106 protein-coding genes and 2 riboswitches (1 of these 108 running past the window's edge) are annotated in these 110,324 nt (G+C 66.0%); of the genes, 63 read left to right on the top strand and 43 right to left on the bottom strand.

Annotation, left to right across the window (positions count from 1 at the left end; all coding sequences use genetic code 11):
* Positions 1-186: 186 nt before the first annotated feature.
* Positions 187-735: a sigma-70 family RNA polymerase sigma factor gene (locus CI41S_RS07390; protein ID WP_066515735.1), complete on the bottom strand. Its 549-nt coding sequence runs from the start codon at positions 733-735 to the stop codon at positions 187-189.
* Positions 735-938, bottom strand: a complete 204-nt coding sequence (locus tag CI41S_RS07385; RefSeq protein WP_172626643.1) for a NepR family anti-sigma factor — start codon at positions 936-938, stop codon at positions 735-737. Before CI41S_RS07385 ends, CI41S_RS07390 begins: the two co-directional genes overlap by 1 nt.
* Before the next feature lie 318 nt (positions 939-1,256).
* Here CI41S_RS07385 and CI41S_RS07380 point away from each other — a divergent pair, with 318 nt between their 5' ends.
* On the top strand, positions 1,257-2,066 hold the full coding sequence (locus tag CI41S_RS07380; RefSeq protein WP_139858121.1) for a response regulator: 810 nt from the start codon (positions 1,257-1,259) through the stop codon (positions 2,064-2,066).
* A gap of 92 nt (positions 2,067-2,158) precedes the next feature.
* On the opposite strand, the gene CI41S_RS07375 is transcribed toward CI41S_RS07380, so the two are convergent.
* A complete protein-coding gene (locus CI41S_RS07375; RefSeq protein ID WP_139858119.1) occupies positions 2,159-3,358 on the bottom strand; it encodes a cytochrome P450 in 1,200 nt (399 codons plus the stop codon).
* A 109-nt stretch (positions 3,359-3,467) separates the two neighbouring features.
* Here CI41S_RS07375 and CI41S_RS07370 point away from each other — a divergent pair, with 109 nt between their 5' ends.
* From CI41S_RS07370 to CI41S_RS07360, 3 genes are all read left to right on the top strand, one after another.
* Positions 3,468-4,196 (top strand): TetR/AcrR family transcriptional regulator, encoded by a 729-nt coding sequence (locus CI41S_RS07370; protein WP_139858117.1) that lies wholly within the window; start codon positions 3,468-3,470, stop codon positions 4,194-4,196.
* Positions 4,197-4,391: 195 nt separating this feature from the next.
* Positions 4,392-5,273, top strand: a complete 882-nt coding sequence (locus CI41S_RS07365) for a DMT family transporter (RefSeq protein ID WP_139858115.1) — start codon at positions 4,392-4,394, stop codon at positions 5,271-5,273.
* Between the two features lie 113 nt (positions 5,274-5,386).
* Positions 5,387-5,530 carry a hypothetical protein gene (locus CI41S_RS07360; protein WP_244626420.1) on the top strand — a complete coding sequence of 48 codons (144 nt, stop codon included), beginning with the start codon at positions 5,387-5,389 and terminating at the stop codon, positions 5,528-5,530.
* Between the two features lie 36 nt (positions 5,531-5,566).
* On the opposite strand, the gene CI41S_RS07355 is transcribed toward CI41S_RS07360, so the two are convergent.
* Complete coding sequence (locus CI41S_RS07355; RefSeq protein ID WP_139858113.1) at positions 5,567-5,806, bottom strand: hypothetical protein; 240 nt, start codon at positions 5,804-5,806, stop codon at positions 5,567-5,569.
* A gap of 189 nt (positions 5,807-5,995) precedes the next feature.
* On the opposite strand from CI41S_RS07355, the gene CI41S_RS43320 reads away from it, so the two are divergent.
* Positions 5,996-6,184 carry a hypothetical protein gene (locus CI41S_RS43320; RefSeq protein ID WP_139480272.1) on the top strand — a complete coding sequence of 63 codons (189 nt, stop codon included), beginning with the start codon at positions 5,996-5,998 and terminating at the stop codon, positions 6,182-6,184.
* Positions 6,150-6,344 (top strand): hypothetical protein, encoded by a 195-nt coding sequence (locus CI41S_RS07345; protein WP_139480271.1) that lies wholly within the window; start codon positions 6,150-6,152, stop codon positions 6,342-6,344. The genes CI41S_RS43320 and CI41S_RS07345 overlap by 35 nt, the downstream gene beginning before the upstream one ends.
* A gap of 188 nt (positions 6,345-6,532) precedes the next feature.
* Positions 6,533-6,593: riboswitch (Fluoride riboswitch) on the top strand.
* Between the two features lie 406 nt (positions 6,594-6,999).
* On the opposite strand, the gene CI41S_RS07335 is transcribed toward CI41S_RS07345, so the two are convergent.
* Positions 7,000-7,254 (bottom strand): hypothetical protein, encoded by a 255-nt coding sequence (locus tag CI41S_RS07335; protein ID WP_139858109.1) that lies wholly within the window; start codon positions 7,252-7,254, stop codon positions 7,000-7,002.
* 201 nt (positions 7,255-7,455) lie between these two features.
* On the opposite strand from CI41S_RS07335, the gene CI41S_RS07330 reads away from it, so the two are divergent.
* The 4 genes from CI41S_RS07330 to CI41S_RS43315 all read left to right on the top strand — a co-directional run bounded on the left by CI41S_RS07330 (position 7,456) and on the right by CI41S_RS43315 (position 9,647).
* Complete coding sequence (locus CI41S_RS07330; protein WP_139480269.1) at positions 7,456-7,677, top strand: hypothetical protein; 222 nt, start codon at positions 7,456-7,458, stop codon at positions 7,675-7,677.
* Positions 7,678-7,745: 68 nt separating this feature from the next.
* Positions 7,746-8,426: a transglutaminase-like domain-containing protein gene (locus CI41S_RS07325; RefSeq protein ID WP_139858107.1), complete on the top strand. Its 681-nt coding sequence runs from the start codon at positions 7,746-7,748 to the stop codon at positions 8,424-8,426.
* A 124-nt stretch (positions 8,427-8,550) separates the two neighbouring features.
* Positions 8,551-9,480 (top strand): DMT family transporter, encoded by a 930-nt coding sequence (locus CI41S_RS07320; RefSeq protein ID WP_139858105.1) that lies wholly within the window; start codon positions 8,551-8,553, stop codon positions 9,478-9,480.
* Between the two features lie 29 nt (positions 9,481-9,509).
* Positions 9,510-9,647 carry a hypothetical protein gene (locus tag CI41S_RS43315; protein ID WP_172627939.1) on the top strand — a complete coding sequence of 46 codons (138 nt, stop codon included), beginning with the start codon at positions 9,510-9,512 and terminating at the stop codon, positions 9,645-9,647.
* An 11-nt stretch (positions 9,648-9,658) separates the two neighbouring features.
* Here the strand turns inward: CI41S_RS43315 and CI41S_RS07315 are convergent, their stop codons facing one another.
* Positions 9,659-10,609: a helix-turn-helix transcriptional regulator gene (locus CI41S_RS07315; protein WP_172627938.1), complete on the bottom strand. Its 951-nt coding sequence runs from the start codon at positions 10,607-10,609 to the stop codon at positions 9,659-9,661.
* A 429-nt stretch (positions 10,610-11,038) separates the two neighbouring features.
* Between CI41S_RS07315 and CI41S_RS07310 the strand changes: the two genes are divergently transcribed.
* Positions 11,039-11,968: a helix-turn-helix domain-containing protein gene (locus tag CI41S_RS07310; protein WP_139858100.1), complete on the top strand. Its 930-nt coding sequence runs from the start codon at positions 11,039-11,041 to the stop codon at positions 11,966-11,968.
* Positions 11,969-12,033: 65 nt separating this feature from the next.
* On the opposite strand, the gene CI41S_RS07305 is transcribed toward CI41S_RS07310, so the two are convergent.
* Complete coding sequence (locus CI41S_RS07305) at positions 12,034-12,954, bottom strand: catalase (RefSeq protein WP_139858098.1); 921 nt, start codon at positions 12,952-12,954, stop codon at positions 12,034-12,036.
* Positions 12,955-13,332: 378 nt separating this feature from the next.
* Between CI41S_RS07305 and CI41S_RS07300 the strand changes: the two genes are divergently transcribed.
* A complete protein-coding gene (locus CI41S_RS07300; RefSeq protein WP_139480263.1) occupies positions 13,333-13,722 on the top strand; it encodes a hypothetical protein in 390 nt (129 codons plus the stop codon).
* 16 nt (positions 13,723-13,738) lie between these two features.
* Here the strand turns inward: CI41S_RS07300 and CI41S_RS07295 are convergent, their stop codons facing one another.
* Both CI41S_RS07295 and CI41S_RS07290 read right to left on the bottom strand, forming a co-directional pair.
* Positions 13,739-14,809 carry a mandelate racemase/muconate lactonizing enzyme family protein gene (locus tag CI41S_RS07295; protein WP_139858096.1) on the bottom strand — a complete coding sequence of 357 codons (1,071 nt, stop codon included), beginning with the start codon at positions 14,807-14,809 and terminating at the stop codon, positions 13,739-13,741.
* A gap of 2 nt (positions 14,810-14,811) precedes the next feature.
* Positions 14,812-15,687 (bottom strand): fumarylacetoacetate hydrolase family protein, encoded by an 876-nt coding sequence (locus CI41S_RS07290; RefSeq protein ID WP_139858093.1) that lies wholly within the window; start codon positions 15,685-15,687, stop codon positions 14,812-14,814.
* Between the two features lie 107 nt (positions 15,688-15,794).
* Here CI41S_RS07290 and gtdA point away from each other — a divergent pair, with 107 nt between their 5' ends.
* On the top strand, positions 15,795-16,841 hold the full coding sequence (gene gtdA, locus CI41S_RS07285; protein WP_139858091.1) for a gentisate 1,2-dioxygenase: 1,047 nt from the start codon (positions 15,795-15,797) through the stop codon (positions 16,839-16,841).
* 459 nt (positions 16,842-17,300) lie between these two features.
* Here the strand turns inward: gtdA and CI41S_RS07280 are convergent, their stop codons facing one another.
* Positions 17,301-18,485, bottom strand: a complete 1,185-nt coding sequence (locus CI41S_RS07280; RefSeq protein ID WP_210242624.1) for an FAD-dependent oxidoreductase — start codon at positions 18,483-18,485, stop codon at positions 17,301-17,303.
* 149 nt (positions 18,486-18,634) lie between these two features.
* Between CI41S_RS07280 and CI41S_RS07275 the strand changes: the two genes are divergently transcribed.
* Positions 18,635-19,180: a MarR family winged helix-turn-helix transcriptional regulator gene (locus CI41S_RS07275; RefSeq protein WP_139858087.1), complete on the top strand. Its 546-nt coding sequence runs from the start codon at positions 18,635-18,637 to the stop codon at positions 19,178-19,180.
* Positions 19,181-19,256: 76 nt separating this feature from the next.
* On the top strand, positions 19,257-20,465 hold the full coding sequence (locus tag CI41S_RS07270; protein ID WP_139858085.1) for an ABC transporter substrate-binding protein: 1,209 nt from the start codon (positions 19,257-19,259) through the stop codon (positions 20,463-20,465).
* Positions 20,466-20,770: 305 nt separating this feature from the next.
* Here the strand turns inward: CI41S_RS07270 and CI41S_RS07260 are convergent, their stop codons facing one another.
* From CI41S_RS07260 to CI41S_RS07250, 3 genes are all read right to left on the bottom strand, one after another.
* A complete protein-coding gene (locus CI41S_RS07260) occupies positions 20,771-21,211 on the bottom strand; it encodes a hypothetical protein (RefSeq protein WP_139858083.1) in 441 nt (146 codons plus the stop codon).
* 125 nt (positions 21,212-21,336) lie between these two features.
* The gene (locus tag CI41S_RS07255; protein ID WP_139480255.1) at positions 21,337-21,702 is read right to left on the bottom strand and encodes an ElaB/YgaM/YqjD family protein; all 366 of its coding nucleotides are present in this window, start codon (positions 21,700-21,702) and stop codon (positions 21,337-21,339) included.
* A 137-nt stretch (positions 21,703-21,839) separates the two neighbouring features.
* Positions 21,840-22,964 (bottom strand): AI-2E family transporter, encoded by a 1,125-nt coding sequence (locus CI41S_RS07250; protein WP_172627937.1) that lies wholly within the window; start codon positions 22,962-22,964, stop codon positions 21,840-21,842.
* 229 nt (positions 22,965-23,193) lie between these two features.
* Here CI41S_RS07250 and CI41S_RS07245 point away from each other — a divergent pair, with 229 nt between their 5' ends.
* Both CI41S_RS07245 and CI41S_RS07240 read left to right on the top strand, forming a co-directional pair.
* Positions 23,194-24,000 carry a L,D-transpeptidase gene (locus CI41S_RS07245; RefSeq protein ID WP_139858079.1) on the top strand — a complete coding sequence of 269 codons (807 nt, stop codon included), beginning with the start codon at positions 23,194-23,196 and terminating at the stop codon, positions 23,998-24,000.
* A 9-nt stretch (positions 24,001-24,009) separates the two neighbouring features.
* On the top strand, positions 24,010-24,645 hold the full coding sequence (locus tag CI41S_RS07240; protein WP_139858077.1) for a DUF2865 domain-containing protein: 636 nt from the start codon (positions 24,010-24,012) through the stop codon (positions 24,643-24,645).
* A 361-nt stretch (positions 24,646-25,006) separates the two neighbouring features.
* Here the strand turns inward: CI41S_RS07240 and CI41S_RS07235 are convergent, their stop codons facing one another.
* A complete protein-coding gene (locus tag CI41S_RS07235) occupies positions 25,007-27,100 on the bottom strand; it encodes a methyl-accepting chemotaxis protein (protein WP_139858074.1) in 2,094 nt (697 codons plus the stop codon).
* Positions 27,101-27,299: 199 nt separating this feature from the next.
* On the opposite strand from CI41S_RS07235, the gene CI41S_RS07230 reads away from it, so the two are divergent.
* Positions 27,300-27,455, top strand: coding sequence for a Thivi_2564 family membrane protein (locus CI41S_RS07230; protein WP_139480398.1), 156 nt, complete (start codon positions 27,300-27,302; stop codon positions 27,453-27,455).
* Between the two features lie 207 nt (positions 27,456-27,662).
* Here CI41S_RS07230 and CI41S_RS07225 read toward each other — a convergent pair whose 3' ends face one another.
* From CI41S_RS07225 to cysD, 3 genes are all read right to left on the bottom strand, one after another.
* Complete coding sequence (locus CI41S_RS07225) at positions 27,663-29,825, bottom strand: malate synthase G (protein ID WP_139858072.1); 2,163 nt, start codon at positions 29,823-29,825, stop codon at positions 27,663-27,665.
* 253 nt (positions 29,826-30,078) lie between these two features.
* Positions 30,079-31,998, bottom strand: a complete 1,920-nt coding sequence (cysC, locus tag CI41S_RS07220) for an adenylyl-sulfate kinase (RefSeq protein WP_139858070.1) — start codon at positions 31,996-31,998, stop codon at positions 30,079-30,081.
* A gap of 49 nt (positions 31,999-32,047) precedes the next feature.
* Entirely contained in the window at positions 32,048-32,842 is a 795-nt protein-coding gene (gene cysD / locus CI41S_RS07215) for a sulfate adenylyltransferase subunit CysD (RefSeq protein WP_139858592.1), read from the bottom strand.
* 248 nt (positions 32,843-33,090) lie between these two features.
* Between cysD and cysG the strand changes: the two genes are divergently transcribed.
* The 9 genes from cysG (at position 33,091) to CI41S_RS07170 (ending at position 41,868) form a co-directional block, all read left to right on the top strand.
* Positions 33,091-34,542, top strand: coding sequence for a siroheme synthase CysG (cysG, locus tag CI41S_RS07210; RefSeq protein ID WP_139858068.1), 1,452 nt, complete (start codon positions 33,091-33,093; stop codon positions 34,540-34,542).
* A complete protein-coding gene (locus tag CI41S_RS07205; RefSeq protein ID WP_139858066.1) occupies positions 34,539-34,856 on the top strand; it encodes a DUF2849 domain-containing protein in 318 nt (105 codons plus the stop codon). Before cysG ends, CI41S_RS07205 begins: the two co-directional genes overlap by 4 nt.
* Positions 34,857-34,881: 25 nt before the next feature.
* Positions 34,882-36,537 (top strand): nitrite/sulfite reductase, encoded by a 1,656-nt coding sequence (locus CI41S_RS07200; protein WP_139858063.1) that lies wholly within the window; start codon positions 34,882-34,884, stop codon positions 36,535-36,537.
* A complete protein-coding gene (locus tag CI41S_RS07195; protein WP_139480406.1) occupies positions 36,524-37,039 on the top strand; it encodes a DUF934 domain-containing protein in 516 nt (171 codons plus the stop codon). The genes CI41S_RS07200 and CI41S_RS07195 overlap by 14 nt, the downstream gene beginning before the upstream one ends.
* Positions 37,036-37,767, top strand: coding sequence for a phosphoadenylyl-sulfate reductase (locus CI41S_RS07190; RefSeq protein ID WP_139480407.1), 732 nt, complete (start codon positions 37,036-37,038; stop codon positions 37,765-37,767). The genes CI41S_RS07195 and CI41S_RS07190 overlap by 4 nt, the downstream gene beginning before the upstream one ends.
* Positions 37,768-37,917: 150 nt before the next feature.
* The gene (locus tag CI41S_RS07185) at positions 37,918-38,907 is read left to right on the top strand and encodes a sulfate ABC transporter substrate-binding protein (protein WP_172627936.1); all 990 of its coding nucleotides are present in this window, start codon (positions 37,918-37,920) and stop codon (positions 38,905-38,907) included.
* An 80-nt stretch (positions 38,908-38,987) separates the two neighbouring features.
* Positions 38,988-39,857, top strand: coding sequence for a sulfate ABC transporter permease subunit CysT (gene cysT / locus CI41S_RS07180; protein ID WP_139480409.1), 870 nt, complete (start codon positions 38,988-38,990; stop codon positions 39,855-39,857).
* A gap of 129 nt (positions 39,858-39,986) precedes the next feature.
* Positions 39,987-40,829, top strand: coding sequence for a sulfate ABC transporter permease subunit CysW (cysW, locus tag CI41S_RS07175; protein ID WP_139480425.1), 843 nt, complete (start codon positions 39,987-39,989; stop codon positions 40,827-40,829).
* Positions 40,819-41,868, top strand: coding sequence for a sulfate/molybdate ABC transporter ATP-binding protein (locus CI41S_RS07170; RefSeq protein WP_139858059.1), 1,050 nt, complete (start codon positions 40,819-40,821; stop codon positions 41,866-41,868). Before cysW ends, CI41S_RS07170 begins: the two co-directional genes overlap by 11 nt.
* A 209-nt stretch (positions 41,869-42,077) precedes the next feature.
* Here the strand turns inward: CI41S_RS07170 and CI41S_RS07165 are convergent, their stop codons facing one another.
* A complete protein-coding gene (locus tag CI41S_RS07165) occupies positions 42,078-42,548 on the bottom strand; it encodes a YybH family protein (protein WP_139858057.1) in 471 nt (156 codons plus the stop codon).
* Between the two features lie 369 nt (positions 42,549-42,917).
* Between CI41S_RS07165 and CI41S_RS07160 the strand changes: the two genes are divergently transcribed.
* The 3 genes from CI41S_RS07160 to CI41S_RS07150 all read left to right on the top strand — a co-directional run bounded on the left by CI41S_RS07160 (position 42,918) and on the right by CI41S_RS07150 (position 45,536).
* Complete coding sequence (locus CI41S_RS07160) at positions 42,918-43,415, top strand: CAP domain-containing protein (protein ID WP_139480412.1); 498 nt, start codon at positions 42,918-42,920, stop codon at positions 43,413-43,415.
* A 151-nt stretch (positions 43,416-43,566) separates the two neighbouring features.
* Positions 43,567-44,736: a DUF3734 domain-containing protein gene (locus tag CI41S_RS07155; RefSeq protein ID WP_139480413.1), complete on the top strand. Its 1,170-nt coding sequence runs from the start codon at positions 43,567-43,569 to the stop codon at positions 44,734-44,736.
* Positions 44,737-44,747: 11 nt separating this feature from the next.
* The gene (locus CI41S_RS07150) at positions 44,748-45,536 is read left to right on the top strand and encodes a 3-hydroxybutyrate dehydrogenase (RefSeq protein WP_139480414.1); all 789 of its coding nucleotides are present in this window, start codon (positions 44,748-44,750) and stop codon (positions 45,534-45,536) included.
* 111 nt (positions 45,537-45,647) lie between these two features.
* On the opposite strand, the gene CI41S_RS07145 is transcribed toward CI41S_RS07150, so the two are convergent.
* Complete coding sequence (locus CI41S_RS07145; protein WP_139858055.1) at positions 45,648-47,027, bottom strand: flippase; 1,380 nt, start codon at positions 47,025-47,027, stop codon at positions 45,648-45,650.
* A gap of 122 nt (positions 47,028-47,149) precedes the next feature.
* Positions 47,150-47,986 (bottom strand): protein-disulfide reductase DsbD domain-containing protein, encoded by an 837-nt coding sequence (locus CI41S_RS07140; RefSeq protein ID WP_139858052.1) that lies wholly within the window; start codon positions 47,984-47,986, stop codon positions 47,150-47,152.
* Between the two features lie 136 nt (positions 47,987-48,122).
* Between CI41S_RS07140 and CI41S_RS07135 the strand changes: the two genes are divergently transcribed.
* Positions 48,123-48,782, top strand: a complete 660-nt coding sequence (locus CI41S_RS07135) for a YqgE/AlgH family protein (protein WP_139858049.1) — start codon at positions 48,123-48,125, stop codon at positions 48,780-48,782.
* A 319-nt stretch (positions 48,783-49,101) separates the two neighbouring features.
* On the opposite strand, the gene CI41S_RS07130 is transcribed toward CI41S_RS07135, so the two are convergent.
* Positions 49,102-49,989: a TauD/TfdA dioxygenase family protein gene (locus CI41S_RS07130; protein WP_139858046.1), complete on the bottom strand. Its 888-nt coding sequence runs from the start codon at positions 49,987-49,989 to the stop codon at positions 49,102-49,104.
* 97 nt (positions 49,990-50,086) lie between these two features.
* Positions 50,087-50,866: an SDR family NAD(P)-dependent oxidoreductase gene (locus tag CI41S_RS07125; protein WP_172627935.1), complete on the bottom strand. Its 780-nt coding sequence runs from the start codon at positions 50,864-50,866 to the stop codon at positions 50,087-50,089.
* A 182-nt stretch (positions 50,867-51,048) separates the two neighbouring features.
* Here CI41S_RS07125 and CI41S_RS07120 point away from each other — a divergent pair, with 182 nt between their 5' ends.
* Together CI41S_RS07120 and CI41S_RS07115 are read left to right on the top strand one after the other, a co-directional pair.
* Entirely contained in the window at positions 51,049-51,783 is a 735-nt protein-coding gene (locus CI41S_RS07120; protein ID WP_139858042.1) for an SDR family NAD(P)-dependent oxidoreductase, read from the top strand.
* A 60-nt stretch (positions 51,784-51,843) separates the two neighbouring features.
* Positions 51,844-52,221: a CsbD family protein gene (locus CI41S_RS07115; protein WP_139858040.1), complete on the top strand. Its 378-nt coding sequence runs from the start codon at positions 51,844-51,846 to the stop codon at positions 52,219-52,221.
* A 191-nt stretch (positions 52,222-52,412) separates the two neighbouring features.
* On the opposite strand, the gene CI41S_RS07110 is transcribed toward CI41S_RS07115, so the two are convergent.
* Both CI41S_RS07110 and CI41S_RS07105 read right to left on the bottom strand, forming a co-directional pair.
* The gene (locus tag CI41S_RS07110) at positions 52,413-54,122 is read right to left on the bottom strand and encodes an SGNH/GDSL hydrolase family protein (protein WP_139858036.1); all 1,710 of its coding nucleotides are present in this window, start codon (positions 54,120-54,122) and stop codon (positions 52,413-52,415) included.
* 325 nt (positions 54,123-54,447) lie between these two features.
* A complete protein-coding gene (locus CI41S_RS07105; protein ID WP_139858033.1) occupies positions 54,448-55,839 on the bottom strand; it encodes a lytic murein transglycosylase in 1,392 nt (463 codons plus the stop codon).
* Positions 55,840-56,060: 221 nt separating this feature from the next.
* Between CI41S_RS07105 and galU the strand changes: the two genes are divergently transcribed.
* Positions 56,061-56,936, top strand: a complete 876-nt coding sequence (galU, locus tag CI41S_RS07100; protein WP_139858029.1) for a UTP--glucose-1-phosphate uridylyltransferase GalU — start codon at positions 56,061-56,063, stop codon at positions 56,934-56,936.
* A 288-nt stretch (positions 56,937-57,224) separates the two neighbouring features.
* Here galU and CI41S_RS07095 read toward each other — a convergent pair whose 3' ends face one another.
* Entirely contained in the window at positions 57,225-57,413 is a 189-nt protein-coding gene (locus tag CI41S_RS07095) for a hypothetical protein (RefSeq protein ID WP_139486810.1), read from the bottom strand.
* 167 nt (positions 57,414-57,580) lie between these two features.
* Complete coding sequence (locus tag CI41S_RS07090) at positions 57,581-59,074, bottom strand: GGDEF domain-containing protein (RefSeq protein ID WP_139858025.1); 1,494 nt, start codon at positions 59,072-59,074, stop codon at positions 57,581-57,583.
* A 227-nt stretch (positions 59,075-59,301) separates the two neighbouring features.
* On the opposite strand from CI41S_RS07090, the gene CI41S_RS07085 reads away from it, so the two are divergent.
* Complete coding sequence (locus CI41S_RS07085) at positions 59,302-59,559, top strand: hypothetical protein (RefSeq protein WP_139858023.1); 258 nt, start codon at positions 59,302-59,304, stop codon at positions 59,557-59,559.
* Between the two features lie 424 nt (positions 59,560-59,983).
* On the opposite strand, the gene CI41S_RS07080 is transcribed toward CI41S_RS07085, so the two are convergent.
* On the bottom strand, positions 59,984-62,860 hold the full coding sequence (locus tag CI41S_RS07080) for an EAL domain-containing protein (protein ID WP_139858020.1): 2,877 nt from the start codon (positions 62,858-62,860) through the stop codon (positions 59,984-59,986).
* Positions 62,861-62,980: 120 nt separating this feature from the next.
* A complete protein-coding gene (locus CI41S_RS07075) occupies positions 62,981-63,979 on the bottom strand; it encodes an NAD(P)H-quinone oxidoreductase (RefSeq protein ID WP_139486806.1) in 999 nt (332 codons plus the stop codon).
* Positions 63,980-64,129: 150 nt separating this feature from the next.
* Here CI41S_RS07075 and CI41S_RS07070 point away from each other — a divergent pair, with 150 nt between their 5' ends.
* Both CI41S_RS07070 and rcdA read left to right on the top strand, forming a co-directional pair.
* On the top strand, positions 64,130-64,321 hold the full coding sequence (locus tag CI41S_RS07070) for a DUF1192 domain-containing protein (protein ID WP_139486805.1): 192 nt from the start codon (positions 64,130-64,132) through the stop codon (positions 64,319-64,321).
* 616 nt (positions 64,322-64,937) lie between these two features.
* Entirely contained in the window at positions 64,938-65,450 is a 513-nt protein-coding gene (gene rcdA / locus CI41S_RS07060; protein ID WP_139486804.1) for a protease adaptor protein RcdA, read from the top strand.
* An 18-nt stretch (positions 65,451-65,468) separates the two neighbouring features.
* On the opposite strand, the gene pdxR is transcribed toward rcdA, so the two are convergent.
* Entirely contained in the window at positions 65,469-66,977 is a 1,509-nt protein-coding gene (gene pdxR, locus CI41S_RS07055) for a MocR-like pyridoxine biosynthesis transcription factor PdxR (protein ID WP_139858018.1), read from the bottom strand.
* An 87-nt stretch (positions 66,978-67,064) separates the two neighbouring features.
* On the opposite strand from pdxR, the gene CI41S_RS07050 reads away from it, so the two are divergent.
* Complete coding sequence (locus CI41S_RS07050) at positions 67,065-67,691, top strand: FMN-binding negative transcriptional regulator (RefSeq protein ID WP_139858016.1); 627 nt, start codon at positions 67,065-67,067, stop codon at positions 67,689-67,691.
* Positions 67,692-67,810: 119 nt separating this feature from the next.
* Positions 67,811-68,428, top strand: a complete 618-nt coding sequence (locus CI41S_RS07045; RefSeq protein ID WP_139858014.1) for a LysE family translocator — start codon at positions 67,811-67,813, stop codon at positions 68,426-68,428.
* Between the two features lie 427 nt (positions 68,429-68,855).
* Here CI41S_RS07045 and rpmE read toward each other — a convergent pair whose 3' ends face one another.
* On the bottom strand, positions 68,856-69,083 hold the full coding sequence (gene rpmE / locus CI41S_RS07040) for a 50S ribosomal protein L31 (protein ID WP_016845230.1): 228 nt from the start codon (positions 69,081-69,083) through the stop codon (positions 68,856-68,858).
* 192 nt (positions 69,084-69,275) lie between these two features.
* Here rpmE and CI41S_RS07035 point away from each other — a divergent pair, with 192 nt between their 5' ends.
* From CI41S_RS07035 to CI41S_RS07010, 6 genes are all read left to right on the top strand, one after another.
* Complete coding sequence (locus CI41S_RS07035) at positions 69,276-71,135, top strand: ABC transporter ATP-binding protein/permease (protein ID WP_139858012.1); 1,860 nt, start codon at positions 69,276-69,278, stop codon at positions 71,133-71,135.
* A gap of 153 nt (positions 71,136-71,288) precedes the next feature.
* Positions 71,289-71,681, top strand: a complete 393-nt coding sequence (locus tag CI41S_RS07030; protein ID WP_244626419.1) for a hypothetical protein — start codon at positions 71,289-71,291, stop codon at positions 71,679-71,681.
* A gap of 145 nt (positions 71,682-71,826) precedes the next feature.
* Positions 71,827-73,317 carry an amidohydrolase family protein gene (locus CI41S_RS07025; RefSeq protein WP_139858010.1) on the top strand — a complete coding sequence of 497 codons (1,491 nt, stop codon included), beginning with the start codon at positions 71,827-71,829 and terminating at the stop codon, positions 73,315-73,317.
* A gap of 17 nt (positions 73,318-73,334) precedes the next feature.
* The gene (locus tag CI41S_RS07020; protein ID WP_139858590.1) at positions 73,335-74,264 is read left to right on the top strand and encodes a CobW family GTP-binding protein; all 930 of its coding nucleotides are present in this window, start codon (positions 73,335-73,337) and stop codon (positions 74,262-74,264) included.
* Positions 74,265-74,694: 430 nt separating this feature from the next.
* Positions 74,695-74,892, top strand: a riboswitch (cobalamin riboswitch).
* A 105-nt stretch (positions 74,893-74,997) separates the two neighbouring features.
* Positions 74,998-77,283: a TonB-dependent receptor gene (locus CI41S_RS07015; protein WP_139858008.1), complete on the top strand. Its 2,286-nt coding sequence runs from the start codon at positions 74,998-75,000 to the stop codon at positions 77,281-77,283.
* A 2-nt stretch (positions 77,284-77,285) separates the two neighbouring features.
* Positions 77,286-78,791: a PepSY domain-containing protein gene (locus CI41S_RS07010; protein WP_139858006.1), complete on the top strand. Its 1,506-nt coding sequence runs from the start codon at positions 77,286-77,288 to the stop codon at positions 78,789-78,791.
* Positions 78,792-78,821: 30 nt separating this feature from the next.
* Here CI41S_RS07010 and CI41S_RS07005 read toward each other — a convergent pair whose 3' ends face one another.
* Positions 78,822-79,379, bottom strand: a complete 558-nt coding sequence (locus tag CI41S_RS07005) for an HNH endonuclease (RefSeq protein WP_139486795.1) — start codon at positions 79,377-79,379, stop codon at positions 78,822-78,824.
* A 193-nt stretch (positions 79,380-79,572) separates the two neighbouring features.
* Here CI41S_RS07005 and CI41S_RS07000 point away from each other — a divergent pair, with 193 nt between their 5' ends.
* Positions 79,573-81,333 (top strand): chloride channel protein, encoded by a 1,761-nt coding sequence (locus CI41S_RS07000; RefSeq protein ID WP_139858003.1) that lies wholly within the window; start codon positions 79,573-79,575, stop codon positions 81,331-81,333.
* A gap of 278 nt (positions 81,334-81,611) precedes the next feature.
* Here CI41S_RS07000 and CI41S_RS06995 read toward each other — a convergent pair whose 3' ends face one another.
* The 6 genes from CI41S_RS06995 to CI41S_RS06970 all read right to left on the bottom strand — a co-directional run bounded on the left by CI41S_RS06995 (position 81,612) and on the right by CI41S_RS06970 (position 89,736).
* Positions 81,612-82,589, bottom strand: a complete 978-nt coding sequence (locus CI41S_RS06995; RefSeq protein WP_139858001.1) for a peptidyl-alpha-hydroxyglycine alpha-amidating lyase family protein — start codon at positions 82,587-82,589, stop codon at positions 81,612-81,614.
* A 111-nt stretch (positions 82,590-82,700) separates the two neighbouring features.
* Complete coding sequence (locus tag CI41S_RS06990) at positions 82,701-84,488, bottom strand: flavin-containing monooxygenase (RefSeq protein WP_139857999.1); 1,788 nt, start codon at positions 84,486-84,488, stop codon at positions 82,701-82,703.
* A gap of 123 nt (positions 84,489-84,611) precedes the next feature.
* Positions 84,612-85,700 (bottom strand): DUF2855 family protein, encoded by a 1,089-nt coding sequence (locus tag CI41S_RS06985; RefSeq protein ID WP_139857996.1) that lies wholly within the window; start codon positions 85,698-85,700, stop codon positions 84,612-84,614.
* Positions 85,701-85,794: 94 nt separating this feature from the next.
* The gene (locus tag CI41S_RS06980) at positions 85,795-87,321 is read right to left on the bottom strand and encodes an acyl-CoA synthetase (RefSeq protein WP_139857994.1); all 1,527 of its coding nucleotides are present in this window, start codon (positions 87,319-87,321) and stop codon (positions 85,795-85,797) included.
* A gap of 227 nt (positions 87,322-87,548) precedes the next feature.
* Positions 87,549-88,706, bottom strand: a complete 1,158-nt coding sequence (locus CI41S_RS06975; RefSeq protein ID WP_430650007.1) for an ABC transporter substrate-binding protein — start codon at positions 88,704-88,706, stop codon at positions 87,549-87,551.
* Positions 88,707-88,764: 58 nt separating this feature from the next.
* Positions 88,765-89,736 (bottom strand): NAD(P)H-dependent flavin oxidoreductase, encoded by a 972-nt coding sequence (locus tag CI41S_RS06970; RefSeq protein ID WP_139857990.1) that lies wholly within the window; start codon positions 89,734-89,736, stop codon positions 88,765-88,767.
* Positions 89,737-89,901: 165 nt separating this feature from the next.
* Here CI41S_RS06970 and CI41S_RS06965 point away from each other — a divergent pair, with 165 nt between their 5' ends.
* The 4 genes from CI41S_RS06965 (at position 89,902) to CI41S_RS06945 (ending at position 92,596) form a co-directional block, all read left to right on the top strand.
* Complete coding sequence (locus tag CI41S_RS06965) at positions 89,902-90,789, top strand: LysR family transcriptional regulator (RefSeq protein WP_139857988.1); 888 nt, start codon at positions 89,902-89,904, stop codon at positions 90,787-90,789.
* Positions 90,790-90,945: 156 nt separating this feature from the next.
* A complete protein-coding gene (locus CI41S_RS06960) occupies positions 90,946-91,152 on the top strand; it encodes a YgaP family membrane protein (RefSeq protein ID WP_139486784.1) in 207 nt (68 codons plus the stop codon).
* Positions 91,153-91,158: 6 nt separating this feature from the next.
* A complete protein-coding gene (locus tag CI41S_RS06955) occupies positions 91,159-91,704 on the top strand; it encodes an RNA polymerase sigma factor (protein ID WP_139486783.1) in 546 nt (181 codons plus the stop codon).
* A 379-nt stretch (positions 91,705-92,083) separates the two neighbouring features.
* Positions 92,084-92,596, top strand: a complete 513-nt coding sequence (locus tag CI41S_RS06945; RefSeq protein WP_139857984.1) for a methyltransferase family protein — start codon at positions 92,084-92,086, stop codon at positions 92,594-92,596.
* A 38-nt stretch (positions 92,597-92,634) separates the two neighbouring features.
* Here CI41S_RS06945 and CI41S_RS06940 read toward each other — a convergent pair whose 3' ends face one another.
* Positions 92,635-93,288 (bottom strand): DNA-3-methyladenine glycosylase family protein, encoded by a 654-nt coding sequence (locus CI41S_RS06940; RefSeq protein WP_139857982.1) that lies wholly within the window; start codon positions 93,286-93,288, stop codon positions 92,635-92,637.
* Between the two features lie 145 nt (positions 93,289-93,433).
* Here CI41S_RS06940 and gluQRS point away from each other — a divergent pair, with 145 nt between their 5' ends.
* Together gluQRS and CI41S_RS06930 are read left to right on the top strand one after the other, a co-directional pair.
* Positions 93,434-94,300 (top strand): tRNA glutamyl-Q(34) synthetase GluQRS, encoded by an 867-nt coding sequence (gene gluQRS, locus CI41S_RS06935; RefSeq protein WP_139857980.1) that lies wholly within the window; start codon positions 93,434-93,436, stop codon positions 94,298-94,300.
* 293 nt (positions 94,301-94,593) lie between these two features.
* The gene (locus CI41S_RS06930; RefSeq protein WP_139486778.1) at positions 94,594-95,880 is read left to right on the top strand and encodes an ATP-binding protein; all 1,287 of its coding nucleotides are present in this window, start codon (positions 94,594-94,596) and stop codon (positions 95,878-95,880) included.
* Here CI41S_RS06930 and CI41S_RS06925 read toward each other — a convergent pair.
* Entirely contained in the window at positions 95,807-96,700 is an 894-nt protein-coding gene (locus CI41S_RS06925; RefSeq protein ID WP_139857978.1) for a YihY/virulence factor BrkB family protein, read from the bottom strand. The genes CI41S_RS06930 and CI41S_RS06925 overlap by 74 nt on opposite strands.
* Positions 96,701-96,846: 146 nt before the next feature.
* Here CI41S_RS06925 and CI41S_RS06920 point away from each other — a divergent pair, with 146 nt between their 5' ends.
* The 6 genes from CI41S_RS06920 to CI41S_RS06895 all read left to right on the top strand — a co-directional run bounded on the left by CI41S_RS06920 (position 96,847) and on the right by CI41S_RS06895 (position 100,929).
* Positions 96,847-97,041, top strand: a complete 195-nt coding sequence (locus CI41S_RS06920; protein WP_139486776.1) for a twin transmembrane helix small protein — start codon at positions 96,847-96,849, stop codon at positions 97,039-97,041.
* 22 nt (positions 97,042-97,063) lie between these two features.
* Positions 97,064-97,636 (top strand): cob(I)yrinic acid a,c-diamide adenosyltransferase, encoded by a 573-nt coding sequence (locus CI41S_RS06915; protein WP_139486775.1) that lies wholly within the window; start codon positions 97,064-97,066, stop codon positions 97,634-97,636.
* Positions 97,637-97,763: 127 nt separating this feature from the next.
* Positions 97,764-98,513 (top strand): electron transfer flavoprotein subunit beta/FixA family protein, encoded by a 750-nt coding sequence (locus tag CI41S_RS06910; protein WP_139486774.1) that lies wholly within the window; start codon positions 97,764-97,766, stop codon positions 98,511-98,513.
* Entirely contained in the window at positions 98,513-99,463 is a 951-nt protein-coding gene (locus CI41S_RS06905; protein WP_139857976.1) for an electron transfer flavoprotein subunit alpha/FixB family protein, read from the top strand. The genes CI41S_RS06910 and CI41S_RS06905 overlap by 1 nt, the downstream gene beginning before the upstream one ends.
* Before the next feature lie 150 nt (positions 99,464-99,613).
* Complete coding sequence (locus CI41S_RS06900; protein ID WP_139857973.1) at positions 99,614-100,495, top strand: 3-hydroxybutyryl-CoA dehydrogenase; 882 nt, start codon at positions 99,614-99,616, stop codon at positions 100,493-100,495.
* A gap of 245 nt (positions 100,496-100,740) precedes the next feature.
* Positions 100,741-100,929 carry a putative motility protein gene (locus tag CI41S_RS06895; RefSeq protein ID WP_139857971.1) on the top strand — a complete coding sequence of 63 codons (189 nt, stop codon included), beginning with the start codon at positions 100,741-100,743 and terminating at the stop codon, positions 100,927-100,929.
* Positions 100,930-101,112: 183 nt separating this feature from the next.
* On the opposite strand, the gene tlpA is transcribed toward CI41S_RS06895, so the two are convergent.
* Positions 101,113-101,814, bottom strand: a complete 702-nt coding sequence (gene tlpA / locus CI41S_RS06890; RefSeq protein ID WP_139486770.1) for a thiol:disulfide interchange protein TlpA — start codon at positions 101,812-101,814, stop codon at positions 101,113-101,115.
* A 133-nt stretch (positions 101,815-101,947) separates the two neighbouring features.
* On the opposite strand from tlpA, the gene argH reads away from it, so the two are divergent.
* The 4 genes from argH to CI41S_RS06870 all read left to right on the top strand — a co-directional run bounded on the left by argH (position 101,948) and on the right by CI41S_RS06870 (position 106,046).
* Positions 101,948-103,345 (top strand): argininosuccinate lyase, encoded by a 1,398-nt coding sequence (gene argH / locus CI41S_RS06885; RefSeq protein ID WP_139857969.1) that lies wholly within the window; start codon positions 101,948-101,950, stop codon positions 103,343-103,345.
* A 93-nt stretch (positions 103,346-103,438) separates the two neighbouring features.
* The gene (gene lptM / locus CI41S_RS06880) at positions 103,439-103,702 is read left to right on the top strand and encodes an LPS translocon maturation chaperone LptM (RefSeq protein WP_139857967.1); all 264 of its coding nucleotides are present in this window, start codon (positions 103,439-103,441) and stop codon (positions 103,700-103,702) included.
* A gap of 6 nt (positions 103,703-103,708) precedes the next feature.
* Complete coding sequence (gene lysA / locus CI41S_RS06875) at positions 103,709-104,974, top strand: diaminopimelate decarboxylase (RefSeq protein ID WP_139857965.1); 1,266 nt, start codon at positions 103,709-103,711, stop codon at positions 104,972-104,974.
* Positions 104,975-105,164: 190 nt separating this feature from the next.
* Positions 105,165-106,046 (top strand): dienelactone hydrolase family protein, encoded by an 882-nt coding sequence (locus tag CI41S_RS06870; RefSeq protein ID WP_139857963.1) that lies wholly within the window; start codon positions 105,165-105,167, stop codon positions 106,044-106,046.
* Positions 106,047-106,098: 52 nt separating this feature from the next.
* Here the strand turns inward: CI41S_RS06870 and CI41S_RS06865 are convergent, their stop codons facing one another.
* The 3 genes from CI41S_RS06865 to CI41S_RS06855 all read right to left on the bottom strand — a co-directional run bounded on the left by CI41S_RS06865 (position 106,099) and on the right by CI41S_RS06855 (position 109,482).
* On the bottom strand, positions 106,099-107,829 hold the full coding sequence (locus CI41S_RS06865) for a tannase/feruloyl esterase family alpha/beta hydrolase (RefSeq protein ID WP_139857961.1): 1,731 nt from the start codon (positions 107,827-107,829) through the stop codon (positions 106,099-106,101).
* 265 nt (positions 107,830-108,094) lie between these two features.
* The gene (locus CI41S_RS06860; protein ID WP_139857959.1) at positions 108,095-109,006 is read right to left on the bottom strand and encodes an NAD(P)-dependent oxidoreductase; all 912 of its coding nucleotides are present in this window, start codon (positions 109,004-109,006) and stop codon (positions 108,095-108,097) included.
* 92 nt (positions 109,007-109,098) lie between these two features.
* Entirely contained in the window at positions 109,099-109,482 is a 384-nt protein-coding gene (locus CI41S_RS06855; RefSeq protein ID WP_139486763.1) for a carboxymuconolactone decarboxylase family protein, read from the bottom strand.
* A 171-nt stretch (positions 109,483-109,653) separates the two neighbouring features.
* Between CI41S_RS06855 and CI41S_RS06850 the strand changes: the two genes are divergently transcribed.
* Positions 109,654-110,324 carry the start of a TIGR02302 family protein gene (locus CI41S_RS06850; protein ID WP_139857957.1) on the top strand. 1,978 nt of this gene lie beyond the right edge of the window, so only the first 671 of its 2,649 coding nucleotides appear in the window; it begins with the start codon at positions 109,654-109,656; its stop codon lies off the right edge, out of view.

Raw genomic sequence — 110,324 nt, 5'->3', positions numbered from 1 at the left:
AGCTTCGCTTCGGCGTCCTTAAGGACGGCCGCCAAAGGCGGCCGATGCCTCTCCCAAGGGAGAGGTGAACCTCCGTGCCGCGCCAGCTCAACCTAATCTTATCATGCTCTGGAGCACCAAGCTGCACAAAAACAATAAAGGCGGCCCTGGTCGGGCCGCCCTTATCGTTTTCGGCGGATTGCGCGCTTAGCCGCCGTTGCCGCCGATCACGGCGCGCACGGTGTTGTCGGGCCCAAAGTCCTCGGCGCTGTCGACATAGAGCAGCGCGGAGAGTTTGGATCGCGCGCGGTTGACGCGGCTCTTGATGGTGCCGACCGCGCAGCCGCAGATCGCCGCGGCGTCCTCGTAGGAGAAGCCGGAGGCGCCGACCAGGATCAACGCCTCGCGCTGGTCCTGCGGCAGCTTGTCGAGCGCGGCGCGGAATTCCTCGAACTCCAGATGCGCGGCCTGCGACGGCTGGCTCTTCAGCGTCTTGGCGTAGTTGCCCTCGGCGTCCTCCACCTCGCGCCGCCGCTTGCGGTAGTCGGAGCGAAACAGGTTGCGCAGAATGGTGAACAGCCAGGCCGGCAGGTTGGAGCCCGGCTGAAACGAATCGATATTGGCGATCGCGCGCAGCAGCGTTTCCTGCACCAGATCGTCGGCGCGGTCGCCATTACCGGACAACGAGATCGCGAAGGCACGCAGGCTCGGGACCGACGCCAGGATGTCGTCGCGAAGTTCATTCGTGAGAGGCATTAGTCCCCTCCATTGTTCTTGTCAGTATCGCCCCCGGCGACGGCCGCCGCGGCAGCCTCGGGCCCGTCGAGTTTGCGGACCAGCTCCGCAAAGCGGTCGGGCACGCCCTGCCGCACCACGTCATCGTACATGGCGCGAAGCTGGTGGCCGATTCTGGACTGAATCTCGGCGTTGAGACCGCCCTGCTTCTTTACTTCCTTCATGATCTGATCCACGCTTCCCCGGGAGGTTAAGTCTCTGATTTTCAAGTCGCTTCCTCGAAAAAAGAGGCTGGCCGCGTCGCTCGTCGGTCAGGAGCTAATGCAAAGTTGCGCAGAAAGTTCCGAAACGTGGGAACTATTTCTTGGAACTTTTTTGCCGTTCGCGCGTAGTCGGGCATGCAGGGAACCGGGGACGCCCGGGGAACCGGCCATGCGCTGGAATTCGTTGGTCCAGGACGTTGGCCCCAGGACTCGGTGGTTGCTCCGCGGTCACCAACGCGTTTCAGGCCGTTTGGCCTCATGAACAAGGATGGAGTGGGAATGTCCCGATCGCAGGTCGTTGCTGAACATCTTCCGCTGCTGCGCCGCTATGCCCGCGCACTGACCGGAAACCAGGCGTCGGGCGACGCCTATGTCGGGGCCATGCTCGAGGCCCTGCTGCAGGATCAATCGCTGCTCGACCAGACCCACGGCCCGCGCGCCGGGCTGTTCCGGTTGTTCACCCAGATCTGGAATTCGGTCTCGGTGAACAACGACAACGCCGACGTGGCGACGCTGTCGCTGCCGCCGGAGCGGCGGCTGTCCAACATCACGCCGCTGCCGCGCCAGGCCTTCCTGCTGCTGTCGCTGGAAGGCTTTTCCGAGGAGGAGGTGGGCTACATTCTCGGCATCGACATCGCCGAGACGCGCAAGCTCACCGATGCCGCCGGCCGCGAGATGGCCGCCGAGATCGCCACCGACGTGCTGATCATCGAGGATGAGACCTTCATCGCGATGGATCTCGAGAGTCTGGTGAAGAATCTCGGCCACAATGTCATCGGCGTCGCGCGTACCCATTCCGATGCGGTGGCGCTCGCCAAGAACAAGAAGCCCGGCCTGATCCTCGCCGACATTCAGCTCGCCGACGGCTCGTCGGGCCTCGATGCGGTCAACGAGCTGCTGCGCACCTTCGAGGTGCCGGTCGTGTTCATCACCGCCTATCCGGAACGCTTCCTGACCGGCGAGCGGCCGGAGCCGGCGTTCCTGATTTCCAAGCCGTTCCAGCCGGCGATGGTGTCGGCGGTGGCGAGCCAGGCGCTGTTCTTCCAGCGCAACTCGCGCAACCGCACGCCGCGCGCGGCGTCGGCATGACCCCGTTGAACTGACGTAGGCTGGTCAACTACAGCCGGCGTGCCGCAAGGTGCGCCGGTTTTCTTTGTGCTGCGCGTGGCGCACGAATGGTCCTATTTCGGCGTCACGCGGACCGGCATCGTGCTGAGCGCCCGCAGGCCGGTGCTGTCGCGCAGCGCCACGTCGCCGGTGATCTCGATCTGCTTCACGCGCGCGGCGAGCGCTGCGATCACCGCCTCGGCCTCCAGCCGCGCCACCATCTGGCCGACGCAGCCGTGAATGCCGACGCCGAAGCCGACATGCCCGGACAGCCGCCGCGTGATGTCGAACCGGTCGGCCTGCTCCCAGCGCGTGTCGTCGCGGTTGGCGGAGGCGAGCAGCAGCAGCACCTTCTCGTGTTGCCCGATCCTGACGCCGGCGATCTCGGTCTCGTGCGGCGTGGTGCGGAACACGAACGGCGCCGGCGAATCGAACCGCAGCGTCTCGTCGAATGCCGCGCGCGCCAGCGAGGGGTCGGCGACCAGCAGTGCCCACTGGTCGGGATGGCGTGCCAGCGTGTACAGCGCCATGCCGATCGCGCTGATCGTGGTGTCGAGCCCGGCCGACAGCATCGAGCGCACCAGCAGCTGCGCTTCCTCCGCGCTGATCTCGCCGGCATCGGCCGCCTCGTAGACCTGCGCGCCAAAACTGCCCGGCCGCAGCGCCTCGCGCTGGCAGCGCGCCGCGACCCATGGCAGCACGCGCGGCGCCTGCGCCATCAACGCGCGAAAATAGTCGTTCTCCGGCCCGAAGCCGGCGAACACCATCGCGCCATAGGTCAGGAAATTCTCGCGGCCCTCCTGGTCGATGCCGAGCGCGTCGGGAAACACGCTGACCGGAAACACCTCGGCGAGGTCGCCGATCGCATCGAACGATCCGCGTTCGACCAGGCCGTCGACCAAGGTGGCCGCCTTGGCCTTGAAGTCGTCCGCCAGCCGCCGCATCGCGCCCGGTGACAGGATCCGCGCCAGCACCGCGCGGGTGCGGGTGTGCAGCGGCGGATCGGCCTCCAGCACGATGCTGGGCGGCCGCCACGGCTTTTCCTTGAAATGGTTGGCGAGCCCGGCGCCGCCGGCGTTACTGAAATTGACGTGGTCGCCGAAGATCGTCTTGACCTCGGCGAAGCGCGGCACCGCCCAGATGTCGTACTTGGTCAGGCGAATGGCCGGCGCCGCGGCGCGCAGTTCGGCGTAAGTGCCGTAGGGATCGGCCCGCGCCGCCGGGCTGAACGGATCGAAATCGCTGCGGACAACCTCACCGGCAAGACTGCTCATCGGATCCTCCCGTCTGGTCACAGTTAATTGACCATAGTCAATTAACTGTGGCTGGCAAGGGGCTGGGTTGCCATTCGGACGGGCACGCGGCATGGAGGCGCGAGGGAGCATGGCAATGTCGATCGCGGAGCGATCAAGCGGCGGACGGCGGTTTCAACGCCGGGCACGGCAGGAGGCCGACAAGGAGGCGCTGAAGGCGCTGATCCTCGATACCGCGCGCAAGGCGTTCGCCGAAGGCACGCTGGAAACGGTCTCGATCCAGAGGATCGCCGATGCCATCGGCTACTCGAAGGGCACCGTCCTCAAATATTTTCCGACCAAGCTGTTGCTGCTGCTCGCGGTCAAGCAGCAGAACCTCGAGGCGGTCGCCGAACGGCTGGAGCGGATCCGCGCCAACACTGCCGACAGCGATCTGCGGCTGCGGCGCGTGATGGAAGCCTATCTGGATTACTGGGCCGACAATCCCGATCACTTCCGCTCGCTGTTCTCGATGTCGGGCACCATCGAGGACCGCCGCTTTCCCGATGGCGTCTATTTCGGCGAGACCGAGATCGCCCGCCGCAGCAACGAGCTGTTCGTGATCTCGGTGCGGGAATTTCTGGCGGCGCATGGCGCCGAGCCTGCGCCCGGCCTGCCGCAACGGCTGGCGACCGCGCTGCTCGCGGCGGTTCATGGCGTGGTCGCGCTGACGCTCGGCACGCCGACCATGAAGCTGCCCGACATGCGCGGCACCGGCCGCCTCTTGATCGCGAGCCTGATCGACGCCTGGGTCGCCAGGCTCGCCACCGCCCGGACAAGCGAGAGCTGGCCGCGGATCACGATCGGCACGTTTGCCTGACGGCGCCCTCACGAGGCCGTTCGCGCGTTTGGAGCGTTTTCCAGCGAAGTGGATACCGGTTCGCGTCAAGAAAACGCGTCAAAACAAGAATCCAGAGCTCCGTTCCGATTCAATCGGAACGGAAATAGCTCTGGCGCGGTGGAGCATGCGCCGTGCGGCGTGGAATCGCGCATCTCGGCCTGCTAAGCGCAGGCCATGGACACGACGCAACGCGACCGATCGATCGGTTTCCTCTGCCTGGTGGTGACGGCGTTCGGCTGGGCGCTGAACTGGCCGCTGATGAAGCTGTTGCTGCAGCAATGGCCGCCGCTGTTCGCGCGCGGGCTGGCCGGGACCTGCGCCGCGCTGATCCTGGGCTCGCTGGCGCTGGCCCGCGGCCAGTCGCTCGCGGTGCCGCGCGAGGCCGTTCCGCGGCTGCTGTTCGCCTCCTTCACCAATGTCTTCGCCTGGATGGGCTTTGGCACCATGGCGATGAAATTCGTCAGCGTCGGCGAGGGCGCGCTGCTGGCCTACACCATGCCGATCTGGGCGATGCTGTTCGCCTGGCCGGCGCTCGGCATCCGCCCGGCGCTGCGCGACTGCGCCGCGCTGGTGCTCGGCACAGCCGGCGTGGCGCTGTTGCTCGGCGGCGGCGGCTTTGCGTTCAGCGCCGACAAGCTCACCGGCATTGCGCTGGCGCTCGCCTGTGCCACCCTGTTCGCGCTCGGCAATGTCCTGAACCGCAAGCCGCTGCCGATGCCGCCGCTCACCGTGGTGGCCTGGCAGGTCGGCATCGGCTGCCTGGTGATGCTCGTGCTCGGCGTTCTGTTCGAGCAGCCGAATTACACGGCGATCACGCCGTTCGGCCTGTTCTGCCTGACCTACATGACGCTGATGCCGATGGGCATCTGCTATCTCACCTGGTTCGAGACGCTGCGCCGGCTGCCGCCGACCTCCGCATCCACAGGCATGCTGCTGGTGCCGGTGATCGGCGTGATCTCGGCCGCGATCATCCTCGGCGAGCCCTTGGGGCTGCGCGAGATCGGCGCGATGGTGTTGACGCTCGGCGGCGTGACGCTGGCGCTGCAGCGCGCCTGATGGCGCCAGGGGAGCGGTTATCATAATTGCGTCGTCCTGGCTTTTGCCAGGACGGCGGGGCGGGTCGGAACCGGGATCGGCGCGGCGCGTTCTTCTGAAAAGGGAGTTTGGCCATGCGCAAGGCGATCGCGCAGCTTGATGCGGAGCAGAAGGCGCAGCTGCTTTATCTCGCGGATCTCGGCACCGCGATGTTTTCATCGGCGCTGGTGGTCAGCGTCCTGAAGGGCATCATGGACATGTTGGTCGGCGCGGCCTGAGCCTGCGCCATCCCGAACCATCGTCCGTGCGGACGGTCAATCCTCGGACGCAGCCGGCTCCGTGTGGCCTTCGGGGCCCCGATCGAACACCCCATAGTCACTGGATTTCACCCCGGCCTTGGCATCGGTGGCCTCGCCGCCTAGCCCGAGCTTCAGCAGTTCGCGGATCGCCGCGGCGCGCGTCGGCATGCGGTGCTTGAAGCGAAAATCGTCGACGGCAGCCAGTTCCTCAGGCGAGAGCATGACCTGGAGACGCTCGGCGCGAAGCTCACTCATCGCAGATCACCCAGATTGAGCCAGTTGAGTAATTTAATATTTTGCTCAACGAGCCAAGTCGCGTCGGGTTCCTCAAGCTCCGACAAAAACGTCAAACGAGTAAAATTAACAAGCAAAATCAATAATTTAACTGATGTTCCCACGGAACGAATTGTCGCGTCACGGCTTGTTTATGCGGGAGGACACGACATGCCTCATGACATGCCTCACGAGATCAACCTGCCGCGCAAACTGTCCGAGGAACCGGACGCGCCGAAGCCGAAGCGGCCAAGCCACGCGCGGGTCATTGAGCAACTGGACCGCTGGGCCAACAGCCCCGGTCTCCAACCGCCAAAGGTGGACGATGCAGAAGACGATTCAAAAGCGGAAGCGATCTGAGCCTCACACGTTCGAGCAGCGCCTCGACGAACATCGCGCGCGGCTTGAAGGCGAACTCGCGCGGCTGCCGGAGGGCGACGCGCGCAATTCGGTGGCCGCACGCATCGAGCAGTTGCGGACCGCAATGGAACTGAATGCGATGCTGTCGGGCAACGCGTGATCTATTCTCCACGCGCGTAAAGCCGGCATCAACTGCCTTGCAGCGGCGGGTGCACTTGCTCCCGCCGCTGCGGTGCCTAGAGCATGATCCGGAAAAGTGTGAAGCGGTTTTCCGAAAAGATCATGCTCAAATAAAGAGCTAAAGCGCGATGATGATTCAACCTGATCTCATCGCGCTTTAGCATCTCCGGTGTTGATGGGGATGGAGTTCCCCGATAACCGCCGCAAGGCTGATGACTCCTACCGTCGGCATCTGCGGCGGCTTCACCACCTTCTCAACCTTCTCGCTCGATGCAACGTGCTGATGCAGCGCGGCGAGCTATGGGCGGCCACGAGCTACATCGCAGCGTCCATGGCACTTTCGATCCTCGCGTTGTTCGCCGGCTATTGCTGGTGCGGGCGCTTGCGGCGTAGCGCGCCGTTTCATCCCGGTGCGAGTGCCTGCGAGCCTCGAGGGATCGACGGCCCGCCTGCCGGCCATCGCCGCCTCGAGGCACGTCCAGCGGCACCTTGGCACGATTTCGGAATAATAAAATAATACCGCTGATTTGCCCGACGTGTCAAGTTGCCGTGGCGAACGCCGGCCGCCGGCTACTTTGCATGGGGTTGTTTTTCGGGATTTGGCCGTGCGCGCCCGTTGAACGGCCCGCGCGCTTCTAATCCGTCGCCCGCCGCCCGGTGCGCGGGTTCAGCGGCGCCGTCGGCGGCCGCCGCAATCCCTCGGGCAAGAAATCCTCGCCGCGTTTCGGCGACGCCCAGGCGCGGACGTCGGCGGCCCATTGCGCGCGTTCGTGCGGCGTCTGGTCGTCGTTGAACGTCCGCCTGACGTCGAGCCCGCCAACGGGGTCATTGACGCCGTTCCGGCTGGCGGGATGGTCGACACCGGCATGGATATCGCTGGAATTGCCCATGATCGGCCTCCGCGCTCGTTCCTTCCCGAAGTCAACGTGGCCCGTTCCGCTGCCGTTCCAAAAAAGTGAAGGGCCGGATGCGCGGTTCTGCGGTCGGAATCCTTGGCGTCGGCGGGACCAGCCGGTAGGATGGAACCCGGTTGGAAACCAGGCCCGAGGGGCCTGGAGGTCCCAGGAAAGTGGAAAGGGAAAGTCCAGGGGATGAAATACGTCGACGTCGCGGTGATCGCAGCCACGCTTTGGCTGCTGGCGTCGATGGTGCTGGACATCCTGACGCCCGCGTCCATCAGCGCGCCCATGCTCGCGATCGCGCTCGCGCCGCCGTTCCTGATCGGGGTGGCGATCCATTTCGCGCGCGAATATCTCAAGGCGAAGCGGCGCAGCTACCGGCCGCCGCAATGGGACGAACGTTTTCGGAACTAGCGCATGATCCGGAAAACGGCGTGCAACTCCCGCATTGAACCGCGCGGGTGACTTGGTAGTCTTGCGCCATGACCGACATGCTCCCCGCCACCATCAGCCGCCTTTACACCGAGCCCGCCGAATATATCGACAGCGACCATCCCGCGGTCGAGGCCTTCGCGCGCGCCGCCGTCCCCGCCGATGCCGGCCCGCGCGATAAGGTAGCCAGGCTTTACACCGCGGTGCGCGACGGCATCCGCTACAACCCCTATGTCAGCATGCGCCGGCCGGAGAGCTTTCGCGCCTCCAGCGTGCTCGCCGCCGGCAACGGCTATTGCGTCGGCAAGGCCGCGCTCTACGCCGCCGCCTGCCGCGTTCATGGCATCCCGGCGCGGGTCGGCTTTGCCGATGTCCGCAACCATCTCACCACCGAGAAGCTACGGGCCAGCATGGGCACCGACCTGTTCACCTGGCACGGCTTCACCGAGGTGTTCGTCGACGGCGCCTGGCGCAAGGCGACACCGACCTTCAACGACACGCTGTGCGCCAAGCTCGGCGTCGCGCCGCTGGATTTCGACGGCCACGCCGATGCGCTGCTACATCCGTTCGACGGCGCCGGGCGCGCCTACATGCAATACGTCAACGACCACGGCAGCTATCACGACGTCCCGGCCAAATTCCTGATGCGCGAGATGGCGCGCGAATACGCCAACATGCAGGGCGAGGATCTCTCCGGCCGCGACATGGAGCGCGAGGCGGCGGAGCAATGACCGCAAGAGCGGTGCGCTCCCTCGCCCCGCTCTTGCGGGGCGAGGTGAGGCGGAGCCTGACGCTCGACTTTCCAAATCGTCAGCCGAGATCGAAATGGCGCATGATCGTTAGGGCAGGACGTTGATGGACGCGAAGCTGCCGGAGGCCTCCAGTGCAAAGCCGCCCGCCGCCGGCTGGCAGGATGCCATCGCCCTGATCGGGTTCATTCTGGTCGCGACCGGGCAGGCCTCCAACCAGGTGCTGGCGCGCGGCCTCGCTGGCTCGGTGCCGCCGTTCTCGCTGGCGTTCTTCCGCTGGAGCATCATCGCGATCGGGCTCGCGCCGTTTGCGCTCGCCGCGATCCGCGAGGGCAAGATCCCGCTGGCGCAGAACGCCTGGCCGATCCTGGTCGCGGGCTTTCTCGGCATGTTCCTGTGCGGCGGCCCGGTCTATGTCGCCGGCATCACGACGACGGCGATCCACATCGCGCTGATCTTCGCGCTGTCGCCGATCATGGTGCTGTTGATCTCGGCCGCGCTCGGCATGGAGCATATCGGCCCGCTGCAATGGCTCGGCACCGGCCTTGCGCTGTCAGGCGCGCTCCTGATCGTCTCGGGCGGCCATCTGGAGACGCTGACCCAGTCGAGCGCGGCTTGGGGCGACCTTTTGGTGGTGTTCGCGATGCTCGGCTGGTCCGGCTACACGCTGATGCAGTCGCGCGTCTCTCCCGGCGCCTCGCTGCTCGCCCGCGTCAGCCTGTTCTCCGCCGCCGGCGCGCTGTGCTCGCTGCCGATCGCGATCCACGAGATGTGGACCATGCCGGCGGCAGTCTTCAATACCAGGGCCTACGAAGCCTATGTGTTCGCGGGCCTGGTGCCCGGCCTGATCGCCTATGCCGGCTTTGCCTGGCTCGGCGGCAAGTTCGGCTCGGTGCGCACGTCGCTGGTGCTCTACGTCGCCCCGATCGCGAGCGCGCTGCTGTCGTGGATCATCCTCGGCGAACCGCCGCGGCTGATCCACCTGGTCGGCGGCATGCTGATCCTCGGCGGCGTCTGGGCCAGCTTGCGGAAGTAGACCCCGGCTCTATCTGGAAGCCGTGAACGATGGAGAGGACGCTGAAACGCTGGGACGATTGGAGCCGGAGCGATCATGCCAAAATCACCGCAGGGGCGGTTAGCGCCGTCGTCGCGACAGGCATGCTCTTTATGATCATCCTCGCGGTGGCGATCGCGATCCGCTAGTCCTGCCGCGGCTAGCGCATGCGGCGGCGCCAATCGGTCGGGGTTTCACCCGTCAACCGCTTGAACGCCGCGGCGAACGCGGTTTGCGAGGCGTAGCCAAGCTCGGCCGCCACCGACACGATCGACGTGTCGGGATCGCGCAGCATGTTCATGGCCTGCTCGAGCCGGTGCTGGCGCAGCCAGGCATGCGGCGAAAGTCCGGTGCTCTCCTTGAAGGCGCGGCAGAAGTGGAAACGCGACAGGCCGGCATCCGACGCCAGCGCCGCGAGCGAGACGTCGGCATCGCTGTCCGAGCGCAGCCGTTCGATGGCGCGCAGCAGCGTCTTCGGCGCGAGGCCGCCGGTGGCCGGCCGGGGCGTCGATGGTGCGCCGGTGTGCGCGGCCAGCAGCCGGGTGGCCAGCAGGTCGGTCAGTTGCTGCCTGAACAGCGTATCCAGCGCCTCGGTGCCATCGATGACGTCCGCGGCGCTGATCAGCAACCGGGAGGTCACCGGGTCGGGATGCGCGGTCCGCTCCAGCAGATCGATCGGTGCGGCGATGTCGGCCTCGTCGGCGACGCGCGCCAGCGTCTGGTGCGGAAGATAGAGTTGAACGACGTCGACCGGCTTCGGAATGTCCCAGCGGGAGCTCGAGCCTTCCGGAATGATGATCACGACCCCGGGGCGAAACGTCCCGATCGCAACCTGTCGTCCGGTCCGCCGCTCCATGTGCTGAACCGTGCCGTTGTAGGCCATGATGACGTGGTGGGTCATCGGCTCGACGATGTCGTGCAACGGTTCATGTTTCCAATGCGCGATTCCGGCGCCGGAGGTGTCCAGCGCCATGCGGAACGGTGTGGTCCCGAGCACGCGCGCCATCTCGGCATCGGCGTGGCGATGCTCGTTGTTGGGCGTGGCGGCCTGAGGCGCCTCGTGTGCGCCCGGCAAATTTTCCGCGGCATCGTGCCGGTTCGGCTTGGTCATGAGCTTGTGCTCGCAGTGAGAGGACATGCACGCGGCGCCGTCGGGCATGGCTTCTCGGGCTGGCGCGAAGTCTGTCGCTTCGTGCGAGCGGGGCATGTCGGTCGGCGCGGCGAGATTGCGCCGGGTGTTCTAGGCGCGGAGAATTACGGGGTCTTTCCCAAAGCCGGCCCGTTTTGCCGGAATCTGCTTCGAGCAACGGGTGCGGCATCTTGGCTCGCCGAAGTCCGTCAGCATCGCCGGGCGATCCGCGTGCGGCGGTCGCGGGGGCACGTTGAAATCGCTGTGAAAATTGTTCCGCCGCGCCCTGTCACAATTGCCGCGCGCGAAACGTCAAAGCTGGACCATCGAGTGCCTATCGCGGATAATGGCGGTGACCGCGTACAGGCCATGAGATCAGCCGCGCAGTCCTCACGGATGAGATCAGTCTCCATGCTTCAGCCGGGCAACTTCGGACAGAGGGTCGGGCAGTATCTGCACATGCGCGACGCGCCGGCCTCGCTGGTCACCCGTTCGCTGCGCGGCGCCGAGCTCGCGGCGACCGAAGCCTGGGATCACAACCCGGTGCCGGGTCTGTCCGGCTCGCTCGCCGACGATGCCTATCTCGTCAGCCTGAAACTACAGGATTATCCGGAGTGCGAACTCTGGGAGAACGGCAAGTGCGTCACCAAGACCGACGTGCGAACCGGCACGACGTACCTCTACGACCTCAAGCGCGATCCGCGCTATGTCATCGACAAGCCGTTTCACTCGGTTCACTTCTATCTGCCGCAGTCCGCGCTCGACGGCTTCGCCAGGCAGGCCGGCGAGCGGCGGATCGACAAGCTCGTCTGTCAGTTCGGCACCGGCCACGACGATGCGGTGATGCGCCACATCGGTGCGGCCTTGCTGGAAGGGCTGCGCCGGCCGGCCGAGACCAATCAGCTTTTCATCGACCACATGATGCTCGCGTTCACCGCGCACATTACCCGGACCTACGGCGGACTGCAGCGCGACGGCCAACTGGCCCGCGGCGGTCTCGCCCCCTGGCAGCTCAGGCGGGCCTGCGAGCGACTCGAATCCGACCTCGGCGGCAGCATGTCCTTGCAGCAGATCGCGGCCGAGCTCGGGCTTTCGGTCAGCCACTTCTCGCGCGCGTTTCGAATCTCGACCGGCCTGCCGCCGCACCAATGGCTGCTGCGCCAGCGCATCGAGGCAGCCAAGCAGTTGCTGGCGGTGCGCGACCTGGCGCTGGCCGAAATTGCGATGTCGGCGGGGTTTGCCAATCAAAGCCACTTCACGCGGGTGTTTTCCGCCGCCGTCGGCGTCAGCCCCGGCGTCTGGCGCCGCGAGACCTACGGCGGGCCCGAGCCCGAGACCTGATCAGCCACGCCTGCCCAGGAGCATGATGCGGAAAAGTGTGAAGCGGTTTTCCGAAGACACCATGCTCAAACAAGGAGCTTCAGGCCATAGGCCGTGCTGCGTGCCGCAAAAATCTCGTCCGGCGGAGGGCCGATGCCCTCGGCGAGGTTGGCCGGATCGAAGCTTATGGCGTCGCAGGCGTCGTTCGGTGCAATGCGGGTGATCACGATCGTTCCCAGCCGCACCGCCTCGCGATGGTCTTCGTCCGGCCACCGGATGGTGACGTCCATGACCGGATCGCCGGGACGGTCGAGCAGCGCCATCAGGCTGAACCGGACATCGCCCGCGGCGATCCGGATTTTGAGATCGTCATGCAGGAAGTCGGCGGGCTGCGCCCTGGCCTCGTCCTCGCTCAGGACGAGATCGCCGCCGACCGGGCTGACCTTGAACTTGATGAACCGCGTCTCGCCCTTCGCATTGGTTGCCGGGAAGGCGTGCACGCCCCAATAGGTCGTGCCGGCAAAGCTCGCGGTCGGCGGCCGCGCGCTGACATGGTCGGCCTGATGCAGCGTCTCGGGATTGGCGGCGGAGAATGCCGCGACCTTCGCCGGATCCGGATTGCCGTCCGGTCCCGGCATGCGCACCTCGAGGAAGCCCAGCATCTGCGCGAGCGTTCTTGCATAATGCACCGGCGCGCTCTGGGTCAGGATATCCGAGCGGTGACCATTGCTGCCGAGCCGAAAGCTGAAGCCATGCAGCATCCGCCGGTCGGCGTCGGCCGCCCCTGAATTACCGCCGTCCACCGCGAAGCGCCCCAGCACCCGGCACGGCGTCGTGAAGCTGCGGGACTTGGTGATCTCGCTCGCCCGGTTCGACGGCAGATAGGTGCCACGGACGCATTGGCCACTGGCAAAGCTTGCACGCGCGTCCGATGGCCCATGGCTTGGCGCCCTCATCGCTTCGACGATGGACGCTGGCGTGACGGTACGGGTCGGAGGCTTGGGCATGGCAGCAACGGTGGCGCAACCGACGGCGCGCCGCCCCAGTGCGATTGATCCGGTTGCAGCGCGATTGCTGATTGATGCGTGCAGGCGAGGTCTTGCTGGCGTCCGAGGTGGGGGTGGCAGCGCAACGGGCCAGTGCCGCGCGCAAAAAAGCAGGGCGCGACCGGCATCACCACGGTCGCGCCCTACGTCACCGGTCAATGGGGCAGGGGGAATAACCGGCTGCCGAAATGACTCCGATCCCCCCGGACTCGTTCCGCGCGGGTGAAAATTATTTTTGTACACGGTTAAGTGATGGCGGGGCGCGAGAACCCCAGCGGATTTGTTCGCGTTGTGTCCGGGATCGCCAAGGGAATTCTTCACGGGGCGAGGGACATCACCATGTCACAGATTCAAAAGGGAATTCTCGTCGTGCTTGCGGCCGGCGCCACGCTCGGCGCGGTCCAACTCGCGTCCGGCCATGACCTTGTCGGCGGCCGGCTCACCGCGACCGCCGTCGCGCCGGAGAGCGCCGTCAACCGTGCCGCGAAGGCCGACCGCGCCGCGGTTCCCGCAATCGCCCTGAAGAGCCAGACCGTTACGCTCAAGCCCGGCGGTCTGCCGGACACCTCGGTGCTGATCCGTGTTCCCGCCAAGGAAGAGGCGCGCAACCGCCCGGCGACGCCAGCGCGTGCCAAGCCCGGCGACGTCCGCAAGGTCGCCTGCGAGCCCGTCGTCAGCGTGCTGACCGACGTCGCCAAGCTGCTGCAGCCCGGCCGCTGCATCACCTGACGGGACTGCTGCCCGACTAACCCTTCAGAAGCTGCTCGCTCAAGCCGGATAGGCGCAGGCCATGTCCGGCTGATTGCGTCATCGTCGCGCATCCCGACCGGAGGTCGGGCCAGCCATCGAACAGCGGTTCCAGCAGCGGAAAGTCTTCCAGCCAGGTCACTGCGGGCGAGGCCGCGGCGAGATGGACGAACAGCCCGTGCAGGAAGTGCGGGCTGACCGCAGTGCCGAGCGCCTCGGCCATCACGCAGATGTCCATCACGGGGGTCAGGCCGCCGATCATCGCAAGATCCGGCTGCACGACGCCGAGCGTCCCGGACTGCATCATGGCGAGCAGCTGCCGATGATCCTGGGCGTGCTCGCCGGCCGCGAGCGTCACGAGGCCGGCGGCGTCGAGCCGCGCGTAGGAGGCGGCAAGCGACCACGGCAGCGGCTCCTCCACGAATAGCACGCCGTGGTCGCGCGCGAGCTGCAGCAAGCGGCGCGCCGTGAACAGATCGCATTTTTCGTTGGCGTCGGCCATCAGCGCGACCTCGTCGCCGACCGCGGCCCTGACCGCGGCGATGACCTTGGCATCCTTCGCGGCGCCCGCGACCCGCGGCTTCACCGCGCGCAGCCCGCGCGCCACATGGCTTGATGCAGCCTCAGCTGCCTCTTCCGGCGCCTGCTGGGTGTTGAAGCCGCCGCTGCCATACACCGGCACCGCGCGCGGCTCGCCGCCCATCGCGACGCCCAGCGGCACGCCGCAGCGTCGCGCATGCAAATCCCACATTGCGACATCGATGGCGGCGAGCCCGATCAGGTTGGGGCCGGGCCCGCTGCGGTTGAAACTGGCGGCAATGCTCCGCCATGTCGCGCGCGGCGGAGCAGGGATTTTTGCACGGACGAAGCGCGCGAGCTGATCCTCCGCCGCCAGCAGCGCAAGCTTGCCGTTGCCGCCGAGCACATAGGAGAAGCCGAGACCTTCCGCGCCGTCGGCATCGGCGAGCTTTACGATGATGACGTCGACCGCGGCGACCCCGGAGCCGCCGACCGCGCGATCGAGCTGGAAAGTGAACAGCTCGGCGGTCGCCCGTTCGATCCGCGCCATGGTCAGGCGGCGGAGCGTTTGCGCGACGAGACGACCCTGACCTGCATGGTGCCGAGACCGGTCACGCTGCTGGTCACGAGATCGCCGTCGACGACGGGGCCGACGCCTTCCGGCGTGCCGGTCATGATCACATCGCCCGGATAGAGCCGGTAGCCGGCCGACGCGTAGGCGATCAGCTTTGGGATGCTGAAGATCAGCGCCCTGGTGTTCGACGACTGGCGTTGCGTGCCGTTGACGGCGAGCGATAGGTCGAGATTGCCGGGATCGGCGATTTCGTCCGCCGTCACCAGATAGGGCCCGAGCACGGTAAAGCTGTCGTAGGATTTGCGCCAGCTGCGGTCCTCGGTGCCGCGCACCGACATGTCGAGACCGATGCAATAGCCGAACACATAGTCGAGCGCGTCGCGCTCGCTGACTTGCGAACACTCCTTGCCGATCACGGCGACGACCTCGACCTCATGATCGATCCGCCGCGCGAGATCGGGCAGCACGATGCCTTCGCCGGCGCCGACCACCGAAGTTGATGACTTCAGGAACAGCCCGTAATGGTCGATCGTCTTGATGTCGCTGCCGAAGTTCACGCCGGTATCGGCCTGCGCCTCGGCGAGGTGCAGCGCGTAGTTGACCGGTGCGGCGATCACCTTCGATGCATTGGCGACCGGGCTCAGCAGCCGCACGCTCGAAAGCGGATAGCGCCGGCCGGTCGTCATCGCTTGCTCGATCGCGCCGCGCAGGCCGGCAAAGTTGCGGATCAGATGGTCGCCGGGCGCGAGCGGCCAGCTCAGCTGCGGCAACGCTGCGAGCGCTGCGCTGACATCGACGACATCGTCGCCGGCCACGACGCCCAGCCTGTCCTCGTTGAAACGGCAGATCCTCATGCGCATTCCTCCCGCGTGATGACGGCGCCGCAGCAGCGCCGGCGTTGACCGATGCCAAATAGATAGTATACTGATTATTAGTATACAACATATTTCGGAGTGAGACGATGACCGCAGAGGGAAGCGACCGCCGCGCCGCCTATTACGCCCGCGTTGCGCAGAAACACATGACGCCGCTTTGGACCATCATGTCGGAGGCGGTGCCCGACGAGCCGCGGCCGCGTTTTGCGCCGGCGTTCTGGGATTACGACGCCGACATCAGGCCGAGCCTGATCGAGGCGGCGGACCTGATCTCGGCCGAGGAGGCGCAGCGCCGCGTGCTGGTGCTGAACAGTCCGAGCCTGCCGCGCGGCGCGACGCACACGCTATTCTGCGCGTTGCAGCTGATCAAGCAGGGCGAGGTCGCGCCGGCGCATCGCCACACCCAGTCGGCGCTGCGCTTCGTCGTCGAGGGCAGCGGCGCCTACACCGCGGTGAACGGCGAGAAGACCGCGATGTCGCCCGGCGATTTCATCGTCACTCCGGCCTGGTGCTGGCACGATCACGGCAAGGAGAGCGACGGCATGATGATCTGGCTCGATGGGCTCGACATCCCCTTCGTCAATCATCTTGGCGCAACCTTCGGCGAGGATTATGAGGCGCCGCGCTATCCCGAGCAGCGTCAGCCCGACGACTCCGCCGCCCGCTTCGGCGCCGGCCTGCTGCCGGTCGACGCGCCGAAATCCAGCCTGCACTCGCCGGTGTTCAGCTATCCCTACGCCCGCGCGCGCGAGGCGCTGGAAAAGCTGCGCCGCGGCGGCGACTGGGATTCCGCGCACGGCATCAAGCTGAAATACGCCAACCCGCTCAACGGCGACTACGCCTTGCCGACGATCGCAAGCTTCCTCCAATTGCTGCCGCAGGGCTTTCGTTCGCTGCCCTATCGCTCGACCGAGGGCGCCGTGTTCGTCGTCGCCGAGGGTAGCGGCCGCGTCAAGATCGGCGACCAGCTCTTTTCCTTCAAGAAGAACGACATCTTCGTTGCGCCGAACTGGACCTGGTATTCGTTCGAGACATCAGAGGACGCAGTCCTGTTCAGCTATTCCGATCGCGCCGTGCTGGAAAAGGTCGGCCTCTGGCGCGAGCAGCGCGGCAACGGACCGGCGGGGCACTGAGGGCTGGTCGCTGCTGTTTGCCCCGTCATCCCGAGGAGCCGCGAAGCGGCGTCTCGAAGGATCGGCTGCTAGCAGCCGGGCCGATTCATCCTTCGAGGCTCGCCGAAGAGGCTCGCACCTCAGGATGACGGGGAGATGGGTGCTTGTGCATCCACTCTCCAGTGCCGTCCTTGCGAAAGCAAGGTGTGCGCTACTGCTAGTCCCGTCATCCTGAGGTGCGAGCCCTTGCGAGCCTCGAAGGATCGACGGCCCGGCTTCCTCCCTGCGGCGTCAGCGGGGCCGATTCATCCTTCGAGACGCGCGCAAGTGCGCGCTCCGCAGGATGACGGTGATGGATTTTGGCGTGGCCTAGCCCCGTCATTGCGAGCGGAGCGAAGCAATCCATGCCTCAGCTCGGGGAGGGATGGATTGCTTCGTCGCTATCGCTCCTCGCAATGACGAACGCATCTCCTCGCCCCCTCACCCAATCGGCAGCCCCGCTGGGCTCGACACCGCGTGCCCATACAGCCAGTTGACGTAGCGGAAATCGTCGCGGGCGGTGGTGGCGAGCAGCGCGTTTCTTGTCAGCTGGTTGGCGGCGTCGGCATGGATGATGTCGCCGAAGATGCGGGCGTTGGTCTGCACGCGCGCGGTGCGCGGCGCCCGCAACGCTTCGTAGGCGCGGAAGGCGTCCTCGATGCGGTCGCCGTGCGTCGTGACCTGCTCGGAGAGGCACACCGCGTCTTCCAGCGCCTGGCAGGCGCCCTGCGCGAGATATTGCAGCATCGGATGCGCGGCGTCGCCGAGCAGCGCGATCCGCCCCTTGACCCAGCCGCGCGCGGGCGCGCGGTCGTACAGCCGCCACCGCCGGGCGCGGCCGACGGTCGGGATCGCGCGGCGCACATGCGCGCAGGTCCAGGCGTAGCACTCGTCCAGCTCGGCCGAGATCTTTGCCGGATCGCTGTCATCGGCGCCGACAGGCGTCCTGAACACTGCAACCTGGTTATAGAGCTCGCCGCGCCGTACCGGGTATTGCACGAGATGGATCTCGTGGCCGGTCCACAGCACGACATTGTCGAGGCCGGCATGTTCCGACATCTCGGTCATCGCCACCGCGCCGCGATAGGCGACGTAGCCGGAATCGATCGGCTCGCCGTCGTCGATCAGTTTGCTCCGGATCACCGAGCGGATGCCGTCGGCGCCGATCACGGCCTCGGCCGCCAGCGTGCGGCCATCCGCGCAGCTGACGATGATGCCGTCGCGCTCATCCGCGACGCCAACGACGTCGCACGCCGTGTTGAGCGAGATCGCCGGATTGGCCCTGCAGCCGTCGAGCAATGCCTGATGCAGATCGGTGCGGTGCATCACGAGGTAGGGATAGCCGTAGCGGTCGCGAAACGATGTTCCAAGGTCCAGTTCGGCGATCTGGCTACCGTCGGCGATGTCGCACATCGTCAGCCGGCCCGGAAACACCGCCGAACGATGCACGGCGTCGAGCACGCCGAGCTGGTCGAGCATCCGGCTGGCGTTCGGGCCGAGCTGCAGGCCGGCGCCCACTTCGCCGAACTGCGGCGCCTTCTCCAGCACGGTGACCCGGTGCCCCGCTTTGGCCAGCCCCAACGCGGCGGCCAGCCCGCCAATGCCACCCCCGACGACGACGATCATGCCGCTCTCCCAATTAATCAGTATACGGATTGACATAATACTGATCAGTTGTCAGATTGCAATCTGTTGATGGTCGCTTCGGTTCTTTCGCGGGAGGTGAGACGCCGTGCTACAACACGATCAAATCGCAACCGCGTACCGGATCCATCATGAAACGAAAGACCTCGGTCGAGCCGCTGGCGCTCGACATCGACCTGCTGCTGCATCGCAAGCCCGGCCATCTGATCCGGCGGCTGCAGCAGATGGCGGTATCGATCTTCCTCGAGGAGACCGCGGAGTTCGAGGTCACGCCGGTGCAGTACGCCGCGATCGCCGCGGTTTCGGTCTATCCCGGCATCGACCAGCTCCGGCTCGCCAATGCGATCGGCTTCGATCGCACGACGATTTCCGGCGTGATCGATCGTCTGGAGGCCAAGGGCCTGGTGGTGCGGCAGGTCTCCGAAGAGGACCGCAGGGCCAAGCTGCTGTTTCCGACCGCGGCGGGCGAACGCCTGCTGGCGGAGATCCAGGACGCCACCGAGCGCGTGCAGCAGCGGATTCTCGCGCCGCTCAACGTCACCGAACAGAAGACGTTTCTCGAATTTCTGAACCGGCTTGTTCTCTCCCATAACCACTCGAGTCGGGTGCCGATCGACAAAGCCCTGATCCCAAGCAAGAAGGTCTCGAATTCCGCGAGAGGAGGTCGCAAGGGCTGATCCTTTCATCGGGCTAATCCTTCGAGGCCGCCGGCGCCGAGACAAGGCGCCGGTCATCAACCAAGGAGGACGCGTGATGAGAGGTGTGAGACTGGTTGTTGCCGCGGTTTGCCTATGGACGCTGAGCGGCGCGGCGCGGGCGGAAATGTCCGGCGGCGTCGTCAAGATCGGTGTGCTCAACGATCAATCCAGCCTGTTCGCTGATGCCACGGGGCAGGGATCGGTGATCGCGGCGCAGCTTGCGATCGACGATTTCCGCGCCAGTCATCCGTCGATCAAGGTCGAGCTGCTGGTCGCGGATCATCAGAACAAGGCCGATGTCGGCTCCAGCATCGCGCGGCGCTGGAAGGACGTCGACGGCATCGACGCGATCGTCGACGTGCCGAATTCGGCTGTCGCGCTGGCGTTGAACGAATTGCTGCGCGGCTCCAACGTTGCCTATCTGCCGTCGAGCGCGGCAACCACAGACCTCACCGGGGCGGCGTGCTCGCCGAACACGGTGCAATGGGTGTTCGACACCTACGCGCTCGCCAACTCGACCGGGCGCGCCGTCACCCGCGCGGGCGGCGGCAGCTGGTACTTCGTCACCACCAACTTCGCGTTCGGCGCCTCGCTGGAGAGCGAGGCATCGCGGGTCATCGCCGCCAACGGCGGCAAGGTGCTGGGATCGGTCAAGCACCCGCTGAACACGTCGGACTTTTCGTCCTATCTGCTGTCGGCGCAGACGTCGGGTGCAAAAATCATCGGCCTCGCCAATGTCGGCGGCGACACCGTCAATGCGCTGAAGCAGGCGGCGGAGTTCGGCATCGGCGGCAAGGATCAGCAGGTGGCGGCGCTGTTGATCTTCATCAACGACGTGCACTCGCTCGGTCTCAGCGCGGCCCAGGGCCTGCTGCTGACCACGGCGTTCTACTGGGACCTGAACGATCAGACCCGGGCATGGAGCAAGCGCTTCTTCGACAAATCAGGCAAGATGCCGAACATGAACCATGCCGGCGTCTATTCGACCGTGCGGTCGTATCTTGCCGCGGTGGCCGCCAAAAATTCCGACAACGGGCTCGAGGCGGTGGCCGAGTTGAAGCGCATGGAAATCCAGGATCCCTTGTTCGCCAATGCAAAGGTCCGTCCCGATGGCCGGGTGATCCACGACATGTATCTCGCCAAGGTCAAGACCCCGGCGCAGTCGAAGCGGCCGTGGGACTATTACGAAATCCTCGCGACGACGCCGGCGGCCGAAGCTTTCAAGCCGCTCGAGGAGGGCAACTGCAAGCTGATCTCGCAGTAGCGCGGGAGAACCAACCGCGCCAGTGAGGGAAGCACCAGCGGATGGGCTCCCTCCCCCCTTGCGGGGGAGGGCTGGGGAGAGGGGTGGCCCCGGACGAGATGATGATGTGAAGGTCAATCTCGCAACGACGAGTATGCTTCGTTCGCGCTGAGAGAGTTCGCCGTGTGGCACCCCTCTCCCCACCCTCCCCCGCAAGGGGGGAGGGAGCCTGAGAGGCGTGCTCACCTCACACCTCAGCTGGAAACTGGAAAGAAAGTAGGTGCGACAAAGCAATCCGAGTGGCGCAACAAATTCGATGTCGTCCGCTATTCCTCCTCCGCCGGCTTCTCGCTCGCGGCGGCGCTGCGGCTTGCCATCAGGCCGAGCGCGAGGCCGCCGACGGCGATGATCGGAATCAGCCGCTTGACGCCGATGGCGCGGACGATCTGCAGGCCGGTCGCGATCATCACCGGATCGGCAAGTGCCGCGGCGGCGGTGGCCTTCGCGGCCCGTTCGGCGCGCCGCCGCATCTCGCGCCGGCGCGCCATGAAGGCGCCGGCGGCGATCAGCGTGACCACGAAGAACAGCGCGGCGCCGGCCAGGCACGCCTCCACCGGACCGTAATGCTGCAGCACGAACACGAAGGCGGCGGCGCACAGGAAGGCGATGGCGATGAACAATGCGATCGCGGCCGCGCCGGCGAGCGAGGTCAGCCGCAGCGCGCTGCCGGCGGAGTCCTTGACGTCATTGATCAGCCGCTGGAGCATCGCCGTGCCTTGCCTCGAAGCGCTCTAGAGCTTTACCGTTCCGATTCCATCGGAACGGAGCTCTAGATTCCTGTTTTGACGCGTTTTCTTCACGCGAACCGGCATCCACTTCGCTGGAAAACGCTTTAGCGGCGCCAGGTGAGGCCGATCAAAAAGCCGAGGCCGAGCGCAAGGCCGACGGTTGCGAGCGGCCGCTGCGCGATCACCTCTTCCAGCGACTCCTCGATCGAGGATGCCGCGTCCTGCGCCGCGCCCATCATCGCGCTGCCGCGCTCCGACATGTCGTCGAGCTTGGATTCCGCGTTGCTGCGGGCCTCGTTGAGGCGGCGGCGCGCCTGCTTGCCGGCGTTGCCGGCAAACGAATTGAGCGCGTCGGTGATCTGCTCGGTGAGCGCGGCAATGTCGTTCTTCACCGCGATGACATCCTTCTCGAGGCGATCGTAGGTCGTCTTGTCCGTCATGTTCCTGATCCCAAATACGCTGTCCGACATCGAAAGCTCCCGGAGAACTCGCGTGCTTGCCGAGAAAACGTTTCGCCGCAGGCAATGTTCCTTGGGTGAAACCGGTCATTGCCGTTCGACGTGCGTTCTTCACGCCAAGGGCTGTCCACCTCGCTTGAAAACGCTTTCTATTCCTCAGGCAGCTGCGGCGAATTGACCGGCATCAGATGCTCCTTGACGATCAGCCCCACGATCAAGAGCGGCGACGACAGGAAGGCGCCCATCGGGCCCCACAGCCAGGTCCAGAACGCCAGCGCCAGGAACACCGCGAGCGCATTCAAGGACAGCCTGCGGCCGACGATCGTCGGGGTGACGAAGTGGCCTTCCATGAAGGTCAATACGGTGAAGCAGGCCGGAGCGATCAGCCCGGCGCCGATGGTCGGCGAGGCGATGATGCCGACCGCAACCAGCACCACGAACATCGCGACCGGGCCGATGATCGGGACGAAGTTCAATGCTGCGGCCAGCGCGCCGAGGCCGGCCGGATTCGGCATGCCGGCGACGGCGCAGATCGCGCCGGTGAGGATGCCGACGCCGATATTGATCATCGTCACCGTCAGCAGGTAGTTGCCGAGATGGACTTCGAGCTCGTTGAGGATGCGCAGCGTGCGCAGCCGCGCCTGCCGCTCGCTGAAGGTCATCACCAGCGCGCGGCGCAGGTCCTTCCAGCTCGCGATGAACAGGATCAGGGTTGCGATGAACAGCAGGAATTCGGTGAAGGTCGGCGACAGGAATTCCAGCGTCGGCTGCACCCACTCGAATTTCGGCAGCTGGAATGTGGCGAGCGTGTCGGAGCCGCCGACCATGCTCTGCAACTCCTGCCACAGCGCCAGCGGCCGGTCGAACACGTGCAGCTTGTCCCTCAGAATCGCGCCGAGCTCGGGCAGCCGCGAGCTCCACTCCATCACCGGCGAGGCGATCAGCCCGACCATGAAGGTGACGGCGGCGCCGACCGCGAGCACGATCAGCACGGCGCCGAGCGGGCGCGGAATCCGGTAGCGTTCGAGCAAGCTTGCCGCCGGCGACAGCATGGTGCCGATGATGAAGGCCATGGTGATCGGCAGGAAGAACGCGCGCGCCAGATAGAGCACCGCGACGACGACGATGACCAGCAGCGCGACCAGCGCGAAGGCGACCAGCTCGGCGCGGCGAATGACCGGCGGCAATTCGGCTTTGCTGTCGGGGAGCGGCGTGCCTTCAGAATGACCTTGGGGCGCATTGCCAAGCAGACGTTCACTCGGAAAGGCGCGCACCAGAAGTCTCCCGCGCGAGGACAAACAACAACTGCGCCGCGAAACCGCCCCGCGCGTCGAACTGCCGGTGACAACGAGACAGCCCGGCGAAAGGTTCCGTCGCGAAGTCGTGAGCTGCCACGGGTTGACAATCGCAGTCTTGCGATGATTCGGGACGGAACCGGCGGACGGCGAGACGCGTTGGCTTGGCATCGCATCACCTCGATGCGGATCCCTCCAGGGGCAGCACATGACACAGCAGTCTCCCTCCCGCCGCCGGCCTGCGTCGCGCGCCGCGCGCACCCTTGCCTTCGCCAGCATCCTGTTCGCAGCACCCTTCGTCGTCGCGAGCCCGGCCAGCGCTCAGATGAACTACCGCCCGCTCGGCTATGCCTCGACCCAGCCGGATGGCTTCCCGACCGATGAGGTGATGAACGATCCCATGGCCGGGACCGAGGACGGCGCGCTGCCGGAGCGGCTGCGCCGCACCACCGTCGCGCTCAACAGCAACGAGCCGGCCGGCACCATCATCATCGATACCGGCAACACCGCGCTTTACTATGTGCTCGGTGGCGGCCGGGCGATCCGCTACGGCGTCGGCGTCGGCCGCGAGGGCTTTACCTGGTCGGGCGTGCAGACCATCAGCCGCAAGGCGGAGTGGCCGGACTGGCATCCCCCGGCCGAGATGATCCGCCGCCAGCCCTATCTGCCGCGCTTCATGGCCGGCGGCCCGGGCAATCCGCTCGGCGCCCGCGCGATGTATCTCGGCTCCAGCGAATACCGCATCCACGGCACCAACGACCCCTCGACCATCGGCAAGTTCGTCTCCTCCGGCTGCATCCGCCTGACCAATGAGGACGTCGCCGATCTGTTCAGCCGGGTCGATGTCGGCACCAAGGTGGTGGTGCTGGCGAAGAACGCGCCGCATCTCGCCGCGCGCGAGCTTGGCCCGACCACGACCCGGATCTCGGTCCGCCCGGCGTCGCCGCGTCCCGCCGTGACCACGCTGCCCTCGGGACGCCAGGCGATGAACATCGCGGCGCCGGCGGCCTACTAAAGATCGATCATGCTGATGCCAAAGACGATACGGTGGACGCTCGGGACGGCAGCGTTGTGCTGTGTTTCGCTGGCGCCCGCCGCGCAGGCCCAGGACTTCTTCTCGCAATTGTTCGGCGGCCTGATGCAGGGCCGTCCTCCGATGGTGCGGATGCCGTTCGATGATGGCTATGCGCCGGCGCAGCGGGTCGAGCGTCCGCGCTACAGCAGCTATGGCAGCGGCCAGGCCTATTGCGTGCGGAGCTGCGACGGCCGCTACTTCCCGCTCGCGGCGACCGGCAGGCAGAGCAAGCAGGAATCCTGCAACAGCTTCTGCCCGGCGAGCGCCACCGAGGTGGTCTATGGCGGCAACATCGACAGCGCCGAGACCGAGGATGGAAAACCCTATTCCGAGCTGCCCAACGCATTCCGCTATCGCGACGAGATCGTCGCGGGCTGCACCTGCAACGGCAAGGATCCGGTTGGCCTCGCCGCGGTCAAGATCGAGGACGATCCGACCCTGCGCAAGGGCGACATCGTCGCCGGCAAGGACGGACTGATGTCGGTCAGCCGCATCGATCGCCGCAGCGCCGAGGTCAATTTCTCCCCGGTCCCCGACCGCATCCGCGCCAAGTACCAGCGCGCGCCCGTGGTGGCGCGGGAGTGATCCGTCAGTAATCCGTCATCCTGAGAGGGTGTGAAGCTTTGCCCTCACCACCGCTGTCATCGCCCGGCCTGTGCGCAATTGCGCACATGGACCGGGCGATCCAGTACGCCGCGGCCCCTCGCTTCTATCGCCGGCGTCTCTGGAATACTGGATCACCCTGTCAAGCCGGGTGATGACACCGAGCAAGCTGAGCAAACCAACACCGTCATCCCCGCGCAAAGGCTTCGCCTTTGTCGCTGGAGGTGCGAGCCTCTTCGGCGAGCCTCGAAGGATGCACGGCCCGGCTGGTGGCCGTCGACCCTTCGAGGCTCGCAAGCGCTCGCACCTCAGGATGACGGTGAGGCAGCGGATCCTGGGGCAATCACGCCGCGCGGATCCGGCCGAGGAACGCGGTGACCTGTTGACCGAGCTGCTGGCTCTGGGCTTCCAGCAGCTCCGAGGCGCGCTTGACCTGGTCGGCGGCCGCGGCCGACGCATCGGCGTCGAGCTTCACGCCGGTGATGTTCTCGGAGACGTTCTTGGTGCCGTGCGCCGCGAACTGCGTGCTGCGGGTGATCTCCTCGGTCGCGGCGCCCTGTTCCTGGACCGCGGCGGCGATCGCGGTGGCGACCTCGTTGACCTCGCCGATGATGCTGCCGATGCCCTTGATGGCGTCGATCGCATCGCCCGCCACCTTCTGGATGTCGGCGATCTGCTCCGAAATCTCGTCGGTCGCCTTGGCGGTCTGGCTCGCCAGCGATTTGACCTCGGAGGCGACGACCGCAAAGCCGCGGCCGGCATCGCCGGCGCGTGCGGCCTCGATGGTGGCGTTGAGCGCAAGCAGATTGGTCTGCGCCGCGATGCTGTTGATCAGGCCGACCACCTCGCCGATCCGCCCGGCGGATTTGGCGAGGCCCTGCACGGTGCCGTCGGTCTCGCGGGCCTGGTTCACCGCGCGGCTGGCAATGCCGGCGGCGTGCGCGGCCTGCTGGCTGATGTCGTTGATCGAGGCGCTGAGCTCCTCGGCCGCGGCGGCGACCGCTTCCACGCTCATCGAGGCCTCGCCGGAGGCCTTCTCGGCGACCTGGACGCGCTCGTTGGTCTGCCGCGACACCGAGGACAGGCCGTTCGAGGTGGTGCGCATCTGGCCGGAGGCATCGCCGAGCCGGTCCAGCGTCTCGCGTACCAGGCCCTCGAACTCGCCGACATGGCCCTCGATCGCAAGCTGGCGCGCCGCAGCTCCCGCATTGCGTTCGCGCTCCTGGCCCTCGATCCTGACCTTCTCCTCGGCCTGCTGCTTGAACGTCTCGAGCGCGCCGGCCAGCGCTCCGATCTCGTCGCCGCGGCCGGCATAGCCGGTGTCGACCGAAAGATCACCGGATGCGACCTTGAGCATGGCGTCGCGCATCCGGTGCAGCGGAGCGATGACGCGGCGGCTGACCACGAGCATCGCGCCGACGGTGAGGCCGATCGCGGCGGCGAGCAGCGCGAGCTGCACGATCAGGGCCTCGCGCGCCGAGGAATACTGGCTTGCGGCATGGGCCTTGGCCGCATCGAGCGCCGCTTCGGCAACGCCGACCGCGGCGGCGAGACGGCCGACGGTGAGCGGGGTCCACTGGTTCGCGGTCAGCTCGGGCTTGCCGCCCGCGGCAAGCGTGTCGAGCAGGCGATCGCGCAGCGTCAGGTATTGCGGCTCGAAATAGGCGGTCTTGTTGGCGGCCATCGCGCTCGACAGCGCCTGCGGCAATTGCATGCCAGCGGTGGTCAATTCCAGCGCGCTCCAGGCGGCCTCGATGCCGCCGACGAACCTGGTGTAGCTGGTCCTGATCTCGGGCGTGACGCTGCCCTTGTTGAGCCCGGTTGAGACGATCAGCGAGGCTTCGCCGGCGGTGTTGCGCAGCAGCCAGGCGATCTGCTTGATCGCCAGCAGCTGGTCGATCATGGCGTCCTTGTGATTGACGTCGGCGGCGAGCACGCCGGACAACTTGTCCATGGTGTCGAGCAGCGCGTTCACCGTGTCGGTGTAATCCTTGGCGAGCGCCGGCCGGCGCGAGGCCTTCGGCTTGGCCATCGCATCCCAGAATTCGTTCTGCAACGTGGTGGCGGTCTTGAACAGGCGGTCGAGCTCGCCGACCAGCGTCTTCTGCTGCGCGAACTCGAAGCTGCCGAGCGCGGTGAGCGCATTCGATATCGCCGGCATCTCGGTGTCGCGAATGTTGCGCAGATACTTCTCGATCTCCCAATCGACAGGCGCGTCCGAGCCCAGCAGGCGGCTCGTGGTCGAGCGGTCGGTGCGCAGATTGTGCATCGCCTTGAACAGATTGGCCGAGGCATCCGCGATCACGAAGATGCGGCTCGCGACCTGCAGGCGTCCGAAGGACTCCCAGGCATTGAGCGAGATCGCCACCACCACGCAGAACGAGGTGACGAGGATGACGGCCTTCAGCAGCGCCGATACGGTCAGGCGATTGAGCATGTTGCTTCCCCCAAAGCTTTCGTCATTTGGGGCAAGAACGGTAAAGACTTTAAAATTTTGATGCCGTATAACTACGGAACCGTTGGAATCATTTGCGTTTTGTCGGTTACCCGCGGTTCCTCCGTCGGGAACCGAGCCCTGGACGACACGTTGAAGTGGGGCTGTTCGCGACCTTCAACCATGCCTTCAGGGGGCCCGCATGCTCGTCGGCGTACTTGTTACCTTCCTTGTCATTATCCTGGTTCTTTATCTCATCAACATGCTGCCGCTCGACGGCCGCGCCAAGCAGATCGCGCGCGTCATCGTCATCATCATCGGCATCGTCTCGCTGCTGAAATATCTCGCGGTGTTCTAGCTGCGCTCCGACCCGTCACCCTGAGGAGCGCGCTCTTGCGCGCGTCTCGAAGGGTCGACGGCCACCAGCCGGGCCGTGCATCCTTCGAGACGCGCGCAAAAGCGCGCTCCTCAGGATGACGGAGTGATTGCGCGCAGAAGTGCACCTCGAACAAAAAAGCCCCGGCGTCGTGCCGGGGCTTCCGCTTGATGGTGCGGCGTTTGCGGATCAGCCCGCGGCCTTGGCCTCGCGGCGGCGCGCGGTGAGGATGTACTCGGTGTAGCCGTTCGGCTGGGTGCGGCCCTCGAACACGAGATCGCAGGCGGCCTTGAAGGCGACGCCGTCGAAGGAGGGCGCCATCGGCTTGTAGAGCGAGTCCCCAGCATTCTGCTTGTCGACCACAGCAGCCATGCGCTTCAGCGATTCCATCACCTGGTCCTTGGTGATGACGCCCTGATGCAGCCAGTTCGCCAGGTGCTGGCTCGAGATGCGCAAGGTGGCGCGGTCTTCCATCAGGCCGACGTCGTGGATGTCGGGCACCTTGGAGCAGCCGACGCCCTGGTCGATCCAGCGCACGACGTAACCTAAAATGCCCTGGCAGTTGTTGTCGATCTCCTGCTTGACGTCGTCGGGCGCCCAGTTCGACTGCGACACCGGAATGGTCAGGATGTCGGAGAGCTTTGCGCGCGGCCCGCCCTTGGCGAGCTCCTGCTGACGCGCTGTTACGTTGACCTGGTGATAGTGCAGCGCGTGCAGCGTCGCCGCGGTCGGCGACGGCACCCAGGCGGTGGTGGCGCCGGCCTGCGGATGGCCGATCTTCTGGGTGAGCATGTCAGCCATCTTGTCGGGCGCGGCCCACATGCCCTTGCCGATCTGGGCGCGGCCGGGCAGGCCGTCGACCAGACCGGTGTCGACGTTCCAGTCCTCATAGGCCTTGATCCAGGGCTGCGCCTTCATGTCGTTCTTGCGGATCATCGGACCCGCTTCCATCGAGGTGTGGATCTCGTCGCCGGTGCGGTCGAGGAAGCCGGTGTTGATGAACATGATGCGCTTGGAGGCGCGCTGGATGCAGGCCTTGAGGTTAACCGTGGTGCGGCGCTCCTCGTCCATGATGCCGACCTTGATGGTGTTCTCGGCCAGGCCGAGCATCTTCTCGACCTCGCCGAACAGGTCGCAGGTCAGCTGCACCTCGTCGGGGCCGTGCATCTTCGGCTTGACGATATAGACCGAGCCGGTGCGGCTGTTCTTGGTCTTCGAATTGCCCTTGAGGTCGTGGATCGCGAGCAGGCCGGCGACGGCGGCGTCCAGAATGCCTTCCGGGATCTCCTCGCCCTTGGCATCGAGCACCGCGTCGGTGAACATGTGATGGCCCACATTGCGCATCAGCAGCAGGCTGCGGCCATGCAGCTTCAGCTCGCCGCCTTGCGGCGTCTTGTAGACGCGGTCGGTGTTGAGCGCGCGGGTCATGGTCTTGCCGCCCTTCTCGAAATCGGCAGACAGCGTGCCGTTCATCAGGCCGAGCGTGTTGCGATAGACCAGCACCTTGTCCTCGGCGTCGACGGCGGCGACCGAGTCTTCCATGTCGAGAATGGTGGAGACCGCGGCCTCCATGATCATGTCGGCGACGCCGGCCGGATCGTCCTTGCCGATCGGATGCTTGCGGTCGATCTGGACGTCGACATGCAGCCCGTTGTTGACCAGCAGGATCGCGCTCGGCGCGGCCGCATCGCCCTGATAGCCAGCGAACTGCGCAGCATTCTTCAAGCCGGTGGAATTGCCGCTCTTCAGTTTTGCGGACAGCTGGCCGGCGATCACGCTGTAGGCGGTGACGTCGGTGTGGCCGCCGGTCGCAAGCGGCGCGGAGGCGTCGAGGAAGGCTTTTGCCTTTGCGATCACCTTGTCGCCGCGGGCCTTGTTGTAGCCTTTCCCGCTCTCGCTCGGGTCATGCGGGATCGCGTCGGTGCCGTAGAAGGCGTCGTAGAGCGAGCCCCAGCGCGCGTTGGCGGCGTTCAGCGCGTAGCGGGCGTTGGTCAGCGGCACCACGAGTTGCGGGCCGCAGATCTTGCCGATCTCCTCGTCGACATTGGCGGTCTCGACCTTCTGGGTCGCGGGCTCGGGCAGCAGATAGCCGATCTCCTTCAGGAACGCGGTGTACGCGTTGAGGTCGAACGCCTTGCCCTTGTGGGCGCGATGCCAGTCGTCGATCTTGGCCTGCAGCGTGTCGCGGAACGCCAGCAGCTCGCGGTTCTTCGGTCCGAGCTTCTGGAGGATGGCGGCAAGTCCGGCCCAGAATGCATCCGGTGCGATCCCGGTTTTGGGGGCCGCCTCCTTGGCGATGAAATCGAACAGGACAGGGGCGATCTTCAATCCATGGGCATCGACACGATTCATGATGGGCTTTCTCAAGGAAATGGGGCGTTTAGGCGCTGTTTTCGGAAGAAATCAGCAAAAAACGCGCCAAAGGGCCGCGTTCACGGCCCTTTTAGCCCTAAAGCCACGGCTCTGAGAAGGCCCCCTGTAACCCACACTCCGGTGTCATGCCCCGCCTTGAGCGGGGCATCCAGTACGCCGCGACCTCTCGGCTAAAGCACTGACGTCTCTGGAATACTGGGTCGCCCGGTCGAAGCCGGGCAACGACAAGCGGTTAGATATTCGCCGCGAGGTCGGTCAGCTCGTCGAACAGGACGCCGGTCTTCGCCAGCATCCGCTCGATCTCGTCGGTGGCATCAGTCACCGAGCGGTTCGAGGTGTCGATGGTGAGCTCATTGCCCGACGGTGGCTGATAGTCGTTGCCGATGCCGGTGAAACCTTGCAGCGCGCCGGCGCGGGCTTTGGCGTAATGGCCCTTGGGGTCGCGGGTCTCGCAGACCTCGGCCGGCGTCGCGATGTAGATCTCGCGGAACGCGCTGTCGGCGATGCGGCGCGCGGCGGCGCGGTCGGCGGCCGACGGCGACACCGCGGCGACGATGGCGATATGGCCGTTGCGCGCGAGGTGGGTCGCGACCTCGGCAAGGCGGCGGATGTTTTCGGCGCGATCCTGTGGCGAGAAGCCGAGATCGCCGTTTAATCCGGCGCGCAGGGTGTCGCCGTCGAGCAGGATCGGCGAGCCGCCATTGCCGAACAGGCGGCGTTCCAGCGCGCGCGCCAATGTCGACTTGCCGGAGCCGGGCAGGCCGGTCAGCCAGATCACCGCGCCGTTATGGCGGTAGCGTGCCGAGCGCTCGTCGGGCCGCAGCGCGGATTCGACGGGGACGATATCGACCGGCACCGCAGGCCGGCCGGCGTCGACCGATAGCACGAGGCCGCCGCCGGCGATGCGGCCGTTGACCTCGATCACCAGGCGCCCGGTGCGCGGATTGTCGGTGTAGGGATCGGCGGCAACCGGCTGCGCCAGCGAGATGTCGATCTCGCCGACATGGTTGCGTGCGATCGCGGTGTTTTCCTCGTTCGAGAGTGCGCCCGGATCGATCGCCTTTTCGATCGCCACCACGGTGGCGCGGCTCTCGCGGGTGCCGAGCCGGATCAGGATCTGCTCGCCCTTGGTCAGCGGCTTGTCGTGCAGCCAGAAGATCCGCGCGCGGATGCGGCGGGTGTCGCGCGGGCTCTGCCCGGCGTGCCCGATGATGTCGCCGCGCTCGAGGAACAGTTCGCGGTCGAGCGTGATGCCGACCGAGCGCCCGGCGCCCTGCGCGCCGCTCACCGGCGTCACCGGCCAGCTCTCGACCGTCTTGATCTTGGCGATCTTGCCGGCCGGCATGATGACGATCTCGTCGCCGGCCTTCAGGCTGCCGGACTCGATGCGGCCCGCGACGATGCGGCGGTCGTCGAATTTGTAGATCGCCTGCACCGGCAGGCGCAGCGGCAATTCGGCCAGCGGCCGCGCCGGCTCAAGCGCATCGAGCGCGTCGACCACGGTCGGGCCCTTGTACCATTCGATCCGCGGCGTGCGCTCGGCGACGCCGTCCCCGTCGCGCGCCGAGATCGGGATCACCGCGGTCGGCTTGACGCCGAGGCCGATCAGATGCGCGGAAATCTCGTCGCTGATCGCCTTGAAGCGCTCGGCGCTGAAGTCGACGCGGTCCATCTTGTTGACGACGACCGCGACCTGCTTCACGCCGAGCAGATGCAGCAAATAGCCGTGGCGCCGGGTCTGGTCGCGCACGCCTTCGAGCGCGTCGATGATCAGCACCGCGCCGTCGGCCTGCGAGGCGCCGGTGATCATGTTGCGGAGGAATTCGGCGTGGCCGGGCGCGTCGATCAGCACGACGTCGCGCGAGCGGGTGCGGAAGCGGATCTGCGTGGTGTCGATGGTGATGCCCTGGTCGCGCTCGGTCTGCAGCGCGTCGAGCAGGAACGACCACTCGAACGGCATGCCGCGCCGCGCGCTGACCGCCTTGAGCATTTCCAGCTTGCCGTCCGGCAGGCTGCCGGTCTCATGCAGCAGCCGCCCGACCAGGGTCGACTTGCCGTGATCGACATGGCCGACGATGACGATGCGCACTTGCGGCCGCGTGGTGCCGTTGGGCGTTGCCGAGATCGCGGCGGTGGGGAGGATCATGTTCATCGGAACGCTCGCACGAAGTGGAAGGCCAGGTTTTTCTTCGAGGGGAAAATCAGAGATAGCCGGCGACACGCAGCCGCTCGAACGCATCCTCGGTCTCGTGGTCGAGCGCGCGGCCGGCGCGCTCCGGGATTTTGGTGTTATCGAGCTCATCGAGGATTTCGTCGATGCTGGTCGCGGTCGACGCCACCGGGTTGGTGATGTCCTGGTCGCCCAGCGAGCGGTAGCGCTTGCCGTCCTTGGCGAGATAGAGCGGGATGATCGGGATGTTCTCGCGCTTGGTGTAGGCCCAGATATCGGCCTCGGTCCAATGCAGGATCGGATGGATGCGTAAGTGCGCGCCCTGCGGCGGAGAGGCGTTGAACTGGTCCCAGAACTCCGGCGGCTGGTCGCGGACGTCCCATTCGCCTTCGAGGCCGCGCGGCGAGAACACGCGCTCCTTGGCGCGGGTCGCCTCCTCATCGCGGCGGATGCCGGCGATCAATCCGTCAAAGCCGTATTTGTTGAGCGCGAGCTTCAGCCCCTCGGTCTTGCGCGCGGCGGAACGCGCCGCCGGCGGCAAAGTCGGGTCGACGCTGTCGATCGGCGGGCAGGGCTCGACGCGCAGGTCGAGGTCCCACTCCTTGCCGAAGCGGTCGCGGAACGCGTACATCTCCGGAAACTTCTTGCCGGTGTCGACATGCAGCGCCGGGAACGGCACGCGGCCGAAGAACGCCTTGCGCGCCAGCCAGATCATCACGTTGGAATCTTTGCCGAGCGACCACAGCAGCGCGAGCTTCTTCAGCCGGGCGAACGCCTCGCGCAAAATGTAGATGCTCTGAGCCTCCAATTCGTCGAGATGGTCCATCGACGGAGCGGCCTGCGCGGCGGCTGGCGGCGGCACAAAAGATGCTTTCGTGAGGGCGGCGGAACGCGATCCGGCGGTGGCGGATTCGTTGTCGAGAAGATGCATCTATCGGGCCTTGGCCTGAGGGGGTGAAAATTCTAAAGTTGCGCCGCAATAGAGAAGAAATAATTTTCTCTTTGCCGGCCTTGATCGAGAGATAAATAGAAAATAATTTCAGTCAACCCCCAAGTTGGGGAAGCGAGTGTCTGATGCGATACCTGCCTGTGTTTCTGGATCTGCAAAGCGGCAAGGTGCTGCTCGTTGGAGCGGGCGATCTCGTGCGCGCCAAGCTGCGGCTGCTGGCGGCCGCCGGCGCCGCGGTTCGCTGGTATGCGACCGACGGCGATCATGATCTCGCCGGGCTTTCGGCAGACGACGCCGCGCGCATCGAGCGCGCTGCGGGCGATCCGCTCGCGGCTGATCTGTCCGACGTCATCGCGGTGCTCTGCGCCGGCGCCGGCGAGATCGGGGTTGCGATGTCGGCGCGCGCCAAGGCGATCGGCCTGCCGGTCAACGTGATGGACGACCTCGCGCATTCCACTTTCATCATGCCGGCGATCGTCGATCGCGGCGATGTCGTGGTCGCGGTCGGGACCGGCGGCACCTCGCCGGTGGTGGCGCGCCGGATTCGCGAGCGCATCGAGGCGGTGCTGCCGGCGCGGATCGGTGATCTCGCCGGCTTCATCGGCCGCTTCCGCAAGCAGGTCCATGCTCGCATCGAGGAATTTCCGCTGCGCCGCCGCTTCTGGGAGCGCATCATCGACGGCCCGATCGGCGCGCTGGTGCTGGCCGGCCGCAAGGACGATGCCGAGCAGGCGCTCAACGCGATCGCCGATCCCGCCGCATTCGCCGGCGCGAGCGCAGAAGGAAAAGCGATTGGCCACGTCACACTAGTCGGCGCCGGTCCGGGCGATCCCGATCTGCTCACCGTCAAGGCGCTGCGCGCGCTGCAGGATGCCGATGTCGTATTCTATGACGAACTGGTGTCGCCCGACATTCTCGACCGCATCCGGCGCGACGCGTCGCGCATTCCGGTCGGCCGCCGCGTCGGCAAGCCCGGCATCGGCCAGGATGCCATCAACAAATTGATGATCCAAGCCGCGCAGGCGGGCCAGCGCGCGGTGCGGTTGAAGGGCGGCGATCCCTTCATCTTCGGCCGCGGCGGCGAAGAGATCGAGACGCTGCGCGACGCCGGCGTCGCCTATTCCATCATTCCCGGGATCTCTGCGGGCCTCGGCGCCGCGGCGCAATTCGAGGTGCCGCTGACCTTCCGGCACGAGGCGCTCCGCATCTCCTTCCTCACCGCGCATAAGGCGCGCGATGCCGAAGTCGTCGACTGGTCGGCGCTGACCGATACGAAGATGACCGTCGTCGTCTACATGGGCATGACCGCGGCGCCGTCGATCCGCGACGGCCTGCTCGCGGCGGGCCGCTCGCCGGAAACCCCGGTCGGCGTGTTCGCGCGAGTGACGCGCCCCGACGCCAAGGCCGCGGTCGGCACGCTCGCGCGGTTGCCCGAACTGGTCAAACAGGTCGATGGCGGTCCCGCCGTTCTCATCATCGGCGACGTGGTCGCGCATTCCGCGCCCTGGAACCGATCCAACGTCACCCAACTGTTCTCCAACCAGATGTTCTCTGAATTGCTGAAGGCTGCCGAATGACCTCTCCGCTCGAACAAAAGAAAATCCGGATCACGGGCCCGTCGGTGGTCACCGCCAACCGCACCTGGGATGGTGCGGTGGTGTACCGGACCGCGCAAAAGGGCTGGTCCACCGAACTTTCCGATTCCGCGATCGTCAGCACCTCCGACGACGCCCGCGCGCTGCTGGCCGAAGCCACCGCCGACGACGTCGGCGCGGTCGGCCCCTATATCGCGCCGGTCGAGATCAAGGACGGCGGCAAGGTCAAGCCGGGCAATCTCCGCGAACAGATCCGCGCCAAGGGCGTCACCATCGACCTCCAGGTCCCCGCTTAAGGCGCCGGCGTAAGGTTCATCCATTATGTATGCATATGACGAACTCGACCGCACGCTGATCAACGAGCGTGTCTCGGAATTCCGCGATCAGGTGAAGCGCCGCCTCTCCGGCGAGCTCACCGAGGACGAATTCAAGATCCTGCGCCTGCAGAACGGCGTGTACCTGCAGCTGCACGCCTACATGTTCCGCGTCGCGATCCCCTACGGCACGCTGTCGACCAAGCAGCTGCGCCGGCTCGCCCATGTCGCGCGCCGCTACGACCGCGGCTATGGCCATTTCACCACGCGGCAGAACATCCAGTTCAACTGGATCAAGCTCGCCGAGCTGCCGGATGCACTGGCCGATCTCGCCGAGGTCGGCATCCACGCGATGCAGACCTCCGGCAACAACATGCGCAACGTCACCTCGGACCAGTGGGCCGGCGTCGCGCCAGGCGAGATCGAGGACCCGCGGATCTGGTCGGAGCTGATCCGTCAGCACACCACGCTGCATCCGGAATTCTCGTTCCTGCCGCGCAAGTTCAAGATCGCGATCACCGCCTCCGAGCACGACCGCGCCGCGATCAAGATCCACGACATCGGGCTGCGGCTGCACAAGAATGCCGACGGCGAGACCGGTTTCGAAGTGCTGGTCGGCGGCGGCCTCGGCCGCACGCCCTTCATCGCCAAGACCATCAAGCCGTTCGTGCACGGCCGCGACGTGCTGAGCTACATCGAGGCGATCCTGCGCGTCTACAACCAGTACGGCCGCCGCGACAACATCTACAAGGCGCGCATCAAGATCCTGGTGCACGAGCTCGGCATCGAGAAATTCGCCAAGGAAGTCGAGGAAGAGTGGAAGCAGATGGGCGACAGCGAGCTGCGGCTCGACCACGCCGCCATCGAGGAGGTCCGCTCGCGCTTCTCCTATCCGGCCTACGAAAAGCTGCCGCACATGCCGGACGAGCTGAAGCAGGCCGCGCATGACCCGCTGTTCGAGCGCTGGCGCAAGAACTCGGTGTCGCCGCACAAGGTGCAGGGCTATTCGATCGTGACGCTGTCGCTGAAGCCGGTCGGCGGCCCGCCCGGCGACGCCACCGCCGAGCAGATGGACGCGCTTGCCGATCTCGCCGACAAATATTCGTTCGGCGAGGTTCGCGTCGGCCACGAGCAGAACCTGGCGCTGCCGCATGTCGCCAAGCGCGACCTGCCGGCCCTGTTCAAGGCGCTCGACCGCCTTGGCCTCGCGACGCCGAACGTCAACCTCGTCACCGACATCATCGCCTGCCCGGGTCTGGACTATTGCTCGCTGGCCAATGCGCGCTCGATCCCGATCGCGCAGGAGCTGACGCGGCGCTTTGCCAACCACGACACCGCCGGCCTGATCGGCCGGCTCCACATCAACATCTCCGGCTGCATCAATGCCTGCGGCCATCACCATGTCGGCCACATCGGCATTCTCGGCGTCGAGAAGAACGGCGAGGAGTTTTATCAGATCACGATCGGTGGCCGCGCCGACGAGAACGCGCAGATGGGCACCCTGATCGGCCCGGCCGTTCCCTATGCGGAAGTCGCCGACGTGATCGAAGACATTGTCGAAGCCTATCTCGCGCTGCGCGACCGTCCCGAGGAGCTGTTCGTCGACACGGTGAAGCGTCTGGGCGTCGAGCCATTCAGGGAGCGGGTCTATGCCACTCGTTAAGCAGGGAAGAATCACGACCGATCTGTTCGTCCATGTCGCCGACGGCGCCGAACTGCCGGGCGACGGCGCGGTGCTGGTGACGGCGGAGCGCTTCCTCGCCGATCCGGAGGCGCTGCTGCGCCGTCCCGGCAAGGTTGGCGTGGTCTGGCCGAACAACCGCAATCTCGACGATCTCGTGCCGCATCTCGATCGTCTGGCCTCGGTCGCGCTGGTGTTTCCGACCTTCCGCGACGGCCGCGCCTACAGCCAGGCGCGCCTGCTGCGCGAGCGCTACGGCTATGACGGCGAGCTGCGCGCCACCGGCCAGGTCCTGCGCGACCAGTTCGTGTTCATGACCCGCGCCGGCTTCGACGCCTTCGAGGTCAAGAAGGATGCGGATGCCGACGCCTTCGCCGAGACCATGAAGCGCTACTCGGTGTTCTATCAGCCGACCGGCGACGGCCGCGTCACCGCGCTGAACCGCCGCATGCAGCAGCGCCATTCGGAGAGCGCCGGCCAGTGAGCACGCTTGCACCAGAGCTCGCGCAGCCGCAGGCGGGCGCATTGCCGTCCGCCGATGCGCTCGACCGTGCGCTGCGCACGGCCTCGCCCGCCGAGGTGATCGCCGCTGCGCTGGAGACGGTCGGCCGCGAGAAGCTGGCGCTGGTGTCGTCGTTCGGCACCGAGTCCGCCGCGCTGCTCAAGGTGATGGCGGATGTCGATCCGTCGATTCCCGTCGTCTTCCTCGACACCGGCTGGCTGTTCGAGGAGACGCTGGCTTATCGCGATACGCTGATCGAGGCGCTCGGCCTCACCGATGTGCGTTCGATCAAGCCCGACGAACAGGCGCTGGCGCAACAGGATCCGGATCGCGAGCTGTGGTTCAACGATCCCGATGCCTGCTGCCGCATCCGCAAGGTCGAGCCGCTGGCGCGCGCGCTAAAGCCGTTCGCCGGCTGGATCAATGGCCGCAAGCGGTTCCAGGGCGGTACGCGCGCCGACATTCCCGTGGTCGAGGATGACGGCGTCAGATTGAAATTCAATCCATTCGCCAACGTCTCCCGCGAGGAGATCGAGGCGATCTACGCCCTTGCAAAACTCCCGCCGCATCCACTTGTCGCATCGGGATATCAGTCGGTCGGGTGTATGCCTTGCTCGAGCCGGTCCGCAGCCGGCGAGGATGCACGCGCTGGCCGCTGGCGTGGCCGGGCGAAGACCGAATGCGGCATCCATACGATGAAGATGTCGTAACAAAGCGTTTGCAGTGCGGTGACTTCGTAGCACAAGCGCGCTGCACGACAGAAAACAAAGAAAACCGGTTTCGTTGACTTACACCCGCTTCACCGCGAGTTATGTCAGGGTGTGTTCCCCTGACATTCCCGGGGTTGAATGGAGAGCAAGATGGTCCGTCGTATCCTGCCGCTGATCGCGGGGCTGTTGTGGGCAAGCTCGGCGTTCGCCGCCGACGTGTCGCTGCTCAACGTGTCCTACGATCCGACGCGCGAGCTCTATGTCGACTTCAACAAGGCGTTCGCCGCGGCCTATCAGAAGGAGACCGGCAAGAGCGTCGAGATCAAGCAGTCGCATGGCGGCTCCGGCTCGCAGGCGCGCGCGGTGATCGACGGGCTGCAGGCCGACATCGTCACGCTGGCGCTGGCCTACGACATCGATGCGATCGCCGGTAAGGGCCTGGTCGCGGCCGACTGGCAGAAGCGGCTGCCGCTCAACGCCTCGCCCTACACCTCGACCATCGTGTTCCTGGTGCGCAAGGGCAACCCCAAGGGCATCAAGGACTGGGACGATTTGATTAAACCGGGCGTCGCCGTGATCACGCCGAACCCGAAGACCTCGGGCGGCGCGCGCTGGAATTATCTTGCCGCCTGGGGCTATGCGCAGAAGAAGTATGGTTCTGCCGACAAGGCCAAGAAGTTCGTCGCCGATCTTTACCAGAACGTGCCGGTGCTCGACACCGGGGCGCGCGGCTCGACCGTCACCTTCGTCGAGCGCGGCGTCGGCGACGTGCTGCTCGCGTGGGAGAACGAAGCCTTTCTGGCGCAACGCGAATTCGGCAAGGACAAGTTCGAGATCGTGGCGCCGCCGCAGTCGATCCTGGCCGAGCCGCCGGTCGCCATCGTCGACACCGTTGCCGATAAAAAGGGCACCCGCGCGGTCGCCGAGGCGTTTTTGAAATACTGGTACACCAGGGAAGGCCAGGAGATCGCCGCGCGCAACTCCTACCGGCCGCGCGACCCCGAGATCGCCAGGGAGTACGAAAAATCCTTCGCCAAGGTTGAACTTTTCACCATCGACGACGTTTTTGGTGGTTGGACCAAGGCGCAGAAGGAGCACTTCGCCGAGGGCGGCATCTTCGATCAGATCTACAAGAACTGATCGAAATATCGGCGCATGATCCGGAAAAGTGTGACGCGGTTTTCCGATAAGATCATGCGTAGCCAACAGACTAAAGCGCGATGGATCGCGCTTTAGGTCGAACAGGGGGATTTGTGAGCACAGCGGTTGCACGGCGCAGTACCCTGCCGGGGTTCGGTCTCACCATGGGACTGACCCTGACTTGGCTCTCCGTCATTATCCTGATTCCGCTGGCCGGCCTGTTCCTCAAGACCTTCGAGCTTAGCCTCGACCAGTTCTGGGGCATCATCACCAGCCGCCGCACCCTGAATGCGCTGAAGATTTCGTTCGGGCTGTCGTTTGCGGCGGCCTGCGTCAATCTGGTGATGGGCACCATCATCGTCTGGGCGCTGGTGCGCTACCGCTTTCCGGGCCGACGGCTGTTCGACGCCATTGTCGACATTCCCTTTGCGCTGCCGACCGCGGTCGCCGGCGTCGCGCTGACGCAGCTGTTCGCGCAAAAGGGCTGGCTCGGCGCGCCGCTCGCCGAGCTCGGCATCAAGGTCGCGTTCACGCCGATCGGCATCTTCATCGCCATGGTCTTCATCGGCATTCCCTTTGTGGTGCGCACGGTGCAGCCGGTACTGATCGATCTCGATCCTGAGATCGAGGAGGCGGCGGCGAGCCTGGGCGCCAACCGCTGGCACACCGTATTCCGCGTCATCCTGCCGAGCCTGATCCCGGCGCTGCTCACCGGCTTTGCGCTGGCCTTCGCCCGCGCCATCGGTGAGTACGGCTCGGTGATCTTCATCGCCGGCAATCTGCCCAACGTCTCCGAGATCGCACCGCTGCTGATCGTGATCCGGCTGTCCGAATTCCGTTACGCCGACGCCACCGCGATCGCGGTGGTGATGCTGCTGGCCTCGTTCCTGATCATCTTCCTGATCAACCGCCTGCAGCGCTGGGCGCAAACCCGCATTCCCGCGCATTGAGGCCTTGCGATGTCGATGCAGACGGGATTGGTGACTTCGACCAGGCAGTTGCGGACCTACGCGCCCACGACCGACGTCAGCGTCGCGGCGCCGGCGCCGCGACTCGAGATCGTGCGCGCCCAGCCGGCCATGGCGCCGCGCAATTTGCGCACCGAGCCGGGGCCGATCCGCTTCATCATCATCGCGCTGGCGATCACCTTCCTCAGCGTGTTCGTCGTGCTGCCGCTGGTCGTGGTGTTCGCATCCGCCTTCTCGAAGGGCATCATGGCCTATCTCGCGGCGCTGGCCGAGCCCGAGGCGATGGCGGCGATCAAGCTGACGCTCGTGGTCGCCGCGATCTCGGTGACGCTCAACCTCGTGTTCGGGGTGATCGCGGCCTGGGCGATCTCGAAATTCGAATTCACCGGCAAGACCTTCCTGATCACGCTGATCGACCTGCCGTTCTCGGTCTCGCCGGTGATCTCCGGCCTCGTCTTCGTGCTGCTGTTCGGCGCCCAGGGTTTCTTCGGCACCTGGCTGCAGGCGCACAACGTCCATATCCTGTTCGCGGTGCCCGGCATCGCGCTGGCGACGATCTTCGTCACCTTCCCCTTCGTGGCGCGCGCGCTGATCCCGCTGATGCAGGAGCAGGGCACGCAGGAGGAGGAGGCCGCGATCTCGCTCGGCGCCTCCGGCCTGCAGACCTTCTTCCGCGTCACGCTGCCGAACATCAAATGGGGCCTGCTCTACGGCGTGCTGCTGTGCAACGCGCGCGCGATGGGCGAGTTCGGCGCGGTGTCTGTTGTCTCCGGCCACATCCGCGGCGAGACCAACACGATGCCGCTGCTGGTCGAGATTCTCTACAACGAATACCAGTTCGTCGCGTCGTTCGCGATCGCATCGCTGCTGGCGATGCTGGCGCTGATCACGCTGGTCATGAAAACCATTCTGGAGCGGCGGCTGGGCGAGACAGAGGTGGCCGATGGCGATTGAAGTCAAGAACATCGTGAAGACGTTCGGCAGCTTTGCCGCGCTCGACGACGTCGATCTCAAGGTCGCCGACGGCGAGCTGTTGGCGCTGCTCGGCCCGTCCGGCTCCGGCAAGACCACGCTGCTGCGGATCATCGCCGGCCTCGACTGGCCGGATTCCGGCGAAGTCGCGATCGACGGCGAGAACGCACTGACCCGCGGCGCCAGCGAGCGCCAGGTCGGCTTCGTGTTTCAGCACTACGCGCTGTTCCGCCACATGACGGTGTTCGAGAACGTCGCCTTCGGGCTGCGCGTGCAGCCGCGCGCGGTCCGCAAGGACGAGGCGACGATCCGCGCCCGCGTCAAGGAGCTGCTCGATCTGGTACAGCTCGACTGGCTCGCCAATCGCTATCCGAGCCAGCTGTCCGGCGGCCAGCGTCAGCGCATCGCGCTGGCGCGCGCGCTCGCAATCGAGCCGCGCATCCTCTTGCTCGACGAACCCTTTGGCGCGCTCGACGCCAAGGTGCGCAAGGAGCTGCGGCAATGGCTGCGCTCGCTGCACAATGAGATCCACGTCACCTCGATCTTCGTTACCCACGACCAGGAGGAGGCGCTTGAGGTCGCCAACCGCGTCGTGGTGATGGACAAGGGCAAGATCGAGCAGATCGGCTCGCCCGGCGAGGTCTACGACAATCCGGCCACCGCCTTCGTGCACGGCTTCATCGGCGAATCCATCGTGCTGCCGGTCGACGTTGCCGGCGACGCGGTGCGGCTCGACGGCCGTCCGCTCAACATCCCGGCGCTGGGTGCGGCATCCGGCGCGGCAAAACTGTTCGTCCGCCGCCACGACATGGCGATCGGCCCGGCGGGCTCAGGCGCGTTGGACGGCGCGATCCGCCACGTCCGCTCGTTCGGCCCGATCCAGCGCGCGGAAGTGGCGCTGGCCGGCGACGCAGGCAAGACCGTGATCGAGATCGATGCCCCCCGCGACCGCGAGCTGCAAGCCGGCGAAATCGTCTCCCTGCAGCCCCGCCGCTACCGGATCTTTGCCGCGCAGGATTAGGGGCCCGCTACTGGGTCTTCACCTCCCCTTGAAAAGGGGAGGTCGCTTTGCTCGCCAAGAGCAAAGCGGGTGGGGATCTGCTCTCTCCGCGGACACCGTCGCTTGGGGCCGCCCCCATCCCGACCTTCCCGCTTTCAGGGGGAAGGGGAAGCCACCCCGGATTGCGCTGCGCGCCATCCGGGCTATGCGTTCCTATCCGGGCTCCCCGACTAGCGCGCCTTGACCGGCCGGTTGCCGTGGCTGTCCTGAGGCACCCCGCGCTGCAGCGACATGTGGGAGTGAATGCCGAGCCAGCGCCCGTCGGCCTGACGCGCGAGAATGATGGTCGCACGCCCTGGCCGATCGAAGCGGCTGCCATCGGCCTGGAAGCCGGTACTGGTCCAGGGCGTGATCACTGTAGCCATGTTGCCGTCGGCGCTGGCCAGCACCACCGTGTTGGCGAGATCGAAGGCGAAATCCGCCGTGCGCGGCCAGACATTGTCCCATTGCATCTCGACCCAGCGCGCGCGGCCGCGGATCAGCTCCTGATAGGTGCCGAAGGAGATGATGTCGGAGTGCCAGAACGGGCGGGCGGCCGCATAATCCACCGCCCTGACGCAGGCGGAAAACCGTTCGAGCCAATCGAAGATCGATTGTGTCGTCGCCGGGTCGGCGATCGGCAGGGCGGCTTCCTGGCTCATCATCTTCCCCAACCCGACGGCAGTGCGGACCGACGGAGCCAGAAACGCACAACGGTGTCAACGGGATGGCCTGGTAGAGCGCGCGGCTCGATCCGGGCCGAAACCTCCCCTTGAAAAGGGGAGGTCGCTTTGCTCGGAAGAGCAAAGCGGGTGGGGATCCGCTCTCTCCGCGGACACCGTCGCTTGGGGCCGGACCCCCATCCCGACCTTCCCCCTTTCAGGGGGAAGGGGGAAGCAAAGGCCGGTAGCCCCCGAATGCCGGTAGGCCTCCGAATGACGGCTTTTGACCGCCAAAAGTTAGCCGCCGTTCACCATTCAGCCACGGTTGGTATGCAACAACGGCCGGCCAACTTGTGGGGGTTTTCAGACGTGAAACGGACGATGGTCGCCCTGTTCGGGCTACTGGTGCTTGCCGGCTGCGCCGCGGACACCAAGATCCCGGAAGAACCGGCCATGTATCTCAACATGGCACAGCCCGGCGCGGTGCTGGACAACCAGGCCGCGGCGATCCTGTTCTCCCAATACCGTCAGAACAACGGGCTGGGGACCATCGTGGTCGACCCCGACCTGGTCAGGCTCGCCGAGCAGCAGTCGCAGGCGATGGCCGCCCGCAACAAGATGGACCACGACGTCAAGGCCCCGCTCGGCAAGCGGCTGCAGGCCGGCGGCTATCCGGCAACGGTGGCGGTCGAGAACATCTCGGCCGGCTATCACACGCTGGCGGAAGCGTTTTCCGGCTGGCGCGATTCACCGCCGCACAAGGCCAATATGCTGAAGAGCGGTGTCACAAAAATGGGCATCGCGGCGGTCTATGCTCCCAACACCAAGTACAAGGTGTTTTGGACGCTCATTTTGGCGGCAACCTGATTTCGATAAATTCGGCGTGAGCGGATCCGGAAGAGTGTGATGCGGTTTCAGAAACGATCACGCTCAATAGGAGCTCATCTCGCAGATTGACGCCGCGCCCGACAGCCGCCACGCTGCGCCGCAACGTGTTTTCCTGACCGAACGGTTTCCAATGAATACCTCGGATTCCGCGCCGGACACGGCGCCCGCGCAAGCGCATCGCGTGCTCGTTCTGCAGGGCGGCGGCGCGCTCGGCTCCTACCAGGCCGGCGCCTTCCAGGCGCTCTGTCACGCCGGCTTCGAGCCGGAATGGATCGCCGGCATCTCGATCGGCGCCATCAATGCCGCGATCATCGCCGGCAACGAGCCGGCCAACCGGGTGCCGCGGCTCAAGGAATTTTGGGAGATGGTGTCCTCCCCGGTGTCGTGGAATCCGATTGCGAAGGGGGAGCGCGCCCGCTCGCTGTTCAACGAGACCAGCGCGGCCCTGATCGCGACCTTCGGCGTGCCCGGCTTCTTCACGCCGCGCATTCCGCCGGCGCCGTTCTGGCCGCCCGGCAGCTCGTCGTCGCTGAGCTATTACGACACCGCGCCGCTGAAGAAGACGCTGGAGCATCTCGTCGACTTCGATCGCATCAACGACCTGAAGACCCGACTGTCGGTCGGCGCGGTCGGCGTCACCTCGGGCAACTTCCGCTACTTCGACAATTACGAGTTCAAGAAGCTCGGCAAGAAGATCGGCCCCGAGCACATCATGGCCTCCGGCGCGCTGCCGCCGGGCTTCCCTTCCGTCGTGATCGAGGGCGAGCACTATTGGGACGGCGGCATCGCCTCCAACACCCCGCTCGACTTCGTGCTCGACGAGGAGACGACGCGCGATCTCCTGATCTTCCAGGTCGATTTGTTTTCCGCGCGCGGACCCTTGCCCGAGACGCTGCTGGAGGCCGCCGAGCGCGAAAAGGACATCCGCTATTCCTCGAGGACGCGGATGAACACCGACAAGAACAAGCAGATCCACAACGCCCGCATGGCGGTGCGCGACCTGATCGGCAAGCTGCCGGACTATCTGAAGAACGATCCGTCGGTCGAACTGCTGCGCAAGGCTTCCAAGGAGAACACCGTCACGGTGGTGCACCTGATCTACAAGAGCAAGAACTACGAGACCAATTCCAAGGACTACGACTTCTCCCATGTCGCGATGGTCGAGCACTGGGGCGCCGGTGTGCGCGACGTGCATTTGTCGATGCGTCACAAAGAATGGCTAGAACGGCCGCAGTCCGGGGAAACCATGGTGACTTACGACCTGACGGGAGACGAAGGAAAATCTCCCGCAAGCAAATAGGAGCGATCGACATGGGTACGTTGACAGGCAAGACCGCGGTTGTGACCGGCTCGACCAGCGGCATCGGATTGGCGATCGCGCGCGGCTTCGCGGGCGCCGGCGCCAATATCGTTCTCAACGGCATGGGCGTGCCGGCCGACATCGAGAAGGAGCGTTCCGGCATCGAGACCGACTTCAAGGTCAAGGCGGTGCATTCGCCGGCCGACATGACCAAGCCGGCCGAGATCGCCGAGATGGTCGCGCTCGGCGAGAAGACCTTCGGCTCGGTCGACATCCTCGTCAACAATGCCGGCATCCAGTTCGTCTCGCCGATCGAGGAGTTTCCGCCGGAGAAGTGGGAAGCCATCATCGCGATCAACCTGTCGTCGGCGTTCTACGGCATCCGCGCCGCCATCCCCGGCATGAAGAAGCGCGGCTGGGGCCGCATCATCAACACCGCGTCGGCGCACTCGCTGGTGGCCTCGCCGTTCAAGTCGGCCTATGTCTCGGCCAAGCACGGCATCGCCGGCCTGACCAAGACCGCTGCGCTGGAACTCGCGCAGCACAAGATCACCGTCAACTGCATCAGCCCGGGCTATGTCTGGACGCCGCTGGTCGAGCACCAGATTCCGGAGACCATGAAGGCGCGCAACCTGACCAAGGAGCAGGTCATCAAGGACGTGCTGCTCGCCGCGCAGCCGACCAAGGAGTTCGTGACCTCCGAGCAGGTCGCGGCACTGGCGCTGTTCCTGTGCAGCGACGACGCCGCGCAGATCACCGGCTCCAACTACTCGATCGACGGCGGCTGGACCGCGGAGTAATCCGCGCCGCCGATCGTCGGCCACAAGCAAAGGCCGGCCCTGATCGGATCAGGGCCGGCTTTCGTTATTGTGAGATGGGGAATTGATTTGGCGATCGCAGGCGCTGTCGTATCAGCGCTTCCCGAACGCCAGCACATGCAGGCCGAGCCGCGAGCGCACGACGTAGAACAACAAAATGGTCTCGAAGGTCAGCGACAGCGAGGTCGAGGCTGCCGCGCCCATGCCGCCGTAGCGCGGCACCAGCGCCATGCAGAGCCCGACATTCATGAAGAACGCGACGGCATAGGCCGCCGCGCAGATCTGCTGGTGGCCGAGCATGTTGAGCAGGCGCTCCACCGGCCCGATCGCCGAACGCACGATCAGCCCGATCGCGGCGACCAGCATGATGTCGTAGCCGCCGACGAAGTTCGGGCCGAACAGCCACAGCAGCGGCTTGCCGACCACGAGCAGGGCCGCGGTAGCGAGCAGCGACGGCCAGAACGTCCATTTGATCGCGTGCGCGACATAGGCCGACAGCCGATCCTTGTCGCCGAGCGCGTTGTATTCGGCGAAACGGTGCGCCGTCGTCGCCGCCATCGCGTAGTGGATGAAGGAGACCAGCGCCAGCGTCTTGACCACGGCGAAGTAGACGCCGACCTCCTCGGACGGGCGGAACTGCTGCAGCATCAGCACGTCGGTGTAGGACAGCAACTGGTAGAAGCTCTCGACCAGCAGGATCGGCAGCGAGGTCGCCAGCCAGCCCTTGACGTCGTGGGCCTTCTCGCCGGGCTCGATATGGCTGACGAGGCGGCGGTTCAGCACGATCATCTGGCCGATCATGGAAATCCACACCGCCGCGGCGCTCGCCGCCATCGCTGCGGTGGCGCCGAGATTGAGGCCGAGCGCCAGCGCGCCGGCGGTTAGTCCGATGATCAGCCCCTGGCGGATGATGAATTGCGGCATCAGGCCGAGCTGCATCCAGTCGTGCGAACGCGCGATGCCGTCCTGGGTGTTGGCGACGACGAAGGCCGGCAGCGTCAGGCAGCCGATATAGAGCGGCACGATCGAATTGGGATCCATCCAGGGCGACAGCAGATGGACCACGCCGGCCAGCAGCAGCGCGATGATGCCGGAGGACGCCAGCGTCAGCCAGCGGCCGCCGGAGAGGAAGCCGCGCAGCAGCGCCAGTTCGCCGCGGGTGCGGTACTCCGGAATGATCTTCTGCGCCGACGGCGCGATGCCGAGGTCCAGCATGCTGCCGAGCAGCAGCACCCAGGTCCAGACATAGACATAGATGCCGTAGTCCGAGGCGCCCATCCAGCGCGCCAGCAGGATCTGCGCCAGATAGGCGATCGCGGCGCTGATGACGCGGATGATGAAGATGGTGCCGGCGAGCCGCTTGGTGACGGAGGCCTCGTGGCTGCCGCCGAGCAGGCCCGCAACGAGCCCGCGCAGGCGCGCGAGCGGGCCTGCCGGCGCGGGAGTTGCGGATTGGCTCTGAATCACGGCCACAGCGGAAATTCCTCATATCGCCGGCAAAGCGGCGACAATGCCGTGACCTATCAACGAAACGTTAAGATTAGGTTGGACGCACCCCGCTGTCGTCCCGGCCTAGGCCGGGACGACCGGGAGGGTCAATTCAAATTGATATTGAATTCGTAGGCCTTGTCGCCGCCGACCAGCGTCAGCTTCAGCGCGGCGCCGTCGGCCTTGGCACCCGGCGGCAGGCCGTCGAGCTCGAAGGCGAAGCGCTTCACGCCCGATGGCGCGTGCTCGACGAGCTTTGGCACCGGGAGCGCCCAGTCCGGCGTCGGGCCCTCGACAAACAGGCTGAGATCCTTGCCCTCCGGCGCGGCGACATCGACCAGCACGTTCTTGCCGTCGCGCTTGACGTCGCGGATGGTGAACGGGATCGGGTCGCCGATATTGGCCGGCTTCGGCACCGCATTGAGGGCTTCCGACAGCGTCGCGTCCTCGGTCGAGGCGACGCTCGCGAACGCGAGCTCGGCCTTGGCTTCCACCGGCACGCACAGTTTTTCGCACACCGCGTAGTTGATGTCGGCGCGCAGGACCAGCGGCTTATCCGGATTCTTGGCGACGATGCGCAGCGGCAGCACCACCTGCTTCTTGTAGCCGAGCGAGGTGCCGCCGGCGCCGTCGTCGAATTGCCGCGGCGCCGGCCACATCACCGTGACAGCCTCGACATTGTCCGACTTGGAGAAGTCGAAGCGCGGCGGCACGCCGGAATCGCCCGGCGTCCGCCAATAGGTCTTCCAGCCGTCCTGCAGCTTGAAGGCGATGCCGCCGAGCAGCACCGCGCCGCTGCGCGATCCCGCGATCAGCCGCACCGCCGAATGCGTATCCTGCTGCCACGGCGATGCATCGTCGGCGCGCACCTCCGCTGCCATACATGCGACGGAAAAAATGGCGGCGACGCGAATTGTGGCCCGCAGCGGAACTGTGACGATCATGAGACGTCTTTACCTGCAACTTTCGTTGCAAACCATTGAATTGCTTGTGATGCACCGCCGTGCGCGGCGCGATGGTTGATTGACAGAACGGCCACCCAATATCAGGATGCCAAATCAGCAGGAGAGGCCTCTGCGGATGAGCCCTGAAGGCAAAACAGGCAAGACGCGCAGGACCGCCCCCGGCAGAGGCGCCGGGCTCGGCCATAACGCGGCCGACGAGGGCTATCTCGATGGCCAGTTGCTGATCGCAATGCCTGTGATGAGCGACCCTCGCTTCGAGCGCTCCGTGATCTACATGTGCGCCCATTCCTCCGAGGGCGCGATGGGCATCATCGTCAACCGCCCGGCCGGCAGCATCGATTTCCCCGGCCTGCTGGTTCAGCTCGACATCATCCAGAAGGCGGACCAGATCAAGCTGCCGGAAAATGCCGAGATGATGAAGGTGATGAAGGGCGGCCCGGTCGACACCGGCCGGGGCTTCGTGCTGCATTCGAGCGACTTTTACATCCAGGATGCCACGCTGAACATCGACGACGACATCTCGCTGACCGCGACCGTCGACATCCTCAAGGCGATCGCCAGGGGCGCCGGCCCCAAGCACGCGATCCTCGCGCTCGGCTATGCCGGCTGGGGCCCGGGCCAGCTCGAGACCGAGATCCAGCACAATGGCTGGCTGCACTGCGACTCCGATCCGGACCTGATCTTCGGCGCCGACGTCGACGAGAAGTATTACCGCGCCTTGCGCAAGATCGGCATCGATCCCGGCATGCTCTCCAACGAAGCCGGCCACGCGTAGCTGTCTCCATCCTAGCGTCATCCCGGCCTTCGCCCCAGGGCATGCACACATCCGTGCGAGGGCTTACAGGTCAGGAAGGCACAACCGGATGGGTTCCCTCCCCCCTTGCGGGGTCCGAGGCGAGCGGAGCTCGCTCTCGAGGTTAGGGAGAGGGGTAAGCCGCGCGGGCGGTGTTTTTGGCTTACCCCTCTCTCCAACTCTCCCCCGCAAGGGGGGAGAGAGCCCTCCTACCTCCCGTGCAGCCCTAAGCAAAGATCGGCTGAGTGATGAGTGAGAAAGCAGGGACGACGGCCATAGGTTTGGCCACGAGGGCGGCTAGCTACTCCGCCGCTTCCTGCGCCACCGTCGGCTGCGTGCCGGCCACCGTGGCGCGGCGCATGTCGCGGGGCTGCGACTGATCGTAGCGGCGCACGCGGTGCACGGTCTGGCGGTTGTCCCACATCACGAGGTCATGCACCGTCCATTTGTGCACGTAGACGAATTCGCTCTGCGTGGCGTGCTCGGTGAGGTCGCGCAGCAGCACCCGTGCCTCCGGCACGCTCATGCCCCGGATCGCGCCGGCATGCGACGACAGATACAGCGACTTGCGGCCGTGCACCGGATGGGTGCGCACCAGGCGCTGCAGCACCGGCTTGAACATCTCCTTCTCTTCGTCGCTGTAATCGAGGAAGCCGAGCGAACCGCGCGAATACATCAGTGAGTGCTCGCAGATCATGTCCGCGATCTCCGCCTTGGTCTCGTCGTCGAGCGCGTCATAGGCGGCACGCATGTCGGCGAATTCGGTGTTGCCGCCCTTCGGGTTGACCACGCGCGCCGACAGCAGTGAGAATTTTGCCGGGATCGGGCGGAACGAACTATCGGAATGCCACAGGCAGTTGCCGAGGTTGAACAGATGGGTGCGGTGATCCTTCGGCAGCGGCTTGCCGTCCTTGCCGAGGTTGCCGACGTCATTGAGCCCGGAGGTGAGGCGGTAGTCTTCCTTCTTGGTCACGGTGCCGCCGCGGGATTTTTCCCGCTCGCCGAAATTCAGCGCGAAGGCCATCTGCTGATCGTCGGTGATGTCCTGTCCGTGGAAGATCAGCACGGCGTATTTGTCCATGCCGGCCTCGATGTCTTCGGCCTCCTGCTTGGTCAGCGGCTTGCGCAGATCGACGCCGGACACCTCGCCGACGAAATGCTTGTGCAGCTGCCGGATCAGGACGGTCATGGCACATCTCCCCTGCGCGGGCGGTTTGTCCCGCTTCGTTTGCAGGGAAGGCTACTCGCGGCGCGCCGCCTGTCAACGCTTCGCCGCCGCGCGCGGATCAGGCATTCCGCGCCATCAACCCGCCGTCGACCGGAATCACGGCGCCGGTCAGGAAGGAGGCGGCGGGCAGGCACAGGCTGAGCGTCATGTGCGCGACCTCTTCCGGATCGCCGTAGCGCAGAAGCGCGGTGCGGCGCTTGGCGTAGAGGGTCTTGTGCTCCTCGGAGATGCGGTCGGTGATGGCGGTGCGGATCGGCCCCGGGCAGATGCAGTTCACGGTGATGCCCTCGCGTCCCAGTTCCACCGCGAGCGAGCGAGTCAGGCTGGCCACGCCGCCCTTTGCCGCGGAGTAGGGGCTGTGCAACGCGGTCGCGCCCAGCGCCTCGGTGGAGGCGATGTTGACGATGCGCGGCGATCGCGACTTGCGCAGATAGGGCAGCGCGGCGCGGATGATACGCGGATGCGCCGTCAGCATCACGGCGATGCCCTTGGCCCAGGCGTCCTCGTAGGCGGGGTCGTCGATCGCAACGCGTACCGAGATGCCGGCATTGTTGACGATGATGTCGAGCCCGCCGAAATGCGCGGCAACATCGTTGACGACCTTCGTGATCGCATCGCGGTCGGCAACGTCGAGCGTCCACGCCTTTGCCGAGCCGCCACCTGCTGCGATCTCTCTCGCCACAGCCTGCGTGCCCTCTTCGGTCAGGTCGGTGACGGCGACATTGGCGCCTTCATCGGCGAACACGCGCGCGGTGGCGCGGCCCATGCCGCTGGCGGCTCCCGTGACGAGAACGGTGAGGCCCTTCACCGAGCGGCTGAGCTGCTTGAATTCGGACATGACGGACCCCGCTGATTTTTTGGCGCGTTGTGAGACCGGCAAGGCTGGCATCGATCCTCCGGCAGGTCAAACCGACGGCGTGATCCGCCCGCTGCAGTAGCGGGTTAACGCAAGTCCGGCGTTGGCTTTTCAAAAAGGATCGTGCTCAATCAAGAAAAGGGCAAACGACAAGGAGACGCGCGATGAACGAGCTCGATTTCTCAGGCAAGCAAGTGCTGGTGGTCGGCGGCTCCAGCGGCATCGGCAACGGTATCGCGCAGGCGTTCCGCGCCAAGGGCGCGCGCGTTGGCGTCTGTGGCACCCGCGCGCAGGCGAGCGATTATTCCGCCGAAGACGGCTCGGATCTCGCAGGCCTCATTTATGCGCAGCTCGACGTCAGCGATCCGCAGGCGGTCGCAGCGTTCAAGCCGTCGTTCGATCGACTCGACGTGCTGGTGCTGGCGCAGGGCGCGGTGATTTACCGCCGCGGGGAATTTCAGATGGACGGTTTTCGCAAGGTGATGGAAGTCAACCTGATGAGCCTGATGGCTTGCGCCACCAAATTCCACGAGATGCTCGCTGCCGCCAAGGGTTCGCTGATCATCGTGAGCTCGACCGCGGCCTATCATTCCACCATGGGCAATCCGGCCTACAACGCCTCGAAGACCGGCGCGATGGGACTGACCCGCACGCTCGGCGAGGCCTGGGCCGAGGACGGCATCCGCGTCAACGGCATCGCGCCCGGCCTCGTCGACACCAAGATGACCAAGGTGACGACGGCAAATCCGAAGCGGCTGGAAGGCGCGCTCGAGCGCATTCCGTTGCGGCGGCTCGGCACGCCCGCCGACATGGCCGGCGCCGCGTTGTTCCTGGCTTCGCCGCTCGCCTCCTACGTCGTCGGCCAGACCATCATCGTCGACGGCGGGCTGATCCTCTAGCCGAGGAACAGGCGCAGGGTTCGCAGGTTAGCTCCCCGATAGATGCAGGGAGTTTCCATAATGGACAAGGATCGGATTTTTGGGACGGCGAAGGAGTTCGCGGGCAAGGCTGAAGGCGCCGTCGGCGATATGACGGACGACAAGCAGACGCAGGCTTCGGGCCGCGTGCGCGAGGCGGCCGGTGCCGCGCAGGACCTCTACGGCCAGGCCAAGGATACCGTGCGCGATGCCGCTGACACCGCGGCCAGTTACGCCAAGGATGCCTATGAGCATCGCGGCGAGACCATCCGCTCAGGACAGAAGGCGATGGCGCAGACCGTGCAGGACAATCCGCTCGGTTCGCTCTTGATCGCCGGCGGCATCGGCTTTGCGCTCGCGCTGCTGATGACCCGCCAGCCGCGCCGTCCGCCGCCATCGCGCTGGCGCTATTACGGCTGAGCTGCGGAGGACGGTTTACGCTGCGCTAATCCGCCCTACAGTCTATCCGCGTCATTGCGAGGAGCGGCAGCGACGAAGCAATCCATCTTTCCGCGCGTAGGGAACAATGGATTGCTTCGCGGAGCCTGTCATCGGGCGGCGCTTCGCGCCGACCCGTTGGCTCGCAATGACGTGGATGAAGCGCAGCGTGCCTACTGCACCGCGTTGCTCGGCACCGATGCCGAGCGGCCGACATTGCCCGGCGGGCGCGGTGGCCGCGGCGGCGCCAACGGCCGTTGTTGCGGCTGTGGCCCGCCGAAGCCGAAGAAGTCGCGCAGCCACGGTTGCTGCTGTTGCGGCGGCGGGGCCTGCGCCGGACGGAAGATCCGCTTCTGCGCCGGCTTCTGCGGGGCCGTGATGATCGAGCCATCGGGCGCGATCGCGGTGGTCGAGGGCGGCGGGTTCGCCGGCGCTGCCGGTGCGGCCGGCGTGGTCGCGGCGACCGGCACGTCGCCCTTGGCCTGCTCGCGGCCGATCTCGCGGCGCGGCCAGGCAAAATCATCGGCGCGGCCGGCGGGTGCCGCCAGCGCCTCACCCTTCACCAGCGTGCGCGCGGCGAGCGCATCGACGGCGGCGGGCCGCGAGCCCGGTCCGCCGAGCAATTGATCGGTGCCGATCGAGGAGGCGACCAGCGGCAGCACGGGACCTGCCAGCGGACGCGGCGACGGCTTGCCGGGCTCGGCACTGGTGTCGGGCGTTGCGGGTTCGCTCGGCAGCGCGATCGGCCCGGTGCGCACCGCGAGCAGCCGCGTCACCTCGCGCTCGACATAATGCGCGAGCTTGCGCGCGCCGGCCTTGGTGAAGAACACGCCGTCATAGGTGCGCAGCGTGCGGGGCTGGCCCTCGAAGTCCGGGCCCTTCTGCATGAAGCGGCCGGCCTCGTCGACGAAGCCGTCCCAGACGTCGACATAGGTGATGCCGGCCTTGCCGGCGGCGTCGCGATACAGCGCGTCGAGGAACAGCATGTCCGACGTGCCCTTCTGGCCGCGGATCGCGGGCAGCCCGACCCACAGCACCGGCACGCCCTTGCTCTTCAGCACGTTGATCATCTCCTCGATCTTCTTGCTGTAGAGCTCGACCCAGCGGTCGTCGCGGAATTCGTAGAGCCCGTTCGGCGAGCGCGCGGCCTTGTCGTGCGTGGCCTGCGCGTCGTTATCGGCGTCGTCCTGCGGCAGGTCGGTGTCGACCGGCCTGTCGTCACCCTTGGCGGCTGCATCTGGCTTGTCGCCGGGTTTTGCATCCGGCTTGGCGCGGGCGTCCTTCTTGTCCTTGTCGTCCTTCTTGTCGGTCTTCTTCTCCACCACCGGTTCGCGAAGGGACGTGCGGTCGTTGAGGCCGAGCATCACCACGATCGCGTCGGGCTTTTCGGTCGCGAGAATGCCCCTGGCGGCGGCGGCCCAGTCGGCCGGATCGCCCTTGGGCTGATAGCGGATCAGGCCCGACACCGTCTTGTGCTTGCGGATCACGCCCATGTCGGGCTGCTCGGAATAGGCGTCCTCGAGGCCATAGGCGAGCCAGTCGGCCATGGCGTCGCCGAGCACCAGCACGTTGCGCTCCGCCGTGGTTTCGCGCTTGGCCGGCGGTGGCGCCCGCGAAAAATCCTCGCGCGGCCGCTGCGGCTGCGCTTGCTGCGGCCGCTCCTGGAACGGCTGGAAGAAGTCACCTCCGAACCAGCCGCCACCGCCCCGCTGCTGCGGCGGCGCGTGGCGCTGCTGTGGCGGCGGCGAGCCGAAGCCCGGGAAGTTGAAGAACTGGGCCGAGGCCGGCTGCGCGATGCCGATCAACAGCGCGAGCGCAACCGCCAGCGCGACCAGCGGGCCGGCTTCGGTGAAGACGCGCAAAAATGATCTTGGCTTCGGCATCGAGAGGTCGGGTCGCTGTTCCGGACGTGCCCAGCATACTAGCGGAATCGGGCCGCAAGCGGGCAGCTTTTCCACCATAAATCGGGTCGGTCCGGCCGCCGTCAAGGCTGGCAGTAAATATCGGATTTCACGGTTACTTTCGCGGGCAGGGGCGTCAGATGCCGTCGCCCAAACCTCCCCTTGAAAAGGGGAGGTCGCTTTGCTCGCAGAGCAAAGCGGGTGGGGATCTACTCTCTCCGGATAAAGCGTCGCCTGCGGCCGACCCCCATCCCAACCTTCCCCCTTTCAGGGGGAAGGGGAAGACAGCTCCAACCAGGCTACGGCCCTACCGTCCCCGGAGCCGGTCCAGCACCTCGGAGGTGGCAAATCCGTCGGCCGGCGCCCCGATGGACGCCTGGAAGCCGCGCAGGGCTTCCCTGGTCTGGCCGCCGAACTGGCCGTCGGGCGTGCCCTTGTAGAAGCCGCGCTGGGCCAGCAGCTGCTGCAATTCGAGCCGCTCGGCGCGCGACAGCACCCGTTCCTGGCGCGGCCAAGGCTGCACGAAGGGCGGTCCGCCGCGCAGCCGGTCGGCGAAATGGCCGATCGCCAGCGCATAGGCCTCGGCCGGGTTGTATTTCATGATGACGCGAAAGTTCTGCAGCATCAGGAAGCCGGGGCCCTCGGCGCCGGCCGGCGCCAGCAGATAGGCCTTTTCGGCAGGTTGCGGGAACGGCTGACCGTTGGCGCGCTTCAACCCGAGATGCTCCCATTGCGACAGCGGCATCGCCTTGGCGCGGTCGGCCAGCATGAAGTTGAAGTTTTGCGGCAGCACGACCTCGTAGCCCCAGCGTGCGCCGGTCTGCCAGCCATCCTTCTTCAAATTGTTCGCGGTCGAGGCGATCAGGTCGCTCGGATCGTCGACGACGTCGCGGCGGCCGTCGCCATCGCCGTCGACGGCGTAGCGCTTGAAGGCGGTCGGCATGAACTGGGTCGGACCGAACGCGCCGGCCCAGGAGCCGCGCAATTGCTCCGGGCGAAGATCGCCGCGGTTGAGGATCTCCAGCGCGGAGAGGAATTCGTCCTTGAAATAGGCTTGGCGGCGGCCGATGCAGGCCAGCGTCGCGGTCGACTGCACCACGCTGCGGTCACCCACCTGGGTCGAATAGTTCGACTCGATGCCCCAGATCGAGGCGATGATGTAGCGGTCGACGCCATAGGCTTTTTCAGTCGCGTCGAACTGCGGCTTGTATTTTGCGAGGATCTCGCGGCCCTTGGCCAGCCGCGCGTCGCTGACCAGGATGTCGAGATAGTCCCAGATCGCCTTGGTGAATTCAGGCTGTGAATCCAGAAGATCCATGATGCGCAGATCGGGCTGTAGCCCGGCGGTGAAGCGCTCGAAGTTCTCCCGGCTGATGTTGCGCCGCGCGGCGTCCGGCCACATGCCTGCGACGCAGTTCTGGAAATTCCCGGCGGCCTCGCGGATCGCGGCCGCAGTCATCAGCGGATGGCCGGAGGCGCCGTCCTCGCCGCTCCATGGCGGCGGCGCGCCGTCCTGACCGGTCGCGCCTTGTCCGGTTGCGGCCTGCGGCGGCGTCGCGTTCTTCGAGAAGATGCTGTCGATCAGGTTGGTCAGGCCGTTGCCTGACGATTGCGCGCGCACCGCGCCCGGCAACAGCAGGGCCAGCGCGATCAGACTCACGCCGAAAAAATTGGTCCGCAATGTTCCGGTCGAGCGCATTCGCGTATGCCTGTCAAAAAGGGTGCTGTTCCAGAAGGCCCCGGCACGGTTTCCAATAACTTAACAACGGCGAAATTCTGTTGGCCGCGGGATTTGCCCCGGTGGAACAGCGGAATTATGCCGCACCACACATCCGCCTTTGTTAGCGGGTGCAAAACGGGTTACCACTGATGCGATCGACTTCGCATACCCCCAACCATTGCAAGGCTTACGACAATCCCATGAAGATCCGCAAAGCCGTATTCCCCGTCGCCGGCCTCGGCACCCGCGTGCTGCCCGCCACCAAGGCGATGCCGAAGGAGATGCTGACCATCGTCGACAAGCCGCTGATCCAGTATGTGGTCGACGAGGCGCGGGAAGCCGGCATCGAGCACTTCGTGTTCGTCACCGGCCGCAACAAGGGCGTGATCGAGGATCATTTCGACCGCATGTTCGAGCTCGACACCACGCTTGCACAGCGCGGCAAGAAGACCGAGCAGGAGATTCTGGCCGAGAGCCAGCCCGCAGCCGGCGCGATGAGCTTTACCCGGCAGCAGTCGCCGCTCGGGCTCGGTCACGCCGTGTGGTGCGCGCGCGACATCGTCGGCAACGAGCCGTTCGCGGTGGTGCTGCCGGACGAGCTGGTGCTGAACACGCCGGGTTGCCTGAAGCAGATGATCGAGGCGGCGAGCGCGCTGGGCGACAAGTCCAACGTGATCGCGGTCGAAGCGGTGCCGGACGAACTCACCCATCAATACGGCATCTGCAGCGTCGGCAAACGTACCGGCAGGATTTTCGAGGTCGATGCCATGGTGGAGAAGCCGCCGCAGGGCACCGCGCCCTCCAACCTCTCGATCACCGGCCGCTACATTCTGCAGCCGGAGATTTTCGACATCCTGGCCACTCAGGAGCGCGGCGCAGGCGGCGAGATCCAGCTCACCGACGCCATGATCGGGCTTGCCAAGACGCAGAAATTCTACGGCGTCGAGTTCGAAGGCGAGCGCCATGATTGCGGCTCCAAGGCCGGCTTCCTCCGCGCCAACATCGCCTTCGGCCTCAAGCGCCCCGACCTGCGCGACGGGTTGCGTGCCGAGATGAAGAAGTATCTGGGGGAGTGAGGCGTTGTTGCGTGGAGCGCGCGGTAAGTTTGCGCTCTTGCTCCGCGTCGTAAGGGAGCACCCTGGCTGGGCTCCCTCCCCCCTTGCGGGGGAGGGTTGGGGAGAGGGGTGCCGCTTGCTCCGCTGCTGATCTGGAGGAGCGCACGCTTCCGCGAGTGCTTGATTTGTTGATTGGCGCTGCCCGATGTCTCGCATCGCGCCCGGGGCCACCCCTCTCCCCACCCTCTCCCGCAAGGGGAGAGGGAGCCTGACGAGTGTGCTCGCCTCACTTGTCGGCGCTTCAGCCGGTCAGGCCGCGCTTCTGCTCTGCTCTTCCGAGCGGTGCTGTTCGGCCTTCCATGCGTCGAGGTCTCCCGGCAGCAGCTCGGGTTCCAGTGCGACTTCTTTCCGCGGGCCGAAGGCCAAGCCAATGAGCCCAACCAGCACGAGGAGGGCTCCGGCAATGATCAACCAGTGCGGCAATTCCAACAATGGCATGGCGACACCTCGCTGCCGTTGATGAATACACACCTGCAAGTATCAGCTTACGCCGGCCGGCCGCCTATCGCCATATACCATCTTGGTTAATGCCGATGCTGCCGGTTCCCTCCTGGGCGCTGATCATCTTGCGCGGCCGCGCAACGTCCGGACGTGAAGCCGGGCGCTTACGCCACCAGCGCGATTTTCGGCGCGGTGGCGAGCACCGACTGGTTGCGGCCGTTGGCCTTGGCGGCGTAGAGCGCCTTGTCGGCTGCCTCGACCAGATCGGCCCATTGCTGGCCGGCGGCCGGCCGCATGCTGGCGACCCCGATGCTCACCGTCGTGATCAGCTCGCCCTCGCACCATTGCTCGACCTTGCCGCGGATGGCCTCGGCTATGCCGAAGGCCTCGAGCGCGCTGGCGCCGGGCAGCAGCACCGCGAATTCCTCGCCGCCGAACCGCGCCGGGCAGTCGCCGGCGCGGCGCACCGCGTCCGAAATGCAGATTGCGATCCCGACCAGCACCTGGTCGCCGGCCTGGTGCCCGAAGGTGTCGTTGTAGGCCTTGAAATGATCGGCATCGATCATCAATAGCGCGACGGATTGGCCGTGCCTGATGGCGCGGCGCCACTCCAGCTCGATCTCGGTGTCGAACTTGCGCCGGTTCTTCAGCCCGGTGAGGGCGTCGGTGGTCGCGAGCTCCTCGAGCTTGTCTTCGGCGTCGGCGCGGCGGCTGATCTCGCGTGCCAGCACCAGCGCCGTCGAGAGCACGAACAGGATCAGCGCCGCCATGATCGAGCCGATCCGGATCGCCTCGGTATGCCAGAGCCGGAACACGGCCTCGAGCGGTTTGCCGACCACGACATAGAGCGGGCCCGAGCTGCTGCGCCGGACATAGAGCCGCGGCGTATCGTCGACCGGGCCCTTGCCGGCGTAGGCGCCGCCTGGCTTCAGGTTGTCGGACTTCCAGTCCAGCGCCTCCGCGAGGTTCTTGCCGATGACGTCGAGATCGAACGGCGTGCGCATGATGATGGTGCGGTCGTTGCGCAGCACCGTGATGGTGTCGCCCGGCGTCAGGTTGAGCCGGCCGAACAGTTCGTGGAAATAGCTGAAGCGGATCGAGCCGACGACGACGCCGAGGAAGCGGCCGTCCTCGTCGGTGATGCGCCGGCTCAGCACGATGGCGTAGGCACTGCGATGCAGCATCGGCCGGCTGACATACAGCCCGGTATCGGGATGGTCGCGGTGAACCGTGAAATACTCTTCATCGCGGCGGTTCTCCGGCCGCGGGTCGAGGCTTGCGGCGTCGATCGTGAGGTTGCCGTCGGCATCGAACACCTGGATCGCGCCGAAATGCTTGGCGGTGGCGGCGTGGTCGAACAGGATCAGATGACGGAGCTCTTTGGAGACGTTGCGGATCTCCGGCATCTCCAGATTGCTGGCGACCGCGCGCAGCGACAGATCGTAGAGCTCGATGTTGCGGCTGATGTCGGCGTCGATGCCCGAGGCGAGGTTTTCCAGCGTGCGGCGGGCCAGTTCCTCCTCGCCGCGGCGCATGTCGAACATCACGCCGGCGCAGATCGCGGAGAAGCCGAGCACGGTCGCAATCGACGAGACGATCAGCAGCCGGGCCGATATCCGCCAGCGCCGCCTCGCGTCTTTTCCCCGCCGAAATGCCATGTCCGACTCCAAGAGCGTGATCCGGAAAAATGTGCAGCGGTCTTCCCGAAAAGATCATGCTCAAACAAAAAGCTGGAGTGGGATGATGCTTCGAAGGAAAAGTCATCACGCTCCAGGCGCCGTCATGCATCGGGAAACCTTGTTGTCGCCTTAAGTGGCGACAGCGGCCGCCGAATGGGTTAACGGGTGGTTGCCGGGATTGTTTATCTTGTTCACCGAGGGCTGTTGTGAACGACTACGACGCGCTGCGCGACTACCTGAAGAAGCAGCACCTGCCCGAATTCGTGCTGACCTTCGAGGAGATCGAGGCGATCATCGATGCGGCGCTGCCGCGCGCCGCGCAGCGGGCGTCGTGGTGGGATACGCTACGCAGCCCGCAGGAGAAGATGCCGCAGCGCGAGGCCTGCCTCGACGGCGGCTACATCGCCACCCGCCAGGCCGACGGCAACAGCGTGAAGTTCAAGAAGATGCCGAAGCCGCGTTAGCAGCGCCACCTCAGACTGTCATCGCCCGGCCTGTGCGCAATTGCGCAGATGGACCGGGCGATCCAGTATTCCAGAGACAGTCGTTATTGAGCCGATAGGCCGCGGCGTACTGGATCGCCCGGTCAAGGCCGGGATGACAGCGGTAGGCGAGTGGGCAGGTAACCTGCCTTCGACCTGACTAGCTCGCGGCTTCGAGCCGTTTCTCGGTGAGCGGCCGCGGCGGAAGTGCGCTCCCTCACCCCGTTCTTACGGGGTCGAGACGAGCGAAGCTCGCTCTTAGAGGGTTGGGGTGAGGGGCTGTCTCCTCGTCAACGGTGACAAGATCATCCGCGGAGGCTCCCCCTCACCCGGAATTCAAGCTGCGCTTGAATTCCGACCTCTCCGCGCAGGCGGGGCGAGGTGAAGGGGCAGGTCGCTCAATCGACTAGCTCGCGGCCTCCAGCCGTTCCTCGGTGAGCAGCCGCGTCGCGGCGTCGGCGTCCATCGGCTCGCCGAAGGCAAAGCCCTGCGCGTATTCGCAGCCGAGCTGGTAGAGCTCGACGGCGTCCGAGTCGGTCTCGGCGCCTTCCGCGACCACTTCCATGCCGAGATCGTGCGCCAGCGCGATGATCGATTTCAGGATCACCGGGCGGGTGCCGCGGCTGGTGGTGCGGACAAAGGACTGGTCGATCTTGATGGTATCGAACGGGAAGCGCTGCAGATAGGACAGCGAGGAGTGGCCGGTGCCGAAATCGTCGAGCGACAGCCCGGTGCCGAGCTCGCGGATCCGCGCCAGCATCTGCGCGGCGTGCTCGGGGTTCTCCATGACCAGCGATTCCGTCAATTCAAGCTTCAGCGTGCCGCGCGCCACCGATGAGCGCGACAGCACGGTGCGGATGTCGTGGATCAAATCGTGGCGCAGCAATTGCCGCGAGGAGACGTTGACGGACGCGAAGATCGGATCGCGGGCGCGCATCGCGCGCTGCCAGACCGCGAGCTGGCGCGCGGTCTGGTCCATCACGAACATGCCGAGATCGACGATCAGGCCGGTCTCCTCGGCGACATTGATGAACTCCGACGGCGACATCCGGCCGAGCTTGGGATGATCCCAGCGCGCCAGCGCCTCGAAGCCCGCGATGGCGCGATCCTCCAGCCGCACGATCGGCTGGTACAGGATCGTGATCTCCTGGCGCTCGATGGCGCGGCGCAGATCGCTCTCCAGCGTCAGGCGGTCGGTCTTGCGCGCGCGCATCGCCGGCTTGTAGACGTCGATGCGGTCGCCGCCGATCCGCTTGGAGTGATACATCGCAAGCTCGGCGTCCTTGATGATCTCGTCCGACAGCGGCGCCTGCGGGTCGGACAGCGCGAGTCCGATCGAGGCGGTCAGGAAGATCTCGCGGTCGTTGAACGCGATCGGTGCGCGGATGGTCTTGCGGATGGTTTCCGCGAAATTGGTGATCCGCGCCGGGTCCTGCTCCGAGAGCAGGATCAGACCGAACTGGTCGCCGGCCATCCGCGCCAGCGTGTCCTGCGGCTTGAGAATGCGGGTCAGCCGCCGCGCCAGGGTCAGCAGGATGGAATCGCCGACTGCGATGCCGACGGAATCGTTGACCTGCTTGAAGCGGTCGAGGTCGATCACCATCAAGGTCGGCCGCAAGTTCGGCATGGTCTTGGCGAGGTTCGCCACCGCGCTGAGGCGGTCCATGAACAGGCGGCGGTTCGGCAGGCCGGTCAGATTGTCGTGCACGGAGTCGTGCAGCATCCGCTCTTCCGAGTTCTTGAACTCGGTGACGTCGGTCAGCGTGCCGACCACGCGCGAGACTTCGCCGTCGGAGCCGACCACCGGGCGCGCCTTCAGCGCGAACCACATGAAGTGGCCGTCGGGCGTGCGCAGGCGAAAATCCTGCACCAGGCGGCCGCGGCGCTGGTCGAGCACGCTGTCGAGCGCGGCGCGGAAGCGGTCCTGGTCGAGCGGGTGCAGCACCTCCAGCCACTTCGCGGCGGGGCCTTCCAGCGTGCCGCGCTTCAGGCCGAGCAGCGCCTCGGTCTCGGGGCTGGTGAACACCTTGTCGGCGGAGACGTCCCAATCCCAGATCAGATCGCCCGAGCCGGTCAGCGCCAGCGCGCGGCGCTCGACGTCGGAGACCACGCCGGTGGTGGCGCCGCCGCCAGCGAAGGCGTGCTGCATCACCGTAAAGCCGATCAGCATCACGATCAGCACGAGGCCGCCGAGCAGCGCCGGGCCGACGATGTCGTTGGTGACCGAGCCCGCCACCGTCATGCCGGCTGCGACCACCCAGACCACCAGCAGGAACCAGGTCGGGATCAGCAGCACCGCGCGGTCAAAACCGTGGGTCGAGAGATAGACGATCAGCGCAAAGCCGGCGAAGGCGATCATCACCAGCGACATCCTTGCGATGCCGGAGGCGACCGCGGGATCGAACAGCGCCAGCGCGACGAGCGCGCCGAGGAACAGCAGCCAGCCGATCGTGATGTGCGAGTAGCGCACATGCCATCGACTGAGATTGAGATAGGCGAACAGGAACACCAGCAACGTCGCTGCGAGGATCGCCTCGCCCGCCGCGCGCCAGACGCGCTCGGCGTTGTTCGACATGTCGAGCACCTTGCCCCAGAAGCCGAAGTCGACGCCGATATAGACCAGCACCGCCCAGGCCAGCGCCGCCGCGGCCGGGAACATGATGCTGCCTTTCACCACAAACAAAATCGTGAGCACCAGCGCGAGCAGGCCGGAGATGCCGATCACGATGCCCTGATACAGCGTGAACGAGTTGACCTTGTCCTTGTAGGCGTCGGGTTCCCACAGATAGAGCTGCGGCAGCTTGTCGGTGCGCAGCTCGGCGACATAGGTGACGACAGCGCCGGGATCGAGCGTGATGCGGAACACGTCGGCGGTCGGGCTCTCCTGCCGCTCCGGGCGATCGCCGACCGACGGCGTGATGGTGGCGATGCGCGACAGGCCGAGGTCGGGCCACAGCAGGCCTGACGACACGATGCGGTAATGCGGTGCAACGATCAGGCGGTCGAGCTGGTCGTCGGTGTTGTTGGCGAGCGCGAACACCACCCAGTTCTGCCCGCCTTCTCGCGCGCGCACCTCGATGCGGCGCACGATGCCGTCGGTTCCGGGCGCGGTGGAGACCTGGATGCGGTCGGTTTCGCTGCGCTGATGATCGAGGACGGCGGTGAGGTCGATCGCTGGCGCATCGCTGCGGACGCTGACGGCGTCGATCGCATACGCCTTGGGCGTAGCGGCAAACATCATGAGGCCCAGCGCCAACAGCGCAAGGCACCTGATCAGACGCAATGTCAGTACTCCGCGATCGACAAACTGCCCGAGCCAGGCGAACGGCTCGGTGGTGGCGCGATAAATGACACGAAAGCGAAGGGAATCAAAGGGTTTCCACCCTTGCTTCCGTTGCCAGAGTTAAACCACCAACACAATTTTGCCAATATGTTCGCTGGTCTCCATACGGCGGTGCGCATCGGCGGCCTTTTCCAGCGGGAAACTGCTGTCCATCAGCGGTTTGACGCGGCCTTCGCGCAATAGCGGCATCACCTTGGCCTCGATCGCCGCCACCATCGCCGCCTTGTCCGCATTACTACGGGGACGTAGTGTGGAGCCGGTGTGATGCAGCCGCTTCACCATCAGCTTGGCGAAATTGGCCGACGCCTTCGGCGTTCCCGACAGGAACGCGATCTGGACGATGCGGCCCTCGACCGCGGCGGCGTCGTAGTTCCGATCGATGTAGTCGCCGCCGACCATGTCGAGGATGACGTCGGCCCCGTTGCCGCCGCTGTGCTTCTTCACCGCCTCGACGAAATCTTCGTTCTTGTAGTTGACCGCGTAGTCGGCGCCGAGCTTGAGGCAGGCATCGGCCTTGTCCTGCGAACCGACGGTGACGATCACCTTGGCGCCGAACGCCTTTGCGAGCTGGATCGCCATCGTGCCGATACCTGACGAGCCGCCATGGATCAGCAGCGTCTCGCCGGCTTTCAGCGCGCCGCGCTCGAACACGTTGTGCCACACCGTCATCAGCGTTTCCGGAATGGCGCCGGCTTCCTGCATCGACAGTGACGGCGGCACCGTGATCGCCTGCGCATCCTGCGCGATGCAATATTGCGCGTAGCCGCCGCCGGCCACCAGCGACATCACCTTGTCGCCGATCTTGTGTTTTGCGCCGTCGCCGAGCGCCACCACTTCGCCCGCGATCTCGAGGCCGGGCAGGTCGCTCGCGCCGGGCGGCGGCGGATAGGAGCCGGAGCGCTGCGCGACGTCGGGACGGTTGACGCCGGCGGCCGCGACCTTGACCAGGATCTCGCCCGGCTTCGGCACCGGCAGCGCGCGGCTCTCCGGCACCAGCACCTCGGGTCCACCAGGCTTGCTGATGGCGACGACGGTCATTTGCGCGGGCAGGTTCGTCATGGGGCGTCCTCAGGGAAGGGATGGGGTTTGCGGGATGGCATAGCGCCTTTCCCGCCGAAGTGAAACGCCGTCAAGCGATTGTTGCAAGGGCGCGAAACTCGCTGCAAATTCAAGGCAGGTGCCGTTGGACCATGAATGCCGGGAGGCCATATGCCGATCGAGGATGAGGACCGTCCCAGGAAGAAGATCACCCACGAGATCGGACAGGATCTCTCGCTGTTGTCGGTCGAGGAATTGACCGAGCGCATTGCGCTGCTCAATGCCGAAGTCGATCGCTTGAAGGAAGCGATGACCAAGAAGCGCGCCTCGAAGGACGCCGCCAACGCGTTCTTCAAATCGTAGCGCTGCTCTACCTGCGTAGCCCGGATGAAGCGAAGCGCAATCCGAGAGTGCGCCATCCGTCTGCACCGGCCCCGGATTACGGTTGCGCTCCATCCGGGCTACGCGTTCTCCAAACCTCCCCTTGAAAAGGGGAGGTCGCTTTGCTCGCCAGAGCAAAGCGGGTGGGGATCTGCTCTCTCCACACGCGCCGTCGCTTGTGGCTGACCCCATCCCGACCTTCCCCCTTGCAGGGAGAAGGAGAAGAAGCGCAGCCGATCATGCTTGCGCTCCATCCACACTGGCGCCGCAGCCGCTGTCCCAAACTCGGTCAATGGCCGACATGGCAAACAAAGCCTGAAGAAATCAGTTCATTTACGATCGGTTAAGCTTTCTCGAATATGACTGCATTGTCCTCGTTTGGACACCGAGTGGCTCCTGTCCACTCTGTTTGACGCCTCCCTGTTATCAACTTCAAAAGCCGCCGGAAACGGCGGCTCTTTTTTTGTGCGCCCTAGCCGTTGGAAACCATAAATCCGGTTGCGGCTGGACTCTTCGCCGCGCCCGCGCAATGATTTGTTCATCATAAGCCGGCGCACTGAATGCCGGCGGGCGTTACGGTGGTGTGAGGGCGTTAACCATGGCGGATCGTTCCCAGAGCGAATCCGGTCTCGTGCTGTTCAGTGAACGGCTGACCAATTCGGCGGCATTCGGCGTCTTGTTCCGCGAAGGCATGGATCTGGTCGAGCAGACCGCCGCCTATCTCGACGGCGATGGCCGCAGCGAAGCCAAGGCGCTGGAGCGCTCCGTCAGCCTGACCTACGCCACCGAAAGCATGCGCCTGACCACCCGCCTGATGCAGCTCGCGTCCTGGCTGCTGCTGCACCGCGCGGTGAAGGAAGGCGAGATGACGCTCACGCAGGCCAACCGCGAGAAGACCAAGGTCAAGCTCACCGCCGCCGATCCCGGCCCGGCCGACATGGTGGCAAAGCTGCCGCCACAGCTGCAGCTTTTGATCGCGCGCTCGATGGACCTGCAGACCCGCGTCCGCCGGCTCGACACCACGATCCACGCCCCGGCGCCAGACCGCTCCTCGATCGGCAACCCGCTGGTGCCGCAGCTCAACCGGCTGAAGGCTGCGTTCGAGCAGTAAGGTCAGCGCGCATCGTCGCTACGACGCGCGGCGCGGCCTGGCCCGCCGTTGCAATCCGTCCTCATCCATCACGCCTCGCAAGCGCGCCGCCGTCGCCTCCAGCTCCTCCGGCGCAAAGCCGCCGAAGCCGAGCATCAGGCCGGGCCGTGCGGCTCGGCTGTACATCGGCGAGATCGCGCGCAGGACGATGCCCTTTGCGAGCGCGGCTTGCGCCAGTCGCACGTCGTCGGCGCCGTGCGGCAGCCACAGCAAGAGATGCATGCCCTGGTCGCTCGGCTGCAAGGTGACATCGTCAGGCATGTGGCGTGCGAGCGCTTCGATCAGCGTCGCGCGCCGCGCCGCATAGACGCCGCGGATGCGTCGGATGTGCGCCTCGAAGAGCCCCTCGCGCATGTAGGCGGCGAGCACGTGCTGGTCTGATGTCGGCGAATGCCGGTCGAGCAGCGCGCGGGCGCCGGCGAAGGCATCGACGAGCGGCGCCGGAGCCACGACATAGCCGAGCCGCAGCGAGGGAAACAGCACCTTGCTCAAGGTGCCCAGATAGATCACCCGCGACGGATCGAGGCTCTGCATCGACGGGAACGGATGGCCGGCGTAGCGCAGCTCGCTGTCGTAATCGTCCTCGACGATCCAGCCGTCGCGCCGCTGCGCCCAGGCGAGCAGCGCGTTGCGGCGGGCCATGCTCATCGGCATGCCCAGCGGATATTGATGCGACGGCGTCACGAAGGCGGCGCGGGCGTTCGGGCAGGCGGCAATCGCGGCATCGACGTCGATGCCCTGCGCGTCGACCGCCACGCGCGTCGTGACAAGATCGAGATCATCGAGCACCGCCGTCAGGCCGGGATAGGCGGGATCCTCGGCCCAGACCTGGTCGCCGGGCGCGAGCAGCACGCGGCCGGCAAGGTAAAGCCCCTGCTGCGTGCCCGACGCGATCACCACCTGCTCGGCCTCGCAATGCACCGCGCGGGATTTGCGCACATAGTCGGCGATCGCGCGGCGCAATTCCATCACGCCGCGCGGATCGCCATAGCTCGCCGGCGCGGCGACGCGCGAGGATCGCACCCGGTTGCCGAGACGCCGCCAATTGTCGTCGGGCGCGACCTCGCCGCCGGGGACCGCGATCGCAAACGGCGCCTCCGGCATCGGCGTGAACGCCCGCACCACCTCGGCAAGCTTTTTCGCGCGCGGCGGCAGCGCGATCAGCCGCGGTTTTGGATCGCGCGCGGACGGCGGGCGAACCGGGCGCGTCTGCTCCGCCAGCGTCGGCGCCACCCGCGTGCCGGCGCCGATCTGCGATTCCAGATAGCCCTCGGCCTGCAGCTGGTCGAACGCCTCCACCACGGTGCCGCGCGCGACGCCGAGCGAGGTTGCCAGCGCGCGGGTCGAGGGCAGCAGCTCGCCGGCCTTCAGCTCGCCCCTGGCGATCGCCGCGCGCAGCGCCTGCGCAATCTGGCGCCCGACCTGTCCGGCGGTGCGGTCGACCGCGCGCAGCGCGGGTATGCTGACGGTGGTGCGGGAGCGCGGCATAGTGGTCCAGCCAGTATGATCGAAAGTGGCTCTTATCATAGGCCACTTCGGCGCTATTGTGCGAGGCGATAGCTGACGAGGTTCTCGATGTATCTGCCGCCGCATTTCAAGATCGACGAGCTTGCCGCGATCCACGCCGCGATGCAGGGGTCGCGGCTGGCGACGCTGGTCACCGCCACCACGGACGGCCTGATCGGCACGCCGCTGCCGCTGATCCTCGATCCGCGCGAGGGCGACTACGGCACGCTGTACGGCCACGTCGCGCGGCCCAACCCGCAATGGAAGCTGCCTCCCACCGGCGAGGCGATGGCGATCTTCACCGGGCCCGACGCCTATGTGACGCCGTCCTGGTACGCGACCAAGGCCGAGCACGGCAAGGTGGTGCCAACCTGGAATTACCTCGCCGTGCACGCCTATGGCGCGGTGGAATTTTTCGAGGATGCCGACCGTCTGCTCGATGTCGTGACGCGGCTGACCGACCTGCACGAGCGCTCGCGTGCGGAAGCCTGGCAGGTCAGCGACGCCCCGGCCGACTTCATCAGGGCGCAGCTGCGCGGCATCGTCGGCCTCAAAATGCCGATCACGCGGCTCGACGCCAAGAAGAAGATGAGCCAGAACCGCAAGGCGGAGGACCGCGCCGGCGTCATCGCCGGGCTCGGCGCCAGCGACGATCCGGTCGATCGCGAAGTCGCTGCGATGATCCCGATGGAGTGAGAGACCCTGCAACCTACGCAGCTCGTCATTGCGAGCGAAGCGAAGCAATCCATATCGCCGCATCCTCGGAGGGATGGATTGCTTCGCTTCGCTCGCAATGACGGCGGAGAAGGCCCACGATGGAATTGTACCTTGCCTTCGCGATCACCACCGCGACCTTCGCGCTGATCCCGGGCCCCGCCATGCTCTACGCCGCGGCCCGCACGCTGGCGGGCGGCCGGCGCGCCGGGCTGATGGCGTCACTCGGCCTGCACCTCGGCGGCTACGTCCATGTCGTCGCCGCGGCGGCCGGCCTTGCGCTGCTGTTTCACGCGGTGCCGCCGCTGTTCATGGTGATGAAGCTCGCCGGCGCGGCCTATCTGGTCTGGCTCGGGCTGTCGCTGTTTCGCGATCGTGAAACCGGAAAACGTCCCGAGCTTGCGCCGCTCTCCGCAAAACGCGCCTTCGCGCAAAGCATCGTCGTCGAGGTGCTCAATCCGAAGACCGCGATCTTCTTCCTGGCCTTCCTGCCGCAATTCGTCGACGCCTCGGCGGGTCTGCCGGTGTGGGCGCAGCTGTTCGTGCTCGGCGCGATCGTCAATGTGACGTTCTCGCTGGTCGATATCATGTGCGTGCTGTTCGCTAGCGCTGTGATGGCGAAGCTGCAGCGCGCCCGCAGCTCACAGCGCATCATGCAGAAGATCGGCGGCAGCATCCTGGTCGCGCTCGGCGCACGGCTCGCGTTGCAGGATCGGTAGGAGCTGCACCAGACGTGAGGTGAGCACGCTACTCGGGCTCCCTCCCCCCTTGCGGGGGAGGGGTGGGGAGAGGGGTGGCCCCGGGCGCAGGCGTGAGGGATAGGCCCGCGCGACTTCAACTTGCACATTGCTGCTGGCGACGGTGTGTCCTCACCCTCAACAAAGAACGGAGCAAGCGGTACCCCTCTCCCCAACCCTCCCCCGCAAGGGGGGGAGGGAGCCTGAGCAGTGTGGTCACCTTACCGGAGCGCGCCGCTGGAACGACGAGTCCCGTTCACGATATCCGCCGCGGCGTATGGGTCCCTGCTTTCGCATGCTTTCGCAGGGACGACAGCGAATATCTGGCAACCACCCCCCCCCCAAACAAAAACGCCCCCGCGAGGGGGGGCGTTTTGGACCGGCCCATGACGGGCGATCGGAGCAAGGCTTAGTCCTTCTTGAGGAAGCCCGAAAACTTCTTCTGGAACCGGGACACGCGGCCGCCGCGGTCCATCAGTTGCTGGGTGCCGCCGGTCCAGGCCGGGTGCGACTTGGGGTCGATGTCGAGGTTCAGCGTGTCGCCTTCCTTGCCCCAGGTCGAGCGGGTCAGGTACTCGGTGCCGTCGGTCATGACGACCTTAATCGTATGATAATTCGGATGAATATCGGCTTTCATAACAGTTCCTTCGGCGCGCCGGCGCCCGTCTCAAGATGTCTGGGATCGGGATTTGGGCGGCTCTATAGCCCAAGGGGCCCCCTAAAACAAGCCGGAAACCGGCTCAAGCCCATCACCGGATTAGGACTTTCCGTCCATTTGCCAGCTGGGGGCGGGGGGCCTATGTGGGGACTGTAGAACCGGTCCAGAATGATGAGCGTAGCCGAACAGCTGGAAACCCCTCACGGCAATCAGCCGCCGCCCCCGCGCGATGCGCTGCTCGAGGAGGAGGCCTTTATCGAGAGCCAGCTCGCCGGGCCGGCGAAGAGCCGCGCCCGCTTACGGCCGCTGCTGGCGCTTGCGCCCTATGTGGCGCGCTACAAGGGCCGCGCGATCCTTGCGTTGATCTCGCTGACGATCGCCGCGATCACGACGCTGGTGGTGCCGGTCGCGGTCCGCCGCATGATCGACATGGGCTTCACGCCCGAAGGCATCGCGATGATCAACAGCTATTTCAGCGTGATGATCGCGGTCGTCGCGGTGCTGGCCTGCGCCAGCGCCTCGCGCTACTACCTCGTGATGACGATCGGCGAGCGCATCGTCGCCGATCTCAGGCGCGACGTGTTCGCGCATCTGATCTCGCTGTCGCCGTCGTTCTTCGATTCCGCGCGAAGCGGCGAACTGGTGTCGCGGCTCACCGCCGACACCACCCAGATCAAGTCGGCGGTCGGCGCCTCGGTCTCGATCGCGCTGCGCAACATGATGCTGTTCATCGGCGCCGCCACCATGATGGTGATCACCAGCCCGCGGCTCTCGCTGTTCGTGCTGCTGGCGATCCCGATCATCGTGATCCCGCTGGTCGCGTTCGGCCGCTGGGTGCGGCGGCTGTCGCGCAACGCCCAGGACACGCTGGCCGACGCCAGCGCCTATGCGAGCGAACTCGTCAACGCGATCCGCACCGTGCAGGCCTATACCGGCGAGCGGCTCGCGCGCACCCGCTTTGCCCGCGAGGTCGAGCAGGCCTATGACGCGGCGCGCAACTCGACCAAGGCGCGCGCGGTGCTGACGCTGATCGTGATCTTCATCGTGTTCGCCAGCGTCGTCGTGATCCTCTGGGTCGGCTCGCATGACGTGCTGATCGGCACCATCAGCCCGGGCCGGCTCGGCCAGTTCATCCTCTATACGGCGTTCGCAGCCAGCGGCCTCGGCCAGCTCAGCGAGGTCTGGGGCGAGGTCTCGGCCGCATCGGGCGCCGCCGAGCGGCTGTTCGAGATCCTGCGCGTCAGGCCGGAGATCGCGGCGCCCGCCGCGCCGCGGGCGCTGCCGCAGCCGGCGCGCGGCGATGTCGGATTCGACAATGTCAGCTTCGCCTATCCTGCCAGGCCCAACGCGCTCGCCGTCGACGGCGTGTCGCTCGAGGTGCGCTCCGGCGAGAAGGTCGCGATCGTCGGCCCCTCCGGCGCCGGCAAGAGCACGCTGTTCCATCTGCTGCTGCGGTTCTACGATCCGAAATCCGGCACCATCTCGCTCGACGGCGTGCCGATCCGGCAGGCCGATCCGGCCGAGGTGCGCGCGCGCATCGCGCTAGTGCCGCAGGATTCCGTGGTGTTCGCCGCCAGCGCCCGCGACAACATCCGCTTCGGCCGCCCCGATGCCACCGATGCCGAGGTCGAGCGCGCCGCCGATCTCGCGCACGCCACCGAATTCCTGCGCCGGCTGCCCGGTGGCTTCGACGCCCAGCTCGGCGAGCGCGGCGTCACCCTGTCCGGCGGCCAGCGCCAGCGCATCGCGATCGCGCGCGCGATCCTGCGCGATGCCCCGCTGCTGCTGCTCGACGAGGCCACCTCGGCGCTCGATGCCGAGAGCGAGACGCTGGTGCAGACCGCGCTGGAAGAGCTGATGCGCCACCGCACCACGCTGGTGATCGCGCACCGCCTCGCCACCGTGCTGTCCTGCGACCGTATCCTGGTGCTGGACCAGGGCAGGATCGTCGAGCAGGGCACCCACGCCGAGCTGGTCGCCGCCGGCGGCCTCTACGCCCGGCTGGCCCGGCTGCAGTTCGAGGGGATTTGAGGGACGAGAGACGTCGTGCGCTCCGCCTATGCGATTCCTATGCGATCGCCGGCTGCCTCCCCTCGAAAACCTATTCCCGCGCAAGGATAGTCGCGCCGGCACCTGATCTTCTGCAACGGCTGCATGAGATCGGGCGCGCGGGGTGTTGGATTGATGCGCAGCGAGACAGCGACCGAACCGCAGGGCAGGCTGCTCCGCGCCTGGCAGCTTGCCGTGCTGCGCTTTGCCGTGACGCTCGACGATGACGACCGGATGCACGTGCTGGCGGTGGCCGGCGAGGTCGATCGGCTGAGCGGGGCGAGCGAGGATTCGTTCCACTTCTTCCGCCGGACCACCGCGGAAATGTGCCAGGCGATCGCCGGCCAGGACGCGCACGGGGAGACCGTCATCCAGCGGTTTCTGGCGCAGCTCGATAATCCCAGGCTCAGGCGCGCGTTCGAGGCGGCCATCACCAAGGACCGCACGCCGCCGAAAATCGTCACCAGCCGGTTGAAGCCCGGCAACGATCTCTGGAGAGGTCTGCCGTCGCGGCGGACCGGGACGTAAGCACGCGCCTCTCCACTCACGCCGCTCGCCGGATATTCCATTACAGCATGTCGCTACAACCCTGGCCGGGTTGCTGCGATCGGTGCGATGCGCTTCTCTGTGCCAGAGAAGAGATCGGTCGGTTTTGGAATGCGGGAGTGGTGAGATGGGTGGCTTGGTGATCAGCGGCGGCCGGGTGGTGGATCCGGCCAGCGGGATGGATGCCGTCGGCGACGTCGCCGTCGTGGACGGCAAGATCGCTGCGGTCGGTACCGGGCTCGGCAGCGCCGAGCGGCAGATCGACGCCACCGGGCTCGTGGTGGCGCCCGGCTTCATCGACCTCCACGCCCACGGCCAGACCATTCCGGCCGACCGCATGCAGGCGTTCGACGGCGTCACCACGACGCTCGATCTCGAGGCCGGCGTGCTGCCGGTGTCATCCTGGTACAAGCGCCAGGCCGAGAAGGGGCGGGTGCTGAATTACGGCGCCGCCGCCAACTGGGCGTTCGCGCGGATCGGCGCCATGACCGGCTCGAATGCGGAAAGTTCGCTGGAATCGTTCGGCGCCGCGATGCGCGACCGGCGCTGGATCGACAATGTCGCGACCGAGGCCGAAGTCGGCGGCATCCTCGAGCGCCTCGCCGTCGGGCTGAACGAGGGTGGCATCGGCATCGGCATTCTCAACGCCTATGCCCCGGGTGCCGGGGTGCAGGAGCTGACCGCGGTGTGCCAGCTCGCGGCCAATCATGCGGTGCCGACCTTCACCCATGTCGCCTACATGTCGCGGATCGATCCCGAGAGCGCGGCCGAAGCCTATATCCGCCTGATCGGTTATGCCGGCGCCACCGGCGCGCATATGCACATCTGCCATTTCAATTCGTCGAGCAAGACCGATATCGAGCGCTGTGTGGGGCTGATCGCCAAGGCGCAGGCGCAGGGCCTGCCGATCACGGTGGAGGCCTATCCCTACGGCACCGGCTCGACCGTGCTGGCGGCGACCTTCTTCAGCGATCCAAAATTCGAGGAGCGCAACGGCCTCGGCTACGAGTCGGTGCAGCGCGTCACCGACGGACACCGCTTCGGCAGCCGTGAGGAGCTGCTGGCGGCGCAGGCCGAAGATCCATCCGCGCTGGTGCTGTGGCACGTGCTCGATATCGAGAACAACGCGCATCACCGCGACCTGCTCGACATGGCGGTGCTGTATCCCGGCGGCGCCATCGCCTCCGACGCGATGCCGTGGACGCTGTCGAACGGCAAGCCGTACAGCGGCGATGCCTGGCCGCTGCCTGACGATGCCACGTCGCATCCGCGCTCGGCGGGCTGCTTCACCCGCTTCATCCGCGAATGGGTGCGCGAGCGCAGAAAAGTCTCGCTGCTCGAGGGCATCCGCAAATGCGCGCTGATCCCGGCCGAAATTCTCTCGGCGAGCACGCCGGCGATGCGCGCGAAGGGCCGGCTGCAGGCCGGCGCCGATGCCGACGTCGTGGTGTTCGACTACGAGACCTTGAGCGACCGCGCCACCTTTTCGGCGATGAACCGTCCGGCGGAGGGCGTGCGCCATCTCGTGGTCAGCGGCCAGCCGCTGATCACGGACGGCATTCTGGACGTGGCGGCGCGGCCGGGCCGGCCGGTGCGCCGTCCCGTCGTTGCGGGCTGATCGTGCAAGCCCAAATTCTGCCGGTCCCGATCCTGCTGGTCGCGGGCTTTCTCGGGGCGGGCAAGACCACGGTCGTCAATCATCTCCTGGCGCACGCCGAAGGCCGGCGCATCGCCGCCGTGGTCAACGATTTCGGCGCCATCAACATCGATGCCGAGCTGATCGCAGGTAGCAGTGATGGCGTCGTCAGCCTGAGCAACGGTTGCATCTGCTGCACGCTGGAAGGCGATCTGATCCGCACCCTCGCCACGCTGCTGCGGCGCGACCCGCGCCCCGAGTTCATCGTGATCGAGACCAGCGGCATCGCCGATCCCTCCGACATCGTGCGCAATCTGATGGACCCGGTGATCTGGAAGGAGGCGCCGCTGGAGACGGTGCTGTGCGTGGTCGACGCGACCCAGCCTCCGGCCGCACTGAACGACGCGCTGCTGCGCTCGCAGCTCCGCGCGGCCGATGTGGTGGCGTTGAGCAAGGTGGACCTCGCGGATGCTGGCGCGCGCGCGGCGATGCGTGAGGCGATCCGCACGCAGCGTCCGGCGGCGGTGGTGGTCGACGCCAATCACGGCGAGGTGCCCGCCGCGCTGCTGTTTCCGATCGACCCGGATCGCATGCCGGAGCCGCGCGACGTTACGCCACGCCGCCCGGCGACTGATCGGTTCGAGACGCTGAGCTGGACGTCGGACCGGCGCATTGTGCTGCCGCGGCTGCAGCAGGCGATCGGCAAACTGGCGCCAAAGCTCGCGCGGGCAAAAGGCCTGTTCGAGACGGTCGAGCAGCCCGGGCGGCTGACCGTGTTTCAACTCGCCGGCGGACGCGCGACCTTGGCGGCCGGCGGCGCGCCCACGCCCGGCGTGCCGCGAACACGCATCGTCTTCATCGCCGAGATGGGCGCGCTGTCGCGCGCCGAGATCGATGCGGTGATGCAAGGATGCGTTGAAGCGGGATGACATGAAGCATAAGTTTTCCGTCACCCCCGCGCAAAGGCTTCGCCTTTGTCGCTGGAGGAGCGCGCTCTTGCGCGCGTCTCGAAGGGTCGACGGCCACCGGCCGGGCCGTGCATCCTTCGAGACGCGGGCAAGTGGCCGCTCCTCAGGATGACGGGGCAACAGTCTCAGCGCTGCGTGAGTTATCCGTCACCCTGAGGTGCGAGCCTCTTCGGCGAGCCTCGAAGGGTCGACGGCCCGACTGGTGGCCGATTCATCCTTCGAGGCTCGCAAGAGCTCGCACCTCCAGCGACAAAGGCGAAGCCTTTGCGCGGGGATGACGGGGCAACCGACCTCCGCGCTGCATACCGCTAGCGCTGTGTCGCTTCCGCCGCACCATCTCGCAAACGATGCATGCGACAGTCACGTCGAATTGACACCTCCGGAGCCGGCACCTATCGTTCCGCCTGACGGTTCTCCTTCGGGGGATCAAAAGGGAATGCGGTGCGGGTGACGTCCCAATGCCGCGGCTGTCCCCGCAACTGTAGGCGGCGAGCCTCTCGTCAATTTGCCACTGGACCGTCAGGCCCGGGAAGGCGGCGACAGGCGACGACCCGCGAGCCAGGAGACCTGCCGTCAGTCGTGGTCACACGCGAGCACATCGGGCGGGGCGTCCTGGTGGGGATCGGCGCATGGCTCTCGGGCGATGCGGTGTCCGCGTTCGCGGTGACGTGCCACGTTACCCGCGAGTCCGTTCATGTCGTCCCCCGCCTCCGTCGCGCTCAGGTCGAGCCTCGGCTTCATTTGCTCCCTGTCATCACTGTTGCTGCCGGCCGAAGCGCTCGCGCAGATCACCCGACCAACCACCGCGCTTGATCCGGTCGAGGTCTCGCCGCCCGCCGCCAAGCCGAAGCGTGCCGAGGGCAACGGCGCTGCCGCCGGCAGCGCTGCGCGGCCACGCCCGAGACCGGCCGCGCCCGCCGCGGCCGCCACTGGCTCGTCGCAAGCTGCCGCGTCGTCCGGATCGGGCTCGCCATCTCCGACCCTCAACGCCAACACGCCGGGCGGCACCGGCAGCCGCCTCAATCTGACGCCGCTGCAGACGCCGGCCAGCGTCGAGATCATCCGGTCGCAAACCATCGAGGAGCGCGGCCAGCATAACGTCACCGACGCCGTCACCCAGAATGCGGCCGGCTTCACCGCAACGCCGGCGCCCGGCAATGGCGGGCTGTCGTTCAGCACCCGCGGCTTCGCCGGCAGCAATTCGGTGATGACGCTGTATGACGGCACCCGATTCTATATCGGCTCAGGCACGCTGACGTTTCCCTACGACACCTGGTCGACCGAGCGCATCGAGGTGCTGCGCGGCCCGGCCTCGGTGCTGTACGGCGAGGGCGCGATCGGCGGCGTCATCAACGTGATCCCGAAGCAGCCGCTCACCACGCCGTACAACGAAGCCGCGGTGTCGCTCGATAGTAACATGACGAAGCGGCTCTCGGTCGACAGCACCGGCCCGATCAATCCCAATGTGTCCTACCGCATCAACGCCACCGGCAACATGTCCGACGGTTATGTCGATCGCGACAAGAGCTCGAACGCGGTGGTGTCCGCCGCGGTGCGGGTGCAGGCCACCGAAAACCTCGCCTTCACGCTGTCGGAGGACTATGGCGACCGCAGCCCGTCGCGCTATTTCGGCACGCCGCTGGTCGGTGGCACCATCCTCGATGCGCTGCGCTTCAAGAACTACAACGCATCAGACAGCACCATCCGCTACCAGGACAGCTGGACCCGGTTCAAGACCGAGTGGGACGTCGCCGACGGCATCAGGATCAACAACACGCTGTATTATCTCAACAGCCAGCGGCACTGGCGCGACATCGAGAACTACACCTTCAATCCGAAGACCCAGTTGATCGATCGCTCCAGCTACATCGAGATCTTCCACGATCAGAAGCAGTCCGGCAACCGGATGGACGCAACCTTCAGCGGTCACGTCCTCGGCCTTGCCAACCAGTTCGTTGCCGGATTCGACGTCAATCACATCGAGTTCTTCCACACCAACAACTCCCCGTTTGGGGGCGCATCGTCGGTGAACCCATACGTGTTCGATCCCGGATCGTTCTTCGCAACGACGACAGCGACCACGCCGGGCTTCAATTCGATGGTCAATCAATGCGCGCTGTTTGCCGAAGACCGGCTGAAGCTGACGGATCAATTGTCGCTGGTGACCGGCGTCAGGTACGACCGCCCCGAGATCGATCGCACCGACTACAAGACGCCGGCGAACAGTTTTGAAACCACGCTGTCGGGCACCAGCTGGCGCACCGGCCTCGTCTACGAGCCGATCAAGAACCTCGCGCTCTACGGCCAGTATGCGGTCGGCGTCGATCCGGTCGGCAATCTGATTTCGCTGTCGACCACGCAAAAGACCTTCCAGCTCGCCACCGGCAAGCAGACCGAGGTCGGCGTCAAGCAGTCGTTCTGGGGCGGCCGCGGCGAGTGGACGCTGGCGGCCTACGAGATCGTCAAGACAGGGCTGACGATTCCCGATCCCGCCAATCCCAACGGCCTCGCGTTGCAGGTCGGCCAGCAGTCCTCTCGCGGTGTCGAGGGAACGATCGGGCTGGCGCTGGACTACGGCTGGCGCATCGACGCCAATCTGGCGGTGTTGCGCGCCAAATACGACAACAACAGCCAGCTGGTCGGCGGCAAGATCGTCAGCTTCAACGGCAACGTCCCGGTCAACGTGCCGCAGCAGGTCGCCAACATCTGGCTGACCTGGGATTTTGCACCGAACTGGTCGGTCTATGGCAGCGTGCAGATGGTCGGCGCGATGTACTCCGACCTCGCCAACACCCAGCTGCGGCCCGGTTACAACGTCGTCAATGGCGGCATCAGGTGGAAGCCGGATGACCGCACCACGGTGGCGTTCCGGGTCTACAATCTGCTCGACCAGGTTTATGCGGTGACCTCGAACGGCGCCGGCCAGTGGCTGCTCGGCATGCCGCGCACCGCCGAACTCTCCCTCAACGTGAAGTTCTGACCATGCGCAGCGCACTGATCCGGCGGGGACGGCGATGGCTCTACGTCATCCATCGCTGGATCGGCATCGCGACATGCCTGCTGTTCGCGATGTGGTTCATCTCCGGTCTCGTCATGATTTATGTGGCGTTTCCTCGCCTCACCGACAGCGAGCGCCTTGCGGCGCTCCCTGCCATCCTCTGGAGCAAGGTCCAGATCGCGCCCGACCGCGCCATGGCGATCGCAGGCATGGAGCGTTATCCGCGCGACCTGCGGCTCTCGATGATGCACGACGTTCCGGTCTATCGCGTGACCGGATGGAACGGCGGCGCCGTCACCATCTCGGCGGTCGACGGCAGCGTGATCGACCGCATCACGCCGGAGCAGGCGCTGGCGATTGCCCGGCATCACCCGCAAGCGGTGCAGCCGCAACTGCTCGACACGGTGACGCGCGACCAATGGTCGGTCACGGCGCGCTTCGATCCGTTGCGGCCGCTCTATCTGATCGGCCTCGGCGACGCCGACGGCATCGAGCTCTATGTGTCCGCGCGTAGCGGCGAGATCGCGCTCGACACCACGCGGCAGGAGCGGGTCTGGAACTGGCTCGGCTCGATCCCGCACTGGATCTATCCGACCGTGCTGCGCAAGGACGGCCCGCTGTGGCGCGACGTGGTGCTGTGGATCTCGGGCATCTGCCTCGTCGTCGCCGTCACCGGCTTCTGGATCGGCATTCTCCGGCTGCGGCTGACCCGCCGCTACGCGCGCGGCACGATCTCGCTTTATCGCGGCTGGATGGCCTGGCATCACATCGCCGGCCTGATCGGCGGCATCTTCGTGCTCACCTGGATGTTTTCCGGCTGGCTCTCGCTCAACCCCGGCGGCGCATTCTCCAGCCGTGGCGTCACGCGCGAGATCGCGGTCGGCTACAGCGGCCACGATGCGCCCGATATCGTATCGCGCGTTCAGTCAGCGCCGTCGATGCCGGCGAGTGAGGCGCGCTTCGTCTGGCTTGGCGGGCATCCGATGATGGTGCTCAGCGCGCGCGACGGCCGTCAGACTCTCGCCGATGCGGCAACAGGCGCGCCGGCCGCGCTGTCGCAGGACCAGATCGTCGCAGCCGCCCGCCGCGCGATGCCGGGCGCAGCGATCAGCTTCGTGCGGCAACTCGATGCGCCTGATGCCTACTGGTACGCGCTGCATCAGAGCCGCGAGCTTCCCGTGCTGCGGATCGGCTTCGACGATCCCGTCCACACCTGGCTCTACATTTCGCCTGTCACGGCCGAGATCCTCGATCGCAGCGACGACAGCCGCCGCTCCTACCGCTGGCTGTTCAACGCGTTGCACAGCCTGGATTTTCCGCTGCTGCTGCAGGTCTGGCCGCTGCGTGACGTCGTGGTCTGGCTGCTGTCGGCGGTCGGCACCATCGTCTCGATCAGCGGCGTCGTGATCGGCTGGCGCCGATTGCGGCGGCGGCACAAACGGCCAATGCGGAGAGAACGTATATCCGCCGGCTCAGCACGCGCGGCCTAGGACGACGCGCAGGCGGTGCATTATCCTGCCCTACGGATCCAGCTCAGTATCCCAGTAGAGATAGTCGAGCCAGCTCTCGTGCAGATAGTTCGGCGGAAACAGGCGGCCGTTGCGGTGCAGCTGGTGCACGGTCGGCGCGTAGGGCGTCTGCTTCGGAAACATCTTGGCCTGCTGCGGCGTCAGGTTGCCCTTGCGCAGATTGCAGGGCGAGCAGGCGGCGACGACGTTCTCCCAGGTGGTCTGGCCACCCTTGCTGCGCGGAATGATGTGATCAAAGGTCAGGTCGTCCGCGGAGAGGCAGTACTGGCAGGAGAAGCGGTCGCGGAGGAAGACGTTGAAGCGGGTGAAGGCGGGGTGGGTGGTCGGCTTGACGAAGGATTTTAAGGATACGACGCTCGGCAGCTGGATTTCGAACGACGGACTTCGTACCGCTCTGTCGTAGTACTCGACAATGTTGACACGATCGAGGAACACCGCCTTGATCGCGTCCTGCCAGGACCAGAGCGACAGCGGGTAATAACTCAGCGGCCGGAAGTCCGCATTCAGCACCAGCACCGGCCAACCGCCTTGCGAGACATGTGCGTTCAAATAACGCTCCTGACTCCCATTAGCTGCGAAGCAGCATGCACTCACATACTACAGGCAGCGTGACGGGATTGTGAAGAGCATAGAGCGGCTTATCTGCCGTGCGCTTGCCATGTTCCCGCCCCGATTGCCACCCGTCCCTGAGGTCCGTAAAGGGAGCCGCAAGGCCCCTGTCGGCCGCTGACGGACCTATCCGATGACCACGACCTCAAGCTATCTCGAGGCGCCGCGCCGGCTGCGCGCATTCGTGCGCGCGCATGAAACCAGCCTGGTGGTGCTGGCGGTGCTGATCGGCGCCATCGGGGGCCTCGTGGTCGCGGCCATGAGCGGGCTGGTCTCCGTGCTGCATGCGGTGCTGTTCAATCTGCCATTGGGCGACCGGCTGTCGAGCCAGCCGAGCATCGATCCGCTGCGCGCCCTGCTGGTTCCCTTGGTCGGCGGCCTGCTGCTCGGGATTGCATTCCTGCTGCTGATTCGGGTCCGCCCGGCGCGCGAGATCGACCCGATCGAGGCCAATGCGCTCTATGGCGGGCGGATGTCGTTCCGCGGCAGCGTGATCGTGGCGCTGCAGACGGTCTGGTCGAGCGGCATCGGCGGCTCGGTCGGGCTCGAGGCTGGCTATACCCAGCTGTCCAGTGGGCTCGCTGCGTCGCTCGGTCGCGGCTTTCATTTGCGCCGCAACGACCAGCGAATCATGGTCGGCTGCGGCGCGGCGGCGGCGATCGCCGGCGCCTTCAGCGCGCCGCTGGCGGGCGCGTTCTATGCTTTCGAACTTGTGATCGGCGGCTATACGCCGGCGAGCCTGACCCCGGTCGGGGTCGCCGCGGTGTCAGGCTATTTCGTCGCGCATGCGTTCGAGCCGCTGCCGCTCGGGGTCGGCGTCGGCGCGGTCGGTGACGTGCTGGGGCGGGATCTTGCGATCGCAGCGCTGCTCGGCGTGATCGCGGCGCTGACCGGTATTGCCATCATGCGCGGGGTGACGCTGTGCGAGACGCTGCTCGCCAAGACCCGGCTCTGGCCGCCGCTGCGCCCGGCGCTCGGCGGGCTCGCGGTCGGCGCGCTGGCGCTGCTCACGCCGCAGGTGATGTCGTCCGGCCACGGCGCGCTGCGCTTCGCCGGCATCGTGGCGATGCCGCTCAGCTTCATTGCCAGCGTGTTCGCGCTGAAGGCCATTGCATCGATCATCTCGCTCGGCAGCGGCTTTCGCGGTGGGCTGTTCTTCGCGACGCTGTTCATGGGCGTGCTCGGCGGCCGGCTGTTCGCGGCCGGGGTCGATAGCGTCTGGCCGGGGCTGAACCTCGATCCCAACGCCTATGCGGTGATCGGGATGAGCGCGCTGTCGGCCTCGGTGATCGGCGGCCCGCTGACGATGTCGTTCATCGCGCTGGAATCGACCGGCAATCTCTGGCTCACCACCGCGGTGCTGGTCTCGGTGATCATCTCGACCACGATGACGCGCGAATTGTTCGGCTACTCGTTCGCGACCTGGCGGCTGCATCTGCGCGGCGAGAGCATCCGCAGCGCCGCCGATATCGGCTGGATCCGCGATCTCACCGTCGGGCGAATGATGCGGCAGGACATGACGACGGTGGACGCCGCGATGCCGCTCGAGACCTTCCGCGAGAAATTCCCGCCGGGCTCGAAGACCCAGGTGGTCGCGGTCGACGGCGAGGGCCATTATGCCGGGCTCGCCGTGGTCGCCGAAGCGCATGCACCCGACATCGAGGCCGACAAGGGGCTTGCGGCCATCCTGCGCCACGCCGACGTGGTGCTGCATCCCGCCATGAACGTCCAGGAGGCGATCGCGGTGTTCGACGCGGCCGAGGCCGAATCGCTCGCGGTGGTCGAGGGCGACGGCGACCGCCGGCCGATCGGCGTGCTCACCGAGGCGCATGCGATGCGCCGCTATGCGGAGGAATCGGAGCAGCGCCGCCGCGAGGTGATCGGCGAGGTTTGATTTTGTCGGCGTTTCAAAAGCAGGAAGCCGATCGCTGGTGGCCGATCATCAAGGCCTCGGGAATCAAGCCGGAGTGACATGTTTCACGCGGCAATCTCTTTGCCCCGTCATCCTGAGGTGCGAGCCCTTGCGAGCCTCGAAGGATGAATCGGCCCCGCTGCGGGCCGTCGACCCTTCGAGGGCCGCTGAAGAAGCGGCCACCTCAGGGTGACGGGGATGGTAGCGCAGGTCTCTCTACGCGTCGTCCCGGCCTTCGCCGGGACGACCCGTGGAGAGAGCTACGTCGTCACCCGCTCCAGCTTCTGCAGAAACCGGCTCACCCGCACCGCGGCCGGCATCTCGGTGTCGGGAAAGCTGGTCTTCCAGTCGGTGACGCCGACCTCGCCGACATAGATGTCGCCGCGGGAGTCCAGCGCGAGGCCGTGCGGTGCCAGGAATTTGCCGGTCTCGATGCCGGGGCCGTGCTCGCCGCCGAGCTTTGCGATGCGGTTGCCCTTGGCGTCGACGATCGACAGCCGCGGGCCGAGATTGGGCACCTTGCGGTTCACCGCCATGCCGGGGCCGAGCTCGCCGATCAGAAAGTTCGGCTGCTTGCCGCCGCCGCAGCAGCACAGCGCGCAGGGGCGGTGCAGGTTGTTCCACTGCGTCTCGTATCGGCCGTTGCCGTCGAACACCTGCACGCGATGGTTCTCGCGATCGGCGACATAGACATAGCCGTCGGAATCAGTTGCGATGTTGTGCACGATGTTGAACTGGCCGGGATCGGTGCCGGGCTCGCCCCAGGTTTTGATCAGTCTGCCGTCCGGCGTGTATTTGTGGACGCAGGCATTGCCGTAGCCGTCGGAGACGTAGATCTCGCCCTGCGGCGACAGCGCGGTGTGGGTGCAGCGATGGAACGGCTCGCCGCTCATGAACGGCGCCGGCCTGTTCGGGATCCCGATCGTCAGCAGCACCTTGCCGTCGGTCGAGCACTTGCGCACGGTGTGGTCGCCGTCGTCGGTGCAGTAGAGATTGTCGTCGGCGTCGATGTGCAGGCCGTGGGCGCGCGAGAACAGGCCTTCGCCCCAGCTGCGGAGGAAGTTGCCCTCGCGGTCGAGCACCACCATCGGGTGGGCGCCGCGGTTGAAGACGTAGATGCGGTCCTTGCTGTCGACCGCGACCGAGGCGACGTCGGTCAGGCTCCAGCCGTCGGGCAGTTTTGCGAAATTTTCGACGACGCGGTAGCGATGCTCGCCGGAGCCGAGGATGGTTGGCATTTTTGTTTTCTCCCCAGGGACGTCATTCCGGGGCGATGCGATAGCATCGAACCCGGAATCTCGAGATTCCGGGTCTGCGCTTCGCGCATCCCGGAATGACATTAGTGAGTACTACGGCAGCTCCGCCACCGGCCCGACATCGCGCGGCAGCAGCCCTTCCTCGATCGCCTCGATCTGCAGCGCGAGGTAGCGCGAGTTGATGCGGCATTGCGCGAGGCTGCCGGCGATGAACCAGAGGCCCGGCTGCGGCGTGCGGGTGTACATGTTGCGCAGCTCCTGGCCGTCGCCAAAACCCCAGATCGGGCCGACGCGCTCGGCCATCGCCGCGCCGAACAGTTTCTTCACCAGCTCTTCCTGCGGGCGGTAGCCGGTGGCGAGCACGATCAGGTCGGCGGCAATGGTCTCGCCGCTCTTCAGCCGCGCGCCTTCATTCACGAACGTATCGATATCCGCAAACTGCTGCAGCCGGATTGCGCCATCAGCTACCAGATCGGAGCAGCCGACATTGAAATAATAGCCGCCGCCGCGGGTGAGGTATTTGAACTGCCAGCCGGTGCCGCCGTCGCCGAAGTCGAGCTTGAAGCCGACCTTGGCGAGGCCGTCGAGCAGCGGCTTGTCGAGCTCCTTCGACTGTTCGGTGATCAGCACATGGCTGCGCCTGGCGAGCGTCAGCGGCATCGAGGTCGCGATCAAATCGTTGTCCTCGAGCGTGCCCTCGTTGTAGGCGGCGTAGGCAAGCTGCGCCGACGGTTCGATGTTGGTGATCAGGGTCGAGGAGCGCTGCACCAGCGTGACGTCGGCGCCGGAGGAGTGCAGGTCCTGGGCGATGTCGTGGCCGCTGTTGCCGGTGCCGATCACGATCGCGCGCTTGCCGTAAAAATCCTCGCCGTCCTCGTAGCCGCTGGAATGCAGCACCTTGCCGGCGAAATTCTTCAGCGAGGGAATATCGGGGCGGTTCGGAATGCCGCTGACGCCGGTCGCCATCACGACATGGCGCGGCTGCATCTTGCGGATCGTGCCGTCGGCGCGGCGCAGTTCGACGGTCCAGCGGCCCTGCGCGGCATCATAGCTGCCGCCGGCGAATTCGGTGCCGGTCCAGAAGTTCAGCTCCATCGCCTCGACATAGGCCTCGAACCAGTTGGCGAGCTTGTCCTTCGGGATGTAGGTCGGCCAGTTCGGCGGGAACGGCATGTAGGGCAGGTGATTGACCTGCACCTGGTTGTGCAGGGTAAGCGCGTGGTAGCGCTTGCGCCAGTTGTCGCCGATCCGCGCCTCGCGGTCGACGATCAGCGTGTCGACGTTCAATTGCTTGAGCCGCGCCGCGATCGCGAGCCCGGCCTGGCCGCCGCCGACCACCAGCACGTCAGGGTCGCGGTCGGCATATTCGGCCGCCGCCTTGCGCTGGTCGAGCCAGTTCGGCCCGCGGAAGTCGCGCGAATAGGCTTGTCCACGCGGCCGCGTGCTCCCTTGCTGCTCCTCGAACCCCTTCAGCTCCTCGAGCGCGGTCAGCAATGTCCAGGCTTTCAGGCGGTTGTCGTCGGCGGCATCGGGGATCAGCCGCACGATGCCGTGGCCGCGGCCGATCGCGGTCTCGAACTTGAAGATCGCCTCGATCGCGTTGGTGCCGGCGCGCATCACCCGCCGCGGCGCGGCGCGCTCGGCATCGATGCGGAAATTGTGCGGCGCGCTGCGCTCGGCATGCGCGGGCAGTTCCTCGAGGATCGCGAAGGCGCGGCTGACAGTCTGGATGTTCCAGGTGAAGGCGAGCACGTCGCGCCAGTAGCTGTCGGGATGGAACAGCGGCTTCAGCAGCACGTCGTCCGGGCTCGCCAGCGCGTCCTCGAACTGCAGCAGCCAATGGTCGGCGGCAACCGAAATATCGTCCGACTTGTCAAGCATCCGGCGTTTCTCGTCATCGGCCGCTTTGGCGACGTTGCCTTGCGGTGCTTTTTGCAGCGTTTCCCGTGCCGCGAACCCTATACCGATTTGCCGAGGCGCCGAAAGGCCGTGACGGGATGCCGCCTATTCGGCCAGCGACAGGATCAGGCCTTGATCCGGCGGCACCCTGCCCTGCAGGGTATCGAGATAGGCCTCACGCACCGCGTGCACGCCGCGACGTTCGACAACCCTGATCCAGTCCGGCAGATGCGGGACGAGCTCGGCCCACGCGGCGCCGAAGCGCCGGTCGACGCCGCCCGGTCCCCACTCCCTGGCGCGCTTGCGGATCTGGTCGGGCGCGAAGAACCACACCGGCTTGGCGCCGGGCAGCACGGGCTCGTCCGCGTCACTGGCGCGATGGGTCAGCCCGACGCGGAGCGAATGGACCATCTGCACGCCAAGGTGCCGATGCAGGGTCTCGCGCAGCGCGCTGTTGCCGGCCATGTCGACATAGGCCGTGGGCTCGCCTTGCGGCAGCGCGGTGACATGGTCGTAAGTCACGACCTCGTCGTAGCAGCCGAGCGATTTGACGAAATCGACATTGCCTTTCGACGTCAGCCCGACCACGCGGACGCCCGGCCGCTTGTGCAGCAGATGGGCGAGACCGAACGCGGTCTTGCTCGAGGCCGACGACAGCATGACACGGCGTGCGCCGTAGAATTCATTCTCGGCCAGAAAGTCGTCGACCATGAACGACAGCATGAACAGCGGCAGCATCAGCGCCCGGTAATCGCCCTGCCGGCCGGCATAGGTCGGATCATCAGAGACGCGGGAGTAGACGTTGTAGACCGGAGAGACCTCCTGGCGGTGCGCGGCGGCGTCGCGCAGGCCGCGCTTCGTCACATCGGCCGCCTCGATCACGAGATGCGTCGCCATCGGGAAATAGCCGAACAGCGTTTCGCCGGCCGCGACGTTCGGATGTTTCGAGGCGATCACCTCGCCAAAGCCCCAGACCGGGATGATGCCGTAGCCCTGCGGCGCTGGAAACAGGTTCCAGTATTTCAGTTGCTCGCCGATCACGGCGTAAGTGATGTTGTTGGCGGTGAAGGCGAAGCTGACAACTTTCACCAGCAGTGCGTCGGCGGGCAGCGCTGCGCCGTCCGGCAATTGCGTTTCGATGATCTTGCCCTGCGGCAGATCGTTGCGGACCACGATGAAATCGGTCGAGTTCATTTTGCGGACCCTCGCTTGTTGCGCGCCGTGATCCTTCTTGTCCTCGGCCCGCTTGGCAACAGCAACAAAGTTTGAAACGCTGTTCGCCTTGCCGTCAGCGGATGGCGTGCAACTGCCCGTCGCGGTGGAGATCGCGCAGCTTGCGCTTGAAGATCTTGCCGGTGGCCTCGCGCGGCAGCGCGTCCATGAACTGGATGTCCCGCGGCACCTTGAAATTGGCGAGCTTCCCGCGCAGGAACTCCTGCACCGCCGCGGCCGAGAGCTCCGCGCCGGCTTCCGGCTCGATGCAGGCGAACAGCCGCTCGCCATACTCCGGATCGGGGACGCCGAACACGGCGCAGTCGCGCACGCCGTCCATGCCGATCAGCGCATTCTCGATCTCGGCGGGATAGATGTTGACGCCGCCCGAGATCACCATGTCGCGCTTGCGGTCGCACAGGAACAGATAGCCGTCCGCGTCGAGATAGCCGACGTCGCCGACGCTGATCAGGCCGTCGCGGTCGGCCTCGGCGCGCGCCTTGGCGTTGCCGTGGTAGTCGAAATCCGAGGTCGCGGTCTGCCGCATGAAGATCTCGCCGGGTTCGCCGACGTCGCACAGCGTGCCGTCGGGGCGGAATATCTTGACGATGCCGCCCTCGATCGCGCGGCCGACCGTACCGGGCTTGGCCAAGGCTTCGGCGGCCGAATGCCAGACCGGGATGCCGGTCTCGGTGGAGCCGAGATATTCGTTCACGACGGGTCCCCACCATTCGATCATCGCGCGCTTGACGTCGACCGGGCAGGGGGCGGCGCCGTGGATGATGAAGCGCAGCGACGACAGGTCGTGGCGGCGCCGCGTGTCTTCCGGCAGACGCAGCAGCCACACGAACATGGTCGGCACCATGTGCATGTGGGTGACGCGATGACGCTCGATCAGTTGCAGCAGGTCCTCGGGATCGAAGCGCGGCTCCAGTACGATGCTGCAGCCGTTGCGGAAGGCGAGCATGCCGTAGGAGTGCGGCGCCGAGTGATACATCGGCCCGTTCATCAGGATCACCTGACCCTCGTTCGGCTTGATACCGTAGGTGATGGCGCCGACGCGCGCGGCCGCCGCCTGCTGCTCGGGCCGCATCGGCTTGCGCCGCACGCCCTTGGGTAGGCCGGTGGTACCTGACGTGTAGAACATCGGCGCGGCGCCGATCGGCGGATCGGCGAGCGGCTGATGGGTGTCGCGCCAGCGGTCCCAGTCGGTCATGCCGTCCGGCACGCCGGCCAGCGCCGGCGTCACGCCATAGGCGGCGGCGATCTCCGGTGGCGTCGCGACCACCAGCAGCTTGATGTCGGGCGGCAGCCCGTCCTTGATCTGCGGCAGCAGGTCGGCGTGGCAGACCAGCGTGCCGGCTCCGCTGTCGGACAGGATGTAGCCGACCTCCTCGGCCTTCAGGTGCCAGTTGATCGGCACTACCGGGCTGCCGAGCGCGGCCGCGGCCGCGACCACCTCGAACAGCGCGAAGTCGTTGCGCAGCATCATGCCGACCGGCTTGCCGCCGCGAACGCCGAGCGCGCGCAAGCCGGTCGCTGCCCGCGCGATGCGGCCGTGCATGTCGCCGTAGCTGATCTGTCTGTCGCCGCTGATGATCATGTCGCGCTCTCTTTCCCAAAGTGGAATGAGTTGGATTGAATCGATCTACCCTCGGGCACGGCCCAACTCTCCCCATCGGGGAGAGGTCGATTTGCGGTAGCAAATCGGGTGAGGGGCCGCAGCTCCAATGAGGGACCGTAACCCCTCACCCGGCGCTACGCGCCGACCTCTCCCAAGGGAGAGGTGGAATTCCGCTGCTGCTCCTGCTTGCCCGGCCTCATCATGTCCTAGCGATCGTCCAGGATCTCGCCGAAGCTGATCCAGCTCTTGCCGTTGAACCGGCGCAGCCGCAACTGCTGGAACGGCAGGTAATCGTCCGGTCCGGTGGACACCGTCATGCCCGGCAACAATAGCGGCAACGGAACCTCGTGCAACGATGCTGCCTGGCGCATGATGTTCTCGCGGCTGAAATCGTTCTTGCACGCCTTGAGCACGGCCATCAGCAGCGTCGCATAGTGATAGCCTGCCGAGTAGTTCGAGTTGCTGAGGTCCGCATTGGGCAGGTACTGCTTCATGAAGGCATGATACTCCTTCACGGCGGGGTCGTCGGCCCATTGTGCGTCCATCGTGTCCTTCTGGTTGCTGGACGAGATCAGGCCGACCGCATTCTCCAGCCCGGCGGGCTCCAGGAACGAGATCGACGAGGCCGACGTCGGCACGAAGAACAGCTCCGGCTTCCAGCCGATCTCGGCGACGCCCTTGATCATCTGCGGGGTGAACTTGCCGAGCACGACGCCGAACAGCACGTCGGCGCCGGACGCCTTCAGGGTCGCGAGCTGCGAACTGATGGTGGGCGCCGTGGTCTCGTAGCTCGCTTCCGCGACGATCATGCTCGCGGCCTTGCTGCCGAGCGCGCGCTTGAAGCCGGCGACATAGTCGCGGCCGAAATCGTCGTTCTGCGCCAGGATCGCGATCTTCGCATCCGGCTTGGTCTGCAGCACATATTTGGCATAGACCACGCCCTCGGATTCGTACGAGGCCATCCCCGGCATGGTCCACGGATAGGTCTTCGGATCGGCCCATTTGGTCGCGCCGCTCAGCACGAACAATTGCGGGATCTTCTTGGTGTTGAGATAGCGGTGCACGGCATTGTTGGTGGCGGTGCCGAGCGAGCCGAACATCATCAGCACCTCCTCCTGCTCGACCAGCTTGCGGGTCTGCTCGACGGTCTTCGGCGGCGAATAGGCGTCGTCCAGCGTGATGAATTTCACCTGCCGGCCGTTGATGCCGCCGTCCGCGTTGACCTTGGCGAAAAACGCCTCCTGGGCGCGGCCGATCGTGCCGAAGCCGGAGACCGGCCCGCTATAGGGCAGTGTCTGGCCGATCCGGATCGTCTCATTGTTGTCGGCGGCCGCTGTGCTCGTGATCGCGCAGGCGGCAAGCATCGCCGCCAGCGCATGCTGCGCTCGTCTCATCATTCGCTCCCGGACTGCTGCAATAGGGTCAGGCGCTGGCCCGCAGGAAATCGCTGCGCGCCGCGGTGAACTCCGCCTTCAGCCGCGCCACCAGTTCGGCGACCGGCGGGGCGTCGGTGATCTGGCCGATGCCCTGGCCGGAGCCCCAGATGTCGCGCCAGGCCTTGGCCTTCATGTTGCCGCCGGAGCCGAAATTCATCTTGGTCTTGTCGGCGACCGGCAGGTTGGCGGGGTCGAGCCCCGCCGCCGCGATCGACGGCCCGAGATAATTGCCATGCACGCCGGTGAACAGGTTCGAATAGACGATGTCGTGCGCGGCGTGTTCGGTCAGCGCCTGCTTGTACCTGAGATCGGCATTGGCCTCCTCGGTGGCGATGAAGCGGGTGCCGATATAGGCGAGGTCGGCGCCGAGCGCGAGCGCGGACGCGATGCTCCAGCCGTCGGAAATCGCCCCCGACAGCAGGATCGTGCCCTTGAACCACTGCTTGACCTCGCGCACCAGCGCGAACGGCGAGAGGGTGCCGGCATGCCCGCCGGCGCCGGCACAGACTAGGATCAGGCCGTCGACGCCCTGCTCGGCGGCCTTGCGGGCGTGCTTCACGTTGATGACGTCGTGGAACACCACGCCGCCATAGGAGTGCGCGGCCTCGACGATCTCGGACGGCGGACGCAGCGAGGTGATGATCACGGGCACCTTGTGCTTCACGCAGGTTTCCATGTCTTTCATCAGCCGGTCGTTGGAGGCGTGGCAGATCTGGTTGACCGCGTAGGGCGCCACCTTCTTCTCCGGATGCAGCGCCTGGTACTCGCCGAGCTCGTCGGCAATGCGCGTCAGCCACTCGTCGAGCTTTTCGACCGGACGGGCATTCAGCGCCGGGAACGAACCGACGATGCCGGCCTTGCACTGCGCGATCACGAGCTCGGGCCCCGACACGATGAACAGCGGCGAGCCGACCACCGGCAGTTCGAGCTTGTTGGCGAGCGAAGCGGGTAGCGGCATCTGTCGGGTCCTCCATGCGCGCGCCATCGGCCGGCGGCCGGATGGGAAGCGGGTTGTGTTGTGCTGAACGGCAGTTCTCTTGCCCGCCAATATAGGGCTGGACGGCACCGGCGTGGCGTTCAATATTGAACAGACGACCTGCCAGGATTGAACGGAGCGGACGGCATGGACTGGGATCTCTGCAAGACCTTCGTCGCGGTGGCGGAGACGCGGAGCCTGGCCGGCGCTGCACGCCGGCTGCGCATCAGCCATCCGACCGCCGGCCGCAACGTCGCCGCGCTGGAACGGCAGCTCGGCACCCGCCTGTTCGCCCGCTCCAGTGACGGGCTGTCGCTCACCTCGCACGGCCGCAAGTTCCGCGAGTACGCCGAGGCGATGGCCGCGGCCGCCTTGCGCGCGGAGGCCGTGGCGTCCGCGACCGGCGCACAGGCCCGCGGCGTCGTGAAGCTGTCGATCGGCGCGACGCTGGCGTCGCACTGGCTGATGCCGCGTCTCAAGCCGTTCCTGCGCGATCACCCCAACATCCAGCTCGAGATCATCACCCACCCGTTTCCGGCAAGCGTGCGCCGCCGCGAGGCCGACGTGGTGCTGCGGCCGGTCGATGCCGGCGACGAAAATCTGATCGGGCGCCGGATCGGACGGCTCGGCGCCGGCTTCTACGCCTCGCGCGACTATGCGGCCGGGCGCAAGCTTCCCGAGCGGTCGGACGAGTGGAAGGGTCACAGCGTGATCGGCTTCGCCGACCAGGCCTCGAATGCGGATCTGGCGCGCTGGAGCGACTTCGTCACGCGGCAGGGCACGATGGTGATGCGCTGCTCCTCGCAGGGCGACATGCTGGCGGCGGCGCGCGCCGGGCTCGGGGTGTCCGTGCTGTCCTGCCTGGTGGCGGCGCCGTATCCCGATCTGATCCGGATCGCGCCGCAAAAGCTCTTCAGCCTGTCCGATCTCTGGCTGCTCGCGCATCCCGATCTGGTCGAGCTGCCCGCGGTGCGCGCCGTGCTCGGCTTCGTCACCGACTGCGCACGCCAGGACCGCGTCCGGCTGCGCGGCTGAAGGGTGGTCCAGGGCGCGCCCGACGTCCACGCCAGCCCGCCGAAGCTGCCAGCCCCCTCAAATTATTTTTTGGGCCGCGACCCCGGCGCCGGGTTTGCGCCCTCTTGTCTGGATGAATGCGCCATCGCGGCGTGTCACGAACCGGAGCACAGAACCATGTGGTATAGGAAGAACGTCGGCGGATGGGAGCGCGCGGCCAGGCTGATCGGCGGGAGCTTGATGCTCATTTGCGGCGTGGTTGCGCTGCACGCGTCGCCGCTCGGGCTACTGCTCGGCGGTGCAGGTGTGGTGACGCTGGTCACTGGCGTGTTCGGCTATTGTCCTGCTTGCGCCGTCGCCGGGCGCGAGCCACTGAAGGGGTGACGACCCTTGGCGCGCGTATCAGACGATCTCTTGCTCGCGGCACAGTCGGGCGACCGGCACGCGCTCACACAGCTGCTGGTGGCGCTGCAGCCGGACATTCGACGCTACGCCCGGCGCCTTTGCTACCGCGCCTCGGTCATCGAAGATGTGGTGCAAGAGGCACTCATCGTCGTGTACCGGCGCGTGGGCACGATCCGCAGTCCAGCCGCACTCGCCGGCTGGCTGCTAACCGTCATCGCGCGCCTTTGCATGCTGCCGGCGCTGATGCTGATGCGCGGAGTCGAGGAACTCGCCAGCCTGGAAGAGGCACGCGAACTCGCAAAGGTCCCGCCGGACGAGTTACGCATAGACTTGGTCAATGCGATCGAGTCGCTTTCGCCGTCGCATCGCGAAGTGCTGCTGCTGCGAGATCTCGAAGATCTGACGATTGGGGAAATCGCCCGGCGGCTCGGCGTGACGCGCGAGGCGGCCAAGAGCCGCCTGCGCCGCGCCCGCACATTGGTGCGCGAATATCTGCTCGGCGCAAAGGACAGCGGACGAGAGAGCACATGAATTACTTTCGTGGAACCGGCATGTTCGGGAGCGTTTTCCTGGGCGCACACCTGATGCGCGGCGCAGCTGCGGCGGCGCTATTCGCTTGGGCCATCGTTGACCAGACCGCGCACCCTTGGCTATCCCTGGGCGCGGGCGTTGCCGCCCTCGTCGCGTTACGCGGATGCCCGATGTGCTGGACTGTGGGCTTGGTCGAGACGCTTTCGCAAGGCCGTCGCGGTTCAACAGATGCTCTTTCAATAAATAGAGCGTTTTCCAGCGAAGTGGATACCGGTTCGCGTGAAGAAAACGCGTCAAGAAAAGAATCTAGAGCTCCGTTCCGATTCCATCGGAACGGAAATTGCTCTAGCGCCGCCGGCGAAAGCATCAGGGAGCGACCATGCAAAGGGTGAGTGCCGTCTTAGGCTCTGCACTATTCTTCCTGGTTGCGCCGTGTGTGCTCGCAGGTCTGATCCCGTGGTCGATGACGCGCTGGGAGTTCAAGCCTGCCTTTTTCGGTCTTGAGGCCGCGCGCTCAGTCGGCGTTCTCCTCATCCTGGTCGGTTTGCCTGGACTCGTGGACTCCTTTGCACGATTTGCGCTTCAAGGACTCGGCACACCTGCGCCCATTGCGCCAACCAAGAACTTGGTGGTCACAGGTCTCTACCGGCACGTGCGCAATCCGATCTACCTCGCCGTCGTCGCAATCATCCTTGGTCAGGCGATGTTGTTTGGCGATTGGCGCCTCGTTCTGTTGGGCGCACTGCTCTGGCTCGCCTTCCACCTGTTCGTCGTTGCCTATGAAGAGCCGACCTTGCAGAGCACGTTTGGTTCAGAGTACGAGGCATATTGCGCGAACGTCCGCCGCTGGATTCCGCGGGTGATCCCCTGGAGAGCCCCGCAGTCCGGTTGACGATAGCCCGAAGAAATGAGGTCGGGCGGTATCCCGCACTAGGCTGTGCTCGCGATGACGCCCTCGCGCTTCCGGAGCACGCGGTAATACGCCCACCACAGATGCGCGGCGGCGCCGCGCAGCGGACGCCACGGCTCGGCGAGCGGCGCCATCTGCTTCGGCGTCGGCCGCTCCTTTAGCCCGAGCCCGGTCTTGACCGCCTCCTGCACCGCGAGGTCGCCCGCCGGCCAGGCGTCGCCATGGCCGAGGCAGAACAGCAGATAGACGTCGGCGGTCCACGGGCCGATGCCGGGCAGCGCGGTCAGCGTGTTGTGCGCGGCGTCGGCTTCTTCGTTGGCGAGCACGTCGAGGTTCAACCGCTCCTCGGCGAGTTCGCGCGCGATATGCTTGAGCGTCTTGATCTTGGCCGCCGACAGCCCAAGCCGGCCGAGGCGATCGGCGCGGGCCTTGCGGATCGCGTCATGATGGAACGGATCGAACGCCTGGCTGACCCGGCCCCAGATCGCCGCCGCGCTCGCGGTCGACAGCTGCTGGCCGCAGATGATGGCGGCGAGCCCGGCAAATCCCGGCTCGCGCTGCCGGATCGCCGGCATCCCGGTCAGTTCGAGGATCGGACGCAGACGCCGGTCCTGCGCGACGAGCTTTTGGATCGCGTCATCGAGGTCGGCCTGGGTTTCGAGGTGGATCAGCATTGTGGGACTGGCTTCAACGTGTCATGCGCGGGCTTGACGGGTGCATCCATCTCCTATCGTAACAGAGTCTCGTTTAGAAGAATCGCCGGGCATAGGCGAGCGGAAGCAGGCGGCTATGCCCGGCCATGACTTGCGATTGATCGCCATGCCACCCGTTTTCCGTTTTGCGCCGAGCCCGAACGGCTATCTGCATGTTGGTCACGCCTATTCGGCGCTGCTCAACTTCGACCTCGCGCGGCAGACCGGCGGGCGCTTGCTGCTGCGGATCGAGGACATCGACGTGACGCGGTGCCGGCCGGAGTTCGAGACGGCGATTTATGAGGATCTCGCCTGGCTCGGGATTGTCTGGGAGACGCCGGTGCGCCGGCAGTCGGAGCATTTTCCCGCCTATCGCGCGGCGGTCGAGCAACTCGCGGCGCAGGGGCTGGTCTATCCGAGCTTCGAGAGCCGCGCCGAGATTGCGCGGCTGGTGGCCGAGCAGGACGCCCGCGGCGCCTGGCCGCGCGATCCCGATGGCGCGCCGCTTTATCCGGGAACCGCGAAATCGCTCGCGGCTGACGAGCGCGACCGGCTGATGGCGCAGGGCCAGCCCTTTGCGCTGCGGCTCGACATGGCGGCGGCGTGCGCTCGTGCCGGCGGCCTCGCCTGGCGTGAAGCCGGCGCGGGGCCGGGCGGCGAGACCGGGGAGGTGACAGCCCGCCCGGAGGCCTGGGGCGACGTCATCCTGGCGCGCAAGGAGACCCCGACCAGCTACCATCTCTCGGTCGTGATCGACGATGCCCTGCAGGGCGTCACCGACGTCGTCCGGGGCATGGACCTGTTCTGGTCGACCAGCGTCCATCGCCTGCTGCAGACGCTGCTCGGCCTGCCGCAACCGGCCTACCGCCACCACCGGCTGATCCACGACGCGGCAGGGCAAAAACTGTCCAAATCGACCCGGGCGACCGGGCTGCGCGAATTGCGGGCGGCGGGGGCGAGCCCGGCCGGCATCCGCGGTCTGGTCGGCTTGTAGTCCGCCGCGGAGGAGCTGTGCTCCCTCAGCCGGGGGAGCCTGCACGATTTTCTGAATAGTAGAATAATACCGCTGATTTGACCGGCGTGTCGGGTTGCCCGGTCGAACCGGCCGCTGCCGGCTACTTTGCATGGGGTTGTTTTTCGGCATTTTGGCCGCGCCCGTGGCAGAGGTTCCGCAAATGGATGGAGCGCTTACCATCACCCTGATTTGCCTCGGCTCCTCCCAAAGGGCGCCGTGACTCCGCCACTGCTGGCATGTCATGCTGGCGGCGGGGCGGGGTCACGGAGATCATGGCGAAACGATCGCGCGGAGGGCGCAGCAAGCGGCAAGCCAAGCGGCCGCCGCCGAAGACGCGCGCCCTCAAGACAAAAGCCCGCACGGCCAAAACTCGCGCCGTCAAGGCGGCCGCAAAGCCGCGCCGCAAGGCCGCGAAGCCGTCGGCGAAGTCCGGCCCCGGCATGGTCGAAACCGCGCTCGCTGCCTTCGCCCATGAGGTGCGGACGCCGCTGACCGGGATTCTTGCGATCAGCAACCTGCTCGCGACTTCCGATCTCGGCGAGCGCGAGCGGCGCTGGGTCGACACCATCAAGGCCGGCGCCGAGCACTTAGCGAGCCTTGCGACGCTGTTCGTCGATGCCGCGCGCAGCGAGGGGCCCGGGCTCGAGATCCGGCAGGACTTCTTCGACCTGCGGGCGCTGGCGCGCGGTGCCGGCGATTCGCTGGCCGGCCGCGCGGCGGCCAAGGGGCTGCAGGCCTCCGTCGAGATGTCCGACAAATTGCCGGCGTTCGCGGTCGGTGATCCGGTCCGGCTGCGGGCCGCGCTGGAAAACCTGATCGACAACGCCGTCAAGTTCACCGAGCAGGGCAGCATCGAGCTCGATGTGGTGCCGGCGCGCGCCCCGAAGGGCAAAGTCGGCGTCGCCTTTGCGATCTCCGACAGCGGCATCGGGCTGTCGCTTGCCGAGGTCAAGCGCCTGTTCCGGCCGTTCTCGCAGGCCAATGTCTCGATCGCCTCGCGGTTCGGCGGCGCCGGGCTCGGCCTGTCCTCGGTCAAGCAACTGGCACGCGCCATGGGCGGTGACATCGTCGCGACCCCTCGCGCCGGCGGCGGCACCGTGTTCACACTGAACGTGCTGCTGGCGCCGGCCGACGGCCCCGTCGGCGTGCTGTCCGACGATCGGGCGGCGAAGGCGGCGCAGGGGCTGCGGCTGCTCAGCGTCGAGGACAACCCGTTCGGCCGCGTCGTGCTCAACACCATCCTGACCGAGCTCGGTCACCATGCCGAATTCGTCGGCCGGGGCGAGGCCGCACCGGAGCGGCTCGGTCAGGGCGCGTTCGACGCGGTGCTGATGGATATGGTGCTGCCGGGCATCGGCGGGGTCGAGGCGATCAAGCGCATCCGCGCGCTGCCGCCGCCGCATGGCCGCATCGCGATTGTCGGCATCTCCGGCCGCGTCGAGGACGAGGCCGCCGCGCGCGCCGCCGGCGCCGACGGCTTCCTCGTCAAACCGGTGTCTCCGCGCGCGCTGGCAACTGCGCTGCTTGAAGCGTGCCGTCGCGCGGCAGCCGCGACTTGATGATCGCCGCGTTGAGCTCGCCGCCGAACACGAAGATCGCGGCGATGAAATACAGGAACACCAGCGCGATCACCACCGAGGCGAGCCCCGCATACATCGTGACGTAGTTGTTGGCGAAGCGCGCCAGGTACATGCCGAAGCCGATGCCCGACAGCAGCGAGGCGACCACGGTGAAGACGATGCCGGGCACGATCTGCAGGAAGCTGCGGCGGCCCGCCGGCAGCCAGGCGTGCAGGATGAACAGCGCGACCACCAGCGCCAGGATCGTGATGCCGTAGCGGGCGGTGTTGAGCAGGCTCTCGTTGGATTCGACGAAGAACGGGATATAGCGCCGCCCCGCCTCGATGATCAGCGGCCCAAGCACGATCAGGAACGCCATCGCCAGCGACGTGACTGCGGCGACCAGCGTGTAGCCGATCGATTCCAGCCGCAGCCAGTACCAGCTTCGCGGCTCGGGCACGGCATAGGCGCGGTTCAGCGCCACCCGCAGCGCCTCGACGCCGTTGGAGGCGAAGTACACCGCGAGCACCGCGCCGATGGTCAGGATATCGCCGCGTGTCGTGGTCAGCACGTCGTGGATCTCGCCGGACAGGGAATCGGCGACCTGCTGCGGCCAGACCTGCAGCAATAGCCCGACCGCCTGGTCGGCCAGCTGCTTGGAGCCGAAGAAGCCGGCCAGCGACGTCAGCACGATCAGGAACGGGAATAGCGCCATCAGGGTCGACAGCGCGATGTGGCTCGCGATCGCCCAGCCGTCATCGGCGAGGAACGTGTAAAGGGCATCGATCACGACATGGGTGACGTAACGAAGCTGTTTCACATTCCACCCGGCATCATCGACAACGGCTCGGCCCGAGACTGGGTCCAGCTTGGGATATTACGCGCGGAAAAGCCAGTCGGTTGCATCGACCGGTCGCATGGCCGCCGTCGGTGGAAGTCCGCCTCATGCGGTGTTATGTAGCGAAGATGGCATCTGCTCTCAGCATGTTCATTCTTCCAATCGCCGTCGGCGCCGTGGCGCTGGTGCTGCTGCTCGGCCTCATCAACATGATGAAAGGCGGCTCGCCGAACACGTCGCAGAAGCTGATGCGGCTGCGCGTCCTGCTGCAATTCGTCGCCATCGTCATCGCCATGATCGCGGTCTGGGCGATGGGTCGGTAGACGCTCTAAGGAGATCACGACCATGGTCGTTCTCAATCGGATCTACACGCGCACCGGCGATGACGGCACCACCGCGCTCGGCTCCGGCGAGCGGCGGCCGAAATACGATCTGCGCGTTGCCGCCTATGGTACGGTCGACGAGACCAATGCTGCGATCGGCGTGGTGCGGCTGCATCTGGCTGATAGCCCCGACGTTGATGCGATGCTCGGGCGGATCCAGAACGATCTGTTCGATCTCGGCGCCGACCTCGCGGTGCCCGAGCGCGAGGGCAAGGCCGAGCGGCTGCGGATGCTGGCGAGCCAGGTCGAGCGGCTCGAGCGCGACATCGATCAGCTCAACGACCAGCTGGCGCCGCTGACCTCGTTCGTGCTGCCGGGCGGCACGGCGGCATCTGCATATCTGCATCTCGCCCGCACCATATGTCGCCGCGCGGAACGCATGATGGTGGAACTCGCGGCCCGGCCGGACGAGCCGGTCAATGCCGCTGGCATCCAGTATATGAACCGCCTGTCGGATTTCCTGTTCGTTGCCAGCCGCTTCCAGAACAACAAGGGCGCCGGGGACGTGTTGTGGGTGCCCGGCCAGAACCGCTAAACTGGTTCAAATCCGGAAGGACGGATTTTTGGTTTTGGCGCGTTGACCGGGGGTAGCGGGACCTTTAGGTTCCGCGCCAGCCAACCAAAACCCATAAAATCAAAGCGAAAGAGGATCAGAGGGATCGATGAAGGTTCTTGTGCCGGTAAAGCGGGTCGTCGACTACAACGTCAAGGTCCGCGTCAAGAGCGACGGGACGGGCGTTGAGCTCGCCAACGTCAAGATGTCGATGAACCCGTTCGACGAAATCGCCGTCGAGGAAGCGCTGCGGCTGAAGGAAGCCAGCAAGGCGACCGAGGTGGTGGTGGTGTCGATCGGACCGGCGCAGGCCTCGGAGACCATCCGCACCGGCCTCGCCATGGGCGCCGACCGCGGCATCCTCGTGAAGGCCGAGGGCAATGTCGAACCGCTCGCGGTCGCCAAGATCCTCAAGGCGGTGGTCGAGGCGGAGCAGCCCGGCCTCGTCATTCTCGGCAAGCAGGCGATCGACGACGACAGCAACCAGACGGGCCAGATGCTGGCCGCGCTGCTCGGCTGGTCGCAGGCGACCTTCGCCTCCAAGCTCGAGGTCGATGGCTCCGACTTCAAGGTCACGCGCGAAGTCGACGGCGGCCTGCAGACCATCAAGCTGAAGGGCCCGGCGATCGTCACCACTGACCTGCGTCTCAACGAGCCGCGCTACGCCTCGCTGCCCAACATCATGAAGGCGAAGAAGAAGCCGATCGACGACAAGAGCGCGTCGGACTATGGCGTCGATCTCGCGCCGCGTCTGGAAATCATCAAGACCTCGGAACCGGCAGGCCGCAAGGCGGGCGTCAAGGTGAAGGACGTTGCCGAACTCGTGAACAAGCTCAAGACCGAAGCCGGGGTTCTCTGATGACGACGCTGCTGATTGCTGAACACGACCACGAGACCCTCAAGGACGCCACCAACAAGGCGCTGACCGCAGCCGGCCAGCTCGGCGGCGACGTTCATGTGCTGGTCGCCGGCGGCGGCCAGGGCACCAAGGCGGCGGCTGAAGCCGCGGCCAAGCTCGCCGGCGTCGCCAAGGTGCTGGTCGCCGAAGGTCCGGCCTATGAGCACGACCTCGCTGAGCCGCTGGCGGCGCTGATCGTGGCGCTGGCGCCGAACTACGACGCCTTCGTCGCGCCCGCGACTTCGCGCTTCAAGAACGTGATGCCGCGCGTCGCAGCCCTGCTCGACGTCATGCAGGTCTCCGAGATCAGCAAGGTGGTCGCGCCCGACACCTTCGAGCGGCCGATCTACGCCGGCAACGCGATCCAGACCGTGAAGTCGAAGGACGCCAAGAAGGTGATCACGGTGCGCACCTCGACCTTCGCCGCCGCCGGCGAGGGCGGCAGCGCGGCGATCGAGAGCGCGGCGGCGGCGGCCGATCCCGGCCTGTCCACGTTCGTCGGCGAGGAGGTCGCCAAGAGCGACCGTCCGGAGCTGACCTCGGCCAAGATCATCGTCTCTGGCGGTCGCGCCATGCAGAGCCGCGAGAATTTTGCAAAATACATCGAGCCGCTCGCCGACAAGCTTGGCGCCGGTGTCGGCGCCTCGCGCGCGGCGGTCGATGCCGGCTATGCGCCGAACGACTGGCAGGTCGGCCAGACCGGCAAGGTGGTGGCCCCGGAACTTTATGTCGCGGTCGGCATCTCCGGCGCGATCCAGCATCTGGCCGGCATGAAGGACTCCAAGGTGATCGTCGCGATCAACAAGGACGAGGACGCGCCGATCTTCCAGGTCGCCGATTACGGCCTGGTCGCCGACCTCTACCAGGCGGTTCCGGAGCTCACCGAAGCGCTCGGCAAGCTCGGAAAGTAAGCGACAAGACACCGGCCGGATGGCTAAGCTCCGGCCGGTGTTCTTATTTTGAACAGCCGATTCCGGAATTGGGCAACCCGGAAGGCTTCTTTTCGGGTATCGTTGGGCATGGGCAGGCGCGATGTGCGCGCCGTTCCGGTGGATGACAAGATGACGGTGGCAATCAAGAAGGTCGGCGTGATCGGTTCGGGCCAGATGGGCAATGGCATCGCCCATGTGGCGGCGCTGGCCGGCTTCGACGTGGTGCTCAACGACGTGTCCGCCGACCGGCTGAAGTCGGCGCTCGCGACCATCAACGGCAATCTGACCCGCCAGGTCGCGAAGAAGACCATTTCAGAGGACGAGCGCAAGAAGGCGCTCGACCGCATCGCCTCCGCCGAGGCACTCGACGCGCTGGCCGATTGCGATCTCGTGATCGAGACCGCGATCGAGAAGGAAGAGACCAAGCGCAAGATCTTCCATGAGGTCTGCGCGGTGCTGAAACCCGAGGCGATCGTCGCGACCAACTCGTCGTCGATCTCGATCACAAGGCTCGCCGCCTCGACCGATCGCCCGGAGAAATTCATCGGCATTCATTTCATGAATCCGGTACCGGCGATGGAGCTGGTCGAGCTGATCCGTGGCATCGCCACCGACGACATGACCTTCGACACCGCCAAGGCGTTCGTCGCCAGGCTCGGCAAGCAGGTCGCGGTGTCGGAGGATTTCCCGGCCTTCATCGTCAACCGCATCCTGCTGCCGATGATCAACGAGGCGATCTACACGCTGTATGAGGGCGTCGGCAACGTCGAGGCGATCGACGCCGCGATGAAGCTCGGCGCGCATCATCCGATGGGCCCGCTCGAGCTCGCCGATTTCATCGGCCTCGACACTTGTCTGTCGATCATGCAGGTGCTGCATGAGGGCCTCGCCGATTCAAAGTACCGGCCGTGCCCGCTGCTGGTGAAATACGTCGAGGCCGGCTGGCTCGGCCGCAAGACCCAGCGCGGCTTCTACGACTACCGCGGCGACCGCCCGATCCCGACGCGGTAGCTGAGCATCTGTCTCTACGACCGTCACCCTGAGGTGCGAGCCCTTGCGAGCCTCGAAGGGTCGACGGCCACCAGCCGGGCCGTGCATCCTTCGAGACGCGGCCAAGAGCCGCTCCTTCAGCGACAAAGGCGAAGCCTTTGCGCGGGGATGACGGATTACGGGAACGATGCGCCGGCCTGCCTCGGCCGGTTACCCGCCGTTAACTTTCGCGAGCTACGCCATGCGCTGTTCTGGGAGTACCGCGCATGGACATGATGAGCATGGTCACGAGCATCCTGTCGATGCAGCAGGGCAGTCTGCAGAACGAGATCGCGACCCGCGTCACCAAGCAGAACATCGACGCCGAGAGATTCGCGGTTCAGACTCTGCTCGGCACGCCGTCCACGGCAAATCTGGCCGCCGGCGTCGGCGGCAACCTCAACACGGTCGCCTGAATTCCCGCGGCTCGCGGGTTCAGTACCCGCTGTCCCGGAAGGCGTCCGTATATCCGCGTCATTGCGAGCGAAGCGAAGCAATCCATGCTTCAGCTTGTGCGGAGGGATGGATTGCTTCGCTTCGCTCGCAATGACGGGCGCGGGTAGCGCGGGGCCAATCCGGCCGCAGTCACGCCCGAAGTGTCAAAGCCCCGCCGCGGCGGGCTGCATCGCGGCCTTCACCAGCTTGATGGCGTCGTCGCTCGCCCATTCGGCGGGGCCGGCGATGTTGGCGATTTCGCAGCCCTTGGCGTCGACCAGCACCGAGGTCGGCATTCCGAGCGCCTTGCCTATGTTCTTAAGATCCTGAAACACCTTGGCTTTTGCGTCACTGAAATAGCCCAGATTATTCAGATTGGCCTCTTTCAGGAACGCCCTCGGCTTGTCGGGGTCGCGGGTGTCGATGTTGATGGCGACCACCTCGAAATCCTTGCCTCCGAGCTTGGTCTGCAGGCTGTCGAGCGCCGGCATCTCCTTGCGGCAGGGCACGCACCAGGTCGCCCACAGGTTCACCAATACGGTCTTGCCGCGGAAGTCCGAGAGCTTCTTCGGCTGGCCGTTGGCGTCCTCGAAGCTGAGGTCGGGCAGCCGGAGCGGGGTGCTCGCCATGGTCAGCGCCGCGACCTCGCCATGGGCCAGCGGCGCGATCTTTTTGGCCAGGTCCACGGCCCCGGTGCAGGCCAAATCGCCGGCCGGACGCTTGAAGCTCGAGACGGCGGCATAGCCGATCACGGTCCCAACCAGCACCGCGCCGATCACGAGCGGGATGCGCCACTTTGCAGCCGGCCTGGCAGCCGGCTCGGCGGTGGGCTCTGGCGGGGTCGTCTCGGGCATATCGTTTGTCATCCTGGGTCAGATATGGCTAAGCAGTGCTGGGACTACGATCGGAACCGCCCTGCTGTTTCGCCGCTCCGGCAGCAAAACCACATGGCTTCCTTTACAAACAAGGCCTGCAATACAAAGTCGTGAGCGAGAAGTCATGAGCAACAAGATGTGGGGCGGCCGGTTCTCGGAGCGTCCCGACGCGATCATGGAGGAAATCAACGTCTCCATCGACGTCGACCGTCACCTCTATGCCCAGGACATCTCAGCGTCCAAGGCCCACGCCGCAATGCTTGCCGCGCAAGGCATCATCACCGCAGCTGATGCGAAAAATATCGGCAAAGGTCTAGACACGATTTTGTCAGAAATCTCCAAGGGCGATTTCGACTTCAAACGTGCGCTCGAGGACATTCACATGAATGTCGAGTCGCGCCTGTCCGAGTTGATCGGGCCGGCCGCGGGCCGGCTGCACACCGCGCGCTCGCGCAACGACCAGGTCGCGACCGACTTCCGGCTCTATGTCCGCGACACCATCGACGAGACCGACGCCGCGTTGGCGGCGTTCCAGCAGGCGCTGGTTGACCGCGCGCTGGAGCATGCCGGCACGGTCATGCCGGGCTTCACCCATCTGCAGACCGCGCAGCCCGTCACTTTCGGCCACCATCTGCTGGCCTACGTCGAGATGGCCTCGCGCGACCGCGGCCGCTTTGCCGATGCGCGCAAGCGGCTGAATGAATCGCCGCTCGGCGCCGCGGCGCTGGCCGGCACCTCGTTCCCGATCGACCGCGCGGCGACCGCCAAGGCGCTCGGCTTCGACCGTGCGATGGCCAATTCGCTCGATGCGGTGTCGGACCGCGATTTCGTGCTGGAGACGCTGTCGGCGGCGGCGATCTGCGCCGTGCACATGTCGCGCTTTGCCGAGGAGATCGTGATCTGGACCTCGCCGCTGGTCGGCTTGGTCAAGCTCAGCGACAAGTTCACCACCGGCTCGTCGATCATGCCGCAGAAGCGCAACCCCGACGCCGCCGAGCTGGTGCGCGCCAAGACCGGCCGGGTGATCGGCGCGCTCAGCGCGCTGCTGATCGTGATGAAGGGGTTGCCGCTCGCCTATCAAAAGGACATGCAGGAGGACAAACAGGGCGCCATGGAGGCGTTCGCGGCACTGTCGCTGGCGATCCGCGCCATGACCGGCATGGTCGAGGATCTGGTGCCGGACGAAGCAAAGATGAAGGCCGCTGCCGGCGAGGGCTACGCCACCGCGACCGATCTCGCCGACTGGCTGGTGCGCACCCTGAAAATGCCGTTCCGCGACGCCCACCACGTCACCGGGCGCATCGTCGGCCTCGCCTCGGCGCAGGGCGTGGCGCTGCACGAACTGCCGCTGCGGGCCATGCAGGAGGTCGAGCCGAAGATTACCGCTGACGCGCTGAAGGTGCTCAGCGTCGAATCCTCGGTGAAAAGCCGGACCTCGTTCGGCGGCACGGCGCCCAAAAACGTGCTGGCGCAGGCCAAGGCCTGGGCCAAGCGGCTGGAAAAAGAGCGAAAATTAGGCTGAACGGGAAAATTTGGCCGCGATTTCGTGACCCGCCGCCTCTCGCCAGAGCAGATCAATGTTTGTATGGTGCCGCCGGAATTTGGGGATTTCGTCGTGACCAGCAAGAATCGCCTGACCCCGTCGGGATGGGCCATCATTGTGCTGAGCGCCTCCGCGCTCGCGCTCGGCGGCTGCGGCCGCAAGGGACCGCTCGACCTGCCGCCGACCGCGAACGTCGCGCCGGCGCCGGGCGATACCGAGACCGAAGGGTCGGCGCAGCCCAGCGTGTTCAACCCGACCTACGGATCGGAATCCGGGCCGGCGGCGTCGAAAGGCGCCAAGAAGCCCTTTATCCTCGATCCGCTGCTCGGTAATTAAACCCCTATGAACCACTTTGACTATCGCAACGGCGTGCTGCACGCCGAGGCGGTCAATCTCATTGAGCTCGCGGAAGCCGTCGGCACGCCGTTCTACTGCTATTCGACGGCGACGCTGGAGCGGCACTACCGCGTCTTCACCGAGGCGTTTGCCGGCGAGAAGGCGCTGGTCTGCTACGCCATGAAGGCGAACTCCAACCAGTCGGTGCTGCGTACGCTGGCCAGGCTCGGGGCCGGCGCCGACGTGGTCTCCGGCGGCGAGCTGAAGCGGGCGCTGGCCGCGGGCTTCCCGCGCGACAAGATCGTGTTCTCCGGCGTCGGCAAGACCGAGGCCGAGCTGCGTGCGGCGCTCGCCGCCGACATCCACTGCATCAATGTCGAATCCGAGCCCGAGCTCGAGCTGCTGTCACGCCTTGCGGCCGAGATGAACACCACCGCGCGCATCTCGCTGCGGGTCAATCCCGACGTCGATGCCGGTACCCATGCCAAGATCTCGACGGGCAAGTCGGAGAATAAGTTCGGTATTCCGCTGGCGCGCGCCCGCGAGGTCTATGCCCGCGCGGCGAAGCTGCCCGGCATCAAGGTGACCGGCGCCGACGTGCATATCGGCAGCCAGATCACCGATCTCGGCCCGCTGGAGGCCGCCTTCCGCCTGCTCGCCGACTTCGTGCAGACCTTGCGCGCCGACGGCCACGACATCTCGCACATCGATTTCGGCGGCGGCCTCGGCATTCCCTATTACATGGACCGCGCCGCGCCGCCGGCGCCTGACGCCTATGCCGCGATGGTCAGGCGCGTGACCCACAATCTCGGCTGCACGCTGATGTTCGAGCCGGGCCGCATGATCGTCGGCAATGCGGGAATCCTGGTTACCCGCGTGATTTATGTGAAGCCGGGCGATGCCAAGAATTTCGTCATCATCGACGCCGCGATGAACGATCTGATCCGGCCGACGCTGTACGAGGCGCATCACGACATCCTGCCGGTCCGCGCGCCGGGGCCCGGCACGCCAACGATGGTCGCCGACGTGGTCGGCCCGGTCTGCGAGACCGGCGACTACCTCGCGCTCGACCGCTCGCTGCCGCAGCCGAAGGCCGGCGACCTCTTGGCGATCATGACCGCCGGCGCCTACGGCGCGGTGCAGTCCGGCACCTACAACACCCGGCCGCTGGTGCCGGAGGTGCTCGTCAAGGACGATCAATACGCGGTGGTCCGCCCGCGCATCGACGTCGATGCCCTGATCGCGATGGACAAGCCCGCGCCCTGGTTGTGAGCGCGCTGACTGCGCCGCATTCTCGCTGTCGTCCCTGCGGAAAGCATGGACCCATAACCACCACCGGTCATTGCTGGGCAACGCTGGGGCCACAGCTCGCCTTAGCGACTCAATCCTGTGGTTATGGGTCCCGGGTCGCGCTTCGCTTGCCCGGGACGACAGCCTATATTTGACGACGAGTATCGTAGGATTGGTCAAGCGCAGCGATACCCATCGCCCCCTCCGCGCGCACCAGGGGAGGTTGCCATTGCCAAGGCCGGTGACTCTTCCGATCGCGATCGTGCTGATGCTTGGCTGCATCGCGCCTGCATGGGCCGCGACTCTTGAGCGCGTTGAATTCGACAGCGCCGCGCCGCGGCTGGATTCGCCCATTCTGGGCGACCCCATCCAGGGTGATCTCGCCCGGCCCGACGGCGCAGGTCCGTTTCCCGCCGTCATCGCATTGCACGGCTGTGCCGGGATGCACGACACGACCAAGCAGAGGCTCGCCGATGCGCTTGTCGCGTGGGGCTATGTCGTCCTGCTCGTCGACAGCTATGCGACGCGCGGCATCAAGCACGTCTGCACCTCGGGCGCGTTCGCGACCTTCGTCAAGCGCAGGCAGGACGCCTACGGGGCGCTCGATTTCCTGGCGCGCCAATCCTTCGTCGACCGGCACCGCGTGGCTGCGGTCGGTTTCTCGGCCGGCGCCTGGGTGACTCTCTCCGTGGCGGAGCCGAATTCGTTCGAGCAGTTCGTTCCGCCGGACAGCGATCTGCGATTCCGCGCAGCGGTCGCGTTCTATCCGCCATGCAGAGGAGCATCGACGCGCCCGGGGATACCCACGCTGATTTTCATCGGCGCTGCCGACGACTGGACGCCGGCGGCGGATTGTTCCGGCAAGGTCGCCGACTGGGGCAATGATGGGCCGCCGATCGAGCTGATCGTCTATCCCGGCGTCTATCATGGATTCTATTACGTGCACCTGCAGCCCGGCGCGAGGTTGTTCGACCACTGGCTGGAATACAGCGGCGCCGCCGCGGACGATGCGACAGACCGGCTGCACCGGTTTCTCGATCGCCATCTCAATTGAAGGCGTGCCGGCCGCTCTCCCGCAAGGGGGAGGCGGCCGAACGCGCGTCACATCACGGCCCGTATTTCGGCGCCGGCGTCTGGTTGAACTCGTCGTCGTGCACGACGCAGGTGAAGCTCGCCGCGTTATTGGCGTTGCCGCTGCCGTTGTATTTCGGCACCTTCGGGAAGACGCAGAGCGGCCGGGTCATCTGCACCGCGGGCGGCGTATCGGCGACGAACTTGGTCGCAAGGATCGTCTCCGGCGGCGTGCCGGTCTCGACCCAGGTCATCAGCGGCGTCAGCGCGTCGAACGTGTTGGGGCCGGGCCCGCCGGAGCAGTGGTACATCCCGGGCACCATGAACAGCCGCGCGTAGCTCTGTGTCTGCCGCAGCGCCGGATTGCCGCCACCGCCCGGGAAGAAGCCGGCCTGCTGCACCCCGCGGCCTTCGTTGCCGACCAGCGCATTGAAGTAATTGATGCTGCTCTGCGACGGGATCAGCGGGTCGGCCCAGCCGTGGTACATCAACAGCTTGCCGCCATGCCCGCGGAATTCGCTGAGATCGGTGCTGGTCGCGTTCAGCACGTCGGCCAGCACATCGTCGACCTTCTTGATGTCGTGATGGAAGTCGAAATTCGAAAAATTCACCGGGCTCGACGGGTAGCCGAAGCTCGGGCCGAACACCCAGTAGAACAGGCCGTCGAACGCCGGTTCAGGCAGCCGCTCCTGGAACGCGAGGCCGAGCGCGAGCAGATCGTCAGTCTCGTTGCCGCGCTGCGAGCCCGGATTGATCAGCTGTCCGTTCACCGGGTCGACTGTGCCGCCGTAGTATTTCTGCATCGTCGTGACCTGGTCGGAGGTCAGGCATGCGGGCGGCACCTTGCCGCCGGTGCACAAAAGGACCTTTGGATCGAAGCGGCAGTCGCGCGGGTCGTTCAGGAACTGGTCGCTCGGGGCGCCGCCGTCGCGGCCGACGCATTGCTTGAGCACGGCCTGGTTGACCAGCGTCATCTGGCCGGCCTGGATGAAGCGGCCGGGGCTCGCATGCGCGTTCTGCCAGCTAAAAAGCCCTGCCATGTGCAGATGGGTGCGGTTGAACGCGGGCGCGCCGGCCAGGATGCCGTCATAGTCGTTGGGGAAGCGCTGCGCCTCCATCAGGGCGTTCTGGCCGCCGGTGGAGCAGCCGGCGAAATAGGCCCCCTGCGCGCGCTGGCCGTAGAAGGCGTTGACGATCTCCTTGCCGCGCTCGGTCATCAGATGAATCGCGCGATAGCCGAAATCCTTGATCCGCTCGGGATGGCCGAACAGGCCGGTCGACGGCGCCGCCGGATCGCCGAACTGGATGGCCAGCGGATTGCCCATGTTGCCGTTCGAGCCGCAGAACAGCGGATTGCAGCCCGAGGAGCCGGTGCCGAGATCGCTGTTGGTCGCCGCAAATCCGCCCTTGAGGCCGTTGGCGAGCGAGGCGTAGCTGATCACGCCCTGGAACCCGCCGCCGCCGGTGCCGAGGAACCTGCCGTTCCACCCGCTCTTGGGCAGCCAGACCTCGATCTTGATGCTGGAATCCGAGGTCGGGATCAGGGTCGCGACGATCCGGCAGAACGGCGGCAGGCCGGTGATCGGCGGATTGCCCGGCGCGACGAAGGTGCCGGAATCATTGTCGGTCGCCGAATTGATGACGGTGTGCTGCAGCTGCAAGGATTGCAGATTGGTGCACGGCGTTGCCATGGCTTGTGTGCTGGTGATTGCGAGACCGGCAAACAGGGCCACGGTCGCGCCGACGAAAGGTCGATGGCACCTCATTCAGTCCTCCCCGATTTTTGTAGTTGTAGGGAAGGAAGGATAACCGACCGAGATGACAACTCAAGGGTGAATGCACACAACGAGCGCATCGCGCTGCAACGCGCGGAATGGTTGTGTTCGATTGTAGCTTTGCAGGATGGAGCGTAGCGATATCCACGCTACGCGCTGTGATCTCGTAGCCCGGATGGAGCGTAGCGAAATCCGGGACGGTCTTGCCAAGTAGAGCGAACCCGGATTGCGCTGCGCTGCATCCGGGCTACCCGCTTCATTTTGCGGCGTGCGCGCCGCCTTTGCCGCCACCGACGATCACGCCGGCCGCCTTCTCGATCGGCTTGATCGCCGCCGTGAAGTCCGACTCCGGTCCCTGGTCGCGGATGATGACCTCCCACAGCCGGCCGACCGCCTCGGCGACTTCCATCGACAACCCGAGCGAGCGCATCTCCTCGACCGCGAGCCGCACGTCCTTCACCATCAGGCCGGTGGCGAAGCCGAAGTCGAAGCTGCGCGGCAGCACCGAACGCGGAAACTTGTCGCGGCTTGCGGTGTTCAGCCCGGAGCCGGCATTGATGACGTCGATCATCACGGCCGGATCGAGCCCGGACTTCACGCCCATCACCACCGCTTCCGAGGTTGCGACCATGGCGGTTGCGGACAGGAAATTGTTGGCGAGCTTCATGGTCTGGCCGGAGCCCGGCTTGGTGCCGATGAAGAACACCTTGCCGATCACATCGAGCGCGCCCTTGACCAGCTCGAAGTCGGGCTTCGGTCCCGACACCATCACCGCCAGCGTACCCTTCTCGGCGCCGGAGACGCCGCCGGAGACCGGGCTGTCGATCTGCACGATGTTCTTCTGCGCCAGGAGGTCGTGGATCTTCACCGCCATCTGCGAGCCGACCGTCGAGAGGTCGATGAAGCGCTTCACCCGCGCGCCCTCGATCACGCCGCCCTTGCCGGTTGCGACCTCGAGCGAGGCCTGCAGCGAGGGCAGGCTCGCCATCACGGTCTCGACCCGGTCGGCGATATCCTTCGGCGACGTTGCAGGCGCGGCGCCGCGCGCCACCAGCTGGTCGACGGCGTCCTTGCGGGTGTCGAACACGGTGAGCGTGTGCCCGGCCTCGATCAGCCGGCGCGCCATCGGAAAGCCCATCTTCCCGAGGCCGATGAATCCGATTTCCATGGTGTTTCCTTTTTTCTTTCTTCGTTGTTGCGCGAAGGCCGCTGCCGCAAGCTCGATGTCGTCCCGGCCTTCACCGGGACGACGAGGAGGCCTCACGCCTTGCCGTCGAGCTCGGCGAAGACCTCGCGCGCGATGCGGAAGCTGTCGACGCCGCAGGGGATGCCGGCGTAGATCGACGCCTGCATGAAGATCTCGCGGATCTCGTCGCGGCTGACGCCGTTGGTCAGCGCGCCCTTGATGTGCGCCCGCAATTCGTGCGGCCGGTTGAGGATCGCGATCATCGCGAGGTTGAGCATGCTGCGGGTCTTGCGCGGCAGCTCCTCGCGACCCCATACCGCACCCCAGCAATATTCGGTGACCAGTTCCTGAAACGGCTTGTTGAAGCTGTCGGAGTTCTTCAGCGCGTTGTTGACATAGGCCTCGCCGAGCACCGCCTTGCGGATTTCCAGCCCCTTGTCGTGCGTCTTTTGGTCCATGATGTTCCCTCATGCGTTGATGCGACGGTTCGGGCCGGGACGTTACGGGGTCGCACCGCCGCAGTCACGCCTTCGTGTTATGCGTATTTCCCGGTGTGGGTTACGCCCTGGAACAGGTGCCTCATTGGCGCCGCTGTGCTAGGCTCCCTTGCCGGTAACCCGGAGATTTGATTGAGCGGTGCCAACATCGACCCGTCAGACCCCTCACGCGCCAGCGACGCGATCGCGCGCCTGAAACTGACGCAGGCTCTTGAACGGGCAAAATTAGCGATTGCGTGGGAACGGGTCTGGCCGCATCTGGCGCGGTTCCTCACGGTCGCCGGTCTATTTCTGGTCGCGTCATGGGCCGGGCTGTGGCTCGTGCTGCCGTTTGTCGCACGCGTGGCCGGCACCGCGCTGTTCGCGATTGCCGCGCTGGCCATGCTGGTGCCGATGCTGCGCTTCCGCTGGCCGAGCCGTGAAGAGGGTTTGAGCCGGCTCGACCGCGGCGCCGGCGTCCGTCACCGCCCGGCGACCACACTGTCCGACACGCTGACGACGCAGGATCCGTTTGCGGTCGCGCTGTGGCAGGCGCAGCGCGAGCGCACGCTGGCCTCGATCAGGCGCATCCGCGCCGGGCTGCCGAAGCCGAAGCTCTCGCTGCATGATCCCTGGGCGCTGCGCGCGCTGGTCATCGTGATGCTGGTCGCAACCTATGTCGCGGCCGGCGACGAGCGCGGCCTGCGCATCGCCTCCGCGTTCGACTGGAACGGCATCATGACGCCGACCAACATCCGGGTCGACGCCTGGGTGACGCCGCCGAACTACACCGGCAAGCCGCCGATCATCCTGTCCAACGCCAA

The organism is Bradyrhizobium ivorense (assembly GCF_900696085.1).
In the GTDB taxonomy this organism is placed as follows: Bacteria; Pseudomonadota; Alphaproteobacteria; order Rhizobiales; family Xanthobacteraceae; genus Bradyrhizobium; species Bradyrhizobium ivorense.
The sequence above is the reverse complement of the archived record's forward strand: the minus strand, read 5'-3'. Positions and strand labels throughout refer to the sequence as shown.

What these genes read in the sequence shown, in the direction of transcription:
- CI41S_RS07390 (WP_066515735.1), bottom strand. Translation starts at nt 735, where the DNA reads ATGCCTCTCACGAATGAACTTCGCGACGACATCCTGGCGTCGGTCCCG.
- CI41S_RS07385 (WP_172626643.1), bottom strand. Translation starts at nt 938, where the DNA reads ATGAAGGAAGTAAAGAAGCAGGGCGGTCTCAACGCCGAGATTCAGTCC.
- CI41S_RS07380 (WP_139858121.1), top strand. Translation starts at nt 1,257, where the DNA reads ATGTCCCGATCGCAGGTCGTTGCTGAACATCTTCCGCTGCTGCGCCGC.
- CI41S_RS07375 (WP_139858119.1), bottom strand. Translation starts at nt 3,358, where the DNA reads ATGAGCAGTCTTGCCGGTGAGGTTGTCCGCAGCGATTTCGATCCGTTC.
- CI41S_RS07370 (WP_139858117.1), top strand. Translation starts at nt 3,468, where the DNA reads ATGGCAATGTCGATCGCGGAGCGATCAAGCGGCGGACGGCGGTTTCAA.
- CI41S_RS07365 (WP_139858115.1), top strand. Translation starts at nt 4,392, where the DNA reads ATGGACACGACGCAACGCGACCGATCGATCGGTTTCCTCTGCCTGGTG.
- CI41S_RS07360 (WP_244626420.1), top strand. Translation starts at nt 5,387, where the DNA reads ATGCGCAAGGCGATCGCGCAGCTTGATGCGGAGCAGAAGGCGCAGCTG.
- CI41S_RS07355 (WP_139858113.1), bottom strand. Translation starts at nt 5,806, where the DNA reads ATGAGTGAGCTTCGCGCCGAGCGTCTCCAGGTCATGCTCTCGCCTGAG.
- CI41S_RS43320 (WP_139480272.1), top strand. Translation starts at nt 5,996, where the DNA reads ATGCCTCATGACATGCCTCACGAGATCAACCTGCCGCGCAAACTGTCC.
- CI41S_RS07345 (WP_139480271.1), top strand. Translation starts at nt 6,150, where the DNA reads ATGCAGAAGACGATTCAAAAGCGGAAGCGATCTGAGCCTCACACGTTC.
- CI41S_RS07335 (WP_139858109.1), bottom strand. Translation starts at nt 7,254, where the DNA reads ATGGGCAATTCCAGCGATATCCATGCCGGTGTCGACCATCCCGCCAGC.
- CI41S_RS07330 (WP_139480269.1), top strand. Translation starts at nt 7,456, where the DNA reads ATGAAATACGTCGACGTCGCGGTGATCGCAGCCACGCTTTGGCTGCTG.
- CI41S_RS07325 (WP_139858107.1), top strand. Translation starts at nt 7,746, where the DNA reads ATGACCGACATGCTCCCCGCCACCATCAGCCGCCTTTACACCGAGCCC.
- CI41S_RS07320 (WP_139858105.1), top strand. Translation starts at nt 8,551, where the DNA reads ATGGACGCGAAGCTGCCGGAGGCCTCCAGTGCAAAGCCGCCCGCCGCC.
- CI41S_RS43315 (WP_172627939.1), top strand. Translation starts at nt 9,510, where the DNA reads ATGGAGAGGACGCTGAAACGCTGGGACGATTGGAGCCGGAGCGATCAT.
- CI41S_RS07315 (WP_172627938.1), bottom strand. Translation starts at nt 10,609, where the DNA reads ATGACCAAGCCGAACCGGCACGATGCCGCGGAAAATTTGCCGGGCGCA.
- CI41S_RS07310 (WP_139858100.1), top strand. Translation starts at nt 11,039, where the DNA reads ATGCTTCAGCCGGGCAACTTCGGACAGAGGGTCGGGCAGTATCTGCAC.
- CI41S_RS07305 (WP_139858098.1), bottom strand. Translation starts at nt 12,954, where the DNA reads ATGCCCAAGCCTCCGACCCGTACCGTCACGCCAGCGTCCATCGTCGAA.
- CI41S_RS07300 (WP_139480263.1), top strand. Translation starts at nt 13,333, where the DNA reads ATGTCACAGATTCAAAAGGGAATTCTCGTCGTGCTTGCGGCCGGCGCC.
- CI41S_RS07295 (WP_139858096.1), bottom strand. Translation starts at nt 14,809, where the DNA reads ATGGCGCGGATCGAACGGGCGACCGCCGAGCTGTTCACTTTCCAGCTC.
- CI41S_RS07290 (WP_139858093.1), bottom strand. Translation starts at nt 15,687, where the DNA reads ATGAGGATCTGCCGTTTCAACGAGGACAGGCTGGGCGTCGTGGCCGGC.
- gtdA (WP_139858091.1), top strand. Translation starts at nt 15,795, where the DNA reads ATGACCGCAGAGGGAAGCGACCGCCGCGCCGCCTATTACGCCCGCGTT.
- CI41S_RS07280 (WP_210242624.1), bottom strand. Translation starts at nt 18,485, where the DNA reads ATGATCGTCGTCGTCGGGGGTGGCATTGGCGGGCTGGCCGCCGCGTTG.
- CI41S_RS07275 (WP_139858087.1), top strand. Translation starts at nt 18,635, where the DNA reads ATGAAACGAAAGACCTCGGTCGAGCCGCTGGCGCTCGACATCGACCTG.
- CI41S_RS07270 (WP_139858085.1), top strand. Translation starts at nt 19,257, where the DNA reads ATGAGAGGTGTGAGACTGGTTGTTGCCGCGGTTTGCCTATGGACGCTG.
- CI41S_RS07260 (WP_139858083.1), bottom strand. Translation starts at nt 21,211, where the DNA reads ATGCTCCAGCGGCTGATCAATGACGTCAAGGACTCCGCCGGCAGCGCG.
- CI41S_RS07255 (WP_139480255.1), bottom strand. Translation starts at nt 21,702, where the DNA reads ATGTCGGACAGCGTATTTGGGATCAGGAACATGACGGACAAGACGACC.
- CI41S_RS07245 (WP_139858079.1), top strand. Translation starts at nt 23,194, where the DNA reads ATGACACAGCAGTCTCCCTCCCGCCGCCGGCCTGCGTCGCGCGCCGCG.
- CI41S_RS07240 (WP_139858077.1), top strand. Translation starts at nt 24,010, where the DNA reads ATGCTGATGCCAAAGACGATACGGTGGACGCTCGGGACGGCAGCGTTG.
- CI41S_RS07235 (WP_139858074.1), bottom strand. Translation starts at nt 27,100, where the DNA reads ATGCTCAATCGCCTGACCGTATCGGCGCTGCTGAAGGCCGTCATCCTC.
- CI41S_RS07230 (WP_139480398.1), top strand. Translation starts at nt 27,300, where the DNA reads ATGCTCGTCGGCGTACTTGTTACCTTCCTTGTCATTATCCTGGTTCTT.
- CI41S_RS07225 (WP_139858072.1), bottom strand. Translation starts at nt 29,825, where the DNA reads ATGAATCGTGTCGATGCCCATGGATTGAAGATCGCCCCTGTCCTGTTC.
- cysC (WP_139858070.1), bottom strand. Translation starts at nt 31,998, where the DNA reads ATGAACATGATCCTCCCCACCGCCGCGATCTCGGCAACGCCCAACGGC.
- cysD (WP_139858592.1), bottom strand. Translation starts at nt 32,842, where the DNA reads ATGGACCATCTCGACGAATTGGAGGCTCAGAGCATCTACATTTTGCGC.
- cysG (WP_139858068.1), top strand. Translation starts at nt 33,091, where the DNA reads ATGCGATACCTGCCTGTGTTTCTGGATCTGCAAAGCGGCAAGGTGCTG.
- CI41S_RS07205 (WP_139858066.1), top strand. Translation starts at nt 34,539, where the DNA reads ATGACCTCTCCGCTCGAACAAAAGAAAATCCGGATCACGGGCCCGTCG.
- CI41S_RS07200 (WP_139858063.1), top strand. Translation starts at nt 34,882, where the DNA reads ATGTATGCATATGACGAACTCGACCGCACGCTGATCAACGAGCGTGTC.
- CI41S_RS07195 (WP_139480406.1), top strand. Translation starts at nt 36,524, where the DNA reads ATGCCACTCGTTAAGCAGGGAAGAATCACGACCGATCTGTTCGTCCAT.
- CI41S_RS07185 (WP_172627936.1), top strand. Translation starts at nt 37,918, where the DNA reads ATGGTCCGTCGTATCCTGCCGCTGATCGCGGGGCTGTTGTGGGCAAGC.
- cysT (WP_139480409.1), top strand. Translation starts at nt 38,988, where the DNA reads ATGGATCGCGCTTTAGGTCGAACAGGGGGATTTGTGAGCACAGCGGTT.
- cysW (WP_139480425.1), top strand. Translation starts at nt 39,987, where the DNA reads ATGGCGCCGCGCAATTTGCGCACCGAGCCGGGGCCGATCCGCTTCATC.
- CI41S_RS07170 (WP_139858059.1), top strand. Translation starts at nt 40,819, where the DNA reads ATGGCGATTGAAGTCAAGAACATCGTGAAGACGTTCGGCAGCTTTGCC.
- CI41S_RS07165 (WP_139858057.1), bottom strand. Translation starts at nt 42,548, where the DNA reads ATGAGCCAGGAAGCCGCCCTGCCGATCGCCGACCCGGCGACGACACAA.
- CI41S_RS07155 (WP_139480413.1), top strand. Translation starts at nt 43,567, where the DNA reads ATGAATACCTCGGATTCCGCGCCGGACACGGCGCCCGCGCAAGCGCAT.
- CI41S_RS07150 (WP_139480414.1), top strand. Translation starts at nt 44,748, where the DNA reads ATGGGTACGTTGACAGGCAAGACCGCGGTTGTGACCGGCTCGACCAGC.
- CI41S_RS07140 (WP_139858052.1), bottom strand. Translation starts at nt 47,986, where the DNA reads ATGATCGTCACAGTTCCGCTGCGGGCCACAATTCGCGTCGCCGCCATT.
- CI41S_RS07135 (WP_139858049.1), top strand. Translation starts at nt 48,123, where the DNA reads ATGAGCCCTGAAGGCAAAACAGGCAAGACGCGCAGGACCGCCCCCGGC.
- CI41S_RS07130 (WP_139858046.1), bottom strand. Translation starts at nt 49,989, where the DNA reads ATGACCGTCCTGATCCGGCAGCTGCACAAGCATTTCGTCGGCGAGGTG.
- CI41S_RS07125 (WP_172627935.1), bottom strand. Translation starts at nt 50,866, where the DNA reads ATGTCCGAATTCAAGCAGCTCAGCCGCTCGGTGAAGGGCCTCACCGTT.
- CI41S_RS07120 (WP_139858042.1), top strand. Translation starts at nt 51,049, where the DNA reads ATGAACGAGCTCGATTTCTCAGGCAAGCAAGTGCTGGTGGTCGGCGGC.
- CI41S_RS07115 (WP_139858040.1), top strand. Translation starts at nt 51,844, where the DNA reads ATGGACAAGGATCGGATTTTTGGGACGGCGAAGGAGTTCGCGGGCAAG.
- CI41S_RS07110 (WP_139858036.1), bottom strand. Translation starts at nt 54,122, where the DNA reads ATGCCGAAGCCAAGATCATTTTTGCGCGTCTTCACCGAAGCCGGCCCG.
- CI41S_RS07105 (WP_139858033.1), bottom strand. Translation starts at nt 55,839, where the DNA reads ATGCGCTCGACCGGAACATTGCGGACCAATTTTTTCGGCGTGAGTCTG.
- galU (WP_139858029.1), top strand. Translation starts at nt 56,061, where the DNA reads ATGAAGATCCGCAAAGCCGTATTCCCCGTCGCCGGCCTCGGCACCCGC.
- CI41S_RS07095 (WP_139486810.1), bottom strand. Translation starts at nt 57,413, where the DNA reads ATGCCATTGTTGGAATTGCCGCACTGGTTGATCATTGCCGGAGCCCTC.
- CI41S_RS07090 (WP_139858025.1), bottom strand. Translation starts at nt 59,074, where the DNA reads ATGGCATTTCGGCGGGGAAAAGACGCGAGGCGGCGCTGGCGGATATCG.
- CI41S_RS07075 (WP_139486806.1), bottom strand. Translation starts at nt 63,979, where the DNA reads ATGACGAACCTGCCCGCGCAAATGACCGTCGTCGCCATCAGCAAGCCT.
- CI41S_RS07070 (WP_139486805.1), top strand. Translation starts at nt 64,130, where the DNA reads ATGCCGATCGAGGATGAGGACCGTCCCAGGAAGAAGATCACCCACGAG.
- rcdA (WP_139486804.1), top strand. Translation starts at nt 64,938, where the DNA reads ATGGCGGATCGTTCCCAGAGCGAATCCGGTCTCGTGCTGTTCAGTGAA.
- pdxR (WP_139858018.1), bottom strand. Translation starts at nt 66,977, where the DNA reads ATGCCGCGCTCCCGCACCACCGTCAGCATACCCGCGCTGCGCGCGGTC.
- CI41S_RS07050 (WP_139858016.1), top strand. Translation starts at nt 67,065, where the DNA reads ATGTATCTGCCGCCGCATTTCAAGATCGACGAGCTTGCCGCGATCCAC.
- CI41S_RS07045 (WP_139858014.1), top strand. Translation starts at nt 67,811, where the DNA reads ATGGAATTGTACCTTGCCTTCGCGATCACCACCGCGACCTTCGCGCTG.
- rpmE (WP_016845230.1), bottom strand. Translation starts at nt 69,083, where the DNA reads ATGAAAGCCGATATTCATCCGAATTATCATACGATTAAGGTCGTCATG.
- CI41S_RS07035 (WP_139858012.1), top strand. Translation starts at nt 69,276, where the DNA reads ATGAGCGTAGCCGAACAGCTGGAAACCCCTCACGGCAATCAGCCGCCG.
- CI41S_RS07030 (WP_244626419.1), top strand. Translation starts at nt 71,289, where the DNA reads ATGCGCAGCGAGACAGCGACCGAACCGCAGGGCAGGCTGCTCCGCGCC.
- CI41S_RS07025 (WP_139858010.1), top strand. Translation starts at nt 71,827, where the DNA reads ATGGGTGGCTTGGTGATCAGCGGCGGCCGGGTGGTGGATCCGGCCAGC.
- CI41S_RS07015 (WP_139858008.1), top strand. Translation starts at nt 74,998, where the DNA reads ATGTCGTCCCCCGCCTCCGTCGCGCTCAGGTCGAGCCTCGGCTTCATT.
- CI41S_RS07010 (WP_139858006.1), top strand. Translation starts at nt 77,286, where the DNA reads ATGCGCAGCGCACTGATCCGGCGGGGACGGCGATGGCTCTACGTCATC.
- CI41S_RS07000 (WP_139858003.1), top strand. Translation starts at nt 79,573, where the DNA reads ATGACCACGACCTCAAGCTATCTCGAGGCGCCGCGCCGGCTGCGCGCA.
- CI41S_RS06995 (WP_139858001.1), bottom strand. Translation starts at nt 82,589, where the DNA reads ATGCCAACCATCCTCGGCTCCGGCGAGCATCGCTACCGCGTCGTCGAA.
- CI41S_RS06990 (WP_139857999.1), bottom strand. Translation starts at nt 84,488, where the DNA reads ATGCTTGACAAGTCGGACGATATTTCGGTTGCCGCCGACCATTGGCTG.
- CI41S_RS06985 (WP_139857996.1), bottom strand. Translation starts at nt 85,700, where the DNA reads ATGAACTCGACCGATTTCATCGTGGTCCGCAACGATCTGCCGCAGGGC.
- CI41S_RS06980 (WP_139857994.1), bottom strand. Translation starts at nt 87,321, where the DNA reads ATGATCATCAGCGGCGACAGACAGATCAGCTACGGCGACATGCACGGC.
- CI41S_RS06975 (WP_430650007.1), bottom strand. Translation starts at nt 88,706, where the DNA reads ATGCTTGCCGCCTGCGCGATCACGAGCACAGCGGCCGCCGACAACAAT.
- CI41S_RS06970 (WP_139857990.1), bottom strand. Translation starts at nt 89,736, where the DNA reads ATGCCGCTACCCGCTTCGCTCGCCAACAAGCTCGAACTGCCGGTGGTC.
- CI41S_RS06965 (WP_139857988.1), top strand. Translation starts at nt 89,902, where the DNA reads ATGGACTGGGATCTCTGCAAGACCTTCGTCGCGGTGGCGGAGACGCGG.
- CI41S_RS06960 (WP_139486784.1), top strand. Translation starts at nt 90,946, where the DNA reads ATGTGGTATAGGAAGAACGTCGGCGGATGGGAGCGCGCGGCCAGGCTG.
- CI41S_RS06945 (WP_139857984.1), top strand. Translation starts at nt 92,084, where the DNA reads ATGCAAAGGGTGAGTGCCGTCTTAGGCTCTGCACTATTCTTCCTGGTT.
- CI41S_RS06940 (WP_139857982.1), bottom strand. Translation starts at nt 93,288, where the DNA reads ATGCTGATCCACCTCGAAACCCAGGCCGACCTCGATGACGCGATCCAA.
- gluQRS (WP_139857980.1), top strand. Translation starts at nt 93,434, where the DNA reads ATGCCACCCGTTTTCCGTTTTGCGCCGAGCCCGAACGGCTATCTGCAT.
- CI41S_RS06930 (WP_139486778.1), top strand. Translation starts at nt 94,594, where the DNA reads ATGGCGAAACGATCGCGCGGAGGGCGCAGCAAGCGGCAAGCCAAGCGG.
- CI41S_RS06920 (WP_139486776.1), top strand. Translation starts at nt 96,847, where the DNA reads ATGGCATCTGCTCTCAGCATGTTCATTCTTCCAATCGCCGTCGGCGCC.
- CI41S_RS06915 (WP_139486775.1), top strand. Translation starts at nt 97,064, where the DNA reads ATGGTCGTTCTCAATCGGATCTACACGCGCACCGGCGATGACGGCACC.
- CI41S_RS06910 (WP_139486774.1), top strand. Translation starts at nt 97,764, where the DNA reads ATGAAGGTTCTTGTGCCGGTAAAGCGGGTCGTCGACTACAACGTCAAG.
- CI41S_RS06905 (WP_139857976.1), top strand. Translation starts at nt 98,513, where the DNA reads ATGACGACGCTGCTGATTGCTGAACACGACCACGAGACCCTCAAGGAC.
- CI41S_RS06900 (WP_139857973.1), top strand. Translation starts at nt 99,614, where the DNA reads ATGACGGTGGCAATCAAGAAGGTCGGCGTGATCGGTTCGGGCCAGATG.
- CI41S_RS06895 (WP_139857971.1), top strand. Translation starts at nt 100,741, where the DNA reads ATGGACATGATGAGCATGGTCACGAGCATCCTGTCGATGCAGCAGGGC.
- tlpA (WP_139486770.1), bottom strand. Translation starts at nt 101,814, where the DNA reads ATGACAAACGATATGCCCGAGACGACCCCGCCAGAGCCCACCGCCGAG.
- argH (WP_139857969.1), top strand. Translation starts at nt 101,948, where the DNA reads ATGAGCAACAAGATGTGGGGCGGCCGGTTCTCGGAGCGTCCCGACGCG.
- lysA (WP_139857965.1), top strand. Translation starts at nt 103,709, where the DNA reads ATGAACCACTTTGACTATCGCAACGGCGTGCTGCACGCCGAGGCGGTC.
- CI41S_RS06865 (WP_139857961.1), bottom strand. Translation starts at nt 107,829, where the DNA reads ATGAGGTGCCATCGACCTTTCGTCGGCGCGACCGTGGCCCTGTTTGCC.
- CI41S_RS06860 (WP_139857959.1), bottom strand. Translation starts at nt 109,006, where the DNA reads ATGGAAATCGGATTCATCGGCCTCGGGAAGATGGGCTTTCCGATGGCG.
- CI41S_RS06855 (WP_139486763.1), bottom strand. Translation starts at nt 109,482, where the DNA reads ATGGACCAAAAGACGCACGACAAGGGGCTGGAAATCCGCAAGGCGGTG.